The sequence below is a fragment of the Salinarchaeum sp. Harcht-Bsk1 genome (assembly GCF_000403645.1).
GTDB lineage: Archaea > Halobacteriota > Halobacteria > Halobacteriales > Salinarchaeaceae > Salinarchaeum.
In genome coordinates this window covers 56,377-169,282 of sequence record NC_021313.1, presented here as the reverse complement: position 1 = coordinate 169,282, position 112,906 = coordinate 56,377, and the positions used below count along the sequence as shown (strand labels likewise).

Annotated in this window: 111 protein-coding genes and 2 tRNA genes (2 of these 113 running past the window's edge); 69 read left to right on the top strand and 44 right to left on the bottom strand. The window is 66.0% G+C overall.

The window, feature by feature from the left end; genetic code table 11:
• On the bottom strand, window positions 1-1,067 hold the 5' portion of the coding sequence (locus L593_RS00825) for a hypothetical protein (RefSeq protein ID WP_020445014.1). The gene continues 577 nt to the left of window position 1, outside the view; only the first 1,067 of its 1,644 coding nucleotides appear in the window; its start codon is at window positions 1,065-1,067; the stop codon falls past the left edge of the window.
• Window positions 1,064-2,338, bottom strand: a complete 1,275-nt coding sequence (locus L593_RS00820; protein ID WP_020445013.1) for a Single-stranded DNA binding protein — start codon at window positions 2,336-2,338, stop codon at window positions 1,064-1,066. The genes L593_RS00825 and L593_RS00820 overlap by 4 nt, the downstream gene beginning before the upstream one ends.
• A gap of 83 nt (window positions 2,339-2,421) precedes the next feature.
• Here L593_RS00820 and L593_RS00815 point away from each other — a divergent pair, with 83 nt between their 5' ends.
• The 10 genes from L593_RS00815 to L593_RS00770 all read left to right on the top strand — a co-directional run bounded on the left by L593_RS00815 (window position 2,422) and on the right by L593_RS00770 (window position 13,517).
• Complete coding sequence (locus L593_RS00815; protein ID WP_020445012.1) at window positions 2,422-3,255, top strand: aldo/keto reductase; 834 nt, start codon at window positions 2,422-2,424, stop codon at window positions 3,253-3,255.
• A 254-nt stretch (window positions 3,256-3,509) separates the two neighbouring features.
• The gene (locus L593_RS00810; RefSeq protein ID WP_020445011.1) at window positions 3,510-4,970 is read left to right on the top strand and encodes a S8 family serine peptidase; all 1,461 of its coding nucleotides are present in this window, start codon (window positions 3,510-3,512) and stop codon (window positions 4,968-4,970) included.
• Between the two features lie 174 nt (window positions 4,971-5,144).
• Window positions 5,145-6,362 carry a LeuA family protein gene (locus L593_RS00805; RefSeq protein ID WP_081638614.1) on the top strand — a complete coding sequence of 406 codons (1,218 nt, stop codon included), beginning with the start codon at window positions 5,145-5,147 and terminating at the stop codon, window positions 6,360-6,362.
• A 455-nt stretch (window positions 6,363-6,817) separates the two neighbouring features.
• The gene (ilvB, locus tag L593_RS00800) at window positions 6,818-8,707 is read left to right on the top strand and encodes a biosynthetic-type acetolactate synthase large subunit (protein WP_020445009.1); all 1,890 of its coding nucleotides are present in this window, start codon (window positions 6,818-6,820) and stop codon (window positions 8,705-8,707) included.
• Between the two features lie 11 nt (window positions 8,708-8,718).
• Complete coding sequence (gene ilvN / locus L593_RS00795; protein ID WP_020445008.1) at window positions 8,719-9,378, top strand: acetolactate synthase small subunit; 660 nt, start codon at window positions 8,719-8,721, stop codon at window positions 9,376-9,378.
• 52 nt (window positions 9,379-9,430) lie between these two features.
• A complete protein-coding gene (ilvC, locus tag L593_RS00790) occupies window positions 9,431-10,474 on the top strand; it encodes a ketol-acid reductoisomerase (RefSeq protein WP_020445007.1) in 1,044 nt (347 codons plus the stop codon).
• Window positions 10,475-10,501: 27 nt separating this feature from the next.
• Window positions 10,502-10,876 (top strand): hypothetical protein, encoded by a 375-nt coding sequence (locus tag L593_RS00785; protein WP_049893737.1) that lies wholly within the window; start codon window positions 10,502-10,504, stop codon window positions 10,874-10,876.
• Window positions 10,869-12,290 carry a 3-isopropylmalate dehydratase large subunit gene (gene leuC / locus L593_RS00780; protein WP_020445005.1) on the top strand — a complete coding sequence of 474 codons (1,422 nt, stop codon included), beginning with the start codon at window positions 10,869-10,871 and terminating at the stop codon, window positions 12,288-12,290. The genes L593_RS00785 and leuC overlap by 8 nt, the downstream gene beginning before the upstream one ends.
• Window positions 12,287-12,931: a 3-isopropylmalate dehydratase small subunit gene (gene leuD, locus L593_RS00775; protein WP_020445004.1), complete on the top strand. Its 645-nt coding sequence runs from the start codon at window positions 12,287-12,289 to the stop codon at window positions 12,929-12,931. The genes leuC and leuD overlap by 4 nt, the downstream gene beginning before the upstream one ends.
• 136 nt (window positions 12,932-13,067) lie before the next feature.
• Window positions 13,068-13,517 carry a universal stress protein gene (locus L593_RS00770; RefSeq protein ID WP_020445003.1) on the top strand — a complete coding sequence of 150 codons (450 nt, stop codon included), beginning with the start codon at window positions 13,068-13,070 and terminating at the stop codon, window positions 13,515-13,517.
• A 52-nt stretch (window positions 13,518-13,569) separates the two neighbouring features.
• Here the strand turns inward: L593_RS00770 and L593_RS00765 are convergent, their stop codons facing one another.
• Complete coding sequence (locus tag L593_RS00765) at window positions 13,570-15,093, bottom strand: DUF4038 domain-containing protein (RefSeq protein ID WP_020445002.1); 1,524 nt, start codon at window positions 15,091-15,093, stop codon at window positions 13,570-13,572.
• Between the two features lie 176 nt (window positions 15,094-15,269).
• On the opposite strand from L593_RS00765, the gene L593_RS00760 reads away from it, so the two are divergent.
• Window positions 15,270-16,250 (top strand): isocitrate/isopropylmalate dehydrogenase family protein, encoded by a 981-nt coding sequence (locus tag L593_RS00760; protein ID WP_020445001.1) that lies wholly within the window; start codon window positions 15,270-15,272, stop codon window positions 16,248-16,250.
• 139 nt (window positions 16,251-16,389) lie between these two features.
• Here the strand turns inward: L593_RS00760 and L593_RS00755 are convergent, their stop codons facing one another.
• From L593_RS00755 to L593_RS00735, 5 genes are all read right to left on the bottom strand, one after another.
• The gene (locus L593_RS00755; RefSeq protein ID WP_020445000.1) at window positions 16,390-17,205 is read right to left on the bottom strand and encodes a class I fructose-bisphosphate aldolase; all 816 of its coding nucleotides are present in this window, start codon (window positions 17,203-17,205) and stop codon (window positions 16,390-16,392) included.
• Window positions 17,206-17,386: 181 nt separating this feature from the next.
• Entirely contained in the window at window positions 17,387-17,938 is a 552-nt protein-coding gene (locus L593_RS00750) for a DUF5799 family protein (protein WP_020444999.1), read from the bottom strand.
• A gap of 26 nt (window positions 17,939-17,964) precedes the next feature.
• Window positions 17,965-19,740 carry a histidine kinase N-terminal 7TM domain-containing protein gene (locus L593_RS00745; RefSeq protein WP_144060678.1) on the bottom strand — a complete coding sequence of 592 codons (1,776 nt, stop codon included), beginning with the start codon at window positions 19,738-19,740 and terminating at the stop codon, window positions 17,965-17,967.
• 245 nt (window positions 19,741-19,985) lie between these two features.
• A complete protein-coding gene (locus L593_RS00740; RefSeq protein WP_020444997.1) occupies window positions 19,986-20,366 on the bottom strand; it encodes an OsmC family protein in 381 nt (126 codons plus the stop codon).
• 125 nt (window positions 20,367-20,491) lie between these two features.
• The gene (locus L593_RS00735) at window positions 20,492-20,812 is read right to left on the bottom strand and encodes an uS10/mL48 family ribosomal protein (RefSeq protein ID WP_020444996.1); all 321 of its coding nucleotides are present in this window, start codon (window positions 20,810-20,812) and stop codon (window positions 20,492-20,494) included.
• A gap of 145 nt (window positions 20,813-20,957) precedes the next feature.
• Between L593_RS00735 and L593_RS15810 the strand changes: the two genes are divergently transcribed.
• The 11 genes from L593_RS15810 to L593_RS00680 all read left to right on the top strand — a co-directional run bounded on the left by L593_RS15810 (window position 20,958) and on the right by L593_RS00680 (window position 32,376).
• Window positions 20,958-21,953 carry a hypothetical protein gene (locus tag L593_RS15810; protein WP_020444995.1) on the top strand — a complete coding sequence of 332 codons (996 nt, stop codon included), beginning with the start codon at window positions 20,958-20,960 and terminating at the stop codon, window positions 21,951-21,953.
• Window positions 21,954-22,088: 135 nt separating this feature from the next.
• A complete protein-coding gene (coaBC, locus tag L593_RS00725) occupies window positions 22,089-23,324 on the top strand; it encodes a bifunctional phosphopantothenoylcysteine decarboxylase/phosphopantothenate--cysteine ligase CoaBC (protein WP_020444994.1) in 1,236 nt (411 codons plus the stop codon).
• A gap of 178 nt (window positions 23,325-23,502) precedes the next feature.
• Entirely contained in the window at window positions 23,503-24,741 is a 1,239-nt protein-coding gene (locus L593_RS00720) for a monovalent cation/H+ antiporter subunit E (protein WP_020444993.1), read from the top strand.
• Window positions 24,742-24,839: 98 nt separating this feature from the next.
• Window positions 24,840-25,064, top strand: coding sequence for a monovalent cation/H+ antiporter complex subunit F (locus tag L593_RS00715; RefSeq protein ID WP_081638726.1), 225 nt, complete (start codon window positions 24,840-24,842; stop codon window positions 25,062-25,064).
• Entirely contained in the window at window positions 25,064-25,447 is a 384-nt protein-coding gene (gene mnhG / locus L593_RS00710; protein ID WP_020444991.1) for a monovalent cation/H(+) antiporter subunit G, read from the top strand. Before L593_RS00715 ends, mnhG begins: the two co-directional genes overlap by 1 nt.
• On the top strand, window positions 25,444-25,992 hold the full coding sequence (locus tag L593_RS00705) for a DUF4040 domain-containing protein (protein WP_020444990.1): 549 nt from the start codon (window positions 25,444-25,446) through the stop codon (window positions 25,990-25,992). Before mnhG ends, L593_RS00705 begins: the two co-directional genes overlap by 4 nt.
• On the top strand, window positions 25,985-26,659 hold the full coding sequence (locus L593_RS00700; protein WP_255347055.1) for an MnhB domain-containing protein: 675 nt from the start codon (window positions 25,985-25,987) through the stop codon (window positions 26,657-26,659). The genes L593_RS00705 and L593_RS00700 overlap by 8 nt, the downstream gene beginning before the upstream one ends.
• A gap of 29 nt (window positions 26,660-26,688) precedes the next feature.
• On the top strand, window positions 26,689-27,051 hold the full coding sequence (locus L593_RS00695) for a cation:proton antiporter subunit C (protein ID WP_049894230.1): 363 nt from the start codon (window positions 26,689-26,691) through the stop codon (window positions 27,049-27,051).
• A complete protein-coding gene (locus L593_RS00690; protein ID WP_020444987.1) occupies window positions 27,044-28,669 on the top strand; it encodes a proton-conducting transporter membrane subunit in 1,626 nt (541 codons plus the stop codon). The genes L593_RS00695 and L593_RS00690 overlap by 8 nt, the downstream gene beginning before the upstream one ends.
• Window positions 28,666-30,597 (top strand): proton-conducting transporter membrane subunit, encoded by a 1,932-nt coding sequence (locus L593_RS00685; RefSeq protein WP_020444986.1) that lies wholly within the window; start codon window positions 28,666-28,668, stop codon window positions 30,595-30,597. Before L593_RS00690 ends, L593_RS00685 begins: the two co-directional genes overlap by 4 nt.
• Window positions 30,598-32,376, top strand: coding sequence for a Na(+)/H(+) antiporter subunit D (locus tag L593_RS00680; protein ID WP_020444985.1), 1,779 nt, complete (start codon window positions 30,598-30,600; stop codon window positions 32,374-32,376).
• 55 nt (window positions 32,377-32,431) lie between these two features.
• Here L593_RS00680 and L593_RS00675 read toward each other — a convergent pair whose 3' ends face one another.
• Window positions 32,432-32,614, bottom strand: a complete 183-nt coding sequence (locus L593_RS00675) for a hypothetical protein (protein WP_020444984.1) — start codon at window positions 32,612-32,614, stop codon at window positions 32,432-32,434.
• Window positions 32,615-32,954: 340 nt separating this feature from the next.
• Here L593_RS00675 and L593_RS00670 point away from each other — a divergent pair, with 340 nt between their 5' ends.
• From L593_RS00670 to L593_RS00655, 4 genes are all read left to right on the top strand, one after another.
• Window positions 32,955-34,043 (top strand): glucose 1-dehydrogenase, encoded by a 1,089-nt coding sequence (locus L593_RS00670; RefSeq protein ID WP_020444983.1) that lies wholly within the window; start codon window positions 32,955-32,957, stop codon window positions 34,041-34,043.
• 154 nt (window positions 34,044-34,197) lie between these two features.
• Entirely contained in the window at window positions 34,198-35,208 is a 1,011-nt protein-coding gene (locus L593_RS00665; protein ID WP_020444982.1) for a hypothetical protein, read from the top strand.
• A 113-nt stretch (window positions 35,209-35,321) separates the two neighbouring features.
• A complete protein-coding gene (locus tag L593_RS00660) occupies window positions 35,322-36,431 on the top strand; it encodes a Gfo/Idh/MocA family protein (RefSeq protein ID WP_020444981.1) in 1,110 nt (369 codons plus the stop codon).
• Window positions 36,432-36,495: 64 nt separating this feature from the next.
• Window positions 36,496-37,158 (top strand): ThuA domain-containing protein, encoded by a 663-nt coding sequence (locus tag L593_RS00655; RefSeq protein ID WP_020444980.1) that lies wholly within the window; start codon window positions 36,496-36,498, stop codon window positions 37,156-37,158.
• 84 nt (window positions 37,159-37,242) lie between these two features.
• Here L593_RS00655 and L593_RS00650 read toward each other — a convergent pair whose 3' ends face one another.
• Complete coding sequence (locus tag L593_RS00650; protein WP_020444979.1) at window positions 37,243-37,872, bottom strand: heme-binding protein; 630 nt, start codon at window positions 37,870-37,872, stop codon at window positions 37,243-37,245.
• A 102-nt stretch (window positions 37,873-37,974) separates the two neighbouring features.
• Between L593_RS00650 and L593_RS00645 the strand changes: the two genes are divergently transcribed.
• A complete protein-coding gene (locus L593_RS00645; RefSeq protein WP_020444978.1) occupies window positions 37,975-38,256 on the top strand; it encodes a hypothetical protein in 282 nt (93 codons plus the stop codon).
• Between the two features lie 47 nt (window positions 38,257-38,303).
• Here the strand turns inward: L593_RS00645 and L593_RS00640 are convergent, their stop codons facing one another.
• Together L593_RS00640 and L593_RS00635 are read right to left on the bottom strand one after the other, a co-directional pair.
• Window positions 38,304-39,893 carry a lipopolysaccharide biosynthesis protein gene (locus L593_RS00640; RefSeq protein ID WP_020444977.1) on the bottom strand — a complete coding sequence of 530 codons (1,590 nt, stop codon included), beginning with the start codon at window positions 39,891-39,893 and terminating at the stop codon, window positions 38,304-38,306.
• A gap of 109 nt (window positions 39,894-40,002) precedes the next feature.
• Window positions 40,003-40,866, bottom strand: coding sequence for a hypothetical protein (locus L593_RS00635; protein ID WP_020444976.1), 864 nt, complete (start codon window positions 40,864-40,866; stop codon window positions 40,003-40,005).
• Between the two features lie 207 nt (window positions 40,867-41,073).
• Between L593_RS00635 and L593_RS00630 the strand changes: the two genes are divergently transcribed.
• Window positions 41,074-42,111 (top strand): Gfo/Idh/MocA family protein, encoded by a 1,038-nt coding sequence (locus L593_RS00630; RefSeq protein ID WP_020444975.1) that lies wholly within the window; start codon window positions 41,074-41,076, stop codon window positions 42,109-42,111.
• Window positions 42,112-42,148: 37 nt separating this feature from the next.
• Here L593_RS00630 and L593_RS00625 read toward each other — a convergent pair whose 3' ends face one another.
• The 3 genes from L593_RS00625 to L593_RS00615 form a co-directional block, all read right to left on the bottom strand.
• Window positions 42,149-42,502: a hypothetical protein gene (locus L593_RS00625; protein WP_049894229.1), complete on the bottom strand. Its 354-nt coding sequence runs from the start codon at window positions 42,500-42,502 to the stop codon at window positions 42,149-42,151.
• Window positions 42,503-42,673: 171 nt separating this feature from the next.
• Window positions 42,674-43,888: a Gfo/Idh/MocA family protein gene (locus L593_RS00620; protein ID WP_020444973.1), complete on the bottom strand. Its 1,215-nt coding sequence runs from the start codon at window positions 43,886-43,888 to the stop codon at window positions 42,674-42,676.
• Window positions 43,889-43,990: 102 nt separating this feature from the next.
• Window positions 43,991-44,761 carry a carbohydrate deacetylase gene (locus tag L593_RS00615; protein WP_020444972.1) on the bottom strand — a complete coding sequence of 257 codons (771 nt, stop codon included), beginning with the start codon at window positions 44,759-44,761 and terminating at the stop codon, window positions 43,991-43,993.
• A 116-nt stretch (window positions 44,762-44,877) separates the two neighbouring features.
• Here L593_RS00615 and L593_RS00610 point away from each other — a divergent pair, with 116 nt between their 5' ends.
• On the top strand, window positions 44,878-46,023 hold the full coding sequence (locus tag L593_RS00610) for a Gfo/Idh/MocA family protein (RefSeq protein WP_020444971.1): 1,146 nt from the start codon (window positions 44,878-44,880) through the stop codon (window positions 46,021-46,023).
• Between the two features lie 204 nt (window positions 46,024-46,227).
• Window positions 46,228-46,956, top strand: a complete 729-nt coding sequence (locus L593_RS00605) for a sugar phosphate isomerase/epimerase (RefSeq protein WP_020444970.1) — start codon at window positions 46,228-46,230, stop codon at window positions 46,954-46,956.
• A gap of 25 nt (window positions 46,957-46,981) precedes the next feature.
• Here the strand turns inward: L593_RS00605 and L593_RS00600 are convergent, their stop codons facing one another.
• Window positions 46,982-48,517 carry a trehalase family glycosidase gene (locus tag L593_RS00600; RefSeq protein WP_020444969.1) on the bottom strand — a complete coding sequence of 512 codons (1,536 nt, stop codon included), beginning with the start codon at window positions 48,515-48,517 and terminating at the stop codon, window positions 46,982-46,984.
• 161 nt (window positions 48,518-48,678) lie between these two features.
• On the opposite strand from L593_RS00600, the gene L593_RS00595 reads away from it, so the two are divergent.
• From L593_RS00595 to L593_RS00585, 3 genes are all read left to right on the top strand, one after another.
• On the top strand, window positions 48,679-49,728 hold the full coding sequence (locus tag L593_RS00595; RefSeq protein WP_049894227.1) for an ABC transporter ATP-binding protein: 1,050 nt from the start codon (window positions 48,679-48,681) through the stop codon (window positions 49,726-49,728).
• A 131-nt stretch (window positions 49,729-49,859) separates the two neighbouring features.
• Entirely contained in the window at window positions 49,860-50,720 is an 861-nt protein-coding gene (locus L593_RS00590) for a carbohydrate ABC transporter permease (RefSeq protein ID WP_394296467.1), read from the top strand.
• 6 nt (window positions 50,721-50,726) lie between these two features.
• Window positions 50,727-51,737, top strand: a complete 1,011-nt coding sequence (locus tag L593_RS00585; RefSeq protein WP_020444966.1) for a carbohydrate ABC transporter permease — start codon at window positions 50,727-50,729, stop codon at window positions 51,735-51,737.
• 639 nt (window positions 51,738-52,376) lie between these two features.
• Here the strand turns inward: L593_RS00585 and L593_RS00580 are convergent.
• Window positions 52,377-52,688: a hypothetical protein gene (locus L593_RS00580; RefSeq protein ID WP_020444965.1), complete on the bottom strand. Its 312-nt coding sequence runs from the start codon at window positions 52,686-52,688 to the stop codon at window positions 52,377-52,379.
• 2 nt (window positions 52,689-52,690) lie between these two features.
• Window positions 52,691-53,989, bottom strand: a complete 1,299-nt coding sequence (locus L593_RS00575) for an ABC transporter substrate-binding protein (protein ID WP_020444964.1) — start codon at window positions 53,987-53,989, stop codon at window positions 52,691-52,693.
• A gap of 123 nt (window positions 53,990-54,112) precedes the next feature.
• Here L593_RS00575 and L593_RS00570 point away from each other — a divergent pair, with 123 nt between their 5' ends.
• From L593_RS00570 to L593_RS16500, 3 genes are all read left to right on the top strand, one after another.
• Window positions 54,113-55,498, top strand: a complete 1,386-nt coding sequence (locus tag L593_RS00570; protein ID WP_020444963.1) for a sulfatase — start codon at window positions 54,113-54,115, stop codon at window positions 55,496-55,498.
• 125 nt (window positions 55,499-55,623) lie between these two features.
• Window positions 55,624-56,697 carry a TrmB family transcriptional regulator gene (locus tag L593_RS00565; RefSeq protein ID WP_020444962.1) on the top strand — a complete coding sequence of 358 codons (1,074 nt, stop codon included), beginning with the start codon at window positions 55,624-55,626 and terminating at the stop codon, window positions 56,695-56,697.
• A gap of 196 nt (window positions 56,698-56,893) precedes the next feature.
• On the top strand, window positions 56,894-58,294 hold the full coding sequence (locus tag L593_RS16500) for a PQQ-binding-like beta-propeller repeat protein (RefSeq protein WP_081638613.1): 1,401 nt from the start codon (window positions 56,894-56,896) through the stop codon (window positions 58,292-58,294).
• A 261-nt stretch (window positions 58,295-58,555) separates the two neighbouring features.
• Here L593_RS16500 and L593_RS00560 read toward each other — a convergent pair whose 3' ends face one another.
• Both L593_RS00560 and L593_RS00555 read right to left on the bottom strand, forming a co-directional pair.
• Window positions 58,556-59,956, bottom strand: a complete 1,401-nt coding sequence (locus tag L593_RS00560) for a TIGR00341 family protein (protein WP_020444960.1) — start codon at window positions 59,954-59,956, stop codon at window positions 58,556-58,558.
• Window positions 59,957-60,109: 153 nt separating this feature from the next.
• The gene (locus L593_RS00555; RefSeq protein WP_081638724.1) at window positions 60,110-60,574 is read right to left on the bottom strand and encodes a DUF1269 domain-containing protein; all 465 of its coding nucleotides are present in this window, start codon (window positions 60,572-60,574) and stop codon (window positions 60,110-60,112) included.
• A 255-nt stretch (window positions 60,575-60,829) separates the two neighbouring features.
• Here L593_RS00555 and L593_RS00550 point away from each other — a divergent pair, with 255 nt between their 5' ends.
• The 5 genes from L593_RS00550 to L593_RS00530 all read left to right on the top strand — a co-directional run bounded on the left by L593_RS00550 (window position 60,830) and on the right by L593_RS00530 (window position 66,012).
• Window positions 60,830-62,188, top strand: coding sequence for a metallophosphoesterase (locus L593_RS00550; protein WP_020444958.1), 1,359 nt, complete (start codon window positions 60,830-60,832; stop codon window positions 62,186-62,188).
• Window positions 62,189-62,359: 171 nt separating this feature from the next.
• The gene (locus L593_RS00545) at window positions 62,360-62,563 is read left to right on the top strand and encodes a DUF4177 domain-containing protein (RefSeq protein ID WP_020444957.1); all 204 of its coding nucleotides are present in this window, start codon (window positions 62,360-62,362) and stop codon (window positions 62,561-62,563) included.
• Window positions 62,556-63,551 carry a hypothetical protein gene (locus L593_RS00540; RefSeq protein WP_020444956.1) on the top strand — a complete coding sequence of 332 codons (996 nt, stop codon included), beginning with the start codon at window positions 62,556-62,558 and terminating at the stop codon, window positions 63,549-63,551. The genes L593_RS00545 and L593_RS00540 overlap by 8 nt, the downstream gene beginning before the upstream one ends.
• 296 nt (window positions 63,552-63,847) lie before the next feature.
• Window positions 63,848-65,545 carry a right-handed parallel beta-helix repeat-containing protein gene (locus L593_RS00535; RefSeq protein ID WP_020444955.1) on the top strand — a complete coding sequence of 566 codons (1,698 nt, stop codon included), beginning with the start codon at window positions 63,848-63,850 and terminating at the stop codon, window positions 65,543-65,545.
• Between the two features lie 116 nt (window positions 65,546-65,661).
• Window positions 65,662-66,012 (top strand): DsrE family protein, encoded by a 351-nt coding sequence (locus tag L593_RS00530; protein WP_020444954.1) that lies wholly within the window; start codon window positions 65,662-65,664, stop codon window positions 66,010-66,012.
• 144 nt (window positions 66,013-66,156) lie between these two features.
• On the opposite strand, the gene L593_RS00525 is transcribed toward L593_RS00530, so the two are convergent.
• Complete coding sequence (locus L593_RS00525) at window positions 66,157-66,537, bottom strand: winged helix-turn-helix domain-containing protein (RefSeq protein WP_049893733.1); 381 nt, start codon at window positions 66,535-66,537, stop codon at window positions 66,157-66,159.
• 125 nt (window positions 66,538-66,662) lie between these two features.
• Here L593_RS00525 and L593_RS00520 point away from each other — a divergent pair, with 125 nt between their 5' ends.
• Window positions 66,663-67,976, top strand: a complete 1,314-nt coding sequence (locus tag L593_RS00520; protein WP_020444952.1) for an MFS transporter — start codon at window positions 66,663-66,665, stop codon at window positions 67,974-67,976.
• A 79-nt stretch (window positions 67,977-68,055) separates the two neighbouring features.
• Here the strand turns inward: L593_RS00520 and L593_RS00515 are convergent.
• Window positions 68,056-68,129: transfer RNA gene (locus L593_RS00515), tRNA-Val, on the bottom strand.
• A gap of 63 nt (window positions 68,130-68,192) precedes the next feature.
• Between L593_RS00515 and L593_RS00510 the strand changes: the two genes are divergently transcribed.
• Both L593_RS00510 and L593_RS00505 read left to right on the top strand, forming a co-directional pair.
• A complete protein-coding gene (locus L593_RS00510) occupies window positions 68,193-68,714 on the top strand; it encodes a DUF192 domain-containing protein (RefSeq protein WP_020444951.1) in 522 nt (173 codons plus the stop codon).
• A 35-nt stretch (window positions 68,715-68,749) separates the two neighbouring features.
• The gene (locus tag L593_RS00505; RefSeq protein WP_020444950.1) at window positions 68,750-70,762 is read left to right on the top strand and encodes an ABC transporter ATP-binding protein; all 2,013 of its coding nucleotides are present in this window, start codon (window positions 68,750-68,752) and stop codon (window positions 70,760-70,762) included.
• Between the two features lie 160 nt (window positions 70,763-70,922).
• Here L593_RS00505 and L593_RS00500 read toward each other — a convergent pair whose 3' ends face one another.
• On the bottom strand, window positions 70,923-72,434 hold the full coding sequence (locus L593_RS00500; RefSeq protein WP_020444949.1) for an ATP-binding protein: 1,512 nt from the start codon (window positions 72,432-72,434) through the stop codon (window positions 70,923-70,925).
• Window positions 72,435-72,614: 180 nt separating this feature from the next.
• Here L593_RS00500 and L593_RS00495 point away from each other — a divergent pair, with 180 nt between their 5' ends.
• The 4 genes from L593_RS00495 to L593_RS00480 all read left to right on the top strand — a co-directional run bounded on the left by L593_RS00495 (window position 72,615) and on the right by L593_RS00480 (window position 74,310).
• The gene (locus L593_RS00495; protein WP_020444948.1) at window positions 72,615-73,346 is read left to right on the top strand and encodes a creatininase family protein; all 732 of its coding nucleotides are present in this window, start codon (window positions 72,615-72,617) and stop codon (window positions 73,344-73,346) included.
• Between the two features lie 54 nt (window positions 73,347-73,400).
• Window positions 73,401-73,667: a glutaredoxin family protein gene (locus L593_RS00490; protein WP_020444947.1), complete on the top strand. Its 267-nt coding sequence runs from the start codon at window positions 73,401-73,403 to the stop codon at window positions 73,665-73,667.
• A gap of 113 nt (window positions 73,668-73,780) precedes the next feature.
• A complete protein-coding gene (locus L593_RS00485; protein ID WP_020444946.1) occupies window positions 73,781-74,008 on the top strand; it encodes a DUF2249 domain-containing protein in 228 nt (75 codons plus the stop codon).
• Window positions 74,005-74,310, top strand: coding sequence for a cupin domain-containing protein (locus L593_RS00480; protein WP_020444945.1), 306 nt, complete (start codon window positions 74,005-74,007; stop codon window positions 74,308-74,310). Before L593_RS00485 ends, L593_RS00480 begins: the two co-directional genes overlap by 4 nt.
• 33 nt (window positions 74,311-74,343) lie before the next feature.
• Here the strand turns inward: L593_RS00480 and L593_RS00475 are convergent, their stop codons facing one another.
• The 3 genes from L593_RS00475 to L593_RS00465 form a co-directional block, all read right to left on the bottom strand.
• A complete protein-coding gene (locus L593_RS00475; RefSeq protein ID WP_020444944.1) occupies window positions 74,344-75,627 on the bottom strand; it encodes an O-acetylhomoserine aminocarboxypropyltransferase/cysteine synthase family protein in 1,284 nt (427 codons plus the stop codon).
• Between the two features lie 117 nt (window positions 75,628-75,744).
• The gene (locus L593_RS00470; protein ID WP_049893731.1) at window positions 75,745-76,059 is read right to left on the bottom strand and encodes a hypothetical protein; all 315 of its coding nucleotides are present in this window, start codon (window positions 76,057-76,059) and stop codon (window positions 75,745-75,747) included.
• A 103-nt stretch (window positions 76,060-76,162) separates the two neighbouring features.
• Complete coding sequence (locus tag L593_RS00465) at window positions 76,163-76,825, bottom strand: helix-turn-helix domain-containing protein (RefSeq protein WP_020444942.1); 663 nt, start codon at window positions 76,823-76,825, stop codon at window positions 76,163-76,165.
• 179 nt (window positions 76,826-77,004) lie between these two features.
• Between L593_RS00465 and L593_RS00460 the strand changes: the two genes are divergently transcribed.
• From L593_RS00460 to gnd, 3 genes are all read left to right on the top strand, one after another.
• Complete coding sequence (locus L593_RS00460; RefSeq protein ID WP_049893728.1) at window positions 77,005-77,796, top strand: hypothetical protein; 792 nt, start codon at window positions 77,005-77,007, stop codon at window positions 77,794-77,796.
• Between the two features lie 108 nt (window positions 77,797-77,904).
• Window positions 77,905-78,378 carry a hypothetical protein gene (locus L593_RS00455; protein ID WP_020444940.1) on the top strand — a complete coding sequence of 158 codons (474 nt, stop codon included), beginning with the start codon at window positions 77,905-77,907 and terminating at the stop codon, window positions 78,376-78,378.
• Between the two features lie 76 nt (window positions 78,379-78,454).
• Window positions 78,455-79,348 carry a phosphogluconate dehydrogenase (NAD(+)-dependent, decarboxylating) gene (gnd, locus tag L593_RS00450; RefSeq protein WP_020444939.1) on the top strand — a complete coding sequence of 298 codons (894 nt, stop codon included), beginning with the start codon at window positions 78,455-78,457 and terminating at the stop codon, window positions 79,346-79,348.
• A gap of 39 nt (window positions 79,349-79,387) precedes the next feature.
• Here the strand turns inward: gnd and L593_RS00445 are convergent, their stop codons facing one another.
• Complete coding sequence (locus tag L593_RS00445) at window positions 79,388-79,999, bottom strand: DJ-1/PfpI family protein (RefSeq protein WP_020444938.1); 612 nt, start codon at window positions 79,997-79,999, stop codon at window positions 79,388-79,390.
• 160 nt (window positions 80,000-80,159) lie between these two features.
• Here L593_RS00445 and L593_RS00440 point away from each other — a divergent pair, with 160 nt between their 5' ends.
• From L593_RS00440 to L593_RS00430, 3 genes are all read left to right on the top strand, one after another.
• Window positions 80,160-80,738, top strand: coding sequence for a 2Fe-2S iron-sulfur cluster-binding protein (locus tag L593_RS00440; RefSeq protein WP_020444937.1), 579 nt, complete (start codon window positions 80,160-80,162; stop codon window positions 80,736-80,738).
• Between the two features lie 218 nt (window positions 80,739-80,956).
• Complete coding sequence (locus tag L593_RS00435; RefSeq protein WP_020444936.1) at window positions 80,957-82,381, top strand: MATE family efflux transporter; 1,425 nt, start codon at window positions 80,957-80,959, stop codon at window positions 82,379-82,381.
• A gap of 64 nt (window positions 82,382-82,445) precedes the next feature.
• A tRNA-Arg gene (locus L593_RS00430) sits at window positions 82,446-82,518 on the top strand.
• A gap of 169 nt (window positions 82,519-82,687) precedes the next feature.
• Here L593_RS00430 and L593_RS00425 read toward each other — a convergent pair.
• The 4 genes from L593_RS00425 to L593_RS00410 form a co-directional block, all read right to left on the bottom strand.
• Window positions 82,688-83,824 (bottom strand): metallophosphoesterase, encoded by a 1,137-nt coding sequence (locus L593_RS00425; RefSeq protein WP_020444935.1) that lies wholly within the window; start codon window positions 83,822-83,824, stop codon window positions 82,688-82,690.
• Window positions 83,825-83,884: 60 nt separating this feature from the next.
• Complete coding sequence (locus tag L593_RS00420) at window positions 83,885-84,868, bottom strand: glycosyltransferase family 4 protein (RefSeq protein ID WP_020444934.1); 984 nt, start codon at window positions 84,866-84,868, stop codon at window positions 83,885-83,887.
• Between the two features lie 61 nt (window positions 84,869-84,929).
• A complete protein-coding gene (locus L593_RS00415) occupies window positions 84,930-85,880 on the bottom strand; it encodes a class I SAM-dependent methyltransferase (RefSeq protein WP_020444933.1) in 951 nt (316 codons plus the stop codon).
• Window positions 85,877-86,653 carry a class I SAM-dependent methyltransferase gene (locus L593_RS00410; protein WP_201764633.1) on the bottom strand — a complete coding sequence of 259 codons (777 nt, stop codon included), beginning with the start codon at window positions 86,651-86,653 and terminating at the stop codon, window positions 85,877-85,879. Before L593_RS00410 ends, L593_RS00415 begins: the two co-directional genes overlap by 4 nt.
• A 589-nt stretch (window positions 86,654-87,242) precedes the next feature.
• Here L593_RS00410 and L593_RS00405 point away from each other — a divergent pair.
• Window positions 87,243-88,232: a TSUP family transporter gene (locus L593_RS00405; RefSeq protein ID WP_020444931.1), complete on the top strand. Its 990-nt coding sequence runs from the start codon at window positions 87,243-87,245 to the stop codon at window positions 88,230-88,232.
• Between the two features lie 71 nt (window positions 88,233-88,303).
• Entirely contained in the window at window positions 88,304-89,059 is a 756-nt protein-coding gene (locus L593_RS00400) for a sugar phosphate isomerase/epimerase (RefSeq protein WP_049893724.1), read from the top strand.
• A gap of 13 nt (window positions 89,060-89,072) precedes the next feature.
• Here L593_RS00400 and L593_RS00395 read toward each other — a convergent pair whose 3' ends face one another.
• From L593_RS00395 to L593_RS00375, 5 genes are all read right to left on the bottom strand, one after another.
• The gene (locus tag L593_RS00395) at window positions 89,073-89,831 is read right to left on the bottom strand and encodes an SDR family oxidoreductase (RefSeq protein WP_020444929.1); all 759 of its coding nucleotides are present in this window, start codon (window positions 89,829-89,831) and stop codon (window positions 89,073-89,075) included.
• Between the two features lie 133 nt (window positions 89,832-89,964).
• Window positions 89,965-90,813, bottom strand: a complete 849-nt coding sequence (locus L593_RS00390) for an ABC transporter permease subunit (RefSeq protein ID WP_020444928.1) — start codon at window positions 90,811-90,813, stop codon at window positions 89,965-89,967.
• A complete protein-coding gene (locus L593_RS00385; RefSeq protein ID WP_020444927.1) occupies window positions 90,810-91,730 on the bottom strand; it encodes an ABC transporter ATP-binding protein in 921 nt (306 codons plus the stop codon). The genes L593_RS00390 and L593_RS00385 overlap by 4 nt, the downstream gene beginning before the upstream one ends.
• A gap of 106 nt (window positions 91,731-91,836) precedes the next feature.
• The gene (locus L593_RS00380) at window positions 91,837-94,272 is read right to left on the bottom strand and encodes a cbb3-type cytochrome c oxidase subunit I (protein WP_049893722.1); all 2,436 of its coding nucleotides are present in this window, start codon (window positions 94,270-94,272) and stop codon (window positions 91,837-91,839) included.
• A 424-nt stretch (window positions 94,273-94,696) separates the two neighbouring features.
• Window positions 94,697-95,158, bottom strand: a complete 462-nt coding sequence (locus L593_RS00375; RefSeq protein ID WP_049893720.1) for a pyridoxamine 5'-phosphate oxidase family protein — start codon at window positions 95,156-95,158, stop codon at window positions 94,697-94,699.
• A gap of 158 nt (window positions 95,159-95,316) precedes the next feature.
• Here L593_RS00375 and L593_RS00370 point away from each other — a divergent pair, with 158 nt between their 5' ends.
• From L593_RS00370 to L593_RS15805, 3 genes are all read left to right on the top strand, one after another.
• Entirely contained in the window at window positions 95,317-95,736 is a 420-nt protein-coding gene (locus L593_RS00370) for a universal stress protein (protein ID WP_020444924.1), read from the top strand.
• Window positions 95,737-95,745: 9 nt separating this feature from the next.
• The gene (locus tag L593_RS00365; protein ID WP_020444923.1) at window positions 95,746-96,393 is read left to right on the top strand and encodes a phosphoribosyltransferase; all 648 of its coding nucleotides are present in this window, start codon (window positions 95,746-95,748) and stop codon (window positions 96,391-96,393) included.
• Between the two features lie 142 nt (window positions 96,394-96,535).
• Window positions 96,536-96,685 (top strand): hypothetical protein, encoded by a 150-nt coding sequence (locus tag L593_RS15805; RefSeq protein ID WP_020444922.1) that lies wholly within the window; start codon window positions 96,536-96,538, stop codon window positions 96,683-96,685.
• A 34-nt stretch (window positions 96,686-96,719) separates the two neighbouring features.
• Here the strand turns inward: L593_RS15805 and L593_RS00360 are convergent, their stop codons facing one another.
• The gene (locus L593_RS00360) at window positions 96,720-97,157 is read right to left on the bottom strand and encodes a pyridoxamine 5'-phosphate oxidase family protein (protein WP_020444921.1); all 438 of its coding nucleotides are present in this window, start codon (window positions 97,155-97,157) and stop codon (window positions 96,720-96,722) included.
• Between the two features lie 156 nt (window positions 97,158-97,313).
• Between L593_RS00360 and L593_RS00355 the strand changes: the two genes are divergently transcribed.
• Window positions 97,314-98,027, top strand: a complete 714-nt coding sequence (locus tag L593_RS00355; RefSeq protein ID WP_020444920.1) for a TVP38/TMEM64 family protein — start codon at window positions 97,314-97,316, stop codon at window positions 98,025-98,027.
• 47 nt (window positions 98,028-98,074) lie between these two features.
• Here L593_RS00355 and L593_RS00350 read toward each other — a convergent pair whose 3' ends face one another.
• Entirely contained in the window at window positions 98,075-98,386 is a 312-nt protein-coding gene (locus L593_RS00350) for a hypothetical protein (protein ID WP_187292629.1), read from the bottom strand.
• Window positions 98,387-98,468: 82 nt separating this feature from the next.
• Here L593_RS00350 and L593_RS00345 point away from each other — a divergent pair, with 82 nt between their 5' ends.
• Window positions 98,469-99,245 carry an MOSC domain-containing protein gene (locus tag L593_RS00345; RefSeq protein ID WP_020444918.1) on the top strand — a complete coding sequence of 259 codons (777 nt, stop codon included), beginning with the start codon at window positions 98,469-98,471 and terminating at the stop codon, window positions 99,243-99,245.
• A gap of 91 nt (window positions 99,246-99,336) precedes the next feature.
• Here L593_RS00345 and L593_RS00340 read toward each other — a convergent pair whose 3' ends face one another.
• The 5 genes from L593_RS00340 to L593_RS00320 form a co-directional block, all read right to left on the bottom strand.
• Window positions 99,337-101,988 carry a heavy metal translocating P-type ATPase gene (locus L593_RS00340; RefSeq protein ID WP_020444917.1) on the bottom strand — a complete coding sequence of 884 codons (2,652 nt, stop codon included), beginning with the start codon at window positions 101,986-101,988 and terminating at the stop codon, window positions 99,337-99,339.
• An 85-nt stretch (window positions 101,989-102,073) separates the two neighbouring features.
• On the bottom strand, window positions 102,074-102,661 hold the full coding sequence (locus tag L593_RS00335; protein WP_020444916.1) for an AsnC family transcriptional regulator: 588 nt from the start codon (window positions 102,659-102,661) through the stop codon (window positions 102,074-102,076).
• A 122-nt stretch (window positions 102,662-102,783) separates the two neighbouring features.
• On the bottom strand, window positions 102,784-103,725 hold the full coding sequence (locus L593_RS00330) for a VOC family protein (protein WP_020444915.1): 942 nt from the start codon (window positions 103,723-103,725) through the stop codon (window positions 102,784-102,786).
• A 119-nt stretch (window positions 103,726-103,844) separates the two neighbouring features.
• Entirely contained in the window at window positions 103,845-104,426 is a 582-nt protein-coding gene (locus L593_RS00325) for an NAD(P)/FAD-dependent oxidoreductase (protein ID WP_020444914.1), read from the bottom strand.
• 143 nt (window positions 104,427-104,569) lie between these two features.
• On the bottom strand, window positions 104,570-105,433 hold the full coding sequence (locus tag L593_RS00320; RefSeq protein WP_049894219.1) for a hypothetical protein: 864 nt from the start codon (window positions 105,431-105,433) through the stop codon (window positions 104,570-104,572).
• A gap of 240 nt (window positions 105,434-105,673) precedes the next feature.
• Between L593_RS00320 and L593_RS00315 the strand changes: the two genes are divergently transcribed.
• The 3 genes from L593_RS00315 (at window position 105,674) to L593_RS00305 (ending at window position 107,761) form a co-directional block, all read left to right on the top strand.
• Window positions 105,674-106,429 (top strand): DICT sensory domain-containing protein, encoded by a 756-nt coding sequence (locus L593_RS00315; RefSeq protein ID WP_020444912.1) that lies wholly within the window; start codon window positions 105,674-105,676, stop codon window positions 106,427-106,429.
• A 100-nt stretch (window positions 106,430-106,529) separates the two neighbouring features.
• Window positions 106,530-107,327, top strand: coding sequence for a ZIP family metal transporter (locus tag L593_RS00310; RefSeq protein WP_020444911.1), 798 nt, complete (start codon window positions 106,530-106,532; stop codon window positions 107,325-107,327).
• 194 nt (window positions 107,328-107,521) lie between these two features.
• The gene (locus L593_RS00305) at window positions 107,522-107,761 is read left to right on the top strand and encodes a hypothetical protein (protein ID WP_020444910.1); all 240 of its coding nucleotides are present in this window, start codon (window positions 107,522-107,524) and stop codon (window positions 107,759-107,761) included.
• 64 nt (window positions 107,762-107,825) lie between these two features.
• On the opposite strand, the gene L593_RS00300 is transcribed toward L593_RS00305, so the two are convergent.
• Complete coding sequence (locus L593_RS00300; RefSeq protein ID WP_020444909.1) at window positions 107,826-108,242, bottom strand: thiol-disulfide oxidoreductase DCC family protein; 417 nt, start codon at window positions 108,240-108,242, stop codon at window positions 107,826-107,828.
• Between the two features lie 198 nt (window positions 108,243-108,440).
• Here L593_RS00300 and L593_RS00295 point away from each other — a divergent pair, with 198 nt between their 5' ends.
• The 5 genes from L593_RS00295 to L593_RS00275 all read left to right on the top strand — a co-directional run.
• Window positions 108,441-109,985 carry an HTTM domain-containing protein gene (locus tag L593_RS00295; protein WP_020444908.1) on the top strand — a complete coding sequence of 515 codons (1,545 nt, stop codon included), beginning with the start codon at window positions 108,441-108,443 and terminating at the stop codon, window positions 109,983-109,985.
• A gap of 146 nt (window positions 109,986-110,131) precedes the next feature.
• Window positions 110,132-111,664 carry an HTTM domain-containing protein gene (locus L593_RS00290; RefSeq protein ID WP_020444907.1) on the top strand — a complete coding sequence of 511 codons (1,533 nt, stop codon included), beginning with the start codon at window positions 110,132-110,134 and terminating at the stop codon, window positions 111,662-111,664.
• 107 nt (window positions 111,665-111,771) lie between these two features.
• Window positions 111,772-112,128 (top strand): four-helix bundle copper-binding protein, encoded by a 357-nt coding sequence (locus L593_RS00285; protein WP_020444906.1) that lies wholly within the window; start codon window positions 111,772-111,774, stop codon window positions 112,126-112,128.
• An 83-nt stretch (window positions 112,129-112,211) separates the two neighbouring features.
• Window positions 112,212-112,694 (top strand): SRPBCC family protein, encoded by a 483-nt coding sequence (locus tag L593_RS00280; RefSeq protein WP_020444905.1) that lies wholly within the window; start codon window positions 112,212-112,214, stop codon window positions 112,692-112,694.
• A gap of 100 nt (window positions 112,695-112,794) precedes the next feature.
• Window positions 112,795-112,906, top strand: the 5' end (the start) of a protein-coding gene (locus tag L593_RS00275; protein ID WP_020444904.1) for a DMT family transporter. Its footprint extends 905 nt past the window's final position; the window shows 112 of its 1,017 coding nt (coding positions 1-112); the start codon lies at window positions 112,795-112,797; its stop codon lies beyond the right edge, outside the window.

Sequence of the window (112,906 nt, the reverse complement as noted above, 5' to 3'; positions counted from 1 at the left end):
CCCGTTTCCGGTTGGGCTACTCCTGTGGAATCCTGCTCGTCTCTATCTGCGCCGGTGTCGGCGGCGGTCGCATCCTCGTCGGCCGTCTGCTCGCCGGCGGGTTCACTCGTGCTCGACTCGGGTTCCTCGGTCGCTTCCGTGGGCTCGGCGGAGCCACCTTCGGCGGGTTCGGTCTCCGCGTCCGTCGCTTCGGTGCCAGACGTTGCTTCCTCTTCCTCGCCCGTTTCCTCGGCTTCCTCGGGTTCCTCACCATCGGGTTCCTCACCATCGGGTTCGTCTCCAAGCAGGACGTCCGGATCCACGTCGCCCGCAGCCTGCGTGACGCTCAACCGCTCTTCGTCGACCAGTGAGGTGAGATCGCTGGCCGTCGTCGTTCCGTCGCCCCCCGCGGGCTCGCGGTCGAGGGCCTCGACTTCGGATCGTTCGTCAGCGACGACCTCGAGGGCCTGCGTCGCCACTTGGCGGAGGGCGTCGAGGTAGTCGGTGGAGGTGTCGTAGTGATCGATCGCTCTCGAGATTCCCTCCGCGAGCCCGGGCTCGACGCCGTCCCGGAGGAGCGCCCGTTGCAGGCCCTCGCCGCGCTCGTCCATGCCGAGGGCCTCTGCAGCGGTCTGGACGCGAGCGAGCGTGTGTTCGGCCGTCGCGACGACCCAGCGATCCCGGGTCTCGGCGTCGACCTCGGTGACGCTCTCGGGGCGAACGGAGGTCAGCACGCGGTCGGAGCCCTCCGGCGAGAACGTGTTCGCCTTCCCGGTGACCGCGACGAACGCCGGCGCTTCGAGGGACTGGAACGCGGCGAGTTCGTCGGGCTGGTACTGTCCGGCGTAGACGACGAAGGCTCCGGTGGGATCGGCGATCCTGGCGCGGACGGTGTCGTCGTTGACCTGCTCCACCGCAGTCAGGACGCCGACGACGAAGAGGCGATTGACGCGGGCACCCGACGGCAGCACGACGTAGTTCGGGGCGCGCTCCTCGTCACTCTCGGCGTACTCGAGGGTCGCGTCGTCGTACTCCGCCGCGAAGAGCCGGTGGGCGACCTCGCGGCGGCCTGGACCGGCGCTGCTCATCGGCCCACCTTCGCGAGGAGTTCGGCGGCCCGATCCGCTGGCTCGTCGCCGGTTTCCTCGAACTCGGAGGCGTCGAGCGTCGCGCCGTAGTCGTCCACGGAGAGGTGGCCGCGGACGCGGTACTCCCGCCCGACGATCTCCGAGGCGATCTGCTCGCCGACGACGCTCTGGTCCATCGCGTCGCGGGCGGCTTCGCGGGCTTTCTCCAGCCCGCCGCCGTAGATCTCCTCGGTCTTGTCGGGTCCGAGGACGATCGTCACGGTGTCTGTGCCGTCGTCGAGGATCGCGCGAACGCGGAGGTCGTCCTCGCCCTCGACCTGGCCGTGGGACCGGCACTGGCCGTTCTGGATGACGCGACCGCACTCGGGGCAGCGCTCAATAAGGCCGGAGCCGTCTCTGACGTCGACGACGTTCCCGACCACTTCGACGTCGTAGATGCCGCCGGTAGCGACGGCCTCGCGAATCGAACGGCGGGTGACCTCTTCGCCGACCTCGATGTCCCGGTCGATCGGCTGGACGGTCGCGCGCTCGGAGAGGCTGACCTCCGGGACGCCGCGGAACTCCCGGACGTGGACGTTCTCCGCGCGGATGGTGGTTCCCTCCTCGAGGTCGTCGCGGTTACCCCAGTCCGTGAACGGCAGCCGACCGGACTCGTCGCCGAAGACGCCGGACTTGATCGTCGTCTCGCCGTCGCGGCCGTCGATCGTCCTGGTCTCGACTTCCTCGACGAGCACCTCGACCGCACGGCCGGCGTCGCCGACCTGCAGGTCCGCGAGCGAGCGGTCGGGACCGATCTCGTAGGGGACCTCCAGATCGTCCTCCTCGAACGTGACCGTCGTTGAGGAGCCGAGGTTCACCTGAGCGTTGCCGCGGAACTCCCGAATGCCGGCATTCCCGATCGTGATCGTATCGCCGGCTTCGAGGCCGAAATCCTCCCAGGCGGTGTACTCGATCTTGCCCGAGTCGTCGGCGAGGTCGCCCTCTCGGATCACCTGGCGCTCGCCGTCGATGGATATCTCGCGATCCCCGATGGTGAGCACCCGCGCGGTGAGATTGACGCTGCCCGTTTCGGTGTCGATCTCGGCGATGGAGTCGACGGAGGGCGTGGAGCCGCCACCGCCGCCACCGTCGCCGTACTTCCGGCGGAGGCTCTCCTTGGCCTCTTCGACCGGCACGCTGTACTCGACCAGATTCTCCAGGTCCGCTTTGACCTCCTCTTTGTCGACACCGAGGTCGGAGGCGAGATCCTCGGCGTGATCGTCGAGCGACATGGTCGCGATTGGATGGGGGCGTGCAAAAAGGTGTCTTACCGATGGGGAACGGCTTTCTGTGATTGTTACGTGGCATAGAATACATGGAGTACGTCCAAGCCGGCGACGCCGAGATTCCCGAACTCGGCCTCGGCACCTGGCAGAACACCGGCCAGTCCTGTGCCGAGACGGTCGAAACTGCCCTCGAACTGGGCTATCGACACGTCGACACCGCGCAGATGTACGGCAACGAGGCGCAGGTCGGTGAAGGAATCGAGCGATCCAGCGTCGATCGCGACGACGTCTTCCTGACGACGAAGCTCGATCGAGGGAACCTCGAAGCGGACGACGCTCGCGAGTCCTTCGAGGAGAGTCTCGAAAAACTCGGCACCGACTACGTCGACCTCCTCCTGATTCACTGGCCCCATCCCCGCGTCCCCTTCGAGGAGACGCTCGGCGTGATGGACGAACTGCACGACGAGGGGACGGTCCGCCACATCGGGGTGAGCAACTTCACGCCTGCCCAGCTCGAGGAGGCGATGGGGATCACACGCGCCCCGATCGTCACCGACCAGGTGCTCTACAACCCGTACAAGGACCAGTCCGATCTCCACGCGTTCAGTCTCGAATCCGACGTCGCGCTGACCGCGTACAGCCCGCTGGGCCGCGGCGACGCGATATCCGATTCGATGCTCGCCGCGATCGGCGAGCGCTACGACAAGTCCGCCGCTCAGGTCGCGCTCCGGTGGCTCGTCCAGCAAGAGAACGTCGTCGCGATTCCGAAGGCGACGAGTCGCGAGCACCTCGAAGCGAACCTCGCAATCTACGACTTCGAACTCACCCGGGACGAGATGGAACGTATCGCCACCCTCGACGGCGGGATCAAGCGGCGGATCTGGAATCGCTTCCCGGGGCTGATGCGACGGATTCCGTTCTAGGCCGGGCCCGCTCCGGTGTGGTGATCCGGGTCCTCTACCGCTCGAGGTCCAAGGCGTCACGTCGTGAAGACAACCGCTTCGAACGCGGAGGTGCGACGATGGGCAATCCCTCGAGAGTAGGATGCAACTAATGAGATCGTTTCCGAGTAGCACCGTCTTATTTCGGAATCGTTTCGATCTCTCGGCGAAACTATAACGGTCATTTATGTATGTTATGGCCGATTGCCAGCGTAGTCCCTCGTGGACTGGTCCACATGGTATCCAGACGAACGCTACTCGAACTCGGTGGCAGCGCAATCGGACTATCCTTCCTCGGCACGGTGACGGCGTCGGCTGGAGACGCCCAGTACCTCGTCAGAGGATCGGGAGGCGTCGCACGGCGGGTCGAATCTTCGGGATTCGACATCAGGTACGAACTCGCTGACGGCGCGGTGCTGGTCGTCGTCGGTCCGGAGGATGCCGAGAGCGAGCTCCGGAGCGTCGCCGGCGTCGTCGACGCCGTTCGGGACGCGTCGTTCGAGGTGGAACTGCCGGGTCCGGTCGAGTCCGTCGGTGCGAGCGTGGACGGGCACGAATCCCTCGACGGTATCCTCACAGAGAATCAGTGGGACAAGCACAGGACGAACGTCGCGGCCGCGCACGAGCTGGCGACGGGCGAGGGCACGACGATCGCGGTCCTCGACACCGGCGTCGATCACGAGCACCCCGATCTGGCCGCGAACGTCGACGAGTCGGCCAGCCGTCTCTTCGCCAGCCTGGACTCGCTCCAGGACAATCCGTGGGACGTCAACGGCCACGGCACGCACGTGGCCGGGATCGCCGCCGCGAACGGCAGCGTCGGGGTCACCGGCACCGCCCCCGACGCCGACGTTGTGTCCCTGCGCGTGTTCTACCTGGTCGAGACCGACGACGGACCCGTCCTCACGACGACGACCGGGGACATCCTCGCGGCGATCGACTACGCGGCCTCGATCGGGGCCGACGCCGCGAACCTGAGCATCGGAACGCCGCCGATCCCGCCGTCGGGCAATTCGGAGGGGTACAGACCGATGTACCAGACGGTGATCCAGCACGCGACGCGGGCGGGAACGCTCGTCGTCGTCAGTGCCGGGAACGCGTCCGCGAACCTCCAGCAGGGCGGCTACTTCACCGTTCCCAACAGCGTCGCGAGCGCGATGAGCATCAGCGCGACCGGACCCGCCGACGGCCTGAGCTATTACTCCAACTACGGGACCAACGAGATCGACGTCGGGGCGCCGGGCGGACTTTACAGCTCGCTCGCGACGTCGTTCTGTGCGATTCAGGAGTGGCTCGCGGCTGCGGAGGAGGGCGAGGAACCCCCGTCGTTGATATCGAACGACCCGCGCGAGGCGGGCGAGACCGGGACCCTCTGGCTGGACGAGGACGGCGTCCCGACGAGCGATCCCGACGCAATCGCGTCGACGACGGAGTGCCCGATTCCGGAGTGGCCGTACCCGTTCAACTTCGTCTTCTCCACGCTCCCGGGGGGCGAGTGGGGGTGGATCGCCGGTACCTCGATGGCTGCGCCGCAGGTCACCGGTGCCGCCGCCGTGCTCCGGGACGCGAATCCGGGAGCGAGTCCGGCACAGTTGGAGCAAGCGATCGAGCAATCTGCCGACGGCACGGACGGCAAGAACGATCCCAGCCTGGGGGCCGGCCGTCTCGACGTCGCTGGCGCGTTGGAGAAGCTCTGAGACCCGGGATGTAGCCGGCCAGGTCCCCAGACGCGTCGGCCCTCCTGCAGCGGTGATTTTCCAGCAGCGGGAGTCCGCCACCGGTGTATTCGTGCCACGTGTTCGCACGAAACCGCCGGACGACAGGGACAGACTTATGTAGGCACATTCGTTCTGCTTTGAACACAATGTCGCATTCCGACGACTCGTCTGGCACCAGCCAGGCGGATCGAGTTCTTCCAGGGCACACTGGATTCAACTGACGAGATCGAGACGGCGCGCGTTTTCGACACGACGCTCAGAGACGGGGAACAGTCGCCTCGCACGTCCTTCTCCTACGAGGACAAACGCGAGATAGCGGCGATCCTCGACGAGATGGGCACCCACGTCATCGAGGCAGGGTTCCCGGTGAACTCGGACGCCGAGTTCGAGGCAGTCCGAGACATCGCGAAGAGCACCAGCTCCGACGTGTGTGGGCTGGCGCGAGTCGTGGACAAGGACATCGAAGCCGCCCTCGATTCGGGCGCGGAGATGGTCCACGTCTTCGTCTCGACGAGCGACGTCCAGATCGAGGACTCCATGCACGCGACCCGCGAGGAGGTCCGCCAGAACGCGGTCGACGCCGTCGAGCGGGTCACCGAAGCGGGCGCGACCTGCATGTTCTCGCCCATGGACGCCACGCGCACGGACGAAGGATTCCTACTGGACGTGATCGAGGCCGTCTCCGAGGCGGGGACGGACTGGATCAACATCCCGGACACCTGCGGCGTCGCCGCGCCGCGGCGGTTCTACGACCTGATCGACACGGTCACGGACCACACCGACGCGCGGATCGACGTCCACACCCACGACGACTTCGGGATGGCGACGGCCAACGCCATCGCGGGCATCGAGGCCGGCGCCGACCAGGCCCAGGTCTCGGTCAACTCCATCGGCGAGCGGGCCGGCAACGCCGCCTACGAAGAGTTCGTGATGGCCGTCGAGTCCGTGTTCCAGGCCGACACCGGCATCGACACGACGCGGATCACGGAGCTGTCACGCGTCGTCGAGGAGAAGTCCGGTATCGAGACGCCGGGCAACAAGCCGGTCGTCGGGGCCAACGCCTTCTCCCACGAGAGCGGCATCCACGCCGCGGGCGTGATCGAGAACTCCGACACCTTCGAGCCCGGCGTCATGACCCCCGAGATGGTCGGTGCCCAGCGCGAACTGGTCCTGGGCAAGCACACCGGGACCCACGGCGTCCGCGAGCGCCTGGTCGACGCTGGCTTCGCCCCCTCCGACGAGGAGGTCCGGGCGGTCACCCGGCGGGTCAAGGACTACGGCGCCGAGGGCGACCGCGTCACCGAGGCGGAGCTGGAGCGCTTCGCCCGCGAGGTCGGGGTATCCCTCGAGGAAGAGGAGGTCCGGGCGTAGGTGATTCCCATGTCCCGGGCCGCACACCACACCTCCAGCAGCGACCAGCGGATTTCCAGCGACTGGTGGATTTCGAGCACCGATGCTCCAGACCGACGGCGAGTCGCCGACGACCCCCCACAGGGGCGGGAATCCGTCACCGTTGCTCCGAAACAAACAAATACACCGAGGTCGCAGGAGAGAACGAGCAATGAACCGACGCGCTCGCTCCCGGTCCGCACGTCCGGCGAGCAGCGACGTCGTAGCGATTATCGTAGGGGCTCCCTAGCCCCTGCACCTACCCCTTCCTCGAGTTGCCGTCCAGCTTTCGACCACCAGCGGTTCCGTTCAGCAATGACCCGACACGCCAGTCCACACCGACGATCACTCCGCCCGTATCGCCCGCCGATCAGCAAACGAGGGTGTCGCCAGCACGCGAAGGCGCCCTCCTCGACGACGCCGACAGGTGAGCATCGATGACCGACGACGAATCCGACACCGAACCGAGCGACGCCTCGACGGACGCCGTTCCCGACGGTGGAAAGGCGACCGCCGGTCCGACCGGGACGACCGCACCTGGCTCCGCGGCCGAGCGTGGCGCCGGTACCGAGGGCACCGACCCCGACGTCGGTGACGACGACCAATCGACGGCCGACGCCGACGCGGGCCAGCGCCAGGTCACCTCCGGAGCACAGTCGGTCGTCCGCGCGCTCGAGAACTCCGGCATCGAGTACCTCTTCGGGGTCCAGGGCGGCGCGATCATGCCCGTCTACGACGCGCTCTACGACTCCGAGGCGCTGACCCACGTCACGATGGCCCACGAGCAGGGCGCCTCCCACGCCGCAGACGCCTATGGCATCGTCTCCGGCGAGCCAGGCGTCTGCCTGGCCACGTCGGGTCCCGGTGCGACGAACCTTGTGACCGGCATCGCCGACGCCGACATGGACTCCGACCCGATGATCGCGTTGACCGGTCAGGTCCCCACGGACTTCGTCGGCAACGACGCGTTCCAGGAGACCGACACCACCGGCGTCACCGATCCGATCACGAAGCACAACATCTTCGCGACGGACGCCGACACGGTCGGCGACGACGTCGGCACGGCGCTGGAACTCTCGCGCACGGGCCGCCCTGGGCCGACCCTGGTCGACCTGCCCAAGGACGTGACCAACGCCGAGACCGACCGGGAGCCGGGCGCACCACAGACGCCCGAGACTTACACGGTCCAGGAAACCGCCGAGCGCGCGAACGTCGTCGATGCCGCGCGGGCCATCGAGGACGCCGAGCGCCCCGCGATCCTGGCCGGCGGTGGGATCGTCAAGGGCGACGCCAGCGACGAACTGTACGAGTTCGCGACCGAGTACGAGATTCCGGTCGTGACGACGATGCCCGGACTGGGCGCGTTCCCCGAGGACCACGAGCTATCGATGGAGATGGCCGGCATGCACGGCACCGGATTCGCCAACATGGCCATCACCCACACCGACCTCCTGATCGGGATCGGCACGCGCTTCGACGACCGCCTGACCGGCGGCATCGAGACGTTCGCGCCCGACGCGGAGGTCGTCCACGTGGACATCGATCCGGCGGAGATCAGCAAGAACATCCACGCGGACTACCCCCTGATCGGCGACGCTGCAACGGTGATCGAGCAGCTTCACGACGAGGTCGAAGCTGCGCCGGAGGCAGACGAGTGGCGCGAGCAGTGCCGGACCTGGAAGAAGGAGTATCCGATGGACTACCCGATCCCGGAGGATCGGCCGCTCCAGCCGGAGTTCGTCGTCGAGGCGCTGGACGAGGCGACCGGCGACGACGCGATCGTCACGACCGGCGTCGGCCAACACCAGATGTGGGCCTGCCAGTACTGGGAGTTCACCGAGCCCCGCACCTGGGTTTCCAGCCACGGGCTGGGCACGATGGGCTACGGCATGCCCGCGGCGATCGGCGCGCGGTTGGCTGCTGACGACGACCAGGACGTCGTCTGTTTCGAGGGCGACGGCTCCTTCCTGATGACGATGCAGGAGCTGTCAGTCGCCGTCCGCGAGGACCTCGACGTCACCGTCGCGGTGCTCAACAACGAGTACGTCGGCATGGTTCGCCAGTGGCAGGACGCCTTCTTCGAGGGTCGCCACGCGGCCTCGGAGTACGGCTGGTGTCCCGAGTTCGACAAGCTGGCGGAGGCCTTCGGCGCCCGCGGCTGGGCGGTCGACGACTACGACGAGGTCGCCGACGCCGTCGAGGCCGCGGTCGACTACGACGGTCCGAGCGTGATCGACTTCCGGATCGACCCGCAGGCGAACGTCTATCCGATGGTCCCCAGCGGCGGGGACAACGGGAAGTTCGCGCTGTCGGAGGGCCAGCTCTGAGGTGATCAAGTATGAGTGATTCACCACAACAACCGGACGTCGACTCGAAGGCGCTGGATGGACCCCACCCCGAGGAGCGACCGGAGCCCACTGGCAAGCGCAACGCCCAGGGCATCCGGATCGACCCCGAGGCAGAAGCCGAGCCCGAGCCCGAAGTCGCGACGCTCTCGGTGCTCGTGCTCCACGAGCCCGGGGTCCTGGCGCAGATCTCCTCGCTGTTCAGCCGACGGCAGTTCAACATCGAGAGCCTGACCGTCGGGCCGACGGAGAACCCCGACCGAGCGCGGATCACGCTCGTCATCGAGGAGACGCGACCGGGCATCGAGCAGGCGAAGAAGCAGCTCGCGAAGCTCGTGCCCGTCGCGTCGGTTCGCGAACTCGAGCGGGACGCGACGCTCCGCGAACTCGCGCTCATCAAGGTCTCCAGCGACCACCCGGACAAGGTGCAGTCGATGGCGGAGATGTACGGCGGGCAGGCCGTCGACGCGGGCGCGGAGACGATCACGGTCGAGATCACCGGCCAGCGGCCCCAGATCGAGAACGCCGTCGAGGCATTCGAGCGCTTCGGCGTCCGCGAGGTCACCCGGACCGGAACCGCGGCGCTGGCGCGCGGCACTACCGAAACAGCGGCTCACGACCACCCGGCGAACGCGCCGATGAACGACGACTAGATCGACACGACAATCGCCACATCCATACACCAACCCACATATCACAGCTACAATGGCAGACGAATTCACCACGACGGTATACTACGACGACGACGCGGACAGTGCACATCTCGACGACAAGACCGTAGCCGTCCTCGGCTTCGGTAGCCAGGGACACGCCCACGCGCTCAACCTCCACGAGTCCGGCCACGACGTGGTCGTCGGGCTCCGCGAGTCCTCGAGCTCCTGGGACGAGGCCGAATCCGCCGGCCTGAGCGTCGCGACGCCGGCTGACGCCGCTGCGCAGGCGGACGTCGTCTCCGTGCTCGTCCCGGACACGGTCCAGCCCGACGTCTACGAGAACGCCATCGAGCCGAACCTCGACGCCGGCGACACGCTCCAGTTCGCTCACGGCTTCAACGTCCACTACAACCAGATCGAGCCGCCGGAGGACGTCGACGTGACCATGGTCGCCCCGAAGAGCCCGGGCCACCTCGTCCGCCGGAACTACGAGCGCGACCAGGGCACGCCCGCCCTGCTCGCGGTCTACCAGGACGCAACCGGCGAGGCCGTCGACGAGGGACTGGCGTACGCCCAGGGCATCGGCTGTGCCCGCGCGGGCGTCATCGAGACCAGCTTCCAGGAGGAGGTCGAGTCCGACCTCTTCGGCGAGCAGGCCGTCCTCTGTGGTGGCGTGACCTCGCTGGTCAAGCACGGCTACGAGACGCTCGTCGAGAACGGCTACTCCCCGGAGATCGCCTACTTCGAGTGCCTGAACGAGCTGAAGCTCATCGTCGACCTGATGTACGAAGGTGGGCACGCCGAGATGTGGAACTCCGTCTCCGACACCGCGGAGTACGGCGGCCTCGTCAAAGGCGACGAGATCGTCGACGACCACGTTCGCGAGAACATGGAGGAGACGCTCGAGGCAGTCCAGGACGGTACCTTCGCCCGCGAGTGGATCGCGGAGAACCAGGCCGGCCGACCCAGCTACACCCAGCTGCGCGACGCCGAGATGAATCACGACATCGAGGACGTCGGCGAGCGCCTGCGCGCCCTCTTCGCCTGGGCCGACGAGAACGAACAGGAAGCCGCCGAGGCACCCGCAGACGACTGATACCCAGCTACCGACACAATCCCACCGATGACACCCGATACACCGACCGAGAAACGCACGACAGAATCCGACAGCAGCACAGACAGCGCCAACCGATCCATGGGGGGCGTCGACCACACCCACCCGGATCGGAACACCACTTTCGGCTCCATCTTCGGCCGCGGCCCCAGCGTCGCTGCGGACGGGGGTGAGCCGGCCTCTGGACGGCGATCCTCGTCGGATCGCAGATCCGACGGTGGAAAGCCCGCGACCGCCCCCGATCCCGAGGAGGACGAGATCATGGAGGACGTCGACCACGAGGCACCGAGCGAGACCGGTGCGAACGCGACCTTCGAGCGCGGCGCGGAGCACGCCGGCACGACGGAATCCGACGCCGTAGCTGACGAGGCAACGGATGAGTGAGGGCACGCTCTACGACAAGGTCTGGGACCAGCACAAGGTCACCACGCTGCCGAACGGGCAGGACCAGCTGTTCGTCGGGCTGCACCTCATCCACGAGGTCACGAGCCCGCAGGCCTTCGGGATGCTCCAGGAGCGCGGCCTCGAGGTCGCGCGGCCGGACCTGACCCACGCGACCGTCGACCACATCGTGCCGACGGCCGACCAGTCACGTCCCTACAAGGAGGACGCCGCGGAGCGGATGATGGCCGAACTCGAGGAGAACGTCCGCGAGGCCGGCATCGAATTCTCGGATCCCGACAGCGGCGACCAGGGGATCGTCCACGTCATCGGCCCGGAGCAGGGGATCACCCAGCCCGGCAAGACGATCGTCTGTGGCGACTCCCACACCTCGACTCACGGCGCGTTCGGCGCGCTGGCCTTCGGGATCGGCACCTCCCAGATCCGGGACGTGCTCGCGACCCAGACTATCGCGATGGAGAAACAGAAGGTCCGGAAGATCGAGGTCACCGGCGAACTCGAGGAGGGCGTCGAGGCCAAGGACATCATCCTCGAGATCATCCGCCGCCTCGGCACCGAGGGCGGCGTCGGCTACGTGTACGAGTACGCCGGCGAGACCATCGAGAACCTCGACATGGAAGGCCGGATGTCGATCTGCAACATGACGATCGAGGGTGGCGCCCGGGCGGGCTACCTCAACCCGGACGAGACCACCTACGAGTGGCTGCAGGACACCGACTACTTCCAGGAGCACCCCGAGCAGTACGACGAACTGAAGCCCTACTGGGAGTCGATCCGCTCGGACGTTGACGCCGAGTACGACGACGTCGTCGAGATCGACGCAAGCGAGCTGGACCCCGTCGTCACCTGGGGCACCACGCCCGGGCAGGGCATCGGCATCGACGATCCGATTCCCGCGCCGGAGGACCTCCCCGAAGCGAAGCAGGACACCGCCCGACGCGCCCAGGAGCACATGCGCGTCGAACCCGGCGAGACGATGAACGGATACGACATCGACGTGGCGTTCCTCGGCTCCTGTACGAACGCTCGCCTACCCGACCTGCGTCGCGCCGCGCGAATCGTCAAGAACCGCGAGGTCGACGAGGACGTGCGCGCCTTCGTCGTGCCCGGTAGCCAGCGCGTCCAGCGCGCCGCGGAGGAAGAGGGACTGAAGGACGTCTTCGAGGCCGCCGGCTTCGAGTGGCGCAACGCGGGCTGCTCGATGTGTCTCGGCATGAACGAGGACCAGCTCGAAGGCGACGAGGCCTGTGCCTCCTCCTCGAATCGGAACTTCGTCGGCCGCCAGGGCTCCAAGAACGGGCGGACCGTCCTGATGAACCCGCGAATGGTCGCCGCGGCGGCGATCAACGGGGAAGTCTCTGACGTCCGCGAGATGAAGGAGGTGCCCCTGGCATGAGCGCGAACGGCGACGGTCCCGACGAGAGCGGCCGCGACGCAACCGAGGACATCCCCTCGGTCGAGCACGTCTCCGGCTCTGGCGTCCCGATCCGGGGCAACGACGTCGATACCGACCAGATCATCCCGGCGCGGTTTATGAAGGTGGTCACCTTCGACGGGCTGGGCCAGTTCTCCTTTTTCGACCTGCGCTTCGACGACGATGACGAGCCAAAGGAACACCCGATGAACGAGGAGCGCTTCCAGGACGCCTCGATCATGGTCGTCAACGACAACTTCGGCTGTGGCTCCTCCCGCGAGCACGCCCCGCAGGCCCTGATGCGCTGGGGCATCGACGCGTTCATCGGCGAGAGTTTCGCGGAGATTTTCGCGGGCAACTGTCTCGCGCTGGGGCTGCCCACCGTCACCGCCGACGGCGAGACGATCGCCGACCTGCAGGACTGGGTCGAGGAGAACCCCGACGGCGACATCGACGTCGACGTCGCCGCCGAGACCGTCACCTACGGCGACACCACGGTGGACGTCGAGGTCGACGACGCCCAGCGCCAGGCCCTCGTGGAGGGCATCTGGGACACGACGGCGCTGATGAAGGCCAACCAGAATGCGATTCAGGAGACGGCCGACGCGCTGCCGTACCTCTGAATCGGCGATTCGAACGCCTACGCGCTGGGGATTCGCGTCCCCTGTTACTGGCGACGTGTCGATCCGTTCCTGGCGTCCTCTCACTCACCGAGAGTCACACCCACTCTTAATCGGAGGGCGCTCGTACCGTCAGGTGATGTACGACAGGATCCTCCTCGCGACCGACGGTACCGAGGCGTCGACCGACGCTGCCACACACGCGATCGACCTCGCAGCGGACACCGGCGCGACGTTGCACGTCCTCTACGTGGTCGACGAGACGGTCTACTCCGCCTACAGCGGCGACGAGTACGTCGACGAGGCCGAAGGCCCCGAACACGGCCTCGAGGAGGTCGGCGAGGAAGCGATCGAGGAGATCCGAGACCGAGCGGCGAGCGCGGGTGTCGAGGTCGAGAGCGCGATGCGGCACGGAACGCCGTCCCGGACGATCGTCGAGTACGCCGACGACGCCGACGTCGATCTGATCGTGCTTGGTACGAAGCACCGGCCCGCGGAGTACCGCGCGCTGCTCGGAAGCGTGACCGATCGCGTGCTCCGGCTGACCGCCCGGCCGGCGACCGTGATCAAGACGACCGTCGAGGAGTAGCCGTCGTCGATCGCGGCGCGCGTACCACTCGCCGATCTGGTCCGACCGGCACCTATCGAGTTCCGAGCAGCACCGCGTCCCCACCGAACGGCGGTGTCGCTACCTCGAGGTCGCCGGCCGCGTTCGTCGTAGCGGCGTCGGCCGTCTCGCCCGTGGCGGGATCGTACCAGCTAACGGCGTCGAGCGGCGGCGCGTCCTGGAGTTCGATGGCCCGGCCCTCGCCGAGGTAGACGAGCACCGCGTCCGGGGTCACCGCAGCCGCCTCGGTCTCGTCGGCGTCGGCGAGCAGGTCCGGCCGGGGCGAGAGCGACTCGGCAGCGCGTGCGGAGAGCACGTCAGCGATCCGGGCGTAGTCGTCACCGCTCGCCAGCGACAGCGCCTCGTCCCAGGGCTTCGGTTCGCCCCACAACTCGGCCGACTCGAAGGTGTCGCTCGCGCGGTGCCACGGCCAGACACCGTGCGCGCCGTAGGTCACGCCGGCGTTCGCGCCTGCGAGCACGCTGAGCCAGCCCGCAGCCCGGACGGTCTCGCGTTCCAGCACGGTTTCGTCGGCGTACGCCCGCATGTCGGCGTAGGCAGGCTCTCCGTTCAGGACCGGCCGGGCTGGGTGCAGTCCACGGTTCACCCGGGCCTGTCGCTTCGGGACGGTGAGGTCGTGCGTGTGACCCGACTGGTACATGTGGAAGTCGAGCCAGGCTTCGTCGTTGAGCGTTGTAGGCGTGTTCTGTCCGCCGGGCATATGGGCGGTCCGAAGCGGGTGCTGGCAGGCCTCGCCCAGTACTTCGCCGGCTGCACGGTAGATTGGCAAGGACGACTCGTCGACGTGAGAGTCACCGGAGACGAGCCATGCGGCCCCGTAGGCACCGTACCGTGCCCCGAGATACCGGCCGAGCGTACGGGCCTGTTCCGGGGAGTGCTCGTTGCGGCGTTCCTCCGGGATGCCCCAGTCGGGGTTCGCACCAGCGTAGTCGAACCAGAGGGCGACGAGTGCCGGAACGACGCCGCGTCCGTGGGCCATCGCGACCAGGTCGTCGAGGTGCTGGAAGTAGTCGTGGTTCGGCCGCGAAAGGTCCCAGTCCTCGAACGGAATCCGGTCGTGCGGGCGGGACCCGTCGTGCTGCCGGAGTGCGTTCACCTGGACGACGTTGTACCCCTGCTCGACGCGGTGATCGAGGTACTTCTCCCACTCGTCGGTCGTCGCGCGGGTGCTCGCGGTCCAGGCGGTGTCCGCCAGCCAGAAGAATGGCGTGCCGTCCGCGTGGCGGAGTGCGCGTTCGCCGGCGCGGAGGTAGCCGTGATCGTGGATCGGCGCTCCGACGTCGCCCGGTGTGGCGTCGAACGACCCCGTCGCTTCGAGCCCGGGGTCGTCGGTGATCGTCTCCCAGGTCCAGGTGCCCAGCTCCGGCGGTGCGAACCGGGCGCGGAAGACGTCGCCGCCGTCCCAGAAGCCCGGCACGGTGTGGGTCGCTCCCGATTCGTGCTCCAGTCGCAGGTCGAGGAGTTCCTCGCCGTACGGATTCGCAGGCGGATCCGTCGCCTCGAAGTCGAGTTCGACGGGATGCCAGGTGCTCGCCATGCGCCGTGCTTGCTGACCTGCCCGAAAAACCCGCTGGTCCCGGTGATCGGTGGGCTCGATGGCCCCGGCCGTTGCTCCACTTGCCGGGCCTGCCTCCCACGAGCGCCGACGGCCGTGCAGTATCGGCGTGTGGAAAAACCGAACCACTTTCCGTCCACCGCCATCTCCCCGTACGCATGACTCACGAAATCGCGGTGATTCCCGGCGACGGCATCGGGCAGGAAGTCACGCCCGCAGCCGTCGAGGTGCTCGAGGCGCTGCCCGTCGACTTCGACTTCGTCGAGGGCGAGGCCGGCGACGCCGTCGCGGCAGAGACTGGCGAGGCGCTCCCCGAGGAGACCCGCGAACTGGCCGCCGACGCGGACGCGACGCTGTTCGGCGCCGCGGGTGAGACCGCCGCGGACGTCATCCTGCCGCTCCGGTCGGTCGTCGGTTCCTTCGCGAACGTCCGCCCCGCACGCTCCTACCCCGGTCTGGAAGCACTCCAGCCCGACGCAGACATCGTGTTCATCCGGGAGAACACCGAGGGCGTCTACACCGGCATCGAGAGCGAGATCACCGACGGCGTCCGGACGCTCACACGCGTCGTGACGGAGGATGCCTCCCGCGATATCGCCGAGTACGGCTTCGAGTACGCTCGCCGGAACGACTTCGAGCACGTGACGATCGCACACAAGGCCAACGTGATGCGCCAGACGGACGGCCTCTTCCTCGAGGTGGCCGAGCAGGTCGGCGAGGAGTTCGGGATGGACTACGAAACGGCGCTGATGGACGCTCTCGCGATGCACCTCGTCCAGCGCCCGGAGGAGTACGGCGTCGTCATCTGCCCGAACCTCGCCGGCGACATGCTCTCCGACCTCTCGGCGGGGCTGGTCGGTGGGCTCGGACTGCTCCCGTCGGCGAACGTCGGCGAGGAGAACGCGCTGTTCGAGCCGGTCCACGGCTCTGCGCCGGACATCGCCGGGCAGGGCATCGCGAATCCCGCGGCGATGATCCTCTCGGCGGCGATGCTCCTCGAGCACTTCGAGTACGGCGACGAGGCGGCGAAGGTTCGCTCCGCGGTCGAGGACGTGCTGGCGGCGGGCCCGCGAACGCCCGACCTCGGTGGCGACGCGAACACGCAGGACGTGACGGCTGCCGTGATCGACCGGCTCTGAGGAATCGAACCCGCGTCACAGTGGGGGGTTACTCGATCGTCCCCGGCGCTAGATCGTCGCTCTGTCCACAATCGTCACTCTGTGGAAAATCGTCGCTCCGAGCGACGTCGTCGACCGCCGCCCAGCCGGCGCCCCGCGCTCAGTCGTCGCCCGATGCCGCTGCGGGCGCGAGCGACTCGGCCGCGACCGACGCCGACTCGTCCTCGTAGACGACCCGCTCGAGCGCGTCGAGCATCGCTTCCGGTTCCTCGCGTTGCCAGACGTTGCGACCGACCGCGAGGCCGCAGACGCCAGCGTCGATCGCACCCTCGACCGTCTCCAGGAACTCGACGTCGTTGGTCTTCGATCCGCCGCTCATCAGGACGTTCACGTCGGCTGCGGCGTCGACGGCGTGGGAGAGTGACTCCTCGCTGCTGGGGTACTTCACCTTCGTGAAGTCCGCGCCGAGTTCGAGGCCGATGCGAGCGGCGTAGGCGACCGTGTCCTCGGTTCGGGTTCGCTTGATCGGCTGCCCGCGGGCGTACGACCAGAGCGCGACCGGCAGGTCGTGCTCGCGCGCCGCCTCCTGGACCTCGCTGAACTCCGTCGTCATCCGGGGCTCGTGGTTGCTCCCGGGGTAGACGGTGTAGCCGATCGCTGCAGCACCGAGGTCTGCGGCGTAGTCGACCGAACAGGTCTGGGGCGAGTAGGGTTCGCCGCTCCAGAGGTTGCTCGTGCCGTTGCACTTCAACAGGACGTCGACCTCGGGGTAGGAGGGCAGGTACGTCTCCGCGAGGCCCTTCTGCACCGCGAGGCAGCCGACGGCGTCGTGGGTCGCCAACTCGAAGATCTGCTCGGGGTCGAGGCGCTCGGGGACTTCGGAGAACCCCGTGGGCCCGTGTTCGAGTCCGTGGTCGTGTGCCAGGACGATCGTCCGGCCGTCGCGGGTCAGGGAGGATGCCATGCCGGGACGCATGTAGTGGGCGATACAACTCTATTCGTTAAAGCAGTTGTGGATCGGGTTCTGTAATCGAGTTGTACGTGGTCACAGCCGACGTGCGGCTCCTCGAGCCCGATTCGATCCACGGGTGCCGTCTGCAGCAGCTGGCGCATTCGGATCCCTACTCGCAAAAACGGCTACTCGCGTCGGGAATCGGTTACTCCGGTTGCTCGTCGGCGCTGCCTACACCGCCTCCCGATTCCTCGGCGTGCTCGCCTCGCGACGCGTCGCCGGTCGCGGCAGCGACTTCGCAGGCGCGGGTCCACTTGCCGTGTTCTTCGAGGTGTTCCTGGAACCGCTGGGCGTACTCCTCGGCGAGTGCGGCGGCGGATTCGGCGCGGTGATCGGCCTCGTCGCCGCCACCGCCCAATCCGAGCGAGTCCTTGATCGATCCGAACAGTCCGCTCCCCGAACCGGCGCCGCCTTCGCGTCCGTCGGCGTTCGTCCCGCCACCCCCCGCGCCGGGGGCGCCGCCCATGCCCATCCCCTCCCGCATCGACTCGATCGCGGGGAGCACCTGATCGACCTTGCTCGTATCGGCGACGACGCGTGCCTGCTCGGGCGACTCGGGATCCTCGATCTCGAACTCCACGGCAGTCATGATCGTTCCCCACTCCTGGCTCGAGAACTCCGATGCGGCGACGCGCTCCGTGAACTCCCGGTCGACCGCCATCCGGTCGCCCACGAACTGGTCCGTCCAGGCTGTCATGGGCGTTGCTCGGGGTGGCAGTCGTTTCAGCGTTGCGCACCGTCGGGCGCCGAGGACTGCGGATCCGCCATCGCTGGACCGATCGGCGGGACGTCCGTGATTTCGAATCGGGCCCCACCGTCCGGTGCTTTGGTGGCCCGAACCGACCAGCCGTGGCCCTCGGCGATGCTCCGTACGATCGAGAGTCCGAGCCCCGTGCCCTGGCTACCAGTGGAGTGGCCTGGTTCGAAGATCTTGCTCCTGTCTGCCTCGGGGATCCCGACGCCGTCGTCTTCGACGAAGAAACCGCGTTCCTCGTCCGCGGGAGTTCGCACGTCGTCGCCGATCGGGCCGATCCTGACGGTGAGGGTGTCGCCCCCGGATCGATCGGGGACGGCGCCGTGCTCCACCGAATTCCGGTACAGGTTCTCGAGGAGCCGTTGCAGCCTGTCCTCGTCAGCGGGGATCGTGCGGTCCTCGGTGACGACGAGTTCCGCGTCCCCCGTGTCGACCTGGCTCCAGGCAGTCTCGGCGGCTGCCCGTAGCGAGACCGGGGACGTCTCCTCGACGCTGGTGCCTTCACGGGCCATCGTCAGCACGTCCTGAATGATCGCGTGCATCCGATCGTGGGCCTCCGCGACGGTCTCGAAGTGCTCGCCCTCGCCGGATTCACGTGCCAGATCGAGGTATCCCTCGGCCACACTCAGAGGGTTCCGGAGATCGTGTGAGACGACGCTGGCAAAACGCTCCAGTTGCTCGTTCTGGTGTTCGAGTTCGCGTCGGTTGACCTCGCGCTCGCTCACGTCGTGGAAGAGGAGTATCCGCCCGCGTGTGGTCCCTCGCTCGTCCTCGATCGGGGCCACCCGCACCTCGTAGTCCTTGATTTCGTCGCGTACGTGGATTCTGACGACCTGACGGGTCTGCATCGCGTCCTCGAACGTGTCGACCACGTTCGGGAACGCGCGGAACGCCGCGTCGAAGTCGGCGCCAAGCAGTTCGTCCTCGCTCTCACCGAGCAAGGTGATCCCGGCCTCGTTGAGGTCCGTGATCCGATCCTGCTCGTCGAGCACGACGACGGGGTCCGGGAGGGTGTCAACGACCTGCTCGCGGGCGATCGGCACCAGATCGATCAGCTGGTAGCGCCAGATACTCCAGGCAACGAGGCCTCCCAGGACGGCAAATCCGATCGGCTCGGCGTCGATCGATGCGTTTCCCCACAGCCTGACCACGTTGCCTGCGATCGCGATGAGCGCACCGAGCAGTACCGTCGCCGCTTGGCGTCGGTAGACGCCCGTGGAACGAATGATCTGAATCGAGACGAGAGCCAGGGCAGTCGCCAGGAGTGCGTAGGCGAATCCGACGTGTAGCCAGAACGCGATCCCAGTCGTCACATCGATCGTGTCGAGACTCTTGCTCGCGGGTTCGATCGTCTGGTAGACGAGGCCATGTAGGTCGGTCGTCGCGGTCAGCAGCGTGATCGCTACCGGCTCGATCGAGAGCAGTCCAACGATCCGCTTGTCCAGCAGCTCGTCGTTGCCGCTGATCTCTACCGCGACGCCCACGAAGCCGATCACGACGACGCCGGTCGCACCGAGCGTGACACTCTCGAGGGCGAGCGTCAAATCACGATTCGCGGAGAGCAACTCTAGTGAAGTACAGAGCGTCCAGACCGAGACACCCGCCATCAATGCCGTGAGCGAGCTCGCTCCGCGCACGTCGCGTCGACGCCACGCGTATCGCGCCACGAATCCGGTGAGTACGCCGACGCCGAACGTCGCGAATGCGTAGGAAAGCGTCGCGGCCGACGGATCCTCGACGAACACGAACGACTGGGCCAATGCAGTCTGCCGGTTTATTCTCTCTGGCGGTTTCGACGACCGACTCGCCAGGTAGATCCAGACTCGGCTTCGAGAACGTCCCCCTGGCCCAGTTCCTCGGGTAACCGGTCTCCGTCACCGCTCGAAGTCGGACCACTCGAATCCTGGCGAGGCCATCCGCAGTCCCGAGTTCGACGGTGCTTTCGGAGAATAGGGTATATCGGTAGTGACGCAGAGACGAAGCGACGTAGCTACAGGTCGACCTCGGCGTACAGGGACTCTTTCAGCGCGTCGTGAACCTTGCAAAGCTCGTTGGCTCGCTCGACGATCGCCGTTGCCGTGTCGTCGTCGAGGTCGGCGTCGACCTCCACGTCGAAGTGGATCGATTCGAGTTTGTCGTCGTCGTTGAGTTCCCCGGTCACGTCGATCGCGACCTCGCCGAGGTCGTCGGCGCCGCGCTGCTCGCTCGCCACGCGCAGGGCGGGGACGTAACAGGAGGCGTAGTCCGCGATGAGGACCTCGAGCGTGTCGGGTCCGGACTCGCCCGTGGCGTCGATCGTCAGTTCGAAGTCGCGGACGTGATTCTCGGAGCTGAATCCTTCTGTGGAGACGGTGTGGGCGGTTTTCGCCATTGCAAGTCGTTGTTAGTGCTGGCGGGACCGTAAGTGTAGGCGATGCTCGTACGGGGCAGCAGGATCTTCCGATGCGCCTGGCGAAGGAGGAACTGGCTGGAGAGAACCGCTGGATCGCCGTCCCGTCACCCGGACTGCTGGATCGATCGGACGTCCGCCTCGACGTGTACCTGATCGGGGAAGGAGCGCGTCGCGATCGAACTCGCGAGTTCGTCGTGGCCCACGATTTCGACTGTCCGGGTGTAGACCGTGTACGACCAGCTATCGAAGTGTCCGCCCCGTTCGAGGTCGTCGTACAACGGAACGGCGAGCGTCTCGGGCGGTGGCGTGTGGGGTCCCTTGAACTCCGCGCCCTTGCGTTCGACCGTCTCCTTGATGTCCGCGACGACGGAATCCAGGGCTCGCCGGTCGCCGCTTTCGAGTTCCAGTGTCGTCACGAACGTCATCGACTCAGTGGTCCGTCACACGGCGTCAAAAGGGCTGCTACTTCGGGCTGGAAAGCAGGATTCCTGTTCCGCGGGGGCGAGAAGCATTCTCCCCGTCCGTTCCGGCTGCGACACCGATTTGTGATCGTGGCCCGACGTGTCGGCTATGGGCTCGCCCACGGCACGGACCATCGAGCGCCACCTGCTCGCGCTCGACCACGACGCGTTCGTCGAGTTCGTGGCAGCGCTGTGGACGGGCAGCAACTGGTCTGTCGAGCGGGGGGGACCGGTGCTCGAGATCGGACGGCCGGGCGAGCAAAGACGGCTGCTGGTCTTGCCCCCGCGCCGAACGTTCCCCGGTGCGTGGAGTGCGCCTGCCGTCGAGGATGCAGACTCGATCGATGCGGTCGTCTCGCCGTATCGAACCGCAGAGCGGTCTCGACTGCCCCGAAACCTCCCCGTCGCAGATGTCGTCACCGCCGACGGCATCCGCGACCGACTCCTGTACGCCCTCGACGAGTCGACGCGGGATCGGCTGCTCGCGGATCACCTCGGGCTCGACGTCGAGGGATCGGATGCAACCGGTCTGCGGCCACTTCCGCCCGTCAGGATCCCCGATGCAGGGCGCGTGACGGCTGCCGGAGTCGGCGTCTTCCTCCTCCTGACAGGGATCGCAGTCCTCGTCGCCGCGACAGGCGTCTTCCCCGGGGGTTCGTCCACCACGACCGTCAACGCAAGCGGGCCGACCTCGGCCGGCGCCTACGCGTCGGCGGATTCCCCCGTCTACCAGTCCACCCCCACGTGTACCCGCAGTCCTCGAGAGGTCGTCGAGGTCACCACGGCGGCAGTCCGTGGGCCGAGACTCGGTGCGGGCCTGGTCGTCATGGGTCGGTTCTGGAACCCGACGCTCGTCGAGGGGGTGCCCACGGGCGTCTGGGACGAGATGATGCGGTCCGATGCGCGGATGGAGTACTACAACTCCAGTTCGGTCCGGTTCGACGACGCCGTCGTCCTCGGCGACGACGCGGTCGTTCGTGCGACTGCCGTGCTCTACGACGGCACCGAGCGGGTGTACGAGTTCTCGCTGAGCCGTCGCGATTCGTCGCCGCATGAGGGATGCTGGGTCATCGACGGCTTTGCCCCAGTCGAGGACCTCAATTGAGACGACGTTAGCTGTGATGACGTCGCCCGAAAGGACGTCAGGTGAGTGGACGTCGCCCGAGAGAACGTCGGCCGAAACGTGGATCCGGTGGACCGACGAAAGCAATAACCCTCGTGGCTCCGAACCGCTGGACAGATGCTCGAGGGAGTGAACGTTGCACTCGGCGTCACGGGCAGCATTGCCGCAGTTCGCACCGTGGAACTCGCCCACGAACTGCGCCGCCGCGGCGCCGAGGTACGGGCCGTCTGTACCCACGCGTCCACCGGCATCGTCAATCCGTGGGCGCTCGAGTTCGCGACAGGTCGCGATCCCGTCACGGAGATCACCGGTGCCGTCGAACACGTCGAACTCTGTGGCCGCGACGGCTGGGCCGACGTCCTGTTGATCGCACCGGCCACGGCCAACACGATTGGCAAGATGGCCGCCACGATCGACGATTCTCCTGTGACGACGTGTGCGACGACGGCCCTCGGGGCGGACGTTCCCGTGGTCGTCGCGCCCGCGATGCACGAGCCAATGTACGATCATCCCGGCGTCCCGCAGGCCATCGGCACCCTCGAATCCTGGGGCGTCGCGTTCGTCGATCCCAGAATCGAGGAGGGGAAGGCCAAGATCGCGACCGAGGACGCGATCGCGCTGGCGACGGCGCGGGCCGCGTTCACAGACGCCGACGAGGACACGCTCCGGGGCGAATCGATCGTCGTCACCGCCGGTGCCACAGCCGAACGAGTCGACCCGGTCCGGGTACTAACGAACCGTTCCTCGGGCAAGATGGGCCGCGCCGTCGCCCGCGCTTGCTACGTTCGTGGAGCGAACGTAACCGTCGTCCACGGCCCCGTCGGTCCACGACCGTTCTCCAACTCGGGGGCGAACCCGAAAGCGGACGATACGGGAGTCCCTTACGCGAGGCTGGTCGAGGTCGACGACTCCGAGGCGATGCTCGAGGCCCTCGAGGACGCCATCGCCGACGCCGACGCGCTCGTCGCGGCTGCCGCCGTCGGTGACTACACGACGCCAAAGCACGCCGACAAACTCCGGTCGGGCGAATCGCGGTCGCTCGACCTCGAACCGACGCCGAAGCTCATCGACGGCGCACGCGAGGCCGAGCCGTCCCTCCCGATCGTCGGCTTCAAGACCGAGACGAGCGGTGACGACGACGCCATGGTGGCTGCCGCGCGAGCGATCATGGAGCGCGCCGACCTCGACCTCGTCGTGGCCAACGACGCGAGCGTCATGGGAGCCGACGAGACGCGTGCGCTGTTCGTCGATTCGGTCGAAGACGTCGACGGCTCGCCCGTCTCGAGCGTGAGCGGCTCGAAGGCTGCTGTCGGCGAGCGAATCGCCGATCGGGTCGCTGCGTTGCTCGCCTAGCCTCTCGGTCACCGCTGGGGTCCGCGATCTCGTTCCCCAAGCGTCTAGCCTCGAACCGCCGTCACATGGGTGGACGTTCGTTCAATCGATTCTCCGCGAATCCGGAGACGGCCGGGGGAGAACGAAACGGTTTTCGGCGGATCACTTGAAGGGCGCACCAACGAGGCCAACGAGCCACATGTCCGAGCACTCCGGCGGCCGCGACCACGACGCCCCAGGAGCCGCTGTGGACGTGCTCGTCCCGGTCGCCCCGTCGGCGACGCTTCGGGAGACCGTCGAGTACGTCGTCGATTCGACCCTCGAGCGAGTGGAATCGGCAGCAGGGGGTTCGTCCAGCGACGAAGATTCCGGCCCACAGGCGGATTCACGGCCGTCGGACGCTCCCGACGCCGAGACGCCGCCAGCGCCGGCGTCTCCGCCGCCGGCCATTCACTTCGTCTACGTACACGCCCCCGACGAATTCGACCCCGACGACGAAACGCCAGCACTCGACGACGCCGACGAGTTGCTCGATCGGGTCCGGGTCTGGGCCGAAGAGGACGCCGGTGGAGAGGAGTACCTCGACGTTCACACTGGACACGTCGGCAGCGATCGATACCTGTTCAGCCCGGCCGACGTCGCTGCCGCACTCATCGACGCTGCGCGAGAGCGCGGCGTCGAGCGAATCGTCCTGGATCCGGAGTACGATCCGGGCGTCGGCGCGCCACTCTTGCGGCCGCTCACCTACGAACTCTCTCGGGACTCCACGTTGACGATCGAGGAGGCACCCGTCCAACAACAGGTCCGCCGTGCACCGCTCGTCGGTCGGTCGAGCGCCCGTCGGATCGGCACCCTCCTCGGGCTATCCTTTCTCTTCTACCAGGTACTCGCCGGCGCCTTCTCTGCGTTCGACCTCGTCACCGGCGGGATCACGGCAATCGTCGTCGCCGGATCGCTCTCCAGGATCTCCTTCGGGCGCGATCCCACGCTCACCGATACGCCACTCCGCGTCGCCCGGGGGATCCTCTACCTCCCCTACCTGTTCTGGGAGATCCTGGTCGCCAACGTCGCCGTCGCCGCGGTCATTCTCGATCCGCGCAGAGTCATCGATCCGCAGATGACCCGAATCCGCCCTGCTGTGTACGGTGCGCTCCCGATCACCTCGCTCGCGAACTCGATCACGCTCACGCCGGGAACGCTGACCGTCCGCGTGCAGGGCCGCGAACTGCTCGTGCACACGTTGATCCCCGGCGCTCGCGAGGACCTCTTCGACGGCTCGCTCGAGCGAGCGATCCGGTTCGTCTTCTACGGCCGTCGCGCGATGCGCATCGATAGCCTCCGGGATCGGGACGCTGCAGAGGTCGTCACGGGCCCAGCCCCCTCGACCGACGCCAGTCGCGTCGATGGCCAGGACGGTTCGGGAGGTGACCAGCAGTGATCCAGGGGGTCCGACCGGTCCTGCTACTCCTCCTCGACGGCGACCTCGACGCGTTCGTCTCGGACGTGTTCGTCGCGGCCGCTGCACTGTTCGTCGGGATGGCGATTTTGCTGCTCTACCGGGTGGTTCGCGGCGAGACCATGCAGGACCGGGTGCTCGCGGTGAACGTCATCGGAACGAGCACGGTGGTCGTGCTCGCGCTGCTCTCCGTCGGCCTCGACGAGGAGTCGCTGCTCGACATCGCACTCATCTACGCGCTGTTGAACTTCCTGACGGCGGTAGCCATCTCGAAGTTCACCGTCGATCGCGGGGGTGTCATCTGATGGAGGAACTCCGCGCCATCGCGATCGTCGCCCTGGTGCTCGTGGGCCTGTTCTTCACGGTCGTCTCCACCGTTGGCGTCCTACGATTGCCCGACGTCTACTCCCGTGCGCACACCGCCTCGCAGGCGGACACCCTGGGTGCTGGCTTCGCACTCGCCGGGGTCGCGCTCGCGATCGGCGTCGACGCGACGGCGATCAAGACCGTCCTCTTGCTGTTTTTCATCTTCGTGACCAACCCAACGGCGGCCCACGCGATCGCTCGTGCCGCCCACGAAGAGGGGATCGAGCCGTGGACGACGGGCGACGGTGCCGACGGTGCCACGGCCCCGCCGTCCACCGACGGCGATCGGTCGACGATCGAGGAAGGGGGTGACCGCGCGTGACGCCCGGTGCCCTCGAACTCGCACTGTTTGGATTCGTCCTCGGGACCGCGCTCGCGACGGCGGCGTTCAAGGACGTACTCGCGGCGATCATCGTCTTCGCCGCCTACAGTCTCGGGATGGCGATCTACTACGCCGTCCTGCTGGCGCCCGACGTGGCGATGACGGAAGCCGCGATCGGTGCGGGCGTGACGACGCTGCTCCTCCTGCTCACGATCGCGAAGACCGTCCGGCCAGGTCGCGAGAAACTCCTCGAAGAGGTCCACCTTCCGGGGCTGCTCATCGTCGGCACGTTCACGGGAGCGATCCTGGTGACCGTCACATCGTTCCCGGCGATCGGCGCCACCGACGCGCCGATCTGGTCGAACCCCGAGGTCTCCCAGTACTACCTCGAGGAGGCTTACCACGACACCGGCGTCGAGAACGTCGTGACGGCCGTCCTCGCGGGCTACCGGGGCTTCGACACATTCGGCGAGGCGGTCGTGGTCTTCGCCGCCGGCGTCGCGTCGCTGGTCGTACTTCACTCGGAGGTGTTCACTCGTGAGTAACGATCGTGGCGCAGACGGGAACGGGGCCGAGACCGGTGAGGCCAGTCAATCCTCGACGAATCGAGCCGCCGGGAGAGCGATGGGGGCCGACGACACGTACGTCGAGAGCCAGGTGATCATGACGACGGTGCGCGTCGTCGCGCCGTTCGCCTTCACCTACGGCCTGTTCCTGACCTTCCACGGCGGTGGCTCGCCCGGCGGCGGGTTCCAGGGCGGCGCCGTGATCGGCACGACCGTGTTGATGATCGCGTTCGCGTTCGGGATCGAACCGACCCGCGACTGGCTCTCGAATCGCGTGGTGGTCGGACTCGCCAGCGGCGGCGTGCTCGCCTTCGCACTGATCGGACTCGTTCCGCTCCTGGTCGATGGGCGCTTCCTCGAGCACGCCGTGTTCGACGAGGAGTTCGGCCTCTACCACGGGAAGAAGTACGCGCTCGAAGGCGTGGAGATCGTCGGCATCGCGCCGATCGTCGCGGCGATCGTGATCGGCCTGTTCTTCGCGATCGCCGCGGGATTCACGGGCGACGTCGACGCCTGGCATCCCGCGGGACCGGAGGGACCACCCGGCACCGAGACGACCCCTGGCGCGGGAGGCGGCGAGGCTGGTGCCACTGCCGCCGGGGACGGCTCCGATCGAGACGCGGCTACCGGAGGTGAGCAGTCGTGACGCTCGAGACGATTCCCCACGTCCCGCTCCTGCTCGAGGTCCTCGCCAACCGCTACGCGTACGTGCTGTTCGCGCTGCTGCTCGGCATCGGCCTGTACATGATGGTTTCCAGTCGCAACCTCGTCAAGAAGGTGATCGGATTGAACCTGTTCCAGACCGCGCTCTTCCTCTTCTTCATCGCCAGTGCTTACGTCGCTGGCGGGCAGGCGCCCATCGTCGAGAAGGGCAGCGAGGCGACGTACGTCAGCCCGTTGCCCCACGTCATCGTCCTGACTGCGATCGTCGTCGGGATCGCGCTGACCGCGGTCGCCCTCGCGCTCCTCGTCCGGATCTACACCGAGTACGGGACGCTCGAGGAAGACGTCCTCCAGGAGGTGCGCCACGATGAGTGACGTGACGCTCGCGCCCGTGCTATTGATCGCCCTGCCGATCGTCGCCGCGGCCCTCACCCTCGTCGTCGGCCTTCGCTGGCCGACCGCCGGGTGGTCGATGGCGCTGCTCGCGATGCTCGGTGAGGCCGGCCTCGCAGCGTGGCTCGCGAACGCCGTCTACGGCGAGCAGGGTCGAATCGTCCACGAACTCGGTGCCTACGGCCGACCAGGTCCCGAGAACTTCGCGGTGGGGATCGAACTCGTCGCCGACGCCCTGACCGGCGTGATGGTCGGGCTGATCGCGGTCGTCGCCCTCGCCGTCCTCGCGGTTACCCGCCGGGCTGGGCCCCGCGGCACCCCGTTCTACGCCGCGTACCTCCTGCTCATCGCCGGGCTGATGGGCGTCGTGCTGACCGGTGACGTGTTCAACCTCTTCGTGTTCCTCGAGATCACGGGGATCGCGACGTACACGCTCGTAGCGTCGGACAGGAGCGCTCCGGCAGCCGTCGCGTCGCTCAAGTACCTGATCGTCGGGACCACGGGCGCCTCCCTGTACCTGCTCGGCGTGGGCTACCTCCTGATGGCCACCGGGACGCTCAACATGGCCGACCTCTCGGCGACGCTGGCCGGTGAGCCGTCGTTCGTCGACGGGCCGCTGTACACCGACACGCTCGTCCTCGCGAGCTACGCGTTCATCGCGACCGGCCTGTTCGTCAAGTCGGCGATCTTTCCGCTCCACACCTGGCAGCCCGGCGCGTACGCGGAGGCGCCGGACGGCGTGACGGTGCTGATCTCCGCGCTCGCCTCGACGATCGGCGCGTACGCTTTCCTCCGCATTACGCTGACCGTGTTCACGCCAGCGTTCTTCGCGGCCACGCCAATCGTCGCGACGACGATCGTGACGCTCGCGTCGATCAGCGTCGTCGCCGGCAGCGCCCTCGCGGTGATGCAGTCCCGCGTCAAGCGCGTCTTCGCCTACTCCTCCGTCTCGCAGTTCGGCTTGATCGTCACTGCCGTCGGCATCGCGGTTCACCCAGACGCCGGTGCCAGCGCCTCCGAGGCCGCGCTCGTCGGTGCCGTGATCCACCTCGTCGGGCACGCGATCGTCAAGGGCGGCCTTTTCGCCGCGGCGATGGGGCTCGCTCGCGACGCCGGCGCCCGACGAGTCCGGGATCTCGCGGGTCTGGGGCGCGAGTCGCCCGTCCTCTCCGCAAGCCTTGCCGTCCTCGGTTTCACGCTCGTCGGCGTGCCGCCGGCGGTCGGCTTCCTCGGCAAATGGTACATTGCCGTAGGCGCGATCGACGCCGGCATATGGCCCGTCGCTGCCGTGATCCTGCTCTCCACGGTGTTCACGCTCGCCTACGTCGCGCGAATCGTCGAACAGCTGTACTTTACGCCCAGTCCCTCGGCTGGCGACGTCGGCGTCGACGTCGACGCTGACGCTCCCAGCGACGAGTCCGGCGGTCGGGCCGTCGCTGCCGACGGCGGGGCGGTGGAGGATGGGACCCTCGACGGCGTTCCGTTCGGTATCGTCGCCGTCGCAGTTGCTGCGGCGATCATGGCGGTCCTGCTCGGCTTCGCAGGTCCGGAGCTGTCGGACGCGATCGATCCGTTCGTCACGGAGGTGCTCGGCCAGTGAGCACCACTGCCTCGCTCCGGCCGCTCCTCGCCGTCGCCATTCCCACCATCGCGATCGTCTTGATCGTCGCGACCGGAAGTAGTCGGCGGAACCTTCGGGACGCGTGGTCCATCGCCGCAGCGATCGGCCTGTTCGCGACCGTCGCGAGCATGCTGCCAGCCGCGCTCGACGGCGACTCGTTCCGCTGGTCGGCCGGTGCGTACGCGCCCGGCATCGAGTTCGCGCTGCAGGCAGATCCCCTCGGGATGCTCTTCGCCACCCTCTCGAGCCTGTTGTGGGTCTTCACGGCATTCTACGCGATCGGCTACATGCGTGGCCTCGACGAATCCAACCAGACGCGATTCTTCGCGGCGTTCGCCGCGAGCCTCGCTGCCGCTGTGGGGATCGCGTTCGCGGCGAACCTCCTGACGATCTTCGTGTTCTACGAGTTGCTCTCCGTAGCGACGTACCCACTTGTCGCCCACGACGAGACCGACGAGGCCCGTGCGGCTGGCCGGAAGTACCTGCTATACACGTTCTTCGGCGGCGGCGTGCTGGTGCTCGGTGGCGCGGTGCTCGTCTACGCGCTGGCGGGCACGACGACGTTCGGCGCCACGGCGCAGGGGCTCGCGACTGCCGATCCGACGCTCGCGAAGGCCGCCTTCGCGATGCTCGCGGCCGGGTTTGGCGTCAAGGCCGCACTCATGCCGCTGCACTCCTGGCTCCCCGACGCCATGGTCGCGCCGACGCCGGTGTCCGGCCTCCTGCACGCGGTCGCAGTCGTCAAGGCCGGCGCCTTCGGGATCGCTCGGCTCGTGCTCGACGTCTTCGGCCCGGAGCTCGTGGGCGATCTCGGCGTTGGGCTTCCACTCGCTGCGGTCGCGGCATTTACCCTCCTCACGGCGAGCGTCATCGCCCTCCGGCAGGATCGCCTGAAGCGACGCCTCGCCTACTCGACGATCAGCCAGCTCTCCTACATCGTCCTCGGACTCGCACTCCTCGGACCGACCGCGATCACCGGTGGGCTGCTCCACATCCCCGCTCACGCGTTCATGAAGCTCACCCTGTTCTTCTGTGCGGGGATCATCCACGTCGAGACGCACACGGACTACATCTCCGAGATGGACGGGATCGGGAAGCGGATGCCGCTGACGATGACGGCCTTCGCGGTCGCGGCGGCCGGGATGGCCGGCATCCCGCTGGTCGCCGGCTTCGTCAGCAAGTGGTTCATCCTCGTCGGCGCGGTCGAGGTGAACGAGGCGGTCTTCGCCGTCGCGTTGCTCGTCTCGGGCGTCCTCAACATCGCGTACTTCTGGCCGATCGTCTACGGCGCGTTCTTCGAGGACTACGACACGGCCGACGAGAAACCGCTCGTCTCAGGCTCGCTCGGGGGCCACGTCGGACCTCGCACGATTCAGTTCCTCAAGCCCGCCGGTGCGCACCACGGTGAAGAGTCCGGCGGCGCGCTCGCGGGGTCGTCTGCCGACGACGACCGAGGCGAACCCGCGCCGCTCGAGGATGGCGAGTACGCGGTCGACCAGAATCCGAGCGATCATCTGCCGACCAGCGCCGAGGCTGCCCCGGACGGGGAATCGATCGATGCCCCCGTCGCATCCAGCGCTGGCGAGTCCGGCAACGATTCTCCGGACTCCGACACCGTCGATCAGGACGCAGACGCTGCCGACTACGAATCGGATCACGGCCACCAGGACGCCGACCATGGCCACCACGATGCCGATCACGGCCATAACGAGGCCGACCACGATCACCACGGGGGTCCCGGCCCCGACGGCTGGGAATGCCGCGATTGGACCGGTGCGGAGAGCACCTGGCTGATGCTCGGTCCGATCCTCGCGGTCGCAGCCGGGGCGCTCGTCCTCGGCGTCGTGCCGTACCAGGCGCAGTTCCTGGAACTCGTCGACGTGATCGTCGCGGGGGTGTTCGCGTAGATGGTACTCGATGTGATTCACCCAGCGGCGCTCGTCCTGCTCGCGGCAGTGCTCGCGTGGCGGCTTCCCCGGAATGTCGGGCACGCACTCGGTGTCGTCGCGACCGCGAGCGCTGCCGCTATCTCCTGGTTCGCGCCCGAGGGCACGCACTACGCCGTCGACCTGTTCGGGACCTTCCCGGCGGTGCTCTACAACGTCGACCAGTTCTCCGCGCTGATGGGACTGATCTTCGGATTCATCGGCGCGATGGCGGTGCTGTACTCCTGGTACAGCGGGGCGGATCGCGTTCAGACCGCGTTCGCACTCGGCTACGTCGGCACCAGTTTCGGAACCGTCTTCGCCGGCGACTGGCTGACGATGATCTTCTTCTGGGAGCTGATGGCCGTCACCTCGACGCTGCTCGTCTGGCACTACGGCGGCGCGGCGGTCCGGGCCGGGTTCCGCTACGCGCTCCTGCACGGGATCGGCGGCAGCCTGCTGCTCGCCGCGATCGTCTGGCAGTACGCCGAGGTCGGGAGCCTGCTGTTCTCGGCGAGCACCGGGATGGAGGGGACGACGGCCCAGGTCCTCGCGGCGGTCGGCATCGGCGTCAACGTCGGCTTCGTCGGCCTCCACGCGTGGCTTCCCGACACCTACCCGCGACCGCACGTCGCGGCGAGCGTGTTCCTCTGCGTCTTCACGACGAAGACCGGCGTCTACGGGATGTTCCGGGCGTTCCCGGAGGGCCACCTCTGGATCGCGTACATGGGCGGCGCGATGGCCGTCTTCGGGGCCTTCGCTGCGCTGCTCCAGTCGGACATGCGGCGGCTCCTCTCCTACCACATCCAGTCCCAGGTCGGGTACATGATCGCCGGCGTCGGCATCGGCACGAGTCTGGCGGTCGCCGGCGCGTTCGGCCACGTGTTCAACCACATCCTCTACAAGAGCCTGCTGTTCATGGCCGTCGGCGTCGTCATCTACCGAACCGGCGAGGAGTCACTCGACGAGATCGGCGGCCTCGGCCGCACGATGCCCTTTACTGCGATCACCTTCACGGTTGCAGCCCTCTCGATCGCCGGCTTCCCCGGGTTCAACGGGTTCGTCTCGAAGGGGATCGTCATCGCGGAGGCCCACCACTACGAGAAGTACGAGGCGCTGTGGTACCTGCTCCTCCTCGGCGGCGTCGGGACCTTCCTCTCGTTCATCAAACTGGGCTACTTCGCCTTCGTCGAGGGAAGCTACGACGGTGAGGTAAAGGACGCGAACGTCGGTCAGAGCGTCGGGATGGGCCTCGTCGCGGCGCTGTGCGTCCTGCTCGGCATCTATCCCGCCGCCCTGTTCGAGATCCTGCCGAACTCGCACGTCCTGGGCTGGCAGACCTTCGAGTCCGGCCACTACGAGTTCGAGGTGTTCACCGCGAGCCACCTGATCGAGGGCGTGGCGCTTGCTGCTGCCGGACTGGTCGGCTTCGCGATTCTCCGGGCGCCGCTGCACCGGATCGGCACGGTGCCAGACGTCGACTGGCTCTACAACCGCGCCGGCTTCGTAGGCACGCGGTGGTTCGTGATTCTCGTCACGGAGCTCTACGCCGTGGTGGATCGCGGTGCAGTGTGGCTCGCTGACACCTCGATGACCGTCGCGAGCGATCCGGAGGCGTACGTGCGCCGCGTGCCTGGTTCCGAACGGGCGCTCGGCGAACCGGGGGAACGGTACAGGCCGCTTCGCTCCGGCATCGGGCGGAGCATCCTGCTCGTGACGCTCGTTGCGACGGTGGTGCTCGTCGCGGTGCTGAGCGGGTAGGAGCGGCCGCAGACTATCACCCGCTCCGGTGCCCGACCGGTCTGATTGGTCCGGTTTACTCTGGCAACTTGATCGCACCGACCCCGACGTACCCGACGGCGAACCCGGCCACGATCAGCGCGCCAGCCAGGATCTGATACGGTGCCGTCGACGGGAGGAGTCCGGTCGCGAGGGTGCCGGTAACGATCAGTGCCAGCGCGAGACCCAGTAACACGTACTGGCGACGGCGGTCGTTCATCGTGCTGATCGTTCGTGCCCGGTGAGGAAACGGTTTCGTTGGGTGAATCGGTTACAACCGTGGCGTTCGATCTGCCGTCGAGTTCGGTCCCTGCAGTCGCATTCGACCCCGATCGTCCCTCGTGAAACACTCGGCGCTGGGATCGACCCCATCGACCGCCCGAAGACGAACTCCGCGAGGTCGACGGTAGCTGACAGAAACCCCAGTACTGCGGTCGAACCGGTTGCGCTTCCCGACAAAGGGTACTTTATTACGTGCCAGGGGAAATACCGGGACGAATGAACCAGTACAGCAATGCGTACGATCGTGCAGCGTCGCACGTAGAGGCGGTGAACTGACGATGCGCGCGATCGCGGTCGGACGCGGCGAGACGGATCCGACGGTCGTCGAAATCGACGAGCCCGAACCTGCCGAGGGAGAGGCGCTGATCCGGACCCTCCGGGTCGGCATCGACGGCACCGATCACGAGGTCATCGGGAGCAACCACGGCGGCTACCCCGAGGGCGAGGACTTCCAGGTGCTCGGCCACGAGGCGATCGGCGTCGTCGAGGACCCGAACGGCACCGACCTCGAGGCGGGCCAGCTCGTCGTTCCGACGGTCCGACGACCGCCGGGCGGTGACGCCTTCGGTTCGGGTGCTGAGCCGAACGAGTACTTCGAGCGAAACGAGCCCGACATGGCGCCCGCTGGCGAGTACGTCGAGCGCGGCATCGCGGGTGCCCACGGCTATATGGCGGAGTACTTCACGAGCGAGCCACGCTACCTCGTTCCGGTTCCCGACGAGTTTGCTGAGATCGGATTCCTCGTGGAGCCGATCAGCAACTCCGAGAAGGCCTTCGACCTCGCGGAGGCGTCCCGCTCGACGTTCGAGTGGGACCCCGAGTCGGCGATCGTCCTCGGGAACGGCCCGCTCGGCCTGCTCACGCTCGCGATGCTCGACGATCGTGGCTTCGACCGCCACTACTGTCTCGGTCGCCGGGATCGCCCCGATCCAACGATCGATATCATCGAGGAACTCGGCGCGACCTACGTCGACTCTCGCGAAACGCCCGTCGACGAACTCCCCGGGGCCGAGGAGCCGATGGACTTCGTCTACGAGGCGACGGGGTACGCCCCACATGCGTTCCAGACGATCGACGCCCTCGCGCCCAACGGCGTCGGCGTCCTGCTCGGGATCCCCGGCGAGTGGGAGTTCGAGATCGACGGCGGCGCGCTGCATCGCGACTTCGTGCTGGAGAACAAGGCGCTGCTCGGGAGCGTGAACTCCCACGTACCCCACTTCGAGGCGGCCGTCGAGACGCTCGCAGGCATGCCCGAGTGGTTCACGGACGCGATCGTGACCCACGTCTTCGATCCCGAGGACGTCGACGAGGCGTTCGAGACCGGCGACGATCGCATCAAGGTCGTCGTGGAGTTCGACGACCTGTAGGGGGTCGCGCGAATCGTCAGTCAGATCGAGGGTTCCGATCCCCGGCGCGCGATTGCGGTTCCGATCCCCGGCACGATCGCCGGGGTCCGAACCCTTTTGCATCGCCTGTTACTCGGGATACGTACCCGAGTCAATCATCGGACGATCCACAACAATGCCAACTGAATACGGAGCAAGTTACTTCGGCGTCAGGAATCGTACCCACGCGGAAACCGATCTCGACCGCTTCCAGGAGGAGGGACTCAACGCCGTCCTCCACACCTTCAGCGAGCGCGATCACCGCTACTACGAGGGGACGATGCAGGACATCGTCGCCGCGAGCAAGGACCGCGGCTTCGAGGTCTACGTCAACCCATGGAGCGTCGGCCGCGTCTTCGGCGGCGAGGCGCTCTCGCAGTTCATCGGCGAGCACCCCGAGTGCCAGCAGGTGACCTCGGAGGGGAACAACGTGGCCACCGCCTGTTTCAACGCTCCCGAGTTCCGGGAGTACATGCGCGAGTGGACGGAGGCCGCTGCAGGCCTCGGCGCGGACGTCCTCTTCTGGGACGAGCCACACTGGTTCATCCCCGAGTGGTTCGAGGAGGAGTTCGAAGACGACGAGTGGGGCTGTCGCTGCGAGCACTGCCAGGCGCGGTACGAGGACGAGTACGGCGAGCCGATGCCCGAGGAGCAGACCGAGCAGGTCCGCGAGTTCAAGGCCGACCAGCTCACTGCCTTCCTCGACGAGATGATGCAGCTCACCCGCGAGAACGGCTGTGAGAACGCCGTCTGTCTCCTCCCGAGCGAAGACGAGGAGCACGGCCTCAGCGACTGGGACCAGCTGGCCGCAAACGAGTACCTCGACGTGCTCGTCACGGACCCCTACTGGGCCATCTTCCCCGAGGCGGAGGGCCCCGAGGAGTTCGTCGGCTACTTCTCCGAGAAGGTCGCCGACATGGCCGAGAAGTACGACCTCCGCAGCCAGATCTGGATCCAGGGCTTCCGCCTCCCCGCCGGATCCACGGAGGAGGTCAAGACAGCGACCCGAACGGCCATCGAGGCCGGCGTCGACAGCGTCATGATGTGGGGCTACGACGGCTGCAAGTCCATCTCCGACATCGCCTGTGAGGAGCCCGACGACGTGTGGAACGGCTTCCTCGAAGAAGTGCAGGCAGCGCAGGACTAAGCGGCAGCACAGGAGCGGACGAAGCCCAGCGGCATCTGGGCACGTTTTCGCGATAGCGGCAGTTTCCGCGAGCGACGCGAACGCTTACCGGCGGTGCAGCGTTGCCTCGCAGTATGGACCCTGTCAGCGTCGGCCTGCTCGGCTGTGGCACGATCAGCGACGCCTACCTCTCGTCGGACGATCGCTTCGATTCCTTCGAGTTCGTGGCCTGTGCGGACGTCGACCCGAACGTGGCCGCCGAGACCGCCGCGGAGTACGACCTCGAAGCCCGCACGCCTGCGGAACTCCGCGAGGACCCCGCCATCGAGGCGGTCGTCAATCTCACGCCGCCCGCGGCGCACGCCGAGACGGTCGAACGGCTCCTCGAGGCTGGCAACCACGTCTACGTCGAGAAACCGATCGCGGCGACGGTCGATGACGCCGACCGGATCGTCGACGCCGCCGAGTCGTCCGATCTCCTGGTCGGCTCCGCGCCCGACACGTTCCTCGGTGCTGGCCTGCAGACCTGCCGCTCGGTGATCGATTCCGGCCGGATCGGCGAGCCGATCGGTGCCACGGCGATCTGGACCTCCGGCGGCCACGAGTCCTGGCACCCGAACCCGGACTTCTACTACCACGAGGGCGGTGGCCCGCTGTTCGACATGGGGCCGTACTACGTCACAGCGCTCGTCTCGCTGCTCGGCCCGGTGGAGCGCGTGACGGGCTCGGTGAGCCGTGCGTTCGACGAGCGGACGATCACGAGCGAGCCGCGCGCCAGCGAGACGATCGACGTCGAGGTACCGACCCACGAGAGCGGCGTCCTCGAGTTCGCGGACGGCACAATTGCGAATCTCACGACGAGTTTCGACGTTCCCGGTGGATCGACGCTTCCCTCCCCCGCCTTCGAGATTTACGGGACGGACGGCACGCTCGCACTGCCCGATCCCAACCACTTCGAAGGGCCCGTCAGGGTGAGCGACCACGACACCGACGGGTTCGAGGAGGTCGAACTGACCCACGAGTACACCGACGGTCGTGGCGCGGGCGTCGCCGACCTCGCGATGGCGATCCGCGGCGACTGGGAGCACCGGACGGGTGCAGGGCTCGCGAACCACGTCCTCTCGGTGCTCTCCGGCGTCCGGGCGGCCTCCGAGCGCGCCGAACACGTCGCTATCAGCGACGCCGACGTCGGTCGGCCCGAACCGCTTCCGGCGTCGTTCCCGGACGGGAATCGGATCGAGTGATTGCGGTGCGTATCGCTTGCTGCCGTCCGAGCACCTTTCAGGACCGCGCGTGTTCGTTCGACCCATGACTCACTCCGTGCTCTTGATCGGCGGGAACCGCTTCCCCTTCCACCGGTTGGCGGATCGCAAAACCGCGATCACAGCGGCGTTCGACGACCGCATCGACGTGACGACGACGACCGACAAGGACGACCTCACCGACCTCGCCGGCTACGACGCCGTCGTCGACTACCTGACCGATAGCACGCTATCGGACGAACAGCGTGATGGCCTCCTCTCCTTCGTCGAGGACGGCGGCGGGTACGTCGGAATCCACTGCGCGGCGGACCTCACGAGCACCGTCGCGGACGATCCGGACGAACTCATCGACTCGCGCGAGGAACCGTTCCCCGACCTCCGGGAGATGCTCGGCGGTCACTTCGTAACCCATCCCGAGCAGTCCGTCGTGGACGTGCGCATCGTCGATCATCACTCGCCGATCACCGCCACGCTCGAGGACGTCTCCGTGTGGGACGAGCCGTACGTCCTCGACGTGGACGACGACGTCCGCGTACTCGCCCGGATGGACCACCCGGAGCACGCCGATATGCCGGTCGCGTGGACGAAGCCCTACGGCGACGGGCGTGTCTTCTACTGCTCCCTCGGCCACGGCACCGCCTCGCTGACCCACGACGGCGTGCAGGCGCTCCTCCGGAACGGCACACGCTGGGCCGTCGGCGACGAGTGACCGGCCGCCACCGTATCGACGACTGATCGTCGCGACCGCTCCCAACGCGACACCGGTCTAGGGGCCCTCCAGAACCACACGCTCTCAGGCCCCTTCCACGACGACCGCGACCTCGTTGTGTCGCATGAACGGCGGCGTCCACGGATCGTCGTACCGCAGGAGGTAGGGTTCGCCGAAGGGCCGGATCCCGTCACGTTCGAGCGCGTCGAGGAGTCGACGCTCGCGCCGCTCGATCCGCCACTTGGGGGCGTACCACGAGAAGGAGTCCACGGCGACCGTCTTCGCTGGCTCCGTCACCAGTGCCACGGTCGGATCAGTCGGTTCCGGTGCTGTCTCGTGGTCGTACTCCGTCGGCAGGTAGAACGCCATTCTGACCTCCTCGGACGCCGCGTCGGACTCGGAGCGGACGGGCGTGGTCATCGACATCGATTCCCCGGACTGTGTCTCGACCGGTGCCGTCATCGGGATCTCGACGTCGCCGCGGTTCGCTCCGGCGATGTACCGGAACAGCCGACGGAAGGCCGTGATCTCGTTTGGCGCCGTCGTCTCCGCGAGCACGACCTGCGGGTAGCGCCGGATCTCGACGCTGTCGATCGTTCGCACTCGATCGTAGGGGACGGTCTCCACGTTGTTGCCCGAATGCCGCCCCCAGCCGATCCAGCCGGCGAGGAAGACGGCGCCCCCGACGAGAGCGGCCTTCGTTGACGAGCGCATGGGCGTCCTTCGACAGCCAGCACGATCAAGGGTCCGTCGCACGGAAGCAGGTGGCTGCTAACCGACCGAAACTGACAGGGTCCTCGCAGTCACTGCCCCGGTATGGCACCGACCGTCGGCGACCTCCGAAACGAGATCCGCCTCGCCGTGGACCGATTCGAACGGCCCGATTCCGCGGGCTTCACCAAGGAATCACTCGCCGCGATCTGCGAGGCCGTCGACTACGAGATCGATCACGACGACTACCCGCCGACCTCGCAGATGCGCGCTGGCATCCTCTCCTCGATCGGCGAACTGGAGTCGGACGATCCCGAAGCGGTCGGAAGCAGCTTCCGGAAGGCGGAACTCGAGGCGATCGCGGATGCGCTCGACGCGGACTCGTAACTCGGCGACTGCAGGTCGATTTCCGGGGCGCAGCAGGAATCTGCGAATCAGAAGGGCGATCTCCCGGTCAGCCCCGCTCGATACCGGCGGGTCAGTTCACGGACGACGAGTCGATCTCTGTCGTCGACGCCCAGCAGACGGAGCGTGCCGAGGTAGCTCGCGAGGCCGACGAGCACGGCGACTCCGATCAACAGCGGCCCCTCGCTCGCGCGCCGGAGTCCCCACATGACGCCGATCATCACCCCGCCGGCGGTCAGCGGCGTGAGATAGGACGCGTCCCAGGGCCAGAGCCCCTCGAATCGTTTGAGGAGCAGGACCTGCAGGAAGTTCTGGACGGCGATCGCGATCGACGTCCCCAGGGCGGCTCCTTCGAGACCGAACGTCACGACGAAGGCGTACGTCAGGACGACGTTGAGAACGGCGAGGAGCCAGTCCAGCGCCATCCGTGCGTACTGGTGGTCGGTCATCATCAGCAGCCAGCCAGTCGCACCGACGGCGCTCCCGACGAACACGCCGGCGAGGTAGATGCCGAGCGGCAGGTACCCGCGGGTGTACGTCGAGCCGAAGATCCGCAGCAACTCTCGGCCGAAGACGAGCTGGACGGCGAGGATCGGCAGAACCGTCGTCACGATCAGTCGCGTCGCCGACCCGTACACCGCGTTGAGCGTCTCGAAGTCGTCCTTCGCGTAGAGGTCGGAGGCGACGGGTGGCAGGAGTTGATTGAAGGCCAACAGTGGGATCCAGGCCACGGCGACTAGCACGAGAATCACGTTGTAGATCCCGGCGGCGACCGCCGTGAGGAGTGCACCGACGAGGAACACGTCCACCCGGTTTTGGAAGATCTTCCCGAGGCTACTGAGCGCGACGGGCGAGGCGTAGCGGTAGTACGCGGCGGCACTCTCGCGACCGATTCGGAGCGTCGGCTTGATCCCCGTCACACGTATCGATATCGGGATGCCGATGGCGACGAGTACTGTCATGGCGGCGACCATCGCGCCCGCGATCCCCACGACGGAGTAGCCGAGTGCGAGTGCGGCGAGCGCACCGAGGAGGCGTGCTGCCGGGCGGAGAAGCTTGTTGAACAGGACTTCGCCGCGTGCGGATCCGACGGCACGGAAGATCGCCGAGACGATCATCACCAGCCCGATCAGGCCGGTCAGTACCGCGAACAGGCGCATCGCCGGGGGAAACGCCGGATCGTTCACCGTCGCGGCGTCGATCGACGGTGCTAGGAACCAGACGCTTCCGGCGATGAGCGTCCCGACCCCGAGCGTCGTGAGGTAGGCGAGGGCGACCGTCCGCGAGCGTTGCTCTGGATCATCCTCCGCGGCGGGTACGTACCGCTGGATCGCCGGGACGCTCCCGAACGTCACCAGTCGAACGAGCGTCTCGGCGATCCGCCATGCGAAGGCGTAGACGCCGTAGGCGACCGGCCCGAGGCCGCGAGCGAGAACGAACTCTGTCGCGGAGACCAGCGCACGCTGGGCGGAGACGCCGCCGGAGGTGACGACCGCGCCGTGGGCGATCGTGACGAGCGCCTCGCGCTCGGCCTCGGGAACGGCAGCGTCTCGACCGGCGTCGTCGCTCGCGGCGTCGGGCTCGCTGGTCGATTCGGCAGTCGCTTCGCCGCTGCTCATGGTCGCAAGATAGCAGGCGCTTTCAGGCCCGTCGGATAAAGGGCTCCGAACCCGGAAAGGAGCGGGCAGTCGATACTGCTGCCGTCTATCTGCACCGCTTTCGGAGGCGCTATCCGGTGGTCTCGGACGCCGGTCCGGTGTCCGGGCTGCCGTCGCCGCCGAACAGCGGGAGGTGGACCCAGACGACGAACGCGGTGAAGGCCACGGCGGCGCTCGTGAGGAACGCGACGCTGCCGAGCGACCCGTACGGATCGTCGTTCAGGTACATGACGATCGACATCGCCGAAACCGAGATCGGCACCAGTGCGAACCACCCGGCGAGCGGGTAGAGCGCCTTCCGCCCCCACGCTCGGCCGCGGTACGCACCGACGCTGGCGCCGATCGTCGCTGGAACGACGACCCCGACGTCGAGCAGGAAGATCGTCCAGAACATCGTCGGATCCTGCGCGAACTCCTCGGAGATTGGCTCCCCGCTGGCCATTCCCACGAAGGAGGGCACGTACCGGGCGAACGTGAAGAAGGCGAAGAAGCCGACCCCACCGGCGTAGATGCGCCAGCGTCGCTCCCCGACCGTTGGCAGGTCCGATACGTCGATACGAACCCACGCCAGGACGACGAGCACCCAGCCGAGCACGAATATTCCGAGGTGTAACGGCATCACTGCGGGGTACTCGAGGTAGGTCGGCCCGAGGACGTACTGGCTGAACATGTAAGCGCTGTACGCTGCCGGCGGAATGGCGAGGATCGGGCCCGCGTGGTGCTTCCGCCGGACCGCTTCGGCAGCGAGCAGACTCCACGGGGCGACGACCGCGAGCGAGACGGCGTCGAGACCGATCGTCTGGTTCACCATCGACTGCGAGAACGGGTACTCGACGACGGCTGCGGCGAGCGGGCCGAGCAGGGAGTTGATCGCGAGTGCCACGCCGAGCACGACGAGACCGATCCAGAGCGGCCGATCCGTCTCCCTGCTCACGATCTTGCCCTCCCTCCTCCCGGTCTGTCGCTCGCTGGTGTCGTCGCCCGGGCGTGGGTCACAACTGGCATGTACCTCTATAGAGGCTTGCCACGGGCATTATCGTTGTCACGGGCGACGACCTCACGACCGCCAACCCCCGGAGCTTCCCGGGGTCGCCTTTCCGCCAGCCAAACCTTTCTCACCCACTACGCTGACGCTCCGCACGTGACCTACCGCTTCGTCGGTGCGAACTTCGACCAGATGCACATGAACACGAACCTCGACTGGGTCGCCGACCACCCCGACGCGGAGATCGTCGGCGTCTGCGACGAGGACCCCTCGACCTCCACCGGCTCTCTCGACGACGCCGTCGAGGCCCACGATATTCCCGAAGACGCGGTCTACGAAGACCTCGATCGGTGTATCGAGGAGACCGATCCCGACGTCGTGCTGGGCTGTCCGATGAACTCGGAGCACGCGAACTTCGTCGAGCGGGTCGCACCGCACGACGTCCACGTCGCACTGGAGAAGCCCCTCGCGGACACCCTCGAGAACGCCGACCGGATGATCGACGCGATGGACGAGACGGGGAACCTGTTCGTGTTGAACTGGCCGGTCTCGTGGGACCCGGTCAAGCACGAGGTCCGCCGCCTCGTCCAGGACGGCACCCTCGGCGACGTCGTCGAGGTCCAGTACTACGGCGGGAACTCCGGCGCGCCGCCGGACGATAGCTGGTTCTACGACCGCGATGCAGGCGGCGGGTCGATGCTGGACTACCTCGGCTACGGCGCGACCTTCTCGACGTGGTTCCGCGACGGCCACCTCCCCGAGTCGATCAGTGCCGAGGAGTACGTTCCCGAGGACTTCGACGTCGACGTCCAGTCCTCGACGATCGCACGCTTCGAGGACGGTCTCTCGGCGTTCCAGACGTCCTGGCGGATGCCGACGAACCCCTGGGAGATCGAGCCCCAGCCGATGAAGGGCTACGTGGTCGTCGGCACCGAGGGATCCATCTCCACGGTCGAGCGTGGCGTCGAGATTCGCGTCCAGACCGACGACGAACCGGAAGGGTACGAGGTCGAGCCCTCTCCGCTTCCCGATCGGTTCCGGAACTTGATTTACTATATCGTCAATCGGCTGGAAACCGGCGAGGATCCCGAGGGACCGTGCGATCCGGAGTTCTGCCGGGAAGCCCACCGGATCGTCGAGACGGCGAAGCGGAGTGCCCAGGCGGGCGAGCGCGTGGCTCTCGTCGACGAGTGAGTGGATCCAGGGAAGCGGGCGCGCAGGAACTGCCGAATCAGGCCCCGGGAACGCCGACGGCCCCGTAGCTCGCGATACCGAGGAGGGCGACCGCGTAGAGCACCAGGACGACAGCGATCCAGGCGATCAACGCGATCAGTATCGCGTCGCCCCACCCGCCGGGGTACCGCGCCTTGATCACCCAGATGTACGCGAGCAACACCAGGAGCGGTCCGAGAAGCGGGATCCAGCCCAGCAGGAAGCCGACCACACCCCAGATGATCGCACCGAGCAGCGCCGTCACGATGGCGTACGTGTAGCTAGAGTAATCCGTGACGGCACCCGCGCCGACGTAGATGCCGAACGCACCGATGAGCAGACTCACGACGAACACGACGATCGAGTCTTCCAGGGCCATGTCCTACGGATCAGTCGAGCGATACAAAGGTAGTTCCCGGTTGCACCGAACAAGGGACCCACTGAACGTGGGGTGACCCGGGAGCACTTCGTGCGATCCAGAACCTGTGCTACCGCGGAGTAATAGCGGGATATTCACCGCTGGGAACCGAGAAGTCGAACCTCGTTACCGCGCCGGCGGCGGCGTGTACGTCGACAGATCGGCCTCCCGCACATCCACTTCTTCGCCGTGCTCCGCTGCCTTGTACGCCGCCATGCAGATCCGGAGGACGCGCAGGCCGTCCTCGACATCCAGCGTTCCGTTCTCGCCCTCGCGGAACGCGTCGACGGCGTCCCGATTCTCCGCGACGTAGCCGCCGTCGAATACCGCTCCCGCACCGATCGGCATCCGACCGCTCGTGGCTGCCTGCTTCTCCGCCCAGCCCTCGCCCTCGCCGAGGTCGTCGGAGAAGAAGACGCTGGAGGACTCGTCGTCGGTCAGCACCTGGCCGGAGTACTCCGGACCGAGGAGTTCGATCGATCGGCGGACGCCAGAGCCGACGTAGCACCAGGAGCCGGTGGCTTCGGAGACGAGCGGTTCGCCGTCCTCGCCCTCGTAGCGCACCGTGGCGCGGGCGTAGTCGTCGGACGGGTTCTCCGCCCAGTCGACGCCGTGCTCCTCGCGGAGTGCCTCTGCGTAGTCCTCGCGGCCCCACTTCAGGGTCTCCGTGTCCGCGGAGACCGAGACGGGTTCGAGGCCGCCGTCCTCGGTCTCCGGATCGGCGAGCAGGACGTGGTTGCCCGCCAGTGCGTGACAGAGCATGTCCGTGAGCGCGCCGCCGCCCTGGAGTTCGCCGTCCCAGAACCACGCGGAGTGTGGGCCGCCGTGCTCGGCTTGCGATCGGGCGATGTAGGGGCGACCGGCCTCGCCGCCGCGCTCCCAGAGCAGGTCGCGGAGCTTCGCGATGTCGGGTTCGAAGGGCCAGTTCTCGAGGTAGGCGTTCGGGATACCGGCCGAGCGGATCCGATCCGCGATGTGGTTGGCTTCCTCCATGTTCCGCGCGACCGGCTTCTCCATCGCGATGCCCTGCAGGTCGGCGCCGTCCTCCACGGCGTCGACGGCCGCGTCGATCACGTCGACGCGGGTGAAGTTCGGGCTCGTGACCCAGAGGCCGTCCACGTCGGGATCCTCGACGAGCGCGGCGACGCGATCCTCGCCGTAGACCGACGGATCGCCCCAGCCCTCCTCGCGACAGGTTTCGGCAACGTCCTCGGCGTGTTCCTTCGTGCGATTCTGGATCCCGCCGACGTGGACGTCCGGGAGGTACTCGACGCTCGGGAGGTGCATCTCGCGGGTGATGAAGCCGCAACTGACGACGCCGATGCCGAATGATGCTGTCATAGCTGTTGATTGGCACACGTTCGCGCATAGTTCCTCGGATCGCGGTATGCTGTGGCGGCCGGGAACTGCGACGAGTGGTCGGTCGCGAACGTGGTCGTTCGATCAGCGTTCGTCGTACCTGATCGGTTCGACGCCGTGCTCCTCGACGTACTCGAGGACGCGGTCGTCGGTGAACATCCGGCGCTGCGCGTCGCGTTCCGTTGCGATCCGCCCGGGTTCGCCGTCGGGAAGCCAGAACTCCGCCATCTCATCGTCGTCGTAGGCCGGGTGCCCCACGACGAGGTAGGTCCCCGGATCCACGCCGTCGAGGTGATCGAGCAGCCACTCCGGTCCGGAGCCGATGCCCTCCGAGCCTGGCAGCGGCGACACGCCCCACCAGTTGATCAGGTCCTCGCGCTCACAGAGGTCGTCGAACGCGTCTGCGAACCACTCCGATGCAGGCTCGATGAGCATGTGGGTGTCCGCGTAGTCGGGGTCGAAGCCGACGTCGCGGATCCGGTCGACCTGGGCGGAGACCTCGGCGAGGACCTCCTCGCGATCGGGGTCGGTCTCGAAGAGTGCCTCTGGGGAGCGATAGAATCGCCCGCCGTCGGTGACGAGCGACGGCACTTCCTCTGCGCCGAGCACTGGACCCCAGGTCGGATCGACCCACTCCGACGAGAGCGTGACGTGGACGCCGACGCAGAGTCCTTCGACGCCAGCGAGGCGATCCGCAGCGTGCTCGAGTGCCGGTGTGGGGGCCATGACGCTGACGTTCTGCAGGATTCCCTCCTCGTAGCTCTCACGGATCGCGTCGTTCGCGCTCTCGGCCGTCCCCCCGTCGTCGGCTCTCGTCAAGAGTCGGACGTGCTCGGCGCCGTCGTCGGTGCTCATGCTCGCGTCCTTCGAGGCTGCAGTCCTAAGGCTGGCGGCCACGGCGGCGATGGCCGCTGGCCGCCCCACCTTCCGACAGCCGAGGATTCATTTCCGTGTGTCGACGCCCTTCGACTATGACGATCGACATCGGCATCGTCGGCGCAGGGAATCGTGGAGAGACGCACGCAGGCGAGTACGCGGACGTCGACGGCGCGGAGGTCGTCGCCGTCGCGGACATCGACGAGCAGGCCGCGGAGGCGCTCGCGGGGGCCGTCGGTGGCACGGCCTACGGCGACTATCGCGACATGCTCGACGACGCGGACCTCGACGCCATCGACGTCTGCGTTCACAACAACCTCCATCGCCCCGTCACCGTCGACGCGGCGGACGCCGGCTGCCACGTCTTCTGTGAGAAGCCGATGGCGGCGACCTACACCGACGCGAAGGCGATGATGGAGGCGACCGAGGAAGCGGGCGTCCACCTCGGCGTCCAGAACCACGAGTTGTTCAGCGACGAGACGCGGGCAGCCAAGACGCTGCGCGACGAGGGGAAGCTTGGGGATCCGTACTTCGCACGTGGCGTCTTCTCGCGCCGACGAGGCCGTCCGTACGTCGACGGCTACGGGACGCCCTCGTTCGTTCGCAAGGAGTCTGCCGGCGGAGGCCCGGTGATCGACATCGGCACGTACGTCGTCGGGCGACTGCTCCACCTGCTCGGCAACGAGCCAGTCGAGCGCGTCAGCGGTGCGACGTTCGAGCACACGGAGGACACCTACGATACGGACCTCGTCGGCGACAATCGCGACCAGTACATCGAACGCCTCGCCGAATCCGGCTACGACGTCGAGGACTCGGGGATGGGCTTCGCGCGGCTCGCCGACGGTTCGCTCCTCTCGCTGCGTGCCGCCTGGCACATGTTCCTCCCGGACGACTCCGACGTCCTCGCCGGCACGAAAGGTGGCGTCCAGTTCGACCCCTTCGAGTTCTACACCACGTCGGGCGACTACCAGGCGACCATCTCGCTCGACCTCGAGGAGTACGAGCGCCGTCAGGCCCTCTTCGAGGGCGACACGGGCTACGACTTCGAGCGCTCCATCGGGCAGTACCACCACTGGATCGACACCATCACCGGAGCTGCCGAGGAGGTCGTCCCGACCGGCGAGATTGCGCTCAACTCCATGCTCGTGATGGAGGGCATCTACCTCTCTCAGGAGGCCGGCCGCGAACTGACACGCGAGGAGATAGCCGAGCGCTCCGAGTCCACCGCGATCGACGTCTGATCGGCGCTCTGCGAACGACGCTTGATCGGCACTCCTCGAACGACGCCGGATCGGCGCTCCGCGATTCGCGCCATTTCGGCGCATCCCGATCGACGTCTGACCGGAGCTCCGCGACCGTCGCTTCCGGCGCCGACGCCGCTCGCAGAGTCGGCAATCGGGAGGGGCAAGCAAACCCCCTTTTAGACGGGCGGATTCGTCTCGGGTATGGCCAAGACTGCCATTCAGTTGTACACGCTTCGCGACGTCGACCTGCCGTTCGACGAACTCCTCGAGGCCGTCGCCGACGCCGGCTTCGATGGCGTCGAGTTCGCATATCGCGTCCCCGACGAGGATCCGGAGGAGGTACGGGCGGTTCTCGACGAGACTGGACTGGAGGCCGCCGGCGCCCACGTGCACCTCGAGGACCTCGAAGACGACTTCGAGGACACCGTCGCCTTCTACGAGACGCTCGGCGTCGAGAACTTCGTGATCCCGTGGCTCGACGAGGAGTACTTCACGAGCCGCGAGGGCCTGGACGAGGCCATCGAGCGACTCTCCGCCGTCGCAGACGACCTCGCCGAGGAAGGGTACACGCTCCACTACCACAACCACGACCAGGAGTACTCCGACTACGACGGGGAGCCAGGCTTCTACACGTTCATCGACGAGAGCGACTTCGGTCTCGAACTCGACCTCGGCTTCGTCCTGATCGGTGGCGACGACCCCGCAGGACGCCTTCGTGCCGTCGGCGACCGATGTTCGCTCGCGCACGTCAAGGACGTCGACGCGGACGCCGGTCACTCGGTCCCCGTCGGCGATGGCGACGTCGACATCGACGCGGCCGCCGAAGCCTTCGCCGAGATCGACGGCGAGTGGCTCATCTACGAGTACGAGGGCGACGACCCGCTCGAGTCGCTCGACGACGCTGCTGCGACGATGCGCGACCTGGTGTAAGCGGTTCCGGCTGCCGCTCGATTTTCTACGCCGTCTCTTCTCGTGCCGTCAATGCAGCGACCACGCCGTTCGTCCAGGCGAACCCGTACTGGAGGTCGTACTCGCCGCTGTCGGGCGACACCGACTTCGACTCGACGTCGTACTTCTCGGCCATCTGGCCAGTGGTCTCGAAGCCGGTTCGATTCACCGCTAGCCATCGATCGGCGATTTCGGCCGCGAGGTCGTCGTGGCCGTACCGGCGAAGCCCTTCGATCGCCATCCACTGCAACGGTGCCCAGCCGTTCGGTGCGTCCCACTGCTCGCCGGACTCTTCGAGGGTCGTGAGGAGCCCACCCCGCTCCAGGAACAACTCGCGGAGCCGCTCGGCCACCGCGTCGGCCCGGTCCTGCTCCGGGATGCCGGTGAACAGCGGGACGGCCCCGGCGAGCGTGCTCTGCTCGGATCGTTGCTCCTCGGTCCAGACGTAGTCGACGTACAGCGACGCGTCGTCGCTCCAGCAGTAGCGCTCGATGGCCTCGCGGCGACGGTTCGCAGCACTCGCGTACCGGTCCGCAGCCTCGTGTTCGTCGACGCGTGGGAGCCACTCAGCGAGCGCCGTCTCCATCCCGAACAGCACGGCGTTGAGGTCGACGGGGACGAGTTCAGTCGTGCGAATCGAGGTGAGGTCCTCCCCCGTTTCCATCCAGCGAGTGCTGAAGTCCCAGCCAGACTCGGCTGCCGCCCGGAGGTCTCGAAAGAGACGGGGGCGATCGTCCGTCGGTACCTTCTTTGCGAGTTCGCGATCGTTCCAGTGGGCCTCTGGACGTGGACTGGCCCGGTCGTCCCAGTAGCGGTTCACGACGGTCCCGTCGGGGAGGGCGACGGTCCGGCGGTGACTCCGGCGATCACCGACCGAACCGACCAGATCGCTGCCGTCCATCCAGTAGGCGTGCTCGGTCTGGAGGGCGTCGAGGTAGGGTTCGACCGCGGCGGGGCCGCGCTCGCGTTCGAGAATGCGGAGCATGCGGTAGAACAGCGGGACTTGCGAGCGGCTATCGTAGTAGACGCGGTTGCCGAGTGGGACGAAGTCGAAGCGATCCAGCAGAGAGGCGACGTTCTCGATCATCCCCTCGACGAGTTCGAGGCGGTCGCTCGCGGCGAGTCCCTCCATCGCGAAGTAGCTGTCCCAGTAGTACATCTCGCGGAACCGTCCCCCGGGGACGACGTGGGGCTCGGGAAGCGGGACGAGCGTGCTCCCCGAATCCGGATCGACGTTGAACGTCCGCGTCAGGGGCTCCCAGAGCGCCTCGACGTGTTCTTCCATGGTCCGATCCGGCTGGAGCTGTGGATTCGCGGCGATCGGTTCGGGTACCCGGAAGTGTTCCTCGACGAAGGCGTCCACGTCGAGCGTGCCCGCCTCCTCGAGTGCGAGATACCGCTCGTGGAGGAGATCCGCTTGCACGCGTGGCACCGAGTCGACGAACCGTTTGGCGTCGTCGAATGGACCTCGTTGCTGGACGGCCCGGAATAGCTCACCGGAGACCTGGGGGTAGTTGCTGTAGTCGAACCCGCGGAAAGTCATCGGTGCCAATTTACCCCAGTATTCATAAATAACTGTTGGGTCATCCCCGAAAATCGAGAGCATCAGGCGATCTACCCCACGCCTTACAAGTCCTTTAGGAATGATTAATTATAAGTGCCGTAAACGAGTATCGTGTCGGTACGCCGATGACCCGCATCTCCATGCGGTCCGTCAGCAAGTACTTCGACGGGGGTGACACAGTCGCGAACTACAAGCTCGACCTCGAGGTCGAGGACGGGGAGTTTCTGGTGTTCCTCGGACCGTCCGGCTGTGGGAAGACGACGGCGCTCCGGATGATCGCCGGACTCGAGACGCCCTCGGAGGGTGAGATCTACTTCGACGACGACCGCGTCGACAGGGATCCACCCGCCGACCGCAACGTCGCGATGGTGTTCCAGAACTACGCGCTCTACCCGCACATGACGGTGCGGGAGAACATCGAGTACCCGCTGAAAGTCCGGGGCATCCCGCCGGAAGAGCGGGACGAGCGCGTGGCCGAGACCGCCGAACTGCTCCATATCGAGGACCAGCTCGAGAGCGACCCCGCAGAGATCTCCGGTGGCCAACGCCAGCGGACCTCCCTGGCACGGGCGATCGTTCGCGAGCCGTCCGTGTTCCTCCTCGACGAGCCGCTCTCGAACCTCGACGCGAAGCTCCGCCTCGAGATGCGATCCGAGCTCAAGCGGCTACAGAACGAGCTGGACATCACGACGGTCTACGTCACGCACAACCAGGAGGAGGCGATGAGCATGGGCGACCGGATCGCCGTGATGAACGAGGGGACGATCCGGCAGGTCGCCGAGCCCGAAGAGCTCTACCGGCGACCCCAGACGACCTGGATCGCGAATTTCATCGGATCGCCACCGATGAACCTCTTCCCGGGCCACCGCCGGAACGGCTCGATCGACCTCGACTCGGGCGACACCGTGCCCGCCAAGAACGAGACGGAGTCCGACGACGTCTCCCTCGGCATCCGCCCCGAAGACATGGTCGTCACCACCGAGCCGCCCGAATCCGAGTGGTCGATCAAGGGGACCGTCGAAACTGTCGAACCGCTCGGCGAGTACGTGCTGGTGAACGTCGACGTCTCCGGAGAGCTGATCAACGTCAAGGTGCCGACGACCGAGGTCGAGCCGGGGACGACAGTCTATCTCACGTTCGAGCCCGAGGACGCCTATCTCTACGACGGTGACGGAATACTCGTTGCCTGATACCCATGGCTACCGAACACTCAACGGAGCGCTCCACGGAACGCGCCACCGAGCCGTCCGCGGAGCACTCCTTCGAGGATCGACGGGAGCAGACCGTGGACTGGGAGAAGCTGAAGGCGATCGTCGTCTTCATGGTTCCCGGCCTCACCCTGTTCGCGATCTTCTCCGTCGGCCCGATGGTCTACTCCGCCTTCGGGAGCTTCTACGCGTGGGACGCGTTCGACCTGCAACACTTCGTCGGGCTCGAGACCTGGGTCGAGACGTTCCAGAACGACGCCATCATCAACTGGGACAACCTGACGAGTCTCGAGTACCCGATGGGGGCGCTGCCCCAGAACCTGATCTGGATGGTCGTTCACGTGCCCCTGAGCACGTTCCTCGGACTCGGCCTGGCGCTCCTCTTTGCCGACCTCCGCGGTCGACGCATCCTTCGGTCGATGGTGTTCCTCGCGTTCACGACTCCGACGGTCGTGATCGGCCTCGTGCTCCTGTTCGTCTACGACCCGCAGGCGGGGATCTTCAACGCCTTCCTCTCCTCGGTCGGTCTCGAGGGGCAGGTCAGGAACTGGCTGCAGGAGCCCCAGATCGCCATCTACGCGCTGATCGCCGGTGGCGTCTGGGTCCAGACCGGATTCAGCATGTTGCTGTACAGCTCGGCGCTGGCAGGGATCGATCCGTCCTTGCTGGAGTCGGCACGGATCGACGGGGCCGGCCGGTACCGCCGCTTCAGGGACGTCATCTGGCCGCTGGTCAAGCCGGTCACTGCCGTCGTCGTCATCATGGGGATGATCTGGGTCCTCCGGATCTTCGCCATCGTCTACGCGGCCGGCGGGCCGTCGGGCGGACCGAACGGCGTGTACTCCGTCCTCGGCCTCGAGGTCTACCAGTCGGCATTCTCGATCCCGATCCGCTACGGCGAGGCGATGGTCGTCGCGCTCATCGAACTGTTCATCGCACTGCCGATGGCCTGGTACATCGCCAGCATGGACTGATCCCGCATGACTGATACACCACACTCCACGGACGAGCCGATCGATGCGACCGCTGGCGAGGCGCGTTCTGCCGGCGACGCAGGCACCGACGGCACCACCCGAACCGACGGGGGCACGCGCGTTCGCTACGACGTGCCGGACACCGCCCCGACCGACGATCGAACGATGCAGGAGCGACTGCTCGCGTCGATCCCGTCGAAAGGTCGGGCCGCGCGCTACGTGATTGCGATCACGATCGCCTTGCTCTGGCTGGTCCCGTTGATCGGCCTGTTCATGGCCTCGGTCCGCCCGCTGAGTGAGATCATCCAGGGCTGGTGGCACCTCGAGGGGATGACGATCACCTTCGAGAACTACGAACAGGCCTGGAACTACCAGTCCGGTCCGATGAAGCAGGTCCTGTTCAACACCGCGATCGTCACGATCCCCTCGGTCCTCGTCGTGACGCTGCTCGGGACGATGGTCGCGTACCCGTTCGCGCGCTTCGACTTCCCGCTCAAGACGTTCCTGTTCTTCCTGCTGATCATCGTCATGGCGGCACCGCCGGAGCTCGTCGCGATGGGGAACTACAACACGCTCCGGGAGACCGGGCTGTTCGACACCTACATGGGCCTCATCCTGGTCCACATCGGCTGGGGACTGGGCTGGGTCGTCATGTTCCTCCGGAACTACCTCCTCGGCCTGCCCGAGGAACTGGAGGAGGCTGCACGCGTCGACGGCGCGTCGCGCTACCAGATCTTCAAGTCGATCGTGCTGCCCTACTCCGCTCCCGCGCTCGTTTCGGTGGCGGTCATCCAGTTTACCTGGGTCTGGAACTCGTTCTTCTTCCCCCTGGTCTTCATGCGGTCCCAGGAGAAGAAGCTCGCACCCCAGGTGCTCCCGCTGATGAAGGGTCGGCTGCAGATCGACTGGGGGCTCGTCGCTGCGGGCTCGGTCCTGACGATGATCGTCCCGATCTTGCTGTTCATCGCCCTGCAGCGCTACTACAAGCAGGGGATGGTCGCAGCGGTCGCGGACTGATCAGCCGCTGTTTCCTCGCTTGCTTGCGAACCCGATTCTCCGTATCCGCGTCCTCGAAGATCCTGGAGTCCGGTTTGCGCGATGCCAGTCGCTCGCGCCGTTCGGATTATCGACGGTCCCAGCATCGCTGGCGGCACCGGCACGATCGTCGGCCGTCGTCGCCACCAGTCTGGTTGCTTCGGCTGGTCGAGACGGTCTCCTGGTCCGAACAGTCGGCTGATCGGAACAGTCGGTTAGTCGGTACATCGGCTGATCAAAACGGTCGGCTTTCGGCTGGGTCGTCGCACGCTGCTCTGGCTCGGATCACTACGTGGGCTGCCGGCCCACTCGTACTCTGCGCTGCCAGCGGACGACGCATCGACCCTGCCAACGCGGTTTCGGGGAACTCGCATCCCGTGGGATCCAGTCGGGATCGATGCGATCGGATCCGACTGGGCGCCAGTACCGGCGAGCCAGGATCGTGGGCAACCGTTTCCGGTCTAGATTGTATTCGGAAGCGGAACGGACGTGCCACGATGAGACGACCGCGTCGCTGGCGGGCTACGATCGTAGAGGTGGAGCTGCGTGAACGCTGGAAAGGCGAGGCATCGGGACAGCGGCGCGGAGAAAAATCGATCGCTGACGGCGAGTTCGAGAACGTCAGTACGGCAGCATGTAGGTGTACGTCGCCAGGAGCGCGATCGCGATCGCCAGCAGCTCCGAGACGAAGAACGCTTTCGACGACGCCCAGCCGAAGTACAGGAGCGTCGCCACCGGGATCACCGCGAGCATCGACGCCAAGAACCCCTTCGTGAAGAGGATCGCGAGGAACCCGACGGTCACGAGGATGAGGAGGTCCATCCCCAGCGAGACGAGGTTCCGGCGGCGAAGCTCCTCGGGATCGAACATCCGCTTGATCGCCTCGACGGACCAGTCGTCCGCCGATCGCGATTCGGTGGGGTTCGAACTCACGGTTAGTTAGACAGGCTCTCCTGGTGTGCGGTGTCGAGGGCTGACACGATGTCGGACGTCGACGTGCCGGGGGAGGCCCAGAGTCCCTTCAGCTGTGACCAGAACTCCTCCTGGAACGGGTTGCCCAGCGCGTCGTCGAGGTCCGGAACGACGGTGACTTCGTTGGCGAGCTGGGGCAGCTGCGCCATGACCTCGATCTGGTAGGCGTCTTCTGGCACGTTGATGTTGGAGGCAATGAAGCCGCCTCGCTCGACCCACACCTGCTGTGCGTCGGCCGAGACGAGGGAGCCGATTGCGTCCACGGCGGCGTCGACGTTCTCCGAGTACGACGGCACGGTCAACCAGTTGATCGAGGAGGTAATACCGTTTCCGCCGGGCATCCGGAACACGCCGAGGTCCGATGGGTCCTGCACCGCGTCCTGGGCGGGCGTGAACGAGCCCATGAAGTACAGCGGCGTCGAGCCGTCCCAGAAGTACTCGTACTGGACCCCGAAGTTCCGGGTCTGGCTGAAGTGGCCCTGCTCGTGCAGCGACTTGATCTCCTCGAAGGCGGACGAGATCCGGTCGTCGGTGAAGGACGCGTCACCGGAGATCAGGCCCTGCTGGAGCTCTGCACCGTTGTCCTGGCGCATGAAGAAGCCCTCGGTGATGTCGCTGAGGGGCCAGCCGGTCCCGTTCCCGGACGCGATGGGTGCGTCGACGCCGTCGATCTCGCTGATCGTGTCGAGGAGCGTCTGGAACTCCTCCCAGCTTCCGGGCTCGGAGAGACCGTGCTCGTCGAAGAACGACTGACGGTACCAGAAGCCCGGCTTGAGGTCCATCTTGAACGGCGCGGCGTAGACCTCGCCGTCGACAGTCACGCGGGAGGGTTCGACCGCGAAGTCGTCCGCGGACCACGCGTCGCCAACCGGTGCCAGGTGGCCGTTCTGCGCGTCGGACACGATTCGCGCTGGCGACGGCATGACGACGATGTCTGCCGGTGCCACGCCCGACTCGTAGTCCATCAGCGTCCCGGTGAGCAGGGAGTCGGTCGTCCGCGGGTGATACGTCAGGCTCACGTCGGAGTTCTCCTCGACCTGGTCCATCACGGCCGAGAAGTCCTCCTGCTCGGCGTCCGCCCACACGCCGGTGATCTCGAGGCTCGACCCGCCGCCGTCGCCGTCGCCGCCGTCTCCCGAGTTATCGAAACAGCCCGCGAGACCGGCCGTCGCGATGGCCGATGCGGCGCCCGTCGTTTTCAGTACGTCGCGTCGCGTTCGGAGCGACTCTGGTCGGTCGTCTGGCATCTCACTCTCAACCATACCGAGCCATTTACTTCAATTTTATTGATTAATTACGGACATAGTTACCGATAAGTGTCACGGAGCCGGCGAATGCGCCCGTCGTGATCCGTCATTAAGTGGCCGGGCAGTGCTTGGTTGGTCATGGGAGATCCGCACGCTGCCGACGACGCGCCTGGCCCGAACGTGGTCCTCGTTCACTGCCACGACCTGGGGCAGTACCTCGGGTGCTACGGCGCCGACGTCGAGAGTCCGAACCTCGACGGCCTCGCCGACGAGGGCGTCCGGATGGCCAACAGCTTCTGCACCGCACCGCAGTGCTCGCCGAGTCGCTCCAGCATGATGACGGGTGCCTACCCGCACGAGAACGGCGTCATGGGGCTGGCCCACATGGGCTGGGCGCTCGACGACGACTGGATGACGCTCCCGAAGTACCTCCGCGAGGCCGGCTACTCCACGCACCTCCTCGGCTTCCAGCACGAGGTGCCCGACGACCCGGAGCGACTCGGCTACGATCACGTCGACGACGACACGAAACGGGCGCTCGAACTCGTGGACGTCGTCGACGAGTTCTTCGAGGCGCGAGTCGAGGATGGCCAGCACGCTGACGAGGGCGAGCCGTTCTTCGTCTCGATTGGGATCGAGGAACCCCACCGACCGTTCCGCCGTGACTACCTCCCGGAGTCGATCTACGACGAGCCGTCGCCGGAGGCCGTCGAGGGATTCCCGTTCCTCCCGGACGCGCCGGGCGTTCGAGAGGACACCGCCGCGCTTCAGTCGCTCATCGCGGAGACGCTGGATCCCGCGATCGGCGAGTTTCGGCAGGCGCTGGCCGATGCAGGGCTCGCCGAGGAGACGTTGTTCGTCTTTACGACCGACCACGGCCTGGCGATGCCCCGAGCCAAGGGGACCTGCTACGACCCTGGGCTGGAGACTGCGCTCCTCTTCTACCAGCCTGAGCGGATCGAGGGCGGCGCCGTCCACGAGGAACTCGTCAGCAACGTCGATTTTACGCCGACAATACTGGACCTCGTCGGCGTCGAACCACCGACCGACGTCGCCGGGCGATCCTTTGCGGGACTGCTCGTGGACGAGAACGAGGACGAGACTGACGTGACGACGTACGATCCGCGAGATCGGATTTTCGGCGAGATGACCTGGCACGACCGGTACAACCCGGTCCGCGCGATCCGCACGGAGCGCTACAAGTACGTCCGGAACTTCTCGGTGTTGCCGCGCATCTTCGTGCCGATGGACGTGGTTCCCACGCCGTCGGGCCGAGAGGTCCACGAGGAGTTCTACGTCGAGCAGCGTCCCGAAGAGGAACTCTACGACCTCGAGGCCGATCCGACCGAGCAGGAGAACCTCGCGTCGGACCGCACGCCGTACGAACCGACGTCTGCGGCGAGTGATCCGGACCCGGAGCATCGCGAGGTCCTCGAGACACTCCGAACGGAACTTCGCGAGTGGATGGAGCGAACCGACGATCCCCTGCTAGACGGTCCCGTCGCCTATCCGCCGGTCGAGTGAACCGGAGCTATCGGCGCCATGGCGGGTCCCGGCTGCGGTCGGACACCCCTAGCGGCAGCCCGGTCGACCCGAATATTCGCCAGTCTCGATGCTTTTTACCTACTGGAGTGGTCAACTAACGCCCGATGGACACCGAGGAACTTTCGGAGGTCCTCCAGGCCGCGGACCTCTCTTTCTACCAGGCCGACGCGTACGTCACCCTGCTCGAACTCGGAACGGCTTCCGCGACCGAAGTCGCACGGTCCAGCGACGTTCCGGACGCTCGAATCTACGACGTGCTCCGGGACCTCGACGAACTGGGGTACGTCGAACTCTACGAGCAGGACACGTTCCAGGCTCGTGCGACCGATCCGCAGACCGTCGTCGAGAACCTGACCGAGCGCGCGTCGCTGTTCGAGGACGCGGCCGCGGAGATCGAGGACCGCTACGAACAGCCGAGTCTCGACGACCACACCGTCAGCATCGTCAAGCGCTTCGACACCGTCCTCGAGGCTGCCCGGACGTTCGTCGCCGAGGCCGAGACCCAGGTGCACGCGACGCTCACCCCCGAGCAGTTCGCGGAACTCCGTGGCGACCTCGAGGAGGCGAAAGAGCGCGGCGCCACGGTCAACGTCACGCTGCTCTACCGCGACGAGGATCCCGAACTCGGCGACTCGGACTTCGAGGGCGTCTGTAGCGCCGTCCACCGACGGCCGCGTCCCTCGCCGTTCGTCGTCACGTCGGACCTGCAGCGGACGGCGTTCGCGTCGAATCCGGCCGCGATCGAGGACTACGGCATGATCCTCCAGAACCGCTCGTTCACCTACGTCTTCTTCTGGCACTTCCTCATCTTCATGTGGCTACCCTGGCCGGTCCTCTATGCCGAGGAACCCGGCGAGACTCCCAAGCGCTACGCGGACGTTCGGCAGTTCCTCCTCGAGTATCTGCAGCCCATCCGCGAGGGCGCGACCGTGACGGTCGAGATCGAGGGCCGCGACACCGAGAGCGGCGAGTCGCTCACGATCGATGGCTCCGTCGTGGACACGGAGTACGTCTCCGAGGCCGCGTCCGCGCTGGATTCCGAACTACTGGAACTCGCCGGAACGGCGACGATAGTCGTCGACGACGGCGAGGAACGCCACACTGTCGGCGGCTGGGGCGCTCGATTCGAGGACGTCGAGGCGAAGCGGATCACGGTGACCGGCGTGGAAGCGGCGTAGGATGTCGGTGCGACGGACAAGTCTATGTTTCGCGTGTGCTCTCAAAACCGCATTCTCTCTCGCTTGGACGTTACTGGTGGACGAGTGATCGCGGATGTGACGAACTCAGCCGACGACTGTGCCACTCCCTACAGTCTCAGCTTTAGCCAGTATTTTTATTTGACCGCTCTCTCGTGCAGCGAACGGGATTCACACAATGGCGGCGTCAAGACGACGAGCGTTGAAGATGGCAGGGGCTGCTCTGGTATTCGGCCTCGCTGGCTGTTCGACGACCGGTGACAATTCCAATTCGGCGGACGATTCAGCGACCGGGCACAACGGGTCACGTTCGTCCCGTGACGGAACTGGAGATAACGAAACCGAATATAACTCTGGAACGGGCGATGGAGGATCGGACTCGGGATCAAACGAGACTGACTCCGATCCACAAGGCGATGACGATTCGGGGTCCCAGAATGAGATCGGATCCGCCAGTGGATCGTGGCAAACGTATCAGTACGATACTGCCCGGTCGGGTTACGCACCGTCCGAAACTCCTCCTGGAGATGATGCGTCCGTCCAGTGGACCAGCGAGGTGGGTCAAACGTTCGCAGAATCGTCTCCAGCGGTCTCTGGCGAGACAGTGGTGGTTACCACATACGGTGGGTCCGTTCGGGGTATCGATCTCGCTACTGGAACCGAACGATGGGTTTACGAGACGAGTCAGGACGTTTATGCGTCGCCAACCGTTCAAAACGGGACGGCATTTGTCGGGGCAGCTGACGGTAAGCTTCACGCAATAGATACCTCCACGGGCGAGGGCCGCTGGACGTACACTGCTGGCTACCCCGTAAATCGAAGCGTCGCAGTTTCCGGGGACGTCTATCTCGCTGCCCAGAGTGGAACGAACAGTGCGTTCGTCGCCGCACTTGACCCCGAAACTGGGGGTGAACGCTGGCGTCACAGTCTTGATACCTACGGCGAATACGGTGCCACCGTTTCCGGTGCCGTTACGGTTGCCGACGAATCGGTGGTGATCGGCACCGGTCGATACGGTTCGACGTTCGTATGTCTGGACGCTTCGACGGGTGATTCCGTCTGGACGTTCGATTCGTCCACGTATAGTGGCCAGTCGTATGACGAAGTATTTCACACGGCCGCAGTGGTTGACGGATCGGTGTTTGTACCACTGACAGTCGAAGACCCAAATAATGTGAGTACTATCATCTCCTTTGACCTGTCGACCGGTGACGTTCGCTGGGAGTGGCAGCGCGAGGGTGAGCTCGTCGCGGGAGATTGCGCAGTCGGACCGGAGGCCGTCTATATTACGACGACATCCGATGATACAGCGAAACTCGTTCGATTGAATCGACAGACGCATTCAGTGGACTGGTCAGTCGATCTTGCAACCTCCTCACCGAGGTGTGCCCCGTTGCTAGTCGACTCGACATTATTTGTCGGCAATAGTCGCTTCGATCCAGCCGATGGTGCTCACCTCGGAGTCGTAGGGGAATCACAGAGTTGGGCCCAACGTCCCATCACTAACGGATATCTGGTACAGAATCATAGTTCCCGTCGGGGAAGTTCCTACAAGATGTACAGTACAGATAATATTTGATCTAGTAATATCTTGGAGTGGGCGATAGCCCATTGAAGCTGTCTATAGTTCCGGGCTAGTGATAAAATAATTGATAGTCTCCGGGCGACCGATCGAGGTGCACGGTCGGCGTCGGGGTGCACGGACAGTGTTGGACGGTTCAACCACTACACTCGGCCGAATAGAATTTGGCCCGAAACAGTAGATGAGTATAACCCTAGACGACGATCTATCTACGTAACATTACTTCAAGTGTCCCCTATGAGAGATGCTGGATAATTCTCAACCTGGAGAGGACTCCGAGATTGGAGGACCTCGAGGTCGAACGGGTATGTTCCAACGAGCGTCGGAAGCCACTTCTCGAGAAAGAACCGGCCGCCCTTCGGTTCGCGGTTCGTCCTCCGACCACTGCGTCTCGATGTAGCCGACGCGTACGACGACGTCCTGCCCGGTCGCCTCGGTGATCCGATCGTCCAGCCGCTGGGCGAGACCCGGCGGTGCGGGTTCGTCCCTCGGGATCCCGACCAGCACGTTGACTTGTGGCTCCTCCCCGAGCAGTAGTTCCGTCGTCGTGTAGTCGACGCTCACCTCCTCGAGTTCGACCGACTCGAACTGCGCCTCCTCGAACTCGCGCTCGATTTCGGATGTGGCTTCCTGCTCGACGGACTCGGTGTAGAACGTCGCGAGCGTCACCCCGACGAGCACGATCGAGAGCACGGCGATGCCGATCCCGACGACGACGATCCGGGAGAAGACGGAACTCCTGACGCCGACGTACTGCCCAGCGTCGAGCGGGCGGAATCCCGAGAGGTAGAACAGCGTCAATGCCGAGAGGTTGATCGCGAGGAGGTTCACGACGACGAGCACGGCCGCGGCGATCGCGACGCCGGGGAGCCCGAACGCGATCCCGAGTCCGGCGGTCGCGGCTGGCGGCACGAGGGCGACCGCGATCGCGACGCCGACGAGTGCCGACCCAGCACCCCGCATGACGCTGATCGCGCCGGCGAGTCCGGAGCCAAGCGCGAGGAACAGCGAGAGCACGTTCGGACTCGTCCGTTCGGCGATCTCGGGGACGGTCCTGATGTCCAGCGCCGGTGGCAAGAGGACGGTTTGCTCGAGGACGAACCCGAGGATTGCAGCGGTGGCGATCGCGGCGACGAGACCGGTCACCTGTAGCTTCACGCCGCGGGCGGCCATCTGCTCGTCGTCGAGGATCGTCCCGACGCTCGCTGAAATCGCCGGTCCCATCAGCGGTGCCACGACCATCGCCCCGATGATCGTCGCCGCCGAGTCCAGGAGCAGGCCGGTCGTCGCGATGATCGTACTGAGCAGCAGGAAGGAGAAGAACGTGGAGTTCGCAGGGGCGAGATCCTGGGCTCTGGCGTGGAGCTCTTCACGCGAGATGCGCAGTCCAGGAAATCGCTCGACGAGCGCGGAGAGCCGCCGGGAGATAACCGTCTCCGTGGGAACGACGATCGTGTAGGCGTCCTCCTCGATCCCCGCGCTGCGGAGGTCTTCGAGTACCGGTTCGACGCCGCTCGGCGGCACCGGAAACTGGACCATCGCCTCGAAGTCACCACGCCCGACCTCGTCGAAGACGGCGTAGTCGATGCCGTACTCGTCGAGCGCGTCGAGCACGCTGGCGCGATTGCCCTCCGGGATCAGTACCTGAACGAGACGCATAGCACACCCCCGAGTCGATGGCGGGTGGCGTCACCTGCCTCGCACGCTCCACGAACCGCCGTCTTCGGTCGCGTTACCGGCTGCCGGGATCGCGATCGATCGAGGATCCTTCTCGCGCCGTTCGAAATCGAAACGAGTCGAACCACGAACCGCTCAGCCCGCGACTTCTTCGGCTGCGAACGTCTCGCGGAGCTGCGTTTCGTCCTCCGGCGAGAGGTTCGTGTCGATGATCGTGAAGTTCATGTCCTCGGTCTCCTGCTCGATGCGTTCCAGCTGGGCGTCGCGCACGAGGAGGAACAGCGCCGACTGACCTGGCTCGACCGTCTCGCTGACCTCTTTGATGAACGAGTCGTCGATACCCACGTCACCGAGTTTGCCGCCCAGGGCACCACCCGCGGCCCCGGCGATCAACCCCAGCCACGGGGCGAGAAAGAGAAGACCGATGAGCATGCCCCAGAACGCCCCGCCGAGGGCGCCCGACCCGACCAGGCTATGGGCCTGCTTTACCTTCGCGTGGCCGTTCTCCTTCCGGACGACGACGGCCGCGTCCTCGAGCGTGATAAGTTCGCGCTTCTGGAAGTCGTACATGCGTTCGCGCATCCCCTCTGCGCCGTCCATGTCCTCGAACGCGAGGACGACTAGTGAGCTCATGCGTCGCTTCGGTTGGCCGCGGCGTCACTTTGTTAAACACTCGACCGGCCGATTTCGATCGACGTACATCACAGTACCTTTCGCGTACCCTGGGTCTGTTGCCGCTCTCCGGCCGGCGACCGTTCGAAGCACGCCGCCGGTCTAGGATCGTCGTTGTCGAAGGTATCGAACGGTACGATATTGTTATTAAGGGGCGTCGAGCGCGTCGGTTGACGTCAGCCAATGGCGGACGTCTACTACCTCGTCAGCGACCTCCACATCGGCGGAGACGAACAGCTCCGCACGGTCGACTTCCTCGAGGAATTCCTCGCGTTCCTCCGCGACCTCGAAACGACCGACGAGGACGCCGAACTCCTGATCAACGGTGACGCCTTCGGGCTCTGGGAGTTCACGGGAGTCGAGGGACCCGCGAAGTTCGACGAACTGCTCGCACAGTACCCGGAGCTCTTCGAACAGCTCCGGGCGACCGGCGAGACGGTCCCGATCACCCTCATCCCCGGCAACCACGACTACGAACTGGCGGCATACGACGAGTACGTCGACCGACTGGCCGAGTACAACGTCAGGCTCCGACAGGTGGAGTCGATCACGCGGACGGTCGGTGACTTCACCGTGTACGTCGAACACGGGATGCAACGCGATCCGAGCAATCGGATTCCGGACTTCGGCAATCCGTTCGCGAACCCGCCGGGCTACTTCGTCAACCAGCACGTGACCAGTCGCGCCGGCCAGTTGTCCGCACGCGGCAAGTACAACTGGCTCAAGGACATCCAGGCGGTGACGCCGATGACGATGATTCCCGAGTGGCTCATCTCCAACTACTTCTATCGCGAGATGAGCCCGTTCCTTCGCTACGCGGCCGTCCCATTCCTGCTCCTGTTCAACGTGGGACTGGCGTACGTCGCGATCTTCGTTCTGGATTACGTCGGGATCTGGTCGCTGCCGATGAACGTCGTCCAGGACGTCCTCGCGGACTTCGGCCCAGTCGGCAGACTCCTCGACGTGTTTCTCACGGCGAACCTCGTCGTGCTCGGACTGCTCGTCGCCGTCTCCGTCCCACTTTACGTCCTCTTTCGCGACGTTCGATCGACGTTACGACGATTCGGCCTCCTCTCTCCGGGAGGCAGAGCCCAGCCGTCGCGCGATCCATATCTCGAGGGAGCACGGGACGTGTTCGAAGATGACTCGTCCGTCGCCGCGTTCGTCTACGGCCACACGCACCGGGCTTCGCTGACGACGATCGGGAACCGCGTCGTCTGCAACACCGGAACCTGGCTCAAACGGCTTCGCCGGGTCGGATCGGTGATCGGCGTGCTCCCGCCGGTGTTCTACGCGAGCTACCGACTCAACTACTTCCGGTTCTCGTCGACCGACGACGGCGCCGTCGTCGTGGAATACGAATCCGTCCAGAAGCCGGATCCCGACGACGAGACGCTCCTCGAACGTCTGGTCACCCGCTCGCCAGCACCGCCGGAGCCGATTCCAGATCGTACCGTCGTCGACCCGGCGAACGATCGGCTCACCTCGTCGGCCGACGAAGTCGCCGCGTCAGACGATCAGCCGACGCGTCCGACGGACTGACACACGGCTTCCGACGACTCGCCGACGCCTCCGGGGCACTCCCCGAACCACCGGACGACGCCATAGCGCTCGACGATCGGTACGCACGAGCCGACCCGTTAGCAGAGACTGTGCGGATGCACAACCGCTGCCTACCTATCCGACTGGCCGCTGTAGCACGGCCGAATTCACATGCCTCGCCAGTGGGAGTACCACACGATCGAGCCGCCGAAGGGGCTGACCAAGCGCGAGACCGTCGACCCGACCGAGGAACTGAACCGGCTCGGCGCAGAGGGCTGGGAACTCGCCGAGACCATCAGCTACGACAAGGGCGGCACGAAGCTGCTCGTGTTCAAACGACCGGTCACTGATTCGGACTCGCCAGGCGATGGCTGACCTCACTACGGCCGACCGGATGCGCGAGCGCACCGACGTCAACAGGGTCTGGTTCTGGCTCCTCCTCGGTGCGAATCGGTGGGTCGTCACCGCGGTTCTCGGGGCGCTCGTCTTCGGGACGTTCATGGGCTGGGGGATAACCAAGTCCACCTCGCTCCAGGCGACGATGCAAGCCAGCGACATGGTCGAGACCGTCTTCGCGGGCCTCGTCGGCGCGGTCATCACCGTCTCGACGCTCGTCGTCTCGATCAACCAGCTCGTCCTCTCCCAGGAGATCGGCTCGCTCGGCAGTCAGCGGAGCCGGATGGACGTCACGATGGACTTTCGAGAGAGCACGGACGACCTGCTCGGCGAGACGACGCCCGCCGATCCGGCGGCGTTCATCGACGCCCTGATCGCGGAGAGCGAGGAGCGGGCCCAACGACTCCGCGAGGCGATCGACGAATCCGAGCACCCGGAACTCGGCGAGTCGGTAGACACGTACGTGGCGGACTTGCTCGAGAACGCCGACCACGCGCGGAAGCTGCTCGTCGACAGCGACTTCGGTACGTTCGACGTCGTCCAGCCGGCACTGGATTTCAACTACGGCCAGAAGATGCACGACGTTCGTCGGCTCGGCAGGGAGCACGAGGACGAACTCACCGAGAAACAGCTGGCGGCCTTCCGCGAGGTACTGGTGTCGCTGACCATGTACGGCCCAGTCAGGGAGTACGTCAAGGCACTGTACATCCAGTGGGCACTCGTGAAACTCTCGCGAGCGATCCTCTACGCGACGGTCGTCGCGCTCACCGTCGCTGGCGGCATGGTCGTCTTCGTGGACGCGACGACGTTCACCGGCCGGTTGTTCGGCGTCGAGACGATCCTCTGGGTCGTCAGCGCAGCCTTCACCATCTCGACGCTCCCGTTCCTCGTGTTCACGTCCTACATTCTGCGGCTTGCCACGCTGGCGAAGCAGACGCTCACCGTCGAACCGCTGATCCTGCGCTGACTGCAGGCCCTTCTATCGCGGGAGACCGTCTCGGTAGCACGTTCCTCTCGACGGCATGGAAGCCGCCGAGGACGCTGGAAGCCATCGAGGACGCTGGAAGCCATCGAGGACGCTGGAAGCCATCGAGGACGATAGAAGCCACCGAAATCGCTAGAAGCCACCGAAATCGCTAGAAGCCACCGGCGACGTTGGACGCCACCTCGGGCAAAGCCGTGTGAATCGAACGAGCGACTCTGGAGTGCCTCGACAGTACGACGTAACTACACTGAAGGCTGCAACGACTGCCACTTCTGGACATGGACGGCTCGCCCCCGAGCGAACGCAATCCGCGGCTGGTGATCTGGGTCCGGATCGCGGTTGCCATCGGCTTCCTCCTCGCATTCTTCGGAATCGTCGGGTACTCGGTGCTCGGCGTCGGTTTCGCCGCGAAACCGTTGGCTGCTGACTCCAGCGGAGTCGACTCGCCCCGTACGGACGTCAACGGCTCCTCGGACGCCGGCGCTGGAGTCGCCGGGCCGGGGAACGGAACGCAGGATGGCGACGAGAACGAATCGAACACGCCGATCGGAGAGAACACCACTGACGACGATTCAGGCGCCGACGAAGGCGAAGCGGACAACTCGTCGAACCAGACGTCCCCGTCTGAGGAGATGGAGTCCACCGCCGGCGACGGCGGCGACGACCTCCCAGGAACGTCGACGGACGAGGAAACCGAGAGCGACGACGCCGAGGATTCGGGGGACGACGATACAGGTGCTGCCGGAACCGAATCCGGCGATGAACAGGGCGTCGACGGAGGAGCGTCCCAGGGCACCGGCACCGACGATGGCGGGAACGGGGCTCCACCGGCCGATTCGACTCCTGAACCGGACGATCCGACTCCTGAGGATGGGTCGGGCGTCCGGCCGGTGACCGAGTGTACGGTCATCGACCAGCCCGGTACGTACGAGATCGGACAAAACATCGGCGATACCAACGTCCAGGAGATCGACGTCGGCAACGGCTTCGTCCGACCGGTGTGTATAGCGATCCAGACCAGCGACGTTGTGCTCGAGGGCAACGGGAACGTCCTCGGTGGCTCCGGGGAGTCGCTGAGCGTCGGCGTCCACGTCTACGATCCGGCCGGGTCGACGGTCAGCAACGTATCGATACGTAACCTGCGCGTCGAAGGGTGGTCGAATGGCGTTCAGATCGGCGTCGACACCTACGTCGTTGCTTCGGGCGCGTCCGCGACCGCTTCGATCGAGGACGTTCAGACGGTCGATAGCGAAAATCACGGCGTCTTCGTCGTGGGACCCGGAAGTTCGCTGGAGGGTGTCACTGCGAGTGGGAACGACGGCAGTGGGATCGGGCTGTTCGACGCGAGCGGCGTGCGCATCGACGACGCGACCGTCTCCGACAACGGCGACCACGGCCTCGCGCTCTTCGAGGGCGTGTTCGACGGCGAGTACACTGGTATCACTGCCGCCAATAACGGTGGCTCGGGGATCTTCATCGGGACTGACAGCTCCGGGAACCGATTCGCGGACCTCTCGATCCGGAACAACGACGGTCCTGCGATCCGCGGCTACGACGGCTCCGACAACGAGGTCGACGATCCGATCGTCGAGTCCGACGGCGGTACGGAGAGGCAGCCACCGGAGGCAGGGTCCAACGACAGTGCTGGAACCGACGACGCTGACGAATCCACGTCTGGACCGTCAGACGCCAATTCGACAGTCGGTACCGACGAGCAGGGTGAAGACGAGACCGAAGCAGGAGAGCGGGACGAGACTCAGCGTGAGGAGGACGGGGACGACGATACCGAAGTCGAGGAAGACGCGGAGGACGACGATGCCGATGGCGACGATGCGGATGACGACGACGGGGACGAAAGTACCACCGACACGGAGGAGGACGAGGCTGGCGAGGGGGACACGGAGGATGCTGACGATGAGAGCACGGACGATGTAACCGACGACGTCGTCGATCTGTTCACGACGCTGTTTGGCTAATCCCCAGCGGTTCCCTCGTCGACGCGGGAGGATCGAATACAGGCTTCGACGTAGTCGGGCCGCTCGCTCGACTTGCCGCTTCCTAACAAAGCAGCGCTACGGGCAAGGGTCGAAGTATGCAAACGGTGTTCCACGTTTCGAGTCCGGAGTCCGACGTCCGACGACACGCGATGGTGAACGTCACCAATCTACTGGAAGACGACACGACCGCGGCACCCGACGACGACGTCGCAATCGTCGCGAACGGTGCTGGCGTTCGGATGTTCGTCGCCAGCACGGCAGCGAACGGGGAACTCGTCGCGTCACTCGTCGAACGGGGCGTCGAGTGCTTCGCCTGCGGTGCGAGTCTCGCGAAGATGAATGCCATCACGGCGGACCTCTTGCCGGGCGTCGAACGAGTCCAGAGTGGCGTCGGCGCTCTGGCACGCTTGCAGGATGAGGGGTACGGGTACGTCAAAGCGCCGTAGTGGGCCAGGGGTTCGAGTGGCCAGTAACGTGGAATCAACTCGCGCGAATCGGCCAAACTGGTCTCCGGTAGCCATCCCGGGACCTGTCACGTGTGTTTGCTGACGGCTCCAACTCTGTCCTCTGGCGGTCACGCTCTGGCTGTGCTATCGCCAGGGCGCCGACAGGTGAACGTGGAACAGTTTCTCGCAGTTCGGTTCGCCACACACCGGACACTCCTCCTCGGCAGCAATCGGTTCGACACCCGAGTCTTCGGCCTCGTCTGGCGCCGGCCGACCCGTCGCGGAAATGACCCTGGTCCCCGCGTGTCCGAGTTCGTACCCCTCGTTCGTGTCGCGGACGAAGTACTCACACAGCGTCGAGAGGTGGTAGTTGAACTTCCCGGAGTCGCGGAGGCCGACCCGATCGCGCAGTTCCGTGAAGGAGAGGGCGCGCTCGGCGTCGGCGAGCTCCCGAAGGATCGAGATGCGAATCTCGTTGCCGAGTGCCTCCAGGGCGTCCATGGGGTTCTGTGCGTCCCCTGTCATCGTCGGGCCTTCTGCCCCCGATCGATTTGAATCCCACGAACGACTCGCCCGCTCCAAAATGGTCGCTCCGATTACAGAACTCCAGTTCTCCGAGCGCTCTTTGCACCAGCGGTCCAGGTCGTCGTGTGCACAGTGACGTGGACGGTGAATCTGGGTTGCGCGCCCGGCTTCTGGCAGACGAAACCGAGGCGCTGCTTGGCAACGCTGGCTTCCAGCGACTCTACGCTGGCCGGATGGTCAGTCGAATTGGCGACAAACTGTACGTCGTCGCGGCGATGTGGCTCGTCTTCGAACTCACTGGATCCACGCTCTACACCGGCTTCGCGGGCTTCCTGAGCAAAGCGCCGCAGGCACTGGGATTTCTTGCTGGCCCGCTCGTCGATCGGGCACGACTGGGTCGCTTGCTGGCAGTCACCGAAGCGACGCAGGCGGTGATCGTCGGAAGCGTTCCCCTGGCCTGGTGGATGGGATACCTGTCCGTCGGTCACGTGCTCGTGGTCGTCACGCTCCTCACGGTGCTCCGCCGCGTCACGGCGCCAGCGGAACAGGCAGCCCTGCCGCGCCTCGTTCCGGAAGCCCTCCTTGCGCGAGCGAACTCGATCGACTCGACGACAAAGCACGCCCTCGGTGCGACCGCGGAAGCGCTTTCCGGGGCAATCATCGCGATCCTGGGTGCCGTCTCCCTGTTCGCAGTCAACGCGGCGACGTTCGTCTGCAGTGCCGTGACGTTCGGTCGCCTCGACGTTCCGGATGCATCGAGCACGGGCGAGGCCCCGTCCGCCCGCGAGTACCTGGACGACGTCCGAAGCGGTTTCGCGCTCGTTCGACACTCCGTCGTCGGCCACATGGTCGTCGCGGCGGCGCTGACCGGCGTGTTCACCGGTATGGCGACTGCCGTTCTCCCGGCGTTCGCGGGAACCATCGGCAGCGACGCCGAAACGTTCGGGCTCCTCGTCGGTGCGACGACCGCCGGAACGCTCGTCGGATCGCTGCTCGCCGGTCGGCTTCACGAAGTCGACTTCGGCCAGATCACCGTCGTGGGATTTCTGTTCGCCGCTGCCGGGCGGGCCGCCGCTGCCGTCGTCGGGTGGCAACCTGCCGTACTCCTCTTCTACGGGGCTGCCGCGATTCCGGTCGGGGTCTACAACGTGCTCGTGAGCGCTGCCATCCAGACGGGCGTCCCGAACGAGCTGCTCGGCCGAGTTTCCTCGACGACGGGGAGCCTCGTCGCCGTGGTCGGCCCGCTGGGCCTGCTCGCCGGCGGCGTCCTGGGTGGCGTCCTCGACAGCGCGACGGTCGTTGCACTCTCGGCCGTGGGCTATCTCTGCATCTCGGCCTACTGGCTGGTAGTGCCGTCGCTCAGGGAGTTCCCGGCAGTCGTCGACGTCGAGGCTGGTGGGTTCGGGCGTGGTCGAACAGGTGGGAGCGGTGCTGGCTGAGGCTGCGTGCGCTTGGCAAGGTTCGACCCCGCCCTCACGTTGGTTGCTGCTGCTCGCAAGTCGCTCGCAGCAGCAAGCATGGGTTCGGGCGGTTTCGAACCGCCGATCTCGGCCTTGTAAGGGCCGCGTCATAACCAGCTAGACCACGAACCCGCGGTCGAAACCTCGCCGAGCCGTGCAGATAACCCTTTCTGTCGCGGGGACGAACCCCGAGCCGTGCAGCGACGCGCCGGCATCGTGCTCGCCATTGGCGTGGCCCTCATCGTGGGCCTCCTCGCCGCGGGCGTCACGCTCTACGAGTCCGAGGACACCACCTCCGGGAACGTCGTGCTCTACGACGGCGACGAGCGAATCGCGACGATCAACGCGTCCGTCGCCGACGAGTTCCAGGAGCAGTACGTCGGCCTCGGGGATCACGACGATCTCGCCGACGACGAGGGGATGCTGTTCGTTTACGAGCACCCGGCGAACCGAACGTTCGTAATGCGATCGATGGCGTTCGGGATCGACATCATCTACGTCGACAGCGAGGGCTGTATCACGTCGGTCAATCCCGCGCCAGAACCGGGGCCGGACGAGAACGGCGAGGACCAGGAGTACCCCGGCTATGGCCAGTACGTGATCGAGGTGCCGATCGGCGTGGCGTCGGACGCCGGCGTCGAACGTGGGGACCCAGTGCGCATCGAGTACGGCAACACGACCGTCGACGGCAGGGGCACGGACTGTTTCGAATCGTAGGCCTGAAGCGGCTCGGCTGCCGAGCGCAGTTAGATATGGCTGCGGGGTCCCTGCCAGACGAGGACGATCCGTTCGAAGAGCAACGCGAGCGGGTCGAGAACCCGATGAAGCGGCTGTTCCTCGTCTACGGACGCCCGAACATCAGTTATCTCGTCGTCGGGATCCTCTCCTCGATCGGTGCACGGCTGCTCGATCTGCTGCCGCCGATCCTCCTCGGGTTCGCGATCGACGCGATCTTTCGACAGGACAAGTCGTTCGCGGCGATCTGGTTGGTCCCCGACGCCTGGATTCCCGCGAGTCAGGAGGGTCAGTTGTGGCTGACTGTGGGCATTATCGGGGGAGCGTTCGCCGTCGGCGCGCTCTTTCACTGGACGCGAAACTGGGGATTCAACGCGTTCGCCCAGAACATCCAGCACGAGATCCGTACCGACACCTACGACGCGATGCAGCGCCTGGACATGGACTTCTTCGCGGACAAGCAGACTGGCGAACTCCTCTCGATCCTCTCCAACGACGTCAATCGGCTCGAACGGTTCCTCAACGACGGCATCAACTCGCTGTTCAGGCTCTCGGTCATGGTGCTCGGCATCGCGGGCGTCCTCTTCTACTTCAACTGGCAGCTCGCACTCGTCGCCTTGCTTCCCGTGCCGCTCATCGCTCTGTTCACCTACATCTTCATCCGGACGATCCAGCCGAAGTACAAGGAGGTCCGCTCGACCGTCGGCGCCGTCAACTCTCGACTCGAGAACAACCTCGGGGGCATCTCGGTGATCAAGGCCTCGACGACGGAGTCCTACGAGTCCGAGCGGGTCGACGAGGTCTCGATGGACTACTTCGACGCGAACTGGGACGCCATCGACACCCGGATCAAGTTCTTCCCCGGGCTCCGCGTGCTCGCGGGCATCGGCTTCGTCACCACGTTCCTCGTGGGCGGCCTCTGGGTCCTCTCCGAGCCTGGCGATGCCCCGTGGATCTTCACGGAGCCGATCTCGGTCGGAGAGTTCGTCACGTTCATTCTGCTCACCCAGCGGTTCATCTGGCCGATGGCCCAGTTCGGGCAGATCATCAACATGTACCAGCGTGCGCGGGCATCCAGCGCTCGCGTCTTCGGGCTGATGGACGAACGCGGTCGCGTCGAAGAGTCCCTCGACGCGAAGGAACTCGAGGTCAGCGAGGGAGCCGTCGAGTACGACGACGTGAGTTTCAGCTACGGGGAACCGGCCGCCGATACCGCGGACGCTGGTGCTACTGACGGTGACGCCGTCGACGACTCGACCCCGGAACAGATTCTCGACTCGGTGGACTTCGAGGTCGAGGGCGGCGAGACCGTCGCCCTCGTCGGACCGACCGGCGCGGGAAAGTCCACCGTCCTCAAGCTCCTCCTACGCCTCTACGACGTCGACCAGGGCGCAATCCGGATCGACGGCACGGACGTCCGGAACGTGACGCTCCCGAGCCTCCGCCGCCAGCTCGCGTACGTCCAGCAGGACACGTACCTGTTCTACGGCTCCGTCGAGGACAACATCCGCTACGGTAGCTTCGACGCGCCACGCGAGGAGGTCGTCGAGGCTGCGAAGGCGGCGGAGGCCCACGAGTTCATCCAGAACCTCCCCGACGGGTACGACACCGAGGTCGGCGAGCGCGGTGTGAAGCTCTCCGGCGGCCAGCGCCAGCGCATCGCGATCGCCCGGGCCGTGCTCAAGGATCCGAAGATCCTCGTTCTGGACGAGGCCACCAGCGACGTCGACACGGAGACCGAGATGCTGATCCAGCGGTCCCTCGACGACCTGACGGCCGAACGGACGACGTTCGCGATCGCCCACCGGCTCTCGACGATCAAAGACGCCGACCAGATCCTCGTCTTCGAGGGCGGCCAGATCGTCGAGCGAGGGACCCACGAGGACCTCCTCTCCCGCGACGGCCTGTACGCTCACCTCTGGGCGGTGCAGGCTGGCGAAATCGACGAACTCCCGGACTCCTTCGTGGAGCGGGCTGCCGAGCGTCGCGCCCGCACCGAAGTGGAAATCGAGAGCGAAGACGACGACTGAGCGAACTGCCGCCGCGGATCGCTTCCACGGCGTTCCCTGTTCTCCAGCGTCGAGAAGGCAATAGTGAGTCGGTGATGGCAGCCTCACAGCGTGATCGATCGAACTGCCGGCTCACTCGCCCAGCAACGGCTCCGAATGGGGTGGATCGGATCCGGCGAGACTACGTAGGGAGCAGTGTTTCGGCGGGCAACCGGGCGTACAGGCCCCCGAGGATCGCACCCCAGAGCACGTGCGCCACGAGGTCGATTGCCGAGAAGTGGGGGATCGTCGCGCTGGTGCCGACGGCCAGCAACCAGATGGGCATGACGATTCCGGCCGCGAACACCCAGAGCAAGAGCCCCCAGCCGATGCCGAGTGCAAACAGTCCCCGCTGGGACGCAGCGACCTCGCGGATTCGCGGCAGCATACAGCCCGCAGCGAACAGGATGCCGAAGAGCACGCTGTGGAAGATATGTGCGACCCAGCCGAGGACCGGACTGGAGACGCCATAGAGCGACCCGACGACCGGCATCAGGCCCGCCACCTGGTCGACGAACAGGCCCATCACGATTCCAGCGGCGACTGCAGCGAACCCGGCACGGTGCAGGTCGACGGTCGGGACGCCGCGTGCCAGCGCAGGCGTTGAGCGCTCCCGGGTTCGCTGGAGCGTGACCGTCAGTGCGGTGCCGTCGGCGTAGTCGGCCTCGATTGCGCCGTCGTACTGTTCGACGAGGAGGCGAACCATCTGGAGGCCGTATCCGAGCGACGGATCGTCGTACTCGGGGAGCGAGCGCGAGGCGAGCACGCTCTCGGCTGGTTCGGGGAGTCCGGGACCGTCGTCCGTAACCGTGAGTTCGACGGTCCGGTGCCCGACCTCGACGTCGAGGTCCACGGACGGATCCGGGCCTGCGTGCTGTAACGCGTTTTCGAGCAGTTCGGCGACGAGGAGGTCGAGTCGGTCGTCGGCGCGAACGAGGACGCCGTCCGGTATCGAGCCGGCGACTGACACGTCGGCATCTTCGGGGAGCACGTCGAGCACGGACTCGATCGCGTCACCGATTTCGACGGCGAAGATTTCCCCGGTCGTGGCGGCGAACTCGCCGGCGTGCTCGATCGTCTGCTCGATCTCCTCGGTGGACTCGCGGATCGCTCTGGTGGTCTCCTCTTGGTCGTTGTCGCTGGTCGCCACGTAGCCGTTCACGATCGCGAGGACGTTGCGGATCTCGTGACGGAGGAGGCGGTTGACGAGCATCGAGCGCTCGGCGTACTGCACGAGCCGCTCGTTCGTGTTCCAGTGTCTCGCCGATCGGTCGCCGACGAACGCGCCGAGGATCGCGCCGCCGAGTAGGACGTTCGCGACCAGCACCCCCGAATCACTCCAGAGCGCGCCCAGGCGATCGCCGAGCAGGATGACGTGGAGCCCGGACGCGACGACGACGAGTAGCATTGCGAAGGTGCCCAGAACGGTCCACCGCCAGACGCTCCGTGCGTAGCCCCGCGAGACACCACCGACGCTGATCGCGATTCCGAAGAGCGTGAGTCCGAGGCCAGCCGACAGCGGAAACAGCGAAGCAGCGACGAACGTGCCGGCCTCCGTCGTGGCTGTCTGCGCGACGAGGAGTCGCGTTACCGAGAACGCCAACAGGGCCACGCCGACCCCGCTGGGTCGGAAGCCGGGCCGAGAGCCGCTCATGTCGGTTCTGTGGACCGAGCCACACTATAAGTGTCGGGGGACTGGATCGCGAGACGGCAGCAGGGACGTGTGGATCGGTGTTCACTGGGTGCCGAAGCTGGTGATAACGTCTCCGTCGATTGGCCGTCGGACAGGGCGATAGCATCGGGGTTGAAGGCCGATCGGTCCGAGGGATCGGGCATGCACCTCGCCGAGGCGACCTGGCCCGACGCCGAGGCCGCCGAGACTCCGCTGGCACTCTTGCCGGTCGGGAGCACCGAACAACACGGTCCCCACGCACCACTTTCGACGGACACTATCGCGGCCGAGGCAGTCGCGGCGGCCGGCGCCGAACGATTCGACGAACGCGTGGTCGTCGCACCGGCGATTCCGGTCGGCGTCTCGGAAGAACACCGCCACTTCGGCGGGACGATGTGGGTCAGCGAGGACACGTTCCGCGCCTACGTCCGAGAGGCGGCGACGAGTCTCGCCCACCACGGCTTCGACCGGATCGTGCTCGTGAACGGCCACGGCGGCAACGTCGATGCGCTCCGCGAGGTCGCCGCCCGCCTCTCGCGCGACGGTGACGCATACGCAGTGCCATTCACCTGGTTCGATTCCGTCGACGCCCCGGACATGGGCCACGCCGGTCCCGTCGAGACGTCGCTGCTCCGCCACGTTGCCCCGGAACTAATCAAGGACGATCGCATCGAGGAGGCCGTCGCTGGAGCGAGCGACGGCTGGGGCGAGTGGGTCGCCGGCGTCAATCTCGCCTTCGACAGCGCCGAGTTCACAGACAGCGGCGTCGTTGGCGATCCGAGCCAGGCCGACGAACAGCGCGGGGAGGCCTTGCTCGATGCGGCCGCAGCGGCGCTCGCGTCGCTCCTCGACGCAGTGGCCGACCGCGAACCGTCGGCCGAGTTCGATCCGTAGCCCGTCTCCGCTAGGATCGCAACCCGTTTTTCCACAGCGCCCGGAGTCGCCAGTATGGCAGCGGTCGAGGCGACGGTGTACACGCGATCGAACTGCGACCTGTGTGACGACGCCGTGGAAACGATCGAGACGATCGCCGCACAGGAGGACGTCGACCTCGACCTCTCGCTGGTGGACGTCGACGAGGATCCCGAACTCCGCGACGAATACGGCGAACGCGTCCCGTACGTCGTGTTGAACGACCGGCCGGCGTTCAAGTACAGCGTCGATCCGGCGTCCGCACGCAGCAAGTTACGTGCACTCGCTGCCGATTCCTCCTGAGACGCTGGTTTCAGCAAATGCGAACCTGGCGGGACTGCGTATCGTCGTCCAGTGCCCCATCCGAAGACGTTCGGGACAACTGCAACCGGTGCTGCTCACGGAGGGTACGCTGCATGCCACGACTGGATCTTCGCGACGTAGCGCCGCCGGAACGGCACCCGCTCGTCCACGAGACATTCGACGAGATGGAGTCGGGCGAGTCGTTGACGCTCGTCAACGACCACGAGCCCAAACCACTCTTCTACGAGTTCCAGGCCGAGGTCGACGCCTTCGACGCGGACGGGTACGCCGTCGAGCAGACCGGCCCGAACGCGTTCGAGGCCGAACTGCCGAAAGAATGAGTCCGTCGGTCGTCGCGCTCGACGAACTCGACGCCGAACCACACGCAGTGCTGTTCGACGACGAACCGAAGACGATCAGACTCCGGCTCGAATCCGGGGAGGAAATCGCCGCACATAGCCATCCCGATCGGCAGATCGTCTTCCACCTGCTGTCCGGGTCGATCGTCGTGACGCTCGACGGCGAGGAGCACACGCTCGAACCGGGTGACGTCGCACGGTTCGACGGAGAGCGAGCGGTCTCGCCCCGAGCGCGGGAGGACAGTACGGCACTGATCGTGCTCGCCCAGAAGTCAGGCGCCTGATGGGTGTCCAGGGAGCGGTGACGGCGCTTCGAGTCAGGTCGCCGCGTCGATCGCGTCGTCGAGGTCGGCGATCACGTCCTCGACGTCTTCCAGGCCGACGGAGAGGCGAACGAGGTCGGGCGTCACGCCGCTCGCGAGCTGTTCTTCCTCCGTGAGTTGCTGGTGGGTCGTCGAGGCCGGGTGGATGATGAGCGTCTTGGCGTCGCCGACGTTCGCCAGCAGGCTCGCGAGTTCGGTCGACTCGACGGTGGTGCGGGCTGCGTCGTAGCCGCCGGCGAGGCCGAAGGCGATCATACCGCCGTAGCCGCCGTCGAGGTACTGCGTGGAGAGGTCGTGCGTCTCGTGGTCTTCGAGCCCTGGATAGGTGACCCAGTCGACTTCGGGATGTTCGTCGAGGTGCTCGGCGACGGCCATCGCGTTCTCGGAGTGGCGCTCCATCCGCAGTGGGAGCGTCTCGAGCTTCTGGGTAGTGACCCACGCGTCGAAGGGTGACTGCTGGTTGCCGAGGTCGCGGAGGGCGCGTGCACGGGCCGTCGCAAGGAAGGCTGCGTCGCCGAAGCGCTCCTGGAAGTTGACGCCGTGGTAGGCGGGATTCTCGGCGGCGATCTCCGGATAGTCCTCGCCGTTCCAGTCGAAGCTGCCGCCGTCGATCAGGATGCCGCCGATCGTTGAGCCGGCACCGTGGATCCACTTGGTCGTCGAGTGCCAGACGAGGTCGGCGCCGTGGTCGAGCGGATTGCAGAGATAGGGCGTCGCGAACGTGTTGTCGACGAACAGGGGTGCGCCGTGTTCGTGCGCGATATCGGCAATCCGTTCGATGTCCGGGGTAACGAGCGCCGGGTTACCGATCGTCTCGAGATGTACGTACGCGGTGTCCTCGTCGATCTCCGCTGCGTAGGCGTCGTAATCGAGCGTGTCGACGAATCGCGTCTCGATCCCCCGGCGCGGCGCCGTGTGGGTGAAGTAGATGTACGTGCCGCCGTACAGTGCCGACGCCGTGACGACGTTGTCTCCCTCGCTGGCGAGCGTGAACGTCGCCAGGTCGAGTGCCGCCATCCCGCTTGAGGTCGCGAGCGCGCCGACGCCGCCCTCCAGCGAGGCGAGGCGCTCCTCGAGCACGGCGTTCGTGGGGTTCATGATCCGGCTGTAGATGTTGCCGGGCTCCTCGAGTGCGAACAGCGAGGCGGCGTGCTCGGCGTCTTCGAACTCGTAGGACGTCGTCTGGTAGATCGGTGGTGCGCGTGCGCCAGTCGTCGGGTCCGCCTCCTGCCCTGCGTGGAGGCTTCGCGTGTAGAATCCGTGCTGATCCTCTGTCATTCCGAGTGGCGCTTCTCGGTGACTCCGCATGAAGGTTGTGCGGACCGCAGCTACCGCCGGTATCTGGGTCGGAGAGCCACGGGACCGTCCGACGGATCGCGATCGGCAGTTCGCGATTTACTCGGTCGTCGACGACACGACGGTCGGCGTCGGCGTTCGTTCGACGAACAGCGAGTAGGCGAGGACGACGAACCCGAGCGCTGTGAAGCCGCTCTGGACGACGATGCTCTGGAGGAGCGAGGAGGCGGTAAGCTGGTGGAGCGTCCCGCCGAGCAGCGTGCCCAGCGTGACGAGTCCGAGGCCAGCGCTCAACGCGCGGAGGGCGCGGGAGCCGGTTCTCGCGTACGCCCGGTACGCCAGGAGCACGATCGCGCTCCCGAACACGAGCGTCACGGTGTTGGCGGCGACGACGGCTGTCGTGAGGGCGTCCATCTGAATCACCTGACGGGGACCGCTGCGGGTCCTCGGTGCATCCGACGGCAGCGGTCGGTATCAATGGCCGGTTCGATTCTCGCTTCGCTGGAACGGCGCATCGTCACTGGGGCTCGACGGTCGCCGGATCGGTGTCGTGAAGGGTTCCCTCGGAGAACCGTTTGATCACCTTCTCTTCGGCGCGGTGGAGCGTCTCCGAGCAGGTCGACTTCGCGATGTCGAGTGCCTCCGCGAGTTCGGTCATCGAGGCCTCGCGCGGCGTGTCGTAGTAGCCCATCTCGATCGCCGTCGTGACGAGTTCTCGCTGGCGATCCGTCAGGAGGCGTTCGGACTCGACGCGCGGACTGACGTACTCGACGGCGTAGTCCAGTCCGAAGGCGTCGAACTGGTGGGCGAGCTCGGACAGGCGGTCTCGCGAGGCCGTCAGTTCGAGCGTCGTCGTCCCGTCGACGATATCGATCGGTAGTTCGATCGGCATCCGGGATTCGCGGGCGGAAAAGAGGAGGAGTGGCTGTGTGGTCTCGAACTGGACCATCGCTCGATCCTCCCCGGCCTGGAGGAGTTCGATCCGGGTAATCGCGTCGTGGTCCTCCATGGCGGTGAGGACCGGACGCGGGTCGTCCGCGACGAGTTCCACGAGCCCGAATCCGGTCTCTGTGCCCGGCAGTGCAGCGAGGACGCGGAACGTGGCGTCGGGATTCGCCGCCGACACGTCCTTGACCCAGGTGCCGTCAGGTAACGTTACGGTGAGTTCAGCGTGCGTCATCGGTGGCTCTCTGACCGTAGCTACGAGAGTAGCCCTGATATGATCGGGTCCGATTCTCAGCCTGTGAGAAGCGAACGCGCCGCGCCAGCCGCTCTCGACCGCCGCGAGGCGGCCCGTCGGTGGTTCCCTTCTTCGCTGCAACACTTCAATTTATTAGGATGGAGTCCCGACGCGAGTGTATGAGCGGGAACGGCGATGCCGTCGGTGGCGATGCAGGACAGCATCGCGTTCCCGAACCCCTCCGCGAACGCGTCGACGAACTGTTCGTCGCCGAGCGTGGCTACGAACCGGCGAGTTTCCAGGAGGCGTTGAGCGTCGTCGTGGACCTCGCCTCAGCTGCGACAGCTCCGTCCGACGACGCGTCCGCAGCGTCTGCTGGACCGACGAGTGGACCGTCGAACGGAACGACGGATCCAGCGAGCAGTACCGACGCCGACGGGACTGATTCGCCGGTGACCGGCGCCGGGGGCTCTGGTGGGGAGGCTTCCAGCGCGGAGTCTTCCAGCGAGGCAGGCACCACCGACCTCTCCGAGGCGACCATCGAGTCGAGCGAGTTCGAGTCCGTCAGCTTCGACGACTACGTCGACGGCCTCGACGAGTCCCGGCGAGACCCCTCGCCCGGCGTCGAGTCGATGCTCGACACCGCCCACGCCGACGGCGTCGTCCGTGAACTCGCCGCGGAGGTCCTCGACGAGATGACTAGCGAGGCGTTTGATGAGCTCGAACATGGCGTCGATCAGGGCGTCGGCGCGGGCGTCACCGACGGCATGGGAGCGACCCAGACGACCGACAGTGCCGGGACCGCGCCATCCGGCAGTCAGGGTGACGGCGTCCCGGACTCCCTGACTGCCGACCCCGAGAGCGACTGTGCGATCTGCGGCCGAGCCCATCCGGTTAGCGTCCTCCAGACGACGATTCGCGAGTCCGAAGGCGGTTCCGTGGCGCTCGTGTGTCCCTCCTGCGCCGAGTAACAGCTGTCGTCGCCCGATCCGCTCCCCCGAGCGACTACGAAGTTCCGTTCGACGGAGCCGGCGTCGCCGATCGTCACTGCTTTGCCGAGTCACCGGTCACCGTTCCGTATGACGACGCTGGACTCCGTTGCGACGGTCGTGCACGTACTCTTCGGTGGACTCTGGATCGGTAGCGTGGCGTTCGTGGCACTCGCAGTGCTTCCACTGGGTCGAGACGCCAGCATCGATCCCGAACCGCTGTCGGCGGTCGTCGATCGACTCGTCACGCTCTCGCGACTCGCTGCACTCGTGATGCTCGCGACCGGTGGCCACGTCCTCTACCACGTCACGCTCGGCGGGGAGGTGACTGCGGAGCCGCTGACGAGCAGCGGTCGGGGCCACCTCGTCCTGACCATGGTGGTCCTCTGGGTCGGCGTCATCGCGACCGTGGAGATCGGGAACAGCAAACTCTCCGACGGCCTCGACGCTGGCAAACTGCGCGAACCGACCAGGACGGCGTTGCCGTGGTTCCAGGCGGCTGCCCTCTTGGGAGTTGCAGTGCTGACGATCGGCGGGATGCTCTCCGCTGGCGTCGGCTTCTGACCAGGCCAGTCTCTCAGCACCAGCGCCCGGCCAGGGAATCGCAACCACTACCTGCCGGCGTATCGCAGCCTCGCCCATGCACATTGGCGTTATCGGGCTGGGGCGGATGGGCAGGATCGTCGTCGATCGCCTCCTCGACGCCGGGCACGACGTCGTCGCCTTCGACATCGACGATGACGCCGTCGCAGCCGCGGCGGACGCCGGCGTCACGCCCGCCGATTCGATTCCCGACGTGGCCGACGAACTCGGATCGGAGCGACGAATCTGGCTCATGGTTCCCGCGGGCGATCCGGTCGACGCCGCCCTCGCCGAACTCGACGGCCACGTCGACGGCGACGACGTGATCGTCGACGGCGGTAACTCGCACTTCGAGGCTTCGGTCCGGCGCGCCGACGCGACTGACGCTGCCTACCTCGATTGCGGGACGAGCGGCGGGCCGGCGGGTGCCGAACTCGGCTTCTCGCTGATGATCGGGGGCCCCGAGTGGGCCTACGAGGCGATGGTGCCGGCGTTCGACGCCGTCGCGACCGGCCCCGACGGCCACGACCGGATGGGTCCGGTCGGCTCCGGCCACTACGTCAAGATGGTCCACAACGGCATCGAGTACGCGCTCATGCAGGCCTACGGCGAGGGCTTCGAACTCCTTGCGCGTGGCCGCTACGACCTCGACCTCGAGTCCGTCGCGCGAACCTGGACCAACGGTGCTGTGATCCGCTCCTGGCTCCTGGACCTCTGTGAAGAGGCGTTCCGGGAGGAGGGCTCGGACCTCGGCGACGTCGCCGATCACGTACAGGGTGGGTCGACGGGGACGTGGACCGTCCAGGAGGCGCTCGAACAGGAGGTGCCAGTGCCGCTGATCTACCAGGCGCTCGCCGAGCGCTTCGACAGCCGCAAGGACCGCTTCGCGCGGAAACTCGCCAACCGGCTGCGCTACGGGTTCGGACGGCACGAGGTCGTCCGAGAGAACTGAGCGATCGCGCCGTCGAGGACCGATTCCTTCCCGGGGCGACTACGCGACGACGTCGTCCGAGCGTTCGTACTCCATCTCGCGAGCGATCTCGTCGGCGAGGTCCACGCCCCAGAATCGCTCGACGAGCCAGAAACCCAGGTCGAGTCCTGCGGTCACGCCACCGGCAGTGACGACGTCGCCCTCGTCCACGACGCGGGCGTCCACGGCTTCCGCGCCCGATTCTCGCAGGTCCTCCATCGCGCCGTGGTGGGTCGTCGCCCGTTTTCCATCGAGCAGTCCGCCTGCCTCGAGGATCATCGCTCCGGTGCAGACCGACCCGACGATCGCTCCGCGTTGGTGTGCTAGCCTGACTGCTTCGGGGAGGTCGCCCGCCTGGACCTCTGCCCACGCACCGGCGACGGCCCGGCCGTCCCAACTGCCACCAGGGACGACGAGCAGGTCCGCGTGGTCGGAGAGCGCGCCCTGTGAGGCGACGGTGAGGTCGTGATTGCCCGTCGCACTCGTGGCTCCACCGAGGGTCACGAGTTCGACGTCGAGATTGGCGCCGGCGTCTTTGGCGTTCTCGAGGACCTCGTACGGGCCGAGGGCGTCCAGTTCGTCGAAGCCGTTGAAGACGACGACCTCCACCGACGTCGTCTCGGAGGAATCCATGACGTACTCGACTCCCTGTGGGCCAAAAAGTCCTCGGCGCACTCGCTGGGGCGGATGCCATTTCAGGGCCGAACAGTTTCGGGAGCCACCGCTGTGCGCCGGGTCGATGCGGTCACCGGATCACAATACAGATAAAGCACCGTTTCGAACTGCCGTGCAAATGGAACTGGGTTTGGCCTTCGCCGTTGGCGTCGGGCTGACGGTCCTCACCGTGCTGGTGCACTTCTCGCGTGGCACCGGGTGGAGCCCGAACGAGGACATCTCACAAGCCGTGCTCGAACAGCGAGCGCAGACGGTTCCGGAGACGGACTTCCCGGAGCCGTCCAATCGCACCTTCAGCGCCGGGGGCGGTGCCGCCGTGGCTGCCGTCGGTGAGGGCGAAGAGGGAACGGAACTCGAAGAGGGCGAAGAGGAGAGCTCCAGCCCCGGCGACATCCCCGAGGACGAAATCGAGTACTTCGACGTCGAGTTCGTCAAGGAAGGGGAGACCATCGAAGTCGTCAACAACGAACCGCTCCTCGATCAGGGCGAGGACCACGGCTGGGACCTTCCATACGCCTGCCGCGAGGGGCAGTGCGTCTCCTGTGCGGGACACATCCCTGACGGCGACGCCCGTGACTTCGTCGAGCACGACGATCAAGAGATGCTCGACGACCCCGAACTCGAGGACGGCTACGTCCTGACCTGCGTCGCCTACCCGCGTGCGGACTTCTCGCTGGAGACCAGCGAGTCTCCCTGACGTCACGTTTTTCCGCTCCCCAGCCGGTTTCCGTTCGCCGAGTAGCCGTCTCGATCACGTTCGGTCACCCATTGCTATCAGCTCTCTATCGTATAGTGGCAGTGTACGAATTCGTCCGTCAACGGTCGTATTGTCCCGCGCCGTCGGGTGTTTCAGGATGCGGAGAGTCCCCACACCTCCCACCATATTCATGTTCGGACCTCCGGTAGCGAGGGAGTGTGTCGAAGCAGTCGCGTCGCGAGAATCTCACCGACGGTGGGCTGGCACGCCCACTCGCACGCCTGGCCTGGCCGATCGTCGTCATCCAGCTGCTGCAGGTCACCTACAACATCGCAGACACGATCTACCTGGGCTGGTACGATCCGACCGCGGTCGCCGCGATCAGCCTCGCGTTTCCGCTACTGTTCCTGATCATCTCCGTCGCCGGCGGGTTCACGACCGCTGGGAGCATCCTCGTCGCGCAGTACACCGGTGCGGAGGGCGAGCGGTCGGCGGGCCGGGTCGCCGGCCAGACGCTCGCGTTCGTCGGATCGCTGTCGGTATTGCTCGCGATCCTGGGCTTCCTGGTCGTCGATCCCGCGTTGGCGTTCCTGCCGACGGAGGCCGAGACCGGCCAGGAGGTCGTCCCGCAAATGGCGGCCTACCTGAAGGTGCTCTTCCTGGGTCTGCCGGCGATCTTCGGCTTCTTCGTCTTCTCCGCGCTCATGCGGGGGTACGGTGACACCCGGACGCCGATGCGGATCATGGCCGGCAGCGTCGCGCTCAACGTCGTCGCCGATCCGATCCTCATCTTCGGGCTCGGTCCCGCGCCGGAACTGGGCATCGTCGGCGCAGCGATCGCGTCGATGGGCGCCCGGGGACTTGCGACGCTCGCGGGGCTGCACGTCCTCTTCCGGACGAACCGTGGGCCGTCGGTCTCGACGGCGGACCTACCCTTCAACGTCGAGATCATCCGGCAGATCCTCTCGATCGGCGTGCCGAGCGCGCTCGAGCAGTCGATGGCCGCAGTCGCGATGGTCACCCTGACCGCGATGGTCGCGCAGTTCGGCCCGCCGGTCGCGGCGGCCTACGGCGTCGGCAACCGCCTCGTCTCGTTGGTCTTCCTGCCAGCGATGGGCGTCGGCCGCGCGACGAACACGATGGTCGGACAGAACCTCGGGGCGGACAAGGCCGACCGCGCAGAGCGAGCAGTCTGGCTCGGCGTCGCGGTCTCCGGCGGCGTGATGGCCGTCGTCGCGCTCGTTGCTTACGCCGTCCCGGAGCCGATCGTCGCCGCGGTCATCGGCGCGGACACGGAGTACACCGCAGAGTCGATCGCCCTCGGCACCGACTACCTCCGGATTCGTTCGATCGAGTTCGTGTTCATCGGGATCATGCAGGTCGTCCTCGGTGGCTTCCGCGGTGCGGGCAACACTCGGACAGCGCTAGCGATATCGATGGTCACACTCTGGGTCGCCCGCGTCCCGACTGTGTTCTACCTCACCGTCGTCCAGGACTGGGGCCCGACCGGTATCTGGATCGGGATGACGATCGGCCACATTCTCGGGACGCTGGTCGCCGTACCGTGGTTCCTCCGCGGCACGTGGAAAGAGGCGGTGATCGACGAGGACGATCCGCGGGGGCCGTCGGCGGCCGCCGAGTAGACCGGCGCTCGATCGCTGCCCGTTTGAACATGCTTTTAGCTGATTGGCTGCTACGAAACGGCGAGGGCTCGTAGCTCAGTGGACAGAGCACTTGGTTCCGGACCTAGATGCCGCGGGTTCAAATCCCGTCGAGCCCGCTCATCCTCGCTGCGCTCGGATTCGCGGCCTCGACGACCCTCGCAAACGCTTCGCGTTTGCTCGGTCCCGTCGAGCCCGCTGTTCTGGCTGCCTTCGTCGATCCCAAAGCCGATCTCGTCGAGTTCGACGTCTCGGTCGTAACGTGGGAGGGCGACGACGTTCTCGCTTTCAGATCTCCGTATCGCTCACCCGAACGTACGTCCGCTCCTCCCGATCGAACACGTCCTCGTCCGACACGCGCCCCGCTTCGCTCAACTCCCGCAACGCCGACGAGTCAAGCTCCAGCACCTCGTAGGGATTCACCCCAGCCTGCCGCAATGCCTCGAACACCTCGCGCTGGGGTTTGGTCACCCTGCGCTGCGAGGTCGTCCGCGTTACCGCTGCGTACGTGCCCTGAATCCGCATGTCCTCGTGGACGCGATCCAGTAGCTCCTCCCGGATCTCCCGCCGACGCTGGTCGAACAGTTCCCTCGCGCGAGCGGCGAGGCCGTAGAGATCAGCGAGCGTCTCGACGTCGGCGGATTCGAGGTCCGCCGGCTGGTGGTCGAGGGTGGTGCGGAGGCGTTCGATCTCCTGTTCTGGTTCGGTGGCAGTGAGCGGAATACGCTCGTGGCTGTGGGCGTCGGTGGAGGCCTCGATTAGCGTGCCGGTCGGGATCGCGCCGTCCTCGCGGTGGCGGCGATTCGTCGACCCGGCGTAGGTGACACAGTAGTCGAAGTCGTCGTTCTCCCAGGCGAGGGGTTCGTCGCTGCCGCCGGCGAGTACGTCGTCGACGAAGACGTCGGTCGCCACCATCGCGTCGAACGCCGAGACGTCGGCGTCGGCCTCGTCCAGTGGCGGCCAGATTCCCTGGTGACAGGCGATCACGTTGTAGGCGTAGTCCTCGGTCGGTTCGAGCGCGGCGAGTTCGCGCTGGAAGGCGTCCCCGGAGTCGACGTGATCGACGCCGTAGAGCGCCAGGTCGTCGATGCGGACCGGCGACGTTCCGAGTTCGTGGGCGAGGTCGCCGTCGCGGAACTCCTCGATCGCCGTGCCGTCGCCGGTGCTCTCACGGGTTCCGGCGACCAGGTAGACCGGAATCTCCGCGTCCCGGAGGGTCGTCAGTGCACTCCGAATCGCCTGGATCGTGTCCGGTTTCGGCTCCGGCGACCGGAGGAGGTTCCCGGTGTGGACGACCGCGTCGACGTCCCGATCGATCGCGCGGCGGACGACGTTCGCGAGGCCGCCGAGGTCGACTTCGGGCTCGTCGGGGCTGTCGGGTGCGAACGCGAGCGTATCGCTGACGTGGAGCACGGTGGGGACCATGGACGAACCTACGGCCTGCGTTCCGATAAGAATCTGTACCGTACCGACCGCCACGACCGGTCACCGGATTGCAGATAGGTACACGCCCAGGGTGCGTTCGGCGACACGATCGACCGATAGCTCCTGGACGTGCTCCCGGCCGTTCGATCGCTCGCGATCGTCGAGCACTGCGACGAGGCCGTCCACGAGGGCTTGCTCCTCCTCGGCGACGACCGAGGGCTCGACGCCGCGGAGCCGCTCCCGGACGTCACCGACGTCTCGAGCCACCACTGGCAGATTGCAGGCCATCGCCTCCTTGACGGTGTTCGGGGAACCCTCCGACGCGGAGACGAGCACCATCGCGTCGGCAGCGTTCATCAGTACGGGCATCCGTTCGTGGGCGACGCGCTCGTCGAGCGTGTGGAGGACGACGTCGTCGGGTAGTCGCGCGTCGGCGACGTCGACGAGTCGCCGCGCCAGCGGGTAGTTCTTGACCGCCCTGTCGCTGGGGTACGGGAAGAGCACGTGCTTGGCAGCCTGGGCCCATCCAACCGACGACAATGCCTGCTCGCGGTCCATCGGCTCGAACAGTTCCAGGTCGACGCCGTGGGGAATCACCGTGCAGTCCGACCGAAGCGTCTCGGCCATCCCACTCGACATCACGATGGTCTCGCTCGCGCGGCGTGCACCCAGCCGGCCGATCCAGCCGAATCTGCCGCTGACGTCAGAGCCCCACAGGGAGAGGACGACTGGGCAGGTGCGCTGGGCGAAGGCCGCCGGCACCGTGAGCCCGTAGTTGGCGTGGACGAGGTCGTACGCCGAGAGATCCCGCTTTCGGACGTCTGCCACCAGTCCGAGGTAGTCGACGAGCGACCGCTCGCTCCCGTCGCCGGTCGCCGCCCGCGTGCCGCTGACGGGGACGACTTCCGTCCGAACGCCCAGCCGCCCGAGCGCTTCGACCTGCTGGCGATAGAACGTGGCGTGATCGGAGGTGACGAGGCTCAGGACCGAGACGTCCGTCGAGGGGCTGTCGCGTGGCCGGACTTCGGGCTCCGTGGACCTCACTCTGGATCACCGGATCTCGTTCCGGCGGGTGGATGCGGTACCGTCGATGGCTGCCCCAGCGTCATGGATCGAGTTCCGCGAAGGGTTTCGGCCGACGCCTCGCCGGCTTGATCGCGTAGGCCGAAGTACAGGCCGTCTCGTAGTCTTCGAACCCGTTGTAGGTGTAGGCGAGCGGGCCGTGCGCGCAGCCTCGCTCCTCGACGAAGGCGTCGAAGGCGTCGTTCCAGTCCACGTGGAAGGAGACGAGCAGTCCGCCGGGAACGAGATGTTCCCAGGCGAGGTCGAACTCGAAGGCCATCCCGGTCTGGGAGTGCTCGGAGTCCTGGATGAAGAGGTCGACGCCGCCGACCGAATCGAGGAGGCCGGGCAGGTCCCGCTGGCTTCGTCCCGTCCGGCGATCCCAGTGGTCGTGGAGATCATCGGGAACGATCCAGCCCGCCTCGCGGTCCTCGGGAATCCGGTGCGTGCCGGCTTCAGAGCAGGACGGGCGACCTCGCTCGTAGTAGTCCCGGCGGGGTTGAGCGATCGTCGCACCACGTCCGTCCGCGAGGGCAGGCGCCTCCGCATCCTGGGGAGTGCCCTGGAGGAGTGGGACCGGATCGAGCGAGTACAGCGTTCCGGCGTCGTTCTCGTCGAGGGCGAGCAACAACGACGCAGTCGAGACGCCGTGATACACGCCAGTTTCCACGATCGTAGTGGGCTCGTACTCCCTGACGAGGGCGTAGAGCCGGGCACACTCGTCCATGTGTGCGTCGTAGATCGAACCGTCGGTCGACAGTTCCTCCGCCGCCGAACGGCAGATGTCCACGATTCGCCCGGCGAAGAACTCCTGCTCGTAGGCCTCGAAATCGGCGGGGCTGGGGAAGAACCGATCCACGAACGCCTCCTCGGTCCGGTGGACTCTGCGGCGTTTCCGCCAGGACATCCAGGGAACGACGAAGTGCGCGAGCCGGTCGATCCGGGGCTTCGCGTCCTCCGGCACGCGCTCCGCGACTGATTCGAGGAGCGTCACGGTGACTCCGCCGAGGATTTCTGCAGCGTTGCCGGTCCGTGCTCGCGCACTGGCCGGGTGCGATTCGAGGTCGCGATTCCTCGTGGGGCGCCGCCGTCGCGTTCGAAGACCATCGCCTCGCCCCGGTTCGCGTACTCGAAGGTTCGCTCGGCTGGCCGTTCGTCGACGTCCACGAGCGTGAGCGGTGCGAACAGCGACTCGTACTCGGCTCGACTGCGGACCCAGCTCGCCCGCCCGCCGTCACCACTGGTCATCTCACAGCAGTTGATCGTCCCGCCCTCGGCGAGCACTCGTCGAAGCTCACTCGCTACCTCCCCGACCGCGTCCGGCGGGATGTGCTGGAGGACGTTCCAGGAGACGATCAGGTCGAAGGAGTCGTCCTCGAACGGAAGGTCCTGGCCGAGCGTCTCCTCGAACTCCAGCTCCGGGTAGAGGGTCCGGGCACGCTCGATCGCGTCCCCGTTCGGATCGACCCCGATGGTCTCCTCTGCGTGCTCCGAAATCCACCCGGTGAGCCGACCGTACCCACAGCCCAGTTCGAGCGCCCGGTCGTAGCTCCGATTACCGAGCACGCTGTCGAGGTGCCGGGACTCCCTGTAGAGGCGGGCGCTGAGTTCGGGTCGGGATGGATCGCCCCCGGCGAAGCCGCCGTCGTCGAACGTGATGAACCCGTCCTTCTTGCGCCAGTTCGGTCCCCATCGTGACTCCGGAAAGACGGTTCCCACGACGAACGGAGGGATCTGCTGTGGATTTCGGAGTCCCCGCAGAAGCACCTGGGACCAGGACGTGACGGCTCCAATTGCGTTGCGAATCGCCCCGAGGGCCATTGGCAGGGTCCTCACGGAGGACGGTGATTGTTACAAGTGTGATATCGTACGGCTACGATCCGCTTTCGCGGCGGTAGAACCGTGCTACTCGAAACCGGCCTGCGTGTCGGTGTACCCCCACATCTGCAGGGCCGCTCAGATTCCGGGCTGGCTCTAGCGAGTGACTGCCGCTGCTGGGCTTTCGATCGATGGCGGCGCGCTGTGATCGTTTCCACAGATACCTCCCTCCGGTGTGACAGTCTCCTCGTTCAGCGTTCGTGGAGACCGGTCCGTACCCGTGGATTGCACTTCAGGGGTTGCCACCGTCGATCGGCCCGCGGTCGTTCGAGGACGTTCGACGGCCTGTTGGTGCGGAGCAGCGTTCGCGGCCTAGGTGGTAACTGTTCAAGAGCGTCCACGCGCCTATCGCGTACTGCGCTGCAGGTCAGCGAGACTGCCGCTGCGCTCGAACCGGCCGTCGATGCCGTCCTCGATGGCTGTCGAATCCGCCAGTCTGCCTTTGCCCTTGCCAGCGCGCTCCCCGGATCCACTATCAATGCCCGACGCAGGATCGAGTCCGGACATTCCCACTCCACCAGGTGGTATCGGCGAGGAAGCTGCTGTGCTCGACGCCAACCGGACGACCGTCCAGCGACTCTCGCTCCCGCGATCGGCGCGACGAATCGTCCTCGTCCTCGGCCTCGGGTACGCCCTCTCCCTGCTCGTGTTCGTCGTCGGATTCGGCGGACGAGCGGGCGGGACGGTCGTGGTCCCGTCCGTCGTCATCGTCGCGTTCGTGCTCGAATCCACGGACTCGGCGACCGGGATGGGGTTCGGAACGGGACTCGCTCCCTTGCTGTTCGTCTTCGGGTACGAGCCACTCGCGGTCGTTCCAGCACTGTTGCTCTCCGAGTCCGTCACCGGTCTGCTCTCCGGCCTGCTCCACCACGAGATGAACAACGTCACGTTCAGGCTCCGGCCACCGAATCGGGAGATTCGGCTCGTCGTACTCCTGATCCTCCTGAGTACCGTTGCACTCGTGATTTCGGTGACGCTGGTCCACGCGTTGGCGATTCTCCCCCAGGGCTTCGTCGAGGCCTACGTCTCGGTACTCGTCGTACTGATGGGGGCGTTCGGCCTGCTGCGCACACGCATCGGCACTCCCGAGGTCTTTCGGCCGCGGAGACTCGTGGGGTTCGCGCTCTTCGCCGGGGCGAGCAAGGGCATCGGCGGCGGTGGGTTCGGACCGGTCGTCACGCTCGGGCAGATTCTCTCCGGTGTCTACGAGAAGAGCGCCGTCGCCATCACGTCCGCGTCGGAAGGCGTACTCTCCCTGGTCGGTGGCCTCACGTTCCTCGTCTTCTGGTACCTCGGCGAACCGGTCGATTTCCTCCTCGTTCCATCCGTGCTGACTGGGGGATTCTTCGCTGCGATCCTCGCGCCGTATCTCGTCCGCGTCGTGCCGAACTCGGTCTGGCAGTACCTCATCCCCGGCTACGCCGTCGTGATCGGCGTCGCGGGAGTCGTCCTCGGGCTGGGCGTCTAACGCCGAAGTCGCTCGGCACTCTCGTGTGGCGGCCATCGAGAGTTATGGCGCTCGCCGGCCAAGTGCCGGTCATGGACCTCGGCGTGACCGTCGGCGACTCGATCGATCGACTCGAGCGGACGGGCGTGGACTTCGACTTCGTGGAGGTGTCCGTCGGCGAGGCACAGCCGCTTCCGACGGACGCCGCGGCGCCGCGGCTCCGTTCGGCACTCGCCGCGACTGAATCGGACCTCTGCATGCATCTCCCCTTCCAGCAGGTGGTCGCGACGCCGGTCGAACAGCTCAACGACGCGATCGTCGAGTACCTCGAAGACTTGCTGTCCTGGGGCGGCACTGTCGGCGCTCGCAAGGCGGTCCTCCACGCGACTGCCCGGAACCCGTACGACACGGACCTCCGGCCGACGATCGCCGAACAGCTCCGCAGGATCGCCGCCGTCGGCGAGGAGCACGGCGTCGAGGTCGTCGTCGAGAACGTCGGCCACCAGAAACAGGGCGTCCAGCTATCGGTCCTCGCCGACCTCGCCCGCGAGGCGGAGGTCCCGATTTGCTTCGACGTCGGCCACGCTTACATGGAGGAAGGCGACGACGGGATCGATCGCTTCTGTTCTCGAAACGCCGACCGGATCTCCCACCTCCACGTGCACGACGCCCGCTCCAGGGGCGACACCCACATTCCGATCGGCGCTGGGGAGGTGGACTGGAGTCTCCTCGAAGAGCACCTCGACGACTTCGACGGGACCGTCGCCGTCGAGGTCTTCACCGACGACCTGTCTCTCCTGCGAGACAGTGCCGAGCGTGTCACCGACCTGTTCGGCCAGACGAGTTGATCGGTCGACTCGATTACTGCGCGACGTAGCCCCCGTCGATCGTCAGCGTCTCGCCGGTCACGAAGGAGGCGTCCTCGGAGCACAGCCACACCGCGGCGTCCCCGATCTCTTCGGGCTGGCCGAGGCGGCCGATCGGAGTTGCGGCCTTGGTCGCCTCCATCGTCTCGGGGTCGTCCTCCTGGGAGCGAGCCACCATCGGCGTGTCGATGACGCCGGGGCTAATCGCGTTGACCCGGATCCCCTCACCGCTGTACTCGACCGCGGCGGTCTTCGTGAGACCGATCACGCCGTGCTTGCTGGCGACGTAGGGACTCAGGTTGGGGAACGCGACCAGGCCCGCGATCGAGGAAGTGTTGACGATGGAGCCACCGCCCGATTCGAGCATCGCGGGAATTTCGTACCGCATGGCCAGGAAGACGCCTTTCAGGTTGACGTCGATGACCTGTTCCCAGTTGTCGAGCGGGTGCTCCCCTGCTGGCTCGGACTCGCCCTCGATGCCGGCGTTGTTGAACGCGAAGTCGAGGCTCCCGTAGGTGTCGACGGCCGTGTCGACCATCGCCTCGACCTCGTCGGGGTCGCTGACGTCAGTCGCGACGACGGTCGCCTCGCCGCCGGCGTCCCGGATGCGTTCGACCGTCTCCTCGGAGCCCTCGACGTCGACGTCTGCGACCACGACGTTGGCGCCTTCGTCTCCAAAGCGCAGCGCGGCCTCTCGTCCGATACCGGATCCACCGCCCGTTACGATCGCCGTCGAACCGTGTATTCCGTCCATGGGTTGAACCTCCGGCGTCGGTACTGAACCACGACGCCTCGTATTGAACTACGATCGGATTCGGGATAAAGACGGCCGGCGGTTCTCGACTCACGGGAGCCCTCGGCGCACCAGCGGACGATCGATCGAGGGGCTACAGATCGGCGCGGTTGAACTGGTAGTACCCCACGAGCAGCGGGACGACGATCCAGAGCACGAGCATGACCAGTCCCAGTTCGGGCGTCTGGTAGAAGGCGTCGGTCTCGCTCCCGGCGTCGGAACTGGCTTCGAGCGAATCTGCGACGCCGGGGAGGAGTGCGAACAGTCCCGAGGAGTACGCCGTCGACGGCGACACGTTCGTGACGATGTAGGCCCAGTCGGGATAGTCGGTGGTGAACTGGAACCCTTCGACGACGTAAACAATCATCAGCGGCACGACGTCCCAGACCAGTTCGAAGAGGACGAAGAACCCGATGGCGAGCGTCGTCGCGCGAGTCGTCGATCCGGTCGTCGCCGAGATGCTGACCATGACGGCGGAGTAGACGGCGACGAACAGGAGCGTCAGCGCGACGAAGGCCACGAGGGCCCACGCGTTCAGCCCGCCGATGAGGAGAGCGCCGAAGAGCAATCCGACGACGAGTCCGATGGCGAGCCCGGTCGCGAGGACGGCCGCCCGGCCGAGCACCTTTCCGAGGAATACGTCGCGACGGGTCGTCGGCTGTGAGAGGAGGAGTTTGATGCTGCCGATCTCGCGCTCCCCGGCGACGGACTTGTAGCCCACGATGATCGCTGCGATCGGCACGAAGAGGGCGGTAAAGCCCAGGGTGAAGAAGACGAGACCACCGAACGTCGCCTCCTCCTGGGTCCCGAACAGCTCGGGTGCCTCGGTGTAGCCGTAGGTCGTGATCACGGAGAGGACGATGAACGTCCCGACGAGCGCCCAGAGAGCACGGGACTGGATCGCGTCGCGGAAGTCCTTCTTCGCGACGATGCCGACGCTCATGCTTCGACCTCCTGTGCGTCGGTCGTGTAGCGTACGAAGAGATCCTCGAGGGACGACTCGACGACCTCGAAGTCCTGTACCGGCGCGACGCCGTCGTCGATCGACTCGAGGACCCGGAACTTCGAGCGATCGGCGACCGAGAGCCGGATTCGACCGTCGTCGATCGCGACGTCGGCGACGCCGTCGAGGGCCGCTACCTGCTGGCGCACAGACTCGTCGATCCGGTCGAGCGTCACGAACAGCACCTCGCCGGTCTCCGTCGCGTTCCGGAGGCCGTCGATGGAGTTGTCCGCGACGAGCGACCCCTTGTTGATGATCCCGACGCGGTCACAGACCGCTTCGACCTGCTCCATGATGTGACTGGAGAAGAAGACGGTCGCGCCGCGGTCGTTCTCAGCCTGGATGATCTCGCGCATCTCGCGGGCGCCGTTGGGATCCAGCCCGGTCGAGGGTTCGTCGAGGATCAACAGTTCCGGGTCGCCGACCAGTGCCATGGCGAGGACGAGCCGCTGGCGCATCCCTTTCGAGTAGCCCCCGGCTTTCCGGTCGGCTGCCTCGGCGACGCCGGTTCGTTCGAGTAGCGCGATCGGATCGTCGTCGACGCCCTTCATTTCGCAGGCGAACTGCACGTGCTGGCGCCCCGTCAGCCGATCGTAGACGTGGTAGGCGTCGGGCAAGACGCCGGTCTTCTGGCGGACGAGTTCGCCCTCATCCTGCGCATCGTGTCCGAGGACGGTCACGTCGCCGGAGGTCGGACGCACGAAGTCGAGCAGGATGTCGATCGTGGTCGATTTCCCGGCGCCATTCGGGCCGAGAAACCCGTAGATCTCCCCCTCTTCGACGGTCAAATCCAGGTCGTCGACGGCGAGCACGTCGCCGAACCGCTTCGTGAGTCCCGAACAGTCGATCGCTGCCATGGTTTACAGTTGGAGCGGATACCTGAAATATGTGCGCTGACACGGGGTAGCAGCGCACCTGCTCGACCGTTGCCGTACTTCTACCGCAGACGCCGAAAATCGCACCTCAGAGCAGGTAGAAGAGCGGGAAGAGGAACACCCAGACGATGTCGACGAAGTGCCAGTAGAGGCCGAACAGCTCCACGGGCTCCTCGTTCCCGTCGTAGACGCCGTCGTTGGCCCGTACGATCATGAAACTCGCGACGGCCAGTCCGAGGATGACGTGGAGGGCGTGCAGGCCCGTGGTGAAGAAGTACGCCGAGGCCTCGATGGAACTGTCCCAGTAGACGCCGTGGGCGAACTCCTCGGTCCACTCGTAGGCCTTGATGCCGAGGAAGACGACCCCGAGTGCCAGCGTGCCCGCTAGCGAGCCCACGAGACGGCCTCGCTCGCCGCGTCGCGCGTACTCGAAGGCGAGCACGACGAGGAAACTGCTGGTCAGCAGGATGTAGGTGTTGACCAGGCCGGGGACCACCGACGGCGGAATCGTCTTCCAGGAGTCCCAGCCGAGGCGGATCCTCGCGAAGATGAACGAGCCGATGACCGACCCGAAGACCATGACGTCGGAGGCGAGGAACACCCACATGCCGAGTTTGCCACGCCCCACGTCCTCGAAGGGCCACCGCTGAGCGATGGGTGACACCGGGGCGTAGAAGTCCTCTCTCCCGAACTGCAAGGTGCCGACCAGCAACACGAGCAGGCCCGCCGTTCCGGTCGAGACCGCGAGGACGCCGCCGCGCTGGGCGAGCCCGAATCCGAGGAACAGGAGGCCAACGCCGAACGCGACGACGATCGGCCACGGGCTGGCGTGATCCGGGTGGAGTTCGCCGCCCTCCTCGCCGCTCTCGAGTGCCGGCTCCGGCTGGGCGGTGCCCGCACCGTCTGCTCGCGTCGCGCTGTCCCCTGGCCTGGTCACGCTCTCGTGGGTCTCGACGAACTCGAGCACGCCGTTCCGGTACGTCGGCCGTCCCGGCCAGTTTTCGAGCGGCGGCGGCGACGACGTGGCCCACTCGCCAGTGCGGACGAACTCCCAGGGCCGTTCGTCAGCGCTCGGGCCGCGAAACGCGCTCTTCCCGAGGTTGTAGAACATCACGATGAAAGAGACGCCGAGCAGGAACGCGCCGATCGTCGAGATCTGGTGCCAGGTGGTGTTCTCCGGGAAGTACGCGAACACTCGCCGCGGGGTCTCCCACGCCACGAACTGGGCGCCGAACGCGAGGTTGAACCCGACGAAGTACAGCACGAAGTGGAATTTGCCGAGCAGTTCGTCGTACATGCGTCCCGTCATCTTCGGGAACCAGTAGTACAGGCCCGCGATCAGGGCGGTCCCACCGCCACCGAGCATGACGTAGTGGAAGTGCGCGACGACCCAGTAGGTGCCCCGGAACTCGTAGTCCAGCACGACGGCGCCGAGGAAGACGCCGGTGATGCCGCCGGGGACGAAGAGCAGCAGGCCGCCCAGCGCGAACAGGAACGGCGTCTTGAACCTGATCTTTCCCTTGACGATCGTGTAGATCAACGAGAAGACGATCAGGTCGAAGGGCAGCGAGATTCCGATGGTCGTCGCCATGAACAGCGTCTTGATCTCGAGGTTGATCGTCGTCAGGAACATGTGGTGCATCCAGACGAGGAAGCTCTGCAGGGCAACGAGCACCATCGCCAGGATGACCCACTTCCGGCCGACGAGTCGCCGCCCCGAGTAGGTCTGGAAGACCTCGAGGAGGATGCCAAGCGGCGGGAAGAAGACGATGTAGACCTCGGGGTGGCCGAAGAACCAGAACAGGTGCCCCCAGAGGAGGGAGCCACCGCCGCGCTCGCCAGCGAAGAAGAGGGTGCCCAGCACGCGGTCGGATCCCAGCATGAGGAGCGCTGCGAGCAGCGTCGCGAACGCGAACAGCATCATCCAGACCGTCAGCAGCCAGGACCAGGTGAACAGGGGAACGTTCCAGAGACCGAGCCCCTCCGCCCGGCAGTAGTGGATCGTCGTGATGAAGTTGACCGAGGCGATGGTCGAGGAGAACATCAACATCGCCAGCGCGAACACCGTGATCGAGCCCCCGATCGTCGGCGTGTACATCGGGAGGTTCAACGGTGCGTACATGGTCCAGCCTGCAGCGTAGGTTCCCTCGAAGAAGAAGGAGGTCAGGTAGACCAGCAGCGACACGAAGTACAGCCAGAACGAGAGGGCGTTCAGCCGCGGGAACGCCAGGTCGTCGGCGCCGATCTGTAGGGGAACGAGGTAGTTCGCGAGCCCGGCGGCGAAGGGCGTGATGAACCAGAAGATCATCAGCAGTCCGTGGGACGCCACCACCTCGTTGTAGGGTATCGACTCGAGAATGGAGGCTCCCGGCGTCCAGAGTTGGGTCCGGATCAGGAGCGCCATGATACCCCCGACTGCGAAGACGTAGAGGCTCGTCAGGAGGTACATGATCCCGACGTCCTTGTGGTTCGTCGAGAACAACCAGCGACGGGCGGAGCTGCGCGGTGGAAGCTCTTCACTCATCGTGGTTCACCTCCCGAACGCTCCCGGCTCGTCGACGACCGCGCCAGACACGCTCGTCGCTCATTGTCGACCACCTGTCGAGCGTTCCCCGCTCGTCGCCGATCACCCGGCGAGAGCGGCCGCTGATTCAAGCCGGTCGATACGCGGTCAGCGCTTCCGTGGCGGGGACCGATCCCACCGAAGCACTGCATGTGCCAACAGTCAACACGAAGGCCGAAATAGGAACTGTCCAGCTTCCGACGACGTGGTTACCATCTCGGTCTAGACGGTGGCCAACTGCATGGAGCGTCCCAGATTTTCCCACCTCCGACCGTGGACGCTCCCCACGGTGAACCGACGGATCCGATGCAGTGTGGAACGCTACCTTGGAAGTGTTCGGCGGAAGCAGGGAGGTCGAACTACTCGCTGGGCGGCTGCTGGAGTCTCAGGCATCCGGCGTCGTCCGGCCGATCACTGACTCGACCTCGAGTTCGAGGATCACGACGTCTACCTCGTCGATCGACTCGCCGAAGACGCGGATCGGCGGGAAGTGCTCGTTGATCTCGGCCGCGTCGAAGCGCTCGGCTTCCTCCGGCGGGAGTTCGCGCAGCGGGCCGCTCGCCAGCACGCTCCATGACTCGAGTTCTCGGGGATCGGTCGTCTCGGCCGTTCCGTAACAGACGTAGGCAGCCGTGTCGGTCGCCTCGATCGCCTCCCACTTTTGGCTATCCTCCGTCCGGCCGAGCCGGAAGTAGAGGTTGCCGTCGTCGTAGTAGTGTGCGATCGGCACGGCGTAGGCGTCGCCGTCGTCGGCGAGGGACAGGACGCCGGTTTCCTGCCGTTCGAGGTACGACGCCACGGTGTCCTCGTCCATGCCGCTCGTGTAAGAAAACTCGACGTGGTGCACGACTTCCCGTTCGCTCCGGGGGACCGTAATCCCGCTGGTCGATTCGGTAGCGATTTCGAACCTCGGGGCTGCTACGACGACCGTACCGCTCGGCAACGTCGCCGTAGCACCCGCTATGCGGTCGCTACTAATTGCCACGCCTCCCGTGTCCCTCGATCGTGTACGATACAGTTCTCGTCGCGACGGACGGCAGCGGTCCGGCGACCCGTGCGGTTACCCACGCGCTCGAACAGGCCGAACGCTCCAACGCCGAACTGCACGCGATCTACGTCGTCGACACGGCCCGCTACGCCGAACCCGCTCTCAGTAGCGCCGAACTCGCCACGACCGAGATGGAAGAGTGGGGCCAGCAGGAACTCGACGAGGTCGCGGAACGTGCCGAGTCCCTCGACGTCGACGTGCTCACGCGATCCTGTCACGGTCGGCCCTACATCGAGATCATCGAGTACGCCGACACGATCGACGCGGACCTGATCGTGGTCGGCTACCAGGGCCACTCTCACTCCGATCCCGGACAGATCGGTTCCGTCACCGATCGGGTCGTCTCGAACGCCGGTCGACCGGTCCTCGTCGCCTGATCACAGACGATGTTCGACAGGGGACAGAAGAGCCGGTTCACAGATCGCACCGAGGCAGGCAAACGACTCGCGGCGGAGATCAGCGATCGAGGCGTCGACGCCGACCTCGTGCTCGCGATTCCGCGCGGTGGGCTCCCCGTCGGTCGCGAAGTCGCCGACGCCATCGATCGTCCACTCGACGTCATCGTGGCCTCGAAGGTCGGCGCTCCGTGGAACCCGGAACTCGCGATCGGGGCCGTCGGCAGCGACGGCTCGGCGTGGTTCGACGAAGCCGTCATCGAGCGACACGGGATCGATCAGGAGTACGTCCAGCGCAAGCGCGAATCCGTCGCCGAGGCCGCCGCCGAGAAGGAGGCACGGTACCGTGGCGAGGAAGCGTCGACGTCGCTCGACGGATCGACGGTGCTCCTCGTCGACGACGGTGCCGCGACGGGGTCGACGACGATCGCGGCGATCCGGCTCGCGAGGGCCCGCGACGCCGAGCGGATCGTCCTCGCACTGCCGGTCGCACCGCCGGACACGCTCGATACGCTTCGGCGCGAAGCCGACGAGGTGATCTGCCTGCTCGAACCGACGGGGTTCGGTGCTGTCGGGCAGTTCTACGAGGACTTCGGGCAGGTGAGCGACGAGGAAGCGATCGAGCTACTGGAACGCTGAGCGTGGTTTTCGCGCGGATCGATTCGTTTGGGCCACGAACCGGCACGCAACGAACGAATCGATCCGCGCCAGAGTTGCCTGCCAGGCGGGGACCAATTGATGCCGCTGGAGCACCAAGTCCAATCTGGAGGCTCGATTACCTATGACCCACACACTCGAAATCGACGACGACCTCTGGGAACGAATCCACGACCACTGCGAGGAGGACGAGTCGCCCGAGGAGTTCGTCGCAGAGCTGGTATCGATGTACGAAGTCGAGGGCGCCTTCCTGCAGGAGGGCTACTCGGAGTAACCGACCGGGCCGTGCTACCAGCTTCCGGGAGCGATCAGTCCGATCTGCGCCCCGTCAGTTCGTGGGGCTCGAGCCGGACGAACGCGAACGAAATTTCCTCGGGCGGTGCCTCGAATGCGTCGACGAACGGGATTCGAACGCGATCGAGTCCCTCCAGTGACGCAGTCGATACCGATTCCTCGTCCGTTCGGACGAGTTCGCCGTGCGCGACGACGCTCCACCAGTCGTCGCCGTTCTCCTCGTGGACCACGAACGCGGCCTCCCGGTGGTTCACGTCCCCTTTCGTGCTCCCACCGCCCACAGCGAGACGAAAGTAGAATACCTCCTCCACCGGATCAAACCCGTACGACACCGGGACGGCGTGGGGTGGTTCGTGAGTGCCAGTATCGAGGGATAACACGCCAACGCCACCTGTGCCGAGCCGGTCCGCGCGTTCCTCGGCGGTCAGGTCGACGGGCTCGTGTTGGGTCATAGATTCTTCTTCGAGGCGTGTGCCAATAAATGACGGCCGTGGAAGCGGTCACTGGCCCCACGGATGCATTCGTTGCCCAGCGACAGACTGATCGAGACGTCGTTCCGGCGTGCGTCTCGAAGCATCCATGTGGATCCGGCCGAATCGTCCAGATGAATGGCGCCGTCCCGACCGCCTCAGGTATTTCGCTCGGGGACGGCCCGGCGTCGCTTCCTCTTTCACGCCGTCATCGCGACGGTCGCCGCACTTTCGGCGTTCGTCGTGATCGTCGATCGGTACCAGTTTCTGCTCGATCCGATTCAGGCCCGGGGGTTCGTCTCGGACTTCGGCGTGTTCGCACCACTGGCGCTCGTGCTCCTCCAGGCCCTCCAGGTGGTGGCGGCCCCGATCCCGGGGCAGGTACTCGCCGTCGTCGCTGGGTATCTCTTCGGCCCGTGGTGGGGGACGCTGTACAACATGACCGGCATCATGATCGGGAGCACGGTCGCGTTCTGGCTCTCCCGACGGTTCGGACGATCCTACGTCGAAGCGATGGTCCATCCCGATCTCATCGAGACGTTCGACGACATCGAGGAGGACAACGTCATGGCCGCCCTGTTCGTCCTGTTCCTCGTCCCCGGGATGCCAGACGACGTGCTCTGCTTCGTCGGCGGGCTAACGGACGTTCGTCTTCGGAAGCTGGTCCTCGTCGCACTGGTGGGTCGAACGCCGGCTTTCTTCGTAGTTAACGTCCTCGGCGATCAGCTCGGAGCGGGCGAGATCGGTATCGCTACTGGACTTGCGATCGCCATGCTCGTCGTGTCCGGGCTGGGGTACATCTATCGCGGACGGGTGCTCTCCTGGCTCGAGCAGAAGGATCTCTCGCCGTAACGACCCCGTCGGTCGCGTCCAGCCACCCCTTGCGGCCAGTCACCCGCTCAGATGACGTCGTCTGGTTCGTGGCGATCCGCCATCAGCCGTGCTTCGGCCGCGTAGCGGTCGCGTTCGTCGGGATCCGCCACGCGTCCGAGATTCGCCGGCGACGCCTCGACGGCTGCGGTCGTGTCGCGAACGTCAGTGAAGGAGGTCAGGGCTCGCTCCTTCCGGAAGTACCGCTCACCATCGGTCGTCGCGTACGTGAGGATGATCAGGTTCTGCTCGTCGTCGGAGTACGTCCGCTCGACGAGCCAGACCTGGACCGTTTCGTCGCTCTCGTCTGCCACGTCGTACCGTTGGAAGCAGCCGCACATGAAGCTACGGCCGAATGGACGATCGTCCACCGCGCTCCGTTCGGAGCAACGGTTTTCGGTCCCCGCTTCCACGGTCGAAGCGATGGCACACGTCGAGCGGATCGACACGTATCCGGTGAAAGGGTTCGATCGGTGTCCGCTCGAATCGGCCCGGATTCTCGACGGCGGAACGCTCGAACACGACCGGGAGTACGCGCTCTACGACGTCGACGGCGACGTTATCAACGGCAAGCGTACCGATCGCGTCCACCACGTGTCCGCGACCTACGATCCCGAGACCGGGACGCTCACGATCCAGGGCCCAGATCTGCCGAGCAGGCGCTTCGTTCTCCCCGCCGAGCGCGAAGCCGCGGCCAGCCACTTCGGAACGATCTTCGACGCGGAACTCCGCCTGCAGCGAAATGCGACGCGTGGCTTCGTCGACCGTCCCTCGATGGGTCCTTCGGTGATCAGCACCGCGACGCTGGAAACGGTCTCGTCGTGGTACGATTCGATGACGCTCGACGGCGCTCGACGCCGGTTCCGGGCGAACATGGAAGTCGGCGGCGTTCCGGCGTTCTGGGAAGATCGATTCGTCGGCGAGGGCGCGCCAGCGTTCCGGATCGGCGGGGTCCGCTTCGAGGGAGTCACCCCGTGTGGGCGCTGCGTGGTGCCCGGCCGCGATCCCGACACGGGCGAGGAAATCGATGGCTTTCGGGAGACGTTCGTCGAACGCCGCGAGGCGTCCTTCCCCGAGTGGGCCGATCGCGACGCGTTGGATCACCTGTTCACGCTCAGGCTGATCGCTCGCGTTCCGGAGGTTGATCGGGGCTCCTCGATCACAGTCGGAGACGACGTCGAGATTATCGAGGGGACCTGACGGTCGACCGCGTCGAACGAGCAGCGGTCCGACCGGACGCGTCGGAACGCTTCGGACGTGTAAAACGCGCCGAAGGAACGGATCGCCTGGATTACCGACGGAGGAACCCGAGCAGCCGGTAGTCGTGGTCGGGAACGTACCGCCGGAACAGCAGGCTGTTCGAGAGCACCGAGACGGACGAGATCGCCATCGCACCGGCCGCGAACGCCGGCTGGAGCAGCCCCAGCGACGCCAGCGGGATCATCGCCGTGTTGTAGCCGAGTGCCCAGACGAGGTTCTGCTTGATCTTCTGGAGGGTGGCTTCCGAAATCCGGATCGCCTTGACCACGTCCAGCGGGTCGTCGCGCATCAGCGTCACGTCCGCGGCCTCGATGGCGACGTCCGTGCCAGAGCCGATCGCCGTACCGACGTGGGCGACCGCGAGCGCCGGTGCGTCGTTGACGCCGTCACCGACCATCATCGCCTTCCTGCCGTCCGACTGAATCGCCTCGACGGCGTCGGACTTGTCCTCCGGCAGGACCTCCGCGCGGACGTTCCCGGGATCGATGCCGACCTGCTCGGCCACGGCCCGCGCCGTCCGCTCGTTGTCGCCCGTGATGAGCATGACGTCGAGGTCGCGGGCCTGCAACGCTGCGACTGCGTCGGGCGCGGACTCCTTGAGCGTGTCCGAGTCCGCAACGGCACCGGCGAGCGAGCCGTCGACGGCGACGTACATTGCCGTCTTGCCCTCCGATTCCAGGCGCTCCATGGTGTCCTCGGCGGCGCTGGCGTCGACGCCCTCCTCGGCCATGAGTCGACGGTTCCCAACGGCCACCGCTCGACCGTCGATCGTGGCTTTCACGCCCCGTCCGGCGACGCTCTCGAATTCCTCTGGGTCGGAGAGGTCGAGTCCGCGCTCCCGCGTACCGTCGACGATCGCTTCGCCCAGCGGGTGCTCGCTGCCCTGCTCGGCGCTCGCGGCGAGGCGGAGCACTTCGTCCTCGTCGAGCGTTGGTGGCTCGACTTCGCTCACTGCGCCGCCGTCGGCTGCCGGTTCGCCACTCGACGATCCACCGTCAGCCGAGACGGCCCCGTCTCCTACTGCGACGACGTCGGTGAGCTGCATCTCGCCGGTCGTCAGCGTCCCCGTCTTGTCGAAGACGACGGTGTCCACGTCCTTCGCCCGCTCGAGGACGTCGCCGCCCTTGAACAGGACGCCGTTCTTCGCGCCGAGCGTGCTGCCGACCATCGTCGCGGCGGGCGTCGCCAGCCCCAGCGCGCAGGGACAGGCGATGAGCACCGCTGAAGCGAACACGATGACTGAGAACTCGAAGGCACCCAGCGTTCCGGGACCGCCGCCGACGAGCCCCCAGACGGGGAGCGCGTCGACGGCGCCAGCGAGTGCGTCCGGCGCGAGGAACCAGACCACGCCCCAGAACAGGGCGTTCGCGATCACGGCGGGAACGAAGTACGCCGAGATGCGATCCGCGAGGTTCTGGATCTCGGGTTGGCGAGACTGGGCCTCCTTGACCGTCTGGACGATCTGCTGGAGGGCGGTGTCCTCGCCGACTTTGGTGGCTTCGACGACGAGCAGGCCGCCCTCGTTGATCGTGGACCCGACGACTTCGTCGCCATCGGACTTCTCGACCGGCACCGACTCCCCGGTGACCATCGACTCGTCGACGGCGGAGGAGCCCTCGACCACACGACCGTCCGTCGGGATCTGCTCACCTGGGCGGACCTTCATCCGGTCGCCGACCTGAACGTCCTCGAGCGGAATCTCCTCCTCGGAGCCGTCGTCGCGGACGACGATCGCCGTGTCGGCCTCCATCTCGAGGAGTTCCCGGAGCGCGTCGCTCGCCTGGCCCTTCGAGCGGGCCTCTAGGTAGTTCCCGAGCGTGATGAACACGAGGATGAGCGCGGCGGTGTCGAAGTAGAGGCCGCCGGCGATCAGCCCGAGCAAGACGACGACGCTGTAGAGGTACGCCGTCGTGGAACCCAGCGCGATCAACACGTCCATGTTGGCGCGCCCATTCCGGACGAGCGCCTTGTACGAGTTCTCGTAGAACGGCTTGCCGAGGACGACCTGGACCGGCGTCGCGAGCGCGAACTCCAGCCAGCCGAACTCGACGCCGAAGACGTGGTCGGGGAGGATGCCCCCGCCGATTACCAGCCGTTCGATCAGGAAGAACACCAGCGGTGCGGCGAGCGCTGCGCCGAACAGCGTCAGGCGAAGCTGCTTGCGGATCTCGGCTTCTCTGGCGGCGTCCCGTGCCGACACCTCCTCGCCGTCGCCTCCACTGTCTCCCTCGCTTCCTCCGCCGGACTCGCCACCGTCCGTGCCCTCCCGGACCGGCGAGTAGCCGGCGTTCTCGACTGCGTCGTAGAGGTCCGCGAGGTCGGCGTCGTTGGGATTGTAGCTCACCGACGCCTCGTCCGTCGCGTAGTTGACGTCGACGTCGATCACGCCGGGCACTGCGCCGAGTGCGTCCTCGTTGGTGTCGGCGCAGTTCGCACAGCTCATGTCCGCGATCGCGATCGATCGATCGACCCGGACGGGATCGTAGCCGGCCCGCTCCACGGCGTCGTAGATGGCCGAGAGCGACACCGAGTCGGGATCGTACTCGACCGACGCCTCGTCGGTCGCGTAGTTGACGCTCGCCGTCTCGACGCCATCGAGGTCCTCCACGGTGTCGGTAATGGTCTGTGCGCAGTTCGCACAACTCATTCCCTGTATCGAGAGCTGCGCTGTTCTCGTCGTCATTGGAAACTAGTACGGGTTCCTCCTTTAGGCACGTTGCCCCTCGAAATCCAAGCAAGCGGTCGCCCGGGAGCTACGAATCCAAGCGTCAGGCGTCCTCCGCGATTCGGTCGCGACGCTCGAGAAACCGGTCGCGACAGGAGGTACAGCAGAAGCTGTAGCGCTCGCCGTCGATCGTCGCCTGTTCCCCTTCGCTGTCGACGGTGTTTCCACACTCTGCACAGGCAAGCGCGAAGGCGGTCCCGCCGATGGATGGCGTCCAGGCGACCTCGTCGAGCAGCGTGACGGTCACGCTCGCCTCGTCCCGGTCGATTCGATCGTCGAGCCATTGCCGGACCGATCCCTCTGGCGGGCGGGCGACGAACCAGCACTCGCCAGCGGCGGTGACGAAGACGTGCTCGACTGGATCCTCGCTAGCGAGGTCGTCTTTGAGCTCCTGGACCGACCCGGCGTGACCGCGCACTTGCACGAACACGGGGACGCCGTCACGAAGCTGCGTTCGATCGACGTCGACGGTGAACCGCTCGATGATGCCAGCGTCGCGCAGTCGGTCCACGCGATCCGAGACGCCGGGGCCAGACATCCCCACGCGGTCGGCGATTTCGCTGAACGGCCGCCGGGCGTCCTCGCCTAGCATCTCGAGAATCTCCAGGTCCGTGTCGTCGAGCTGGTGCATACTCGGTCGAAGGCACTCGGCACCCATAGGTCTGTGGCCTGGCGCTTTCGATTGCAAAATTATATTCCGCGAATAGCTTTCGATGCAAGCGGTGGGCAGAGCGACTCGGGACGCCGAACGCCTCAATCCGATCGCGAGGACCCGTCGAGCGGCGGTAGCTGCGCCGCTATCTCGTCGCGGCGCTCCTCTAACCACTCCGGGAGCACGAGCGACTCGCCGAGCGAGTCGAGCGTTTCGTCGACGGTGTATCCGGGCTCCTCCGTCGCGAACTCGAAGAGCACGCCGCCCGCGGTTCGGGCGTACACCGACTCGAACCACTTCCGGTCGATGATTTCGGTGGGCCGCAGGCCGTGGCTCTGGAGGACCTCGCGCCACTCGGCTTGCTCCTCGGCCGTGACCTGGAACGCGACGTGGTGGACGGTCCCCGCGCCCTGGCTCCCCGCAGGAATCGAGTCGTCTTCGAGGACGTCGACCACGTACCCGAGGTCGCCGTGCGACTCGTATCGCTCGCGGTTCGCCGTCGATTCCGTCGCTTCGAAGCCCATCGCCTCGAGGAGATTGGTCGTTCCGCGAGCGCGTGCCAGCGAGAGCGTGACGCCGAAGAAGCCCCGGATGGCGTAGTCCGCCGGGACTGGGCCGTCGGGCGGATCCCCGGCTGGCGCGTCGTCGCGAGCGACGAGTTCGAGCGGGAGCCCGTCGGGGTCCTCGAACGCGATTACGGTGTCGCCGAAGCGGTCATGGGGTTCGCGGGCGTCGACGCCTTCGTCCGCGAGGCGTTCGGTCCAGTACTCGACGGCGTCGCCGGGGATCAGGAACTGGGTCGTCGAGACCTGTCCGTTGCCGACCTGCCCACGTCGGGCGTTCGGGTGCGGGAAGAAGGTCATACTCGTCCCGGGCGAGCCGCCGTGGTCGCCGTAGAACAGGTGGTAGGTGCCGACGTCGTCCTGGTTGACGCTTCGCTTGACGAGACGGAGACCGAGCGTCTCGGTGTAGAACGCGAGGTTGCGGCTGGGATCCCCCGCGATCGCCGTCACGTGGTGTACGCCGGGAATGTTGCTTGGCATTACGTCTGGTAGGGATCGGAGGTGGATAACGATGTGGCCGTTGCCGCTTCTCCACGGTGTCAGCGTTCACTGCCGGCGATGATTATCGACTTAGACGTCTTGCGACGCGCCCGGTGAAATCACTCCTCGCCGAAGGATCCGAAGGTCTCCGTAGCGGTGTCTGGAGTGTCGAAGTCGTGGAAGTGTTCCCCTTTCTCCTTCGTGAGGACGTTGAGTGCTGCTGCGGCACCGTCGCCGGCCGAGATGACGGCCTGCCACTCCTCGGCGCGGACCATCGCGCCCGTCGCGTACGCGTCCTCGACGCTCGTCTCCATCGTCACGTCGACGTCGACGACGTCGCCGTCGAAGGAACAGCCGAGCGACTCCGCGAGGTCGCGATTCGCCCCAGTAGCAAGGACGACGTAGTCGGCGTCGTACTCTCCGTCGTCGGTCGTCACAGTGAACCCCTCCCCGGCAGCCGCGACGTCGGTGACTTCCTCGTCCTGGTGTCGGTCCACGCCGAAGCTGTCGACCTGGGCGCGGAGGTTCTCCATCATCGACGTTCCGTCGATCGACCCGACGCCAGGGTAGTTGAAGAGGTGTGCGTTGTGCATCCACGTTCCGTCGGTGTCAAAGACAGTTACGTCGAGACCGTTCTTCTCCGCGAAGAGTGCCGCACTCAGCCCTGCGGGGCCGCCCCCGACGACGATCACGTGTGCCATGGGGAGCTATTCGGTAGCACGCATCAAAGACGTTTGCACCGGCGAACGGATCTCAGAGAGATGCTGATAGAGAGATAATGATAGAGAGATGCTGATAGAGAGTGATAGAGCGATCGCCGCTCGTTGCCATCGCTTCGGCGTCGTCACCTGACGGCCTCGACCTCGATCCAGGGTACCTCGATCAGGGGCGGAATGTGCGTCTCGATGTGGTGCTCCCAGATGCCATGCTCGCCGAAGGCCTCGCCGTGGTCGGCGGTGACCACCACGTCGCCCTCGAGTTCGGGAATCAGCGACGTGACCGACTCGAGCACGATCTCGAGGTTTCGATCGTAGTGTTGCAGCGCCGTCGCTCGCGTTCCCGACGTGAGAATGCCTCGCTTGTCGAGTTCGACCCACATCCCGGCCTTCTGAGCGAGTCTTCGGCCCTCGAGGAACTGCTCGACGCGGGGCCGGACGGCGTCGCCGATGCGGTCGACGATGCCAGGATCGCCACCGTCAGCCTCTGCGCCCTGGGACTGGATCCCGTTCTTGATCGTCGATAGTTTGCCACTCGTCTCGCGATCCAGGTAGGGTGCGTGTGGCTGCATGTAGTGGAGGACGATTCGTTCGGCCGCTTCGGCGCTCTCGCGGTGTCGTTCGAGTGCCTGGGCGAGTGACCCCGGGGGTACTGTGCCGAGGTCGTCGTCCCAGCCCTCCTTCCAGACGTCGATCACGGTCTCGATGTGGTCGCTGGCGGCCCAGTCGTAGTCGCAACTGGCGCCCCACTTCAGTTCGTTCAGCGGGATGCCGAGTCCGTTGACGAACGGGTTGCCGGAGAAGTACGCGACGTCGTGGTGGTCGGTGAACGTCCGGTAGGCCCACTCCGGCGTGGAGGAGCCAGGACTCACCAGGCGCTGGAGGTCGCCGACGAGGTAGTCCTGGTACTTCGCCGCGAACCGGTCGTACCGACACGCGTCGAGGACGATGCAGACGTCCCACTCCCGGTCGAGAAACCGTTGCTCCGGCAGGGCATCGTCCATCGCTGCCATCGAACTCGTTTGAACGACGGCATCGTATAGTAATTCCTCACCTTCGAACGTCCTCACGAAGTGAGAGTCGGCGTCTCTCCCTCGCCATCTTCTATCTGAGGGCATCTGCAAACAGGCGATGCAACGTCCATCCGTCGGGCGAGGGAGCCCAGTGGTGAGGACTCGCGGCTGGTAGGGTTGGCCAGAACGCTTAGGCTGGAAACAGTGCAACCTCTCTCCGTGACACTGCTGTCGTTCGTGGAGGAGCTTCCCGATCCGGATCGATCGTTGGCGGTCCTCAACCGGACTGAGCCCGAACACGTCTCTGAGTTGCTGGAGGCGACATTTCCCGAAGAGGACGTCCCCACGATCGAACGCGTCGCCGACGACGAGGACGAAGACGTCGTGTTGCTCGTCGAAGACGGCGAGGTCGTCGCGCGGTCCCCCATGGGAGCGCTGGGGGAGCAGTTGCTGTACGTCAACTCCGACATCTTCCGGACCGGCACCCGCGACCTCGAGGACGTCGTCGTACCGGACGTCCTGCTCGCGATGGACGAGCAGCCGTTTCACCTCCGTGGCTACCCAGAATCCGACCGGGAGAAGCTCGTCCTCATCACGATTTCCCGGTTGATCGAACGTCGTGCCTGGGAAGCCGGCGAGGGGACGCTCCGCGCCTCATTCCAGAATCTCGCTCGAATCGAGGACGAGAAAGGCACGTACGAGGTCTACCGGAGCCTCGTCGACACGGACGTCGACGTCCACCTCTACGGCACGGCCGACGAGTTACCGCCAGAGGAACTCCGTGGAATCGTCCACGCAGGCGACACGGCCGACTTCCGACGAAGCTGGTTCGTTCTGTTCGATCCCCCGTCCTCCGGAGAAGACGCGATTGCACTCGTCGCCTACGAGACAGAGCCCCGGACCTGGCGCGGCTTCTGGACCTACGACCCCGTTCGTGTCCAGCGGATCGAACGCTACGTCGAGCGGGAACTCTGACCGATCCGTCGGCCTTCACCTGCAGTGGAATCGTCCACTTGGCAGCCCGTAGTGGGGGCTTCCAGTGGACCTTTGAATCCCCGACGCAAACGTCGGCGCGATGGCCGTCGTCGAGAATCTCGTCGTGGTCTTCGTCGCCGGATTGATCACGGCACTCGCGACCGGGCTGGGCGCACTGCCGTTTTTCTTCTTCGACGACATCAGCACCCGGATGAACGTCGCGCTCTGGGGCGTCGCCTCCGGGATCATGCTCTCGGCGTCGATGTTCGGACTCGTGGGCGAGGGGCTGGCCGAGGGGACGATCCTCGAAGTCGGGATCGGTGCACTCGCCGGCGTTTTGCTCGTCGTCGTCGCGCACGACCTGCTGATGAACAGCGAACTCGACGCCCGTGACTACGAGGAGGCGGACTTCGCAAAACTCGTGCTCATCCTCGGCGTGCTGACGGTGCACAGTTTCCCCGAGGGCGTCGCGATCGGCGTTTCCTTCGCCGACCTGAACCTCGGAACCGGGATCTGGGTGCTCGGACTCACGATCCCGCCGCTGGCCGTGTTCATGACCGTCGCGATATCGATCCACAACGTCCCGGAAGGGACCGCCATCGCGATTCCGCTCCGATCGATGGAGGTCTCCGAGTGGCGGATGGTCTGGTGGGCCGTCTTCTCGAGCCTTCCCCAGCCGATCGGCGCGGTGCTAGCGTTCTGGTTCGTGCGAATCGCCAGAGAGTTCCTCCCGGTTGGCTTCGGATTCGCCGCCGGGGCGATGATCTATCTCGTCCTCTCGGAGTTCATTCCGGAAGCGCTCGACCTCGGCTCCGACATGCGCCGGGGTGGCGTGCCGGAACTCGTCGGTGGCTTGCTCGCGGGAATCCTGGCGATGATTCCGTTGCTGTTCATCTAGGGGCCAGGTGCCGTTTTGCCGAGTCTCTTCCCTGTTCGTCCGACGCGATCGCTCGTCTCGAACTCGGTGGTGAGGCCCGTTCAGTACGGTGGATTCCACGGATCGAACAGCGGAGTCCAGCATTCGGGTGGACGGACGACCTGTCCCTACACCGAACCACACCTTTATTCGCGTCACGACCTTAGTATCTGGTAATGTCCCCAGGTAGAATCAAGCGGGCGTTGAGTCGAGCACGGTACGCGGCGATCGGTGCGGCCATCGGCGGCGGTCTGGGTGGGCTCTTCAGCCGGAGCGCGGCCAGCTCCGGGGCGGCGATGGGAGCGATGCTCGGGGCTGCGTTCGGCGAAACCAGACTCTCCGCTCGTGAACGCATCGACGGCGTCAAATCGAAGAGTGCGCGCGGCGTCGACCGGATTCGTCCTTCTTCGGACTGAACCGTTCGGACTGGGCCGCTTCAGACGAGCCGTTCGGACCCCACCGATTGCCAATCAGGTCGGCTCACTCGAGAAACCGCGACTGGAGGTCGCCCTCCGGAATCATACACTGGTCCTTCTTTCCGAACCACCGATAGCGGCGGTTCGCGACGAAGTCGTACGCCCAGTTGCGCAGTCGGCGGGGGAACACTCGGAGCGGCCATCCCAGCCGATAGATGCCACCGAGGTGGTACCCGATTCGCAAGACTGCGCCCGACTTGACGTAGGCGTCGTCGCCCTCCAGTAAGACGATGGACTCGAGCGCGTCGGGATCGACGTCGTGGTCGGCGAGTAACTCCCTCGCGACGTCGGACTGTAAGGAAGCGAAGGCGAACGTCCCCTCGGGATCCCGAGGCGCGACGAACTGGACGAAGCCACTGCAGAGGTTGCAGACCCCATCGAAGAGGATGACGAGGTGCTCTTCGTCGGGATCGTGGGTCATACTCGGAACGACGATCGGTCTCCGGTTGAGTGTTGCGATCACTGCACCGTCGCCTCCCGGCCGCGATCACAGCGTTCGATCTGCCCCTCCCGTATCTACAGTCGCTCTTTGCGCCTACACAACGGCTATTCCTTGATCCTTCACAACGGCTATATGTGAGACCGTCCCTGTTGGTACCCACGCGCACACCGGACCACCATGGCTGAGGTTGCATCCCCGTCGGCCCGAGACCGAATCGGGGCCGGCGTCGATTGGCTCGCGGCGACGACGGTCGATCGAATCGCGATCGACCTTCGGGCGCTCGCTGCACTCCGGATCGCACTGGGGTCGCTATTGCTCGTGGATCTCCTGTTGCGAACGCGCAACTTCGTCGTGTTCTACACCGATCGGGGCATCTACCCGCTCTCGTATCTGAATCCGGCGTTGGCCGAACCCTACTCCGTACACGCGTTCGACGGCTCGGTCGAGTTCCAGGCCCTCCTGTTCGTGATTGCGGGGCTGTTCGCGCTCTCGCTCTTGCTGGGCTATCACACCCGAACGGCGACCGTCGTCTCCTGGTTCATGCTACTGTCCTTGCACACGCGGAACCCGCTCGTACTCAACTCGGGGGACGTGCTGTTCAGGATGCTCCTGTTCTGGGGGATCTTCCTGCCACTCGGCGAACGCTGGTCGATCGACGCGAGGCGCGTCGATCGCGACCGGATAGCGGTCGCCTCCCTCGGGACGCTCGCCCTTCTCGTGCAGATCGTGCTCGTCTACACCATCAACGCCGTCCACAAACTCCGGAGCGAGGAGTGGCTCGACGGGAGCGCCGTACCCACGATCATGCACCTGGAGCACTTCACCGTCTATCTGGGTCCGTATCTCGCCGAGGTCCAGCCACTGCTGCGACTCGTGACCTGGGTGTGGCTCACGTTGGTCGTCGTCGTCGCACCGCTGCTGCTCCTGCTCACGGGCTGGCCTCGTGCGCTGCTCGCGAGTGCGTTCGCCGGGATGCACCTCGGCATGGCGACGACGATGGCGATCGGGATCTTCCCGTTCGTCTCCGTCTCGGGCTTGCTGGTCTTCTACCACCGACCGATCTGGGATCGACTCGAAGCAGTCGCGACGGAGCGAGGGCTGTCCCCGCTTCTTGGCGCGACGCTGGATCGACTGGACAGAGTGGCTCCACTCCCGCGACTCCGAACTAGACCCCGCGATCTGCTTCCCGATGGGGTTCCAGATCCGGGCCCAACCGTTGCGTCGATCGTGCTCGTGCTCATGATTCCCTCCGTCGTCCTCTCTGGGGCAGCTTCCGTGGACTACGCGGAGGTTCCTGATCCGGGCGACGAACTCCTCGATCACACCGAGATGGACCAGCACTGGCAGATGTTCGCGCCGAACCCTGCAGACACGAGCCGCTGGTACGTCGGCGTCGGCAATCTCACCGATGGCACACGCGTCGATCCGTATCTCGGTGGCGCTCCGTCGTTCGATCGACCGCCCAATCCGGCGACGACGGTTCGAACGGCCAGATGGCGGAAGGCCATCGTCTACACGCAGTACCACTCGCTGAGCCACACGCCGAACCACCTCGGGAACTTCCTCTGTGAGCACTGGAATCGCACCCACGATACGCAGCTCGCGACCGTTTCGATCTACGCGATGCAACGGGAGGTCGGCCCCGACGGTCCGGAGACGCCGATCGAACGCGACGTCGTCGTCGATCACTACGACTGCAGCGAGGACCGGCTTCAGGCCTGACTGACTCGCTGTCGTCTCCAGTCCACCGTCAGCGACGCAGTCAACCACCCCCACATTTCCGGCACGACGGTACGACGATCGTTTGGGTTTACACAAAGGGTATAAGATAGCCGTCTCCACGTTCGAGCCAACGAATCCCGTCACCGATGACATCGAACGCTTCGACCGATCACGTGACGCGACGGGCCACTCGGATCCTCGATTGGTTCGGTGCAGCAGTCCAGCGGCGGGTCCAGATCGATCTCCGGGCGCTCGCAGTCTTCCGGATCGCCATCGGGAGCATCATCGTGTTCGATCTGCTCTTGCGAGCGCGGAACTTTACCGCATTCTACACGAACGACGGCGTCCTCCCGAACGAAGCGCTCTACCGTAGTTACACGGAAGTCCACTCGCTGCACGCGTGGGTCGGCGAGACGTGGCTCGTGGCACTCCTCTTCGTCGGGGCCGCGTTGCTGGGCGTCTCGATGATACTCGGCTACCGGACGCGGACCGTGACCTTCCTCTCCTGGGTCTTGCTGTTCTCGTTGCACAACCGGAATCCGATGGTGCTCAACGGGGGCGATACGATGTTGCGGCTCCTCGTGTTCTGGAGCATCTTCCTCCCGATGGGTGAACGATGGTCGCTCGACGCGCGACGGCTGGAGCGCGATCGCGCCACGGTCGCCTCGATTGCGTCGCTTGCGATCCTCGCCCAGATCGTGATCATGTACGTCTCGAACTTCGTCCACAAGACGAGGGGGCAGGCGTGGATCGACGGCGAGGCCGTTCCCTACATCCTGACGCTCGATCAGTTCACCGTGTTCCTGGGACCACACCTCGCACAGTTCCCGGATCTTCTGGTCGGGTTCAGCTACGGGTGGATGGTGCTGATGGCGCTGGCCCCGTTCCTGCTGTTGCTCACTGGCTGGCCGCGGGCGGTGGTCGCGACCGGGTTCGTCGGGATGCACACTGGCATGTTTCTGACGTTGCAGATCGGCGTCTTCCCGATCGTGGTCGTCAGCGCACTGCTGCTGTTTTACCCGCCCGTCGTCTGGGATCGGGTCCTCGAAGCAGCGGCGGAACGCGGGATCACCGATCGAATTCGCGACGTCCGTTCGACGATTTCGGACGCCGTTCCGTCGAAACCGGTGGGACCGATCGTTCCCCTCCCCGCGACGCTCCCCGGCCTCCGTCCGGTACTCTCCACGGTGGTCCCAGCAGTGTTCCTCGTCCTGATCGTGGTTTCCAACGCGCATGCCCTCGGGTACGCAGCAGCACCACCCGATCCCGGACAGGAACTCCTCGACAAGACCGACACCGAGCAGAACTGGCGACTGTTCGCTCCTCACCCGCTCTCGAACACGCGATGGTTCGTCGCGGAAGGGACCCTCGCCAGCGGCGAGACCGTCGACGCCGTCCACGGTGGGAACGTGACTCGGGACAGACCGCCGAATCCAGCCGACACCGTCGGCACCGCGCGCTGGCGAAAGTACCTCTCGAACCTCTACGGCAACGACGACCACCAGTCGTACTACGCCAACTACCTGTGTGACCGGTGGAACAGGACCCACGACGGTCGCTTGGAGTCAGTCGAGATCTACGCGTTCAGCCAGGAGGGGACGCCGTGGGGCGGCGAGTCGGACGTCGACCGCACCAGGCTCGTCGCCTACGACTGTTCAGGGCCTTTGGTGCAACCCTAGCCGGAGTATCGCCGTCCTGTCTCGTGGTTCGGTCCGTTACTCCAGTCGACTTACCGCCGGCAACGCCGTCTATAACGAAGTCGGACGCAGTCTCCAGACTGACTGCGATGTCATTCGCAGAAACTGTCTCCCGAATCGAGACCCTGACCGAGGAAGAGCGCGAGTGTATCGAACTGTGCAACGAGGCCGTCGAAGTCTGTGAGTGGTGTGCGGACGAATGTCTCGGCGACGCCGAGATGGAGGAGTGTGCGCGACTCTGTCGAGACGTAACAGACGTCGCGTCGCTGCACGCACGGTTCATGGCCCGCGATTCGCAGTACAGCGCACATCTCGCCGAACTGTGCGCGGAGGCGTGCGAGGCCTGCGCCGAGGAGTGCAGCAAGCACGACGCGGACCACTGCCAGGCCTGCGCGGACGTCCTCCCCGAGTGTGCCGAGAACTGTCGGAACATGGCGTCCGACTGATCTGCGACGCCCGTCCCCCCGGATTCCCGGGATCAGTTTTCCCCGTCCCCTCCGGTTTTGTCCCTACAGGCCGTCGATTCTCCATGGCGGTTTACGAACGGACGACCCGCGTCCGAGCACCCTTCGAAGAGGTCTGGGAGTTTCACGCGACGACCGACGGGCTGGTCGCACTCACGCCGAACTGGCTAGGGCTCAAGGTCGAGGAAGTGACGGGCCCAGACGGCGAACCTGATCCAGCCGAACTCGTAGAAGGATCTGAGATCCAGCTCTCCCTCCGACCGTTCGGCGTCGGCCCCAGACGCCGCACGAAATCCGTGATCGTCGAACGGCGGGAGCAAGACGGGACGGCCTTCTTTCGCGACCGGATGGTCGAGGGGCCCTTCAGCGAGTGGCTCCACACGCACGCTTTCTACGCTGGCGAGGACGACACGATCGTCAGGGATCGGGTGGAGTACGAACTTCCCGGTGGCGCGCCCGGTCGACTCGCAGCTCGGGCGATGGTCGTCGGCATGGCCCCGATGTTCCGGTATCGCCACCGGCGAACGCGGGAACTCCTCGAGGACTAAGTTGCCTGTTGGGCGGCCGCTCTATCGGGGCTGACCGTCGCGGAAGCCAGCAGCTTTCGTCTCCACAACGCGCAAGACCCCGGGCCGAGTCGGTCGGGGTGTGAGCGACAGCGTCGGTTCGATCGGCGATCGGCTCGCCGGGTCCTCGACCTCCGTTCCGCATCTCGCGCTCGCCGTCGCCGTCGTCGGCGTGGCCTGGAGCGCCATTCTGA

Excerpts from the sequence above, each read along its gene's own strand:
- L593_RS00820 (WP_020445013.1), bottom strand. The coding sequence starts at position 2,338 with ATGTCGCTCGACGATCACGCCGAGGATCTCGCCTCCGACCTCGGTGTC.
- L593_RS00815 (WP_020445012.1), top strand. The coding sequence starts at position 2,422 with ATGGAGTACGTCCAAGCCGGCGACGCCGAGATTCCCGAACTCGGCCTC.
- L593_RS00810 (WP_020445011.1), top strand. The coding sequence starts at position 3,510 with ATGGTATCCAGACGAACGCTACTCGAACTCGGTGGCAGCGCAATCGGA.
- ilvB (WP_020445009.1), top strand. The coding sequence starts at position 6,818 with ATGACCGACGACGAATCCGACACCGAACCGAGCGACGCCTCGACGGAC.
- ilvN (WP_020445008.1), top strand. The coding sequence starts at position 8,719 with ATGAGTGATTCACCACAACAACCGGACGTCGACTCGAAGGCGCTGGAT.
- ilvC (WP_020445007.1), top strand. The coding sequence starts at position 9,431 with ATGGCAGACGAATTCACCACGACGGTATACTACGACGACGACGCGGAC.
- L593_RS00785 (WP_049893737.1), top strand. The coding sequence starts at position 10,502 with ATGACACCCGATACACCGACCGAGAAACGCACGACAGAATCCGACAGC.
- leuC (WP_020445005.1), top strand. The coding sequence starts at position 10,869 with ATGAGTGAGGGCACGCTCTACGACAAGGTCTGGGACCAGCACAAGGTC.
- leuD (WP_020445004.1), top strand. The coding sequence starts at position 12,287 with ATGAGCGCGAACGGCGACGGTCCCGACGAGAGCGGCCGCGACGCAACC.
- L593_RS00770 (WP_020445003.1), top strand. The coding sequence starts at position 13,068 with ATGTACGACAGGATCCTCCTCGCGACCGACGGTACCGAGGCGTCGACC.
- L593_RS00765 (WP_020445002.1), bottom strand. The coding sequence starts at position 15,093 with ATGGCGAGCACCTGGCATCCCGTCGAACTCGACTTCGAGGCGACGGAT.
- L593_RS00760 (WP_020445001.1), top strand. The coding sequence starts at position 15,270 with ATGACTCACGAAATCGCGGTGATTCCCGGCGACGGCATCGGGCAGGAA.
- L593_RS00755 (WP_020445000.1), bottom strand. The coding sequence starts at position 17,205 with ATGCGTCCCGGCATGGCATCCTCCCTGACCCGCGACGGCCGGACGATC.
- L593_RS00750 (WP_020444999.1), bottom strand. The coding sequence starts at position 17,938 with ATGACAGCCTGGACGGACCAGTTCGTGGGCGACCGGATGGCGGTCGAC.
- L593_RS00740 (WP_020444997.1), bottom strand. The coding sequence starts at position 20,366 with ATGGCGAAAACCGCCCACACCGTCTCCACAGAAGGATTCAGCTCCGAG.
- L593_RS00735 (WP_020444996.1), bottom strand. The coding sequence starts at position 20,812 with ATGACGTTCGTGACGACACTGGAACTCGAAAGCGGCGACCGGCGAGCC.
- L593_RS15810 (WP_020444995.1), top strand. The coding sequence starts at position 20,958 with ATGGGCTCGCCCACGGCACGGACCATCGAGCGCCACCTGCTCGCGCTC.
- coaBC (WP_020444994.1), top strand. The coding sequence starts at position 22,089 with ATGCTCGAGGGAGTGAACGTTGCACTCGGCGTCACGGGCAGCATTGCC.
- L593_RS00720 (WP_020444993.1), top strand. The coding sequence starts at position 23,503 with ATGTCCGAGCACTCCGGCGGCCGCGACCACGACGCCCCAGGAGCCGCT.
- L593_RS00715 (WP_081638726.1), top strand. The coding sequence starts at position 24,840 with ATGGCGATTTTGCTGCTCTACCGGGTGGTTCGCGGCGAGACCATGCAG.
- mnhG (WP_020444991.1), top strand. The coding sequence starts at position 25,064 with ATGGAGGAACTCCGCGCCATCGCGATCGTCGCCCTGGTGCTCGTGGGC.
- L593_RS00690 (WP_020444987.1), top strand. The coding sequence starts at position 27,044 with ATGAGTGACGTGACGCTCGCGCCCGTGCTATTGATCGCCCTGCCGATC.
- L593_RS00680 (WP_020444985.1), top strand. The coding sequence starts at position 30,598 with ATGGTACTCGATGTGATTCACCCAGCGGCGCTCGTCCTGCTCGCGGCA.
- L593_RS00675 (WP_020444984.1), bottom strand. The coding sequence starts at position 32,614 with ATGAACGACCGCCGTCGCCAGTACGTGTTACTGGGTCTCGCGCTGGCA.
- L593_RS00670 (WP_020444983.1), top strand. The coding sequence starts at position 32,955 with ATGCGCGCGATCGCGGTCGGACGCGGCGAGACGGATCCGACGGTCGTC.
- L593_RS00665 (WP_020444982.1), top strand. The coding sequence starts at position 34,198 with ATGCCAACTGAATACGGAGCAAGTTACTTCGGCGTCAGGAATCGTACC.
- L593_RS00660 (WP_020444981.1), top strand. The coding sequence starts at position 35,322 with ATGGACCCTGTCAGCGTCGGCCTGCTCGGCTGTGGCACGATCAGCGAC.
- L593_RS00655 (WP_020444980.1), top strand. The coding sequence starts at position 36,496 with ATGACTCACTCCGTGCTCTTGATCGGCGGGAACCGCTTCCCCTTCCAC.
- L593_RS00650 (WP_020444979.1), bottom strand. The coding sequence starts at position 37,872 with ATGCGCTCGTCAACGAAGGCCGCTCTCGTCGGGGGCGCCGTCTTCCTC.
- L593_RS00645 (WP_020444978.1), top strand. The coding sequence starts at position 37,975 with ATGGCACCGACCGTCGGCGACCTCCGAAACGAGATCCGCCTCGCCGTG.
- L593_RS00640 (WP_020444977.1), bottom strand. The coding sequence starts at position 39,893 with ATGAGCAGCGGCGAAGCGACTGCCGAATCGACCAGCGAGCCCGACGCC.
- L593_RS00620 (WP_020444973.1), bottom strand. The coding sequence starts at position 43,888 with ATGACAGCATCATTCGGCATCGGCGTCGTCAGTTGCGGCTTCATCACC.
- L593_RS00615 (WP_020444972.1), bottom strand. The coding sequence starts at position 44,761 with ATGAGCACCGACGACGGCGCCGAGCACGTCCGACTCTTGACGAGAGCC.
- L593_RS00610 (WP_020444971.1), top strand. The coding sequence starts at position 44,878 with ATGACGATCGACATCGGCATCGTCGGCGCAGGGAATCGTGGAGAGACG.
- L593_RS00605 (WP_020444970.1), top strand. The coding sequence starts at position 46,228 with ATGGCCAAGACTGCCATTCAGTTGTACACGCTTCGCGACGTCGACCTG.
- L593_RS00600 (WP_020444969.1), bottom strand. The coding sequence starts at position 48,517 with ATGACTTTCCGCGGGTTCGACTACAGCAACTACCCCCAGGTCTCCGGT.
- L593_RS00595 (WP_049894227.1), top strand. The coding sequence starts at position 48,679 with ATGCGGTCCGTCAGCAAGTACTTCGACGGGGGTGACACAGTCGCGAAC.
- L593_RS00590 (WP_394296467.1), top strand. The coding sequence starts at position 49,860 with ATGGTTCCCGGCCTCACCCTGTTCGCGATCTTCTCCGTCGGCCCGATG.
- L593_RS00585 (WP_020444966.1), top strand. The coding sequence starts at position 50,727 with ATGACTGATACACCACACTCCACGGACGAGCCGATCGATGCGACCGCT.
- L593_RS00575 (WP_020444964.1), bottom strand. The coding sequence starts at position 53,989 with ATGGTTGAGAGTGAGATGCCAGACGACCGACCAGAGTCGCTCCGAACG.
- L593_RS00570 (WP_020444963.1), top strand. The coding sequence starts at position 54,113 with ATGGGAGATCCGCACGCTGCCGACGACGCGCCTGGCCCGAACGTGGTC.
- L593_RS00565 (WP_020444962.1), top strand. The coding sequence starts at position 55,624 with ATGGACACCGAGGAACTTTCGGAGGTCCTCCAGGCCGCGGACCTCTCT.
- L593_RS16500 (WP_081638613.1), top strand. The coding sequence starts at position 56,894 with ATGGCGGCGTCAAGACGACGAGCGTTGAAGATGGCAGGGGCTGCTCTG.
- L593_RS00560 (WP_020444960.1), bottom strand. The coding sequence starts at position 59,956 with ATGCGTCTCGTTCAGGTACTGATCCCGGAGGGCAATCGCGCCAGCGTG.
- L593_RS00555 (WP_081638724.1), bottom strand. The coding sequence starts at position 60,574 with ATGGACGGCGCAGAGGGGATGCGCGAACGCATGTACGACTTCCAGAAG.
- L593_RS00550 (WP_020444958.1), top strand. The coding sequence starts at position 60,830 with ATGGCGGACGTCTACTACCTCGTCAGCGACCTCCACATCGGCGGAGAC.
- L593_RS00545 (WP_020444957.1), top strand. The coding sequence starts at position 62,360 with ATGCCTCGCCAGTGGGAGTACCACACGATCGAGCCGCCGAAGGGGCTG.
- L593_RS00540 (WP_020444956.1), top strand. The coding sequence starts at position 62,556 with ATGGCTGACCTCACTACGGCCGACCGGATGCGCGAGCGCACCGACGTC.
- L593_RS00535 (WP_020444955.1), top strand. The coding sequence starts at position 63,848 with ATGGACGGCTCGCCCCCGAGCGAACGCAATCCGCGGCTGGTGATCTGG.
- L593_RS00530 (WP_020444954.1), top strand. The coding sequence starts at position 65,662 with ATGCAAACGGTGTTCCACGTTTCGAGTCCGGAGTCCGACGTCCGACGA.
- L593_RS00525 (WP_049893733.1), bottom strand. The coding sequence starts at position 66,537 with ATGACAGGGGACGCACAGAACCCCATGGACGCCCTGGAGGCACTCGGC.
- L593_RS00505 (WP_020444950.1), top strand. The coding sequence starts at position 68,750 with ATGGCTGCGGGGTCCCTGCCAGACGAGGACGATCCGTTCGAAGAGCAA.
- L593_RS00500 (WP_020444949.1), bottom strand. The coding sequence starts at position 72,434 with ATGAGCGGCTCTCGGCCCGGCTTCCGACCCAGCGGGGTCGGCGTGGCC.
- L593_RS00495 (WP_020444948.1), top strand. The coding sequence starts at position 72,615 with ATGCACCTCGCCGAGGCGACCTGGCCCGACGCCGAGGCCGCCGAGACT.
- L593_RS00490 (WP_020444947.1), top strand. The coding sequence starts at position 73,401 with ATGGCAGCGGTCGAGGCGACGGTGTACACGCGATCGAACTGCGACCTG.
- L593_RS00485 (WP_020444946.1), top strand. The coding sequence starts at position 73,781 with ATGCCACGACTGGATCTTCGCGACGTAGCGCCGCCGGAACGGCACCCG.
- L593_RS00480 (WP_020444945.1), top strand. The coding sequence starts at position 74,005 with ATGAGTCCGTCGGTCGTCGCGCTCGACGAACTCGACGCCGAACCACAC.
- L593_RS00475 (WP_020444944.1), bottom strand. The coding sequence starts at position 75,627 with ATGACAGAGGATCAGCACGGATTCTACACGCGAAGCCTCCACGCAGGG.
- L593_RS00470 (WP_049893731.1), bottom strand. The coding sequence starts at position 76,059 with ATGGACGCCCTCACGACAGCCGTCGTCGCCGCCAACACCGTGACGCTC.
- L593_RS00465 (WP_020444942.1), bottom strand. The coding sequence starts at position 76,825 with ATGACGCACGCTGAACTCACCGTAACGTTACCTGACGGCACCTGGGTC.
- L593_RS00460 (WP_049893728.1), top strand. The coding sequence starts at position 77,005 with ATGAGCGGGAACGGCGATGCCGTCGGTGGCGATGCAGGACAGCATCGC.
- L593_RS00455 (WP_020444940.1), top strand. The coding sequence starts at position 77,905 with ATGACGACGCTGGACTCCGTTGCGACGGTCGTGCACGTACTCTTCGGT.
- gnd (WP_020444939.1), top strand. The coding sequence starts at position 78,455 with ATGCACATTGGCGTTATCGGGCTGGGGCGGATGGGCAGGATCGTCGTC.
- L593_RS00445 (WP_020444938.1), bottom strand. The coding sequence starts at position 79,999 with ATGGATTCCTCCGAGACGACGTCGGTGGAGGTCGTCGTCTTCAACGGC.
- L593_RS00440 (WP_020444937.1), top strand. The coding sequence starts at position 80,160 with ATGGAACTGGGTTTGGCCTTCGCCGTTGGCGTCGGGCTGACGGTCCTC.
- L593_RS00425 (WP_020444935.1), bottom strand. The coding sequence starts at position 83,824 with ATGGTCCCCACCGTGCTCCACGTCAGCGATACGCTCGCGTTCGCACCC.
- L593_RS00405 (WP_020444931.1), top strand. The coding sequence starts at position 87,243 with ATGCCCGACGCAGGATCGAGTCCGGACATTCCCACTCCACCAGGTGGT.
- L593_RS00400 (WP_049893724.1), top strand. The coding sequence starts at position 88,304 with ATGGACCTCGGCGTGACCGTCGGCGACTCGATCGATCGACTCGAGCGG.
- L593_RS00395 (WP_020444929.1), bottom strand. The coding sequence starts at position 89,831 with ATGGACGGAATACACGGTTCGACGGCGATCGTAACGGGCGGTGGATCC.
- L593_RS00390 (WP_020444928.1), bottom strand. The coding sequence starts at position 90,813 with ATGAGCGTCGGCATCGTCGCGAAGAAGGACTTCCGCGACGCGATCCAG.
- L593_RS00385 (WP_020444927.1), bottom strand. The coding sequence starts at position 91,730 with ATGGCAGCGATCGACTGTTCGGGACTCACGAAGCGGTTCGGCGACGTG.
- L593_RS00380 (WP_049893722.1), bottom strand. The coding sequence starts at position 94,272 with ATGAGTGAAGAGCTTCCACCGCGCAGCTCCGCCCGTCGCTGGTTGTTC.
- L593_RS00365 (WP_020444923.1), top strand. The coding sequence starts at position 95,746 with ATGTTCGACAGGGGACAGAAGAGCCGGTTCACAGATCGCACCGAGGCA.
- L593_RS15805 (WP_020444922.1), top strand. The coding sequence starts at position 96,536 with ATGACCCACACACTCGAAATCGACGACGACCTCTGGGAACGAATCCAC.
- L593_RS00360 (WP_020444921.1), bottom strand. The coding sequence starts at position 97,157 with ATGACCCAACACGAGCCCGTCGACCTGACCGCCGAGGAACGCGCGGAC.
- L593_RS00355 (WP_020444920.1), top strand. The coding sequence starts at position 97,314 with ATGGCGCCGTCCCGACCGCCTCAGGTATTTCGCTCGGGGACGGCCCGG.
- L593_RS00350 (WP_187292629.1), bottom strand. The coding sequence starts at position 98,386 with ATGTGCGGCTGCTTCCAACGGTACGACGTGGCAGACGAGAGCGACGAA.
- L593_RS00345 (WP_020444918.1), top strand. The coding sequence starts at position 98,469 with ATGGCACACGTCGAGCGGATCGACACGTATCCGGTGAAAGGGTTCGAT.
- L593_RS00340 (WP_020444917.1), bottom strand. The coding sequence starts at position 101,988 with ATGACGACGAGAACAGCGCAGCTCTCGATACAGGGAATGAGTTGTGCG.
- L593_RS00335 (WP_020444916.1), bottom strand. The coding sequence starts at position 102,661 with ATGCACCAGCTCGACGACACGGACCTGGAGATTCTCGAGATGCTAGGC.
- L593_RS00330 (WP_020444915.1), bottom strand. The coding sequence starts at position 103,725 with ATGCCAAGCAACATTCCCGGCGTACACCACGTGACGGCGATCGCGGGG.
- L593_RS00325 (WP_020444914.1), bottom strand. The coding sequence starts at position 104,426 with ATGGCACACGTGATCGTCGTCGGGGGCGGCCCCGCAGGGCTGAGTGCG.
- L593_RS00310 (WP_020444911.1), top strand. The coding sequence starts at position 106,530 with ATGGCCGTCGTCGAGAATCTCGTCGTGGTCTTCGTCGCCGGATTGATC.
- L593_RS00305 (WP_020444910.1), top strand. The coding sequence starts at position 107,522 with ATGTCCCCAGGTAGAATCAAGCGGGCGTTGAGTCGAGCACGGTACGCG.
- L593_RS00300 (WP_020444909.1), bottom strand. The coding sequence starts at position 108,242 with ATGACCCACGATCCCGACGAAGAGCACCTCGTCATCCTCTTCGATGGG.
- L593_RS00295 (WP_020444908.1), top strand. The coding sequence starts at position 108,441 with ATGGCTGAGGTTGCATCCCCGTCGGCCCGAGACCGAATCGGGGCCGGC.
- L593_RS00290 (WP_020444907.1), top strand. The coding sequence starts at position 110,132 with ATGACATCGAACGCTTCGACCGATCACGTGACGCGACGGGCCACTCGG.
- L593_RS00285 (WP_020444906.1), top strand. The coding sequence starts at position 111,772 with ATGTCATTCGCAGAAACTGTCTCCCGAATCGAGACCCTGACCGAGGAA.
- L593_RS00280 (WP_020444905.1), top strand. The coding sequence starts at position 112,212 with ATGGCGGTTTACGAACGGACGACCCGCGTCCGAGCACCCTTCGAAGAG.